Below are 115,343 nucleotides of genomic sequence, written 5' to 3'. Positions count from 1 at the left end.
AGCTTGGGTCGCCTATGCTCAGCTCCTCCATTGCGCCTTGCATCACATCAAGCACACGGTCGGCAATATCTTCCTGCAGGAAGAGCACACGAAGTGCCGAGCAGCGCTGGCCTGCACTGGTGAATGATGAGGAGACCACATCGTTAACCACTTGCTCTGGTTGTGATGTTGAGTCAACCACCATCGCATTTTGACCACCTGTCTCTGCGATAAGTGGAATAATCGCTCCTTCACGGTTTGCCAAAGTGCGGTTAATTAGCTTAGCCGTACCCGTGGAACCAGTGAAGCAGACACCGCCGATACGCTCATCAGAGGTGATGGCTGCGCCAACGGTCGCACCAGTTCCTGGAAGGAACTGTAGCACCTCTTTAGGAATGCCAGCTTGATGGGCAAGCTGCACAGCGCGGAAACCGACAATAGAGGTCTGCTCAGCAGGCTTAGCGACAACAGTGTTACCCGCTGCTAGTGCAGCTGCGACTTGGCCGATAAAGATAGCCAGTGGGAAGTTCCATGGGCTGATACAAACAAAGATACCTCGACCTTGGAGGAATAGCTCATTGAGCTCACCTGTTGGGCCAGGAAGCAGCTCAGGTTGCGCCATCATCTTCTTCGCTTGTACGGCGTAGTAGCGACAAAAATCAACCGCTTCACGAACTTCATCAATGCCGTCTTGAATGCTCTTACCCGCTTCTCGAGTACAAAGGGCGATAAGCTCCTCACGGTTCTCTTCAAGCAGGTCGGCAAGCTTTTGCAGTGCATTAGCTCGGGTTTCTACTGGAGTGTTACACCAGCTGCTAAAAGCGGCATCGGCGCCTGAGAGTGCTTGCTCGATAGCTTGGTTGTTAGCAAAGGCTAACTTACCCACGACTTTGCTGGTGTCGAACGGGCTAACGACTTCATGTGTTTCACCAGTTAATAGCTCACCATTAACCAGTGGGCCTGCGCTCCAGTTGGTGTCTTTGAACTTATCTAGTGCGGCGAAGAATGGCTCAGATTCTGAGATGATGTTCATGTTGAGTCCCTTGGAATTTTGACGCTCTTCACCGAAGATATCGGCAGGCAATACGATTTTATTGTTAGCCAGGGTTTTGTATTTCTGTAGTGTGACCAGTGGGTGGATCACCAGTGATTCAATTGGGGTTTTAGGATCAACTAACTTATGAACGAAGGAGGTGTTTGCTCCGTTTTCAAGCAGGCGACGAACCAAATAGGGAAGCAGATCTTTATGGGCACCAACCGGAGCATAGATGCGCACTGCTTTTACGCCACCCTCTGCGAGCAGGGTATCGTAGAGCTCTTCACCCATACCGTGTAGACGTTGGAACTCATAGTTTCTGTCACCTGCCATATCCGTGATTGATGCCACGGTTTGCGCGTTATGGCTGGCAAACTGTGGGTAGATGGCGCCACGTGTTGCATCGCTCAGTAGATATCTGGCGCAGGCTAAGTAGGAGAGATCTGTACTGGCTTTACGAGTGAAAAGTGGGTAACCCCCCTCTCCGTTTTCCTGCCCCCATTTAAGCTCGCTGTCCCAATAGGCGCCTTTAACCAAACGTACTGGGATCTCATCGCCTTGATCTTTAGATAGGCGAGTTAACCAACACAGCACTGGCAGCGCACGTTTTGAGTATGCCTGAACCACAATGCCAAGCACACCCCAGCCTTTGGCTGCTTGTGAGTTATATAGCTTCTGGAACAGCTTTAGCGATAGCTCGAGTCTATCCATCTCTTCAGCGTCGATAGAGATCCCAACATTGACACTACGGGCCTGCTGGATCAGTCTAATTAGTGTGTCGTGTAGTTCAGTTAAGGTTCTCTGTTCATTGGCAACTTCATAACGTGGGTGAAGCGCAGAGAGCTTAATTGAGATCGTTGGACGAGGGGCTTCAGATTCATCATAGCTCTGCTCACCTAATGAGGCGATAGCGCTAGAGTAATCTTTGAAATACTGCTCGGCGTCTTTTTTCGTCAGTGCTGCTTCACCCAGCATGTCATAGCTGTGGGTATAGCCAAGCTTTCGCTTATCGACACTGTTTTTAAGTGCCTCTTTAACTGTGCGTCCGAGCACAAACTGCTTCCCCATTATCTTCATCGCCGCAAGCATTGCTTGGCGGATAACAGGTTCGCCCATGCGATTAACAAGTTTGTTGAGCAAGCTGCTTGGCTTACCGTCAACATTGTGATCGAGTTTAACGATCTTTCCTGTGAGCATTAGCCCCCAAGTCGATGCGTTAACCAAAAGTGAATCACTCTTGCTGATATGAGCGTCCCATTTCGCACCAGATAGTTTGTCTTCTATCAGTGCATCGGCGGTGGCCGAGTCTGGAATACGTAGGAGTGCTTCTGCAAGACACATCAGGATAATACCCTCCTGTGTCTCTAAGCTATATTGTTGCAAGAAGGCATCAATACCGACCATCAGGCCTTTTTTATCGTATTGACGCACCTTTTTAACCATATCGTGGGCGCGATCAGTGACGCGCTTAATCTCCTCATCACTTGATGGTACAAGTTTGATGAGTTCAGAAAGATACTGCTCTTCATCGACAATATAGTTATTGGTGATGGCTTTAAAAAGCTCATCGAGGCTTGTTGAGTCATAGTGACCCATCAGAACTTCACTCGCTTTGAACATAGTTATCACTTCCATCTGAACCATAAAAGGGACAGTTTGCTTGAACAAGTACCTTAATCATTGCTCTTTTAATATGAGAGGCCAATTAAGGGTATATAAGATGTATGTAATTTTTGTATACAATCTGGCATCTTTGCGCGGGATAATATCATCAAAATGTGACGAGGGACACTCTTGTGTGTATCGGTGTGATCTTTGTTTGATCTTGTGGTGGGCAATAGCGTGCAAAGTCACGCTCTATAGGGCTTTGCTAATTTAGAAACAAAAAGCCAGCATTTAAAATGCTGGCTTTTTGTTGTGTTATTTAGGGTTTACTTGTTGTTTACCAGTTACTTCTCTTTTTGCGTCTTGGTCTAGGAAGGTAGACTAAGATGATGCCCATAAGCAAACCGGCTGCGGCAATGATGCCACCCTCTTGCCACATCTGAAAACGCTCATTTTTCTGTATGTTGGCCAGCTCACGAGTCGCTCTGTCGCGCTCAGTACTGGCTTGCTCGAGTGATTCCTCTGCGCGAGCGAGCTGCGCCTTAACTTGGCGAAGCTCTTGTACATTGCTGTCACTGGAGTTGACGACCTGCTCTAATTCAGCTTTCGTTTTGGTAAGTTCTGCTTGTAGTTCTGGCAATAGAACTCGTAGGCTTTTTTGAGCACTGATCATCTTAGTCTCAACCCAGCCTTCACGGCCTTTGTGATCGATGATTTTAGAGTAGTTGCCCTGCTTCTCACCTAATAGTGTGATCTCTTGCCCTGCTTCGACACTGCCTAAGATACGGAACTGCGTACCGGGACCACCATGCAGAAAGAGGTAAACTTCATCTGAGATATAACGGGTTTGGCCTGCAGCCAAAAGGCTTGGGGAGAGTAACATCAGTCCCACTAGAGCAAGGATTCTTAACACTATAAATACTCGTTAAAAAAATATAGCCACATGCTAGGGATTTGCTCGGCTTTTTGCAAGAGTTACTAACAAGAGTCGTCGTAATTGTTTTGTCTGTGGTTTGAGAAGGGGAGGATTATGCTTATTAAAGTAAACAAAAAAGGGAAGCCATGGCTTCCCTTTTAATTGTTATCTCATCAACCTAAGCGTAGGCTTAGTTGAAGATACCCTTAATCATGAAGAAGAACATGATTGAGAGACCTGCACCAGCAGGTAGCGTCACGACCCAAGAAACGACGATGTTTCTGACCACACCGATATTAATCGCTGCAATACCACGAGCCATTCCCACACCCAATACAGCACCAACTAGGGTCTGTGTTGTTGAGATTGGCAGACCAGTTCCCGATGCAATCACAACGGTAGAGGCTGCTGCAAGCTCAGCGGCAAAGCCACGGCTAGGGGTCAGGTGAGTAATGTTCTTACCAATCGTCTGCATTACGCGCTTACCAAAGATGGCAAGACCCATAACGATACCGACAGCACCTAAAGGTAGAATCCACCAAACAAGCGGCGCTTTACTGCTAATCTCACCACCACTTTGAACGACTGAAACAACCGCAGCTAATGGACCAATCGCGTTAGCAACGTCGTTTGAACCGTGTGCGAATGCCATACAACAAGCTGTTAAAACCATTAAGATAGCGAAAACTTTCTCAACATTATCAAACTGGTTTTGGCGGCCTGCACCAGGGTTCATCTTAAGACGCTTAATTGCGATCATGCCAATAAAGCCAACGATAAGCGCAATGATGGCCGCTAAGCCATAGGCTTCAGCTGTACTAAAGTGCAGACCGATATGCTTAAGGCCTTTGGTGATTGTCACAAGTGACATCATAAAACCCGCTAGTGCCATATAGAAAGGCACGTAACGCTTAGCATTTTCAAGTGGATTATCGGTATCGAAGATTAGCTTCTGTACACTCTGGAATATCATAAAGGCGATAAAGCCAGATATTGCAGGTGTGACAACCCAAGAGCCAACAATACCACCGACTTTGCCCCACTCAACGGCATCAGTACCCACACCGACGGCTGCGAAGCCCACGATAGCACCGATAATAGAGTGAGTGGTGGATACTGGCCAGCCAAGTGCAGAGGCGACAATCAACCAGATACCAGCAGCTAATAATGCTGCAATCATGCCGTAAACCAGTAGTTCTGGTGAATCAACAAAATATGCTGAATCTATGATCCCTTTACGGATCGTACTGGTGACTTCACCACCGGCAAGATAAGCGCCAGCAAATTCAAAAATCATCGCGATGATGATCGCTTGTTTAATCGTAATAGCGTTAGAACCAACAGAGGTTCCCATTGCATTGGCTACGTCGTTTGCGCCAATACCCCATGCCATTAAAAAACCAAATGCGGCCGCAATTGCAATAAGCATTGGGCCATTGGTGACTAATACATCAACCATGTTGTAACCTTGATAACTTTGTTGTTAGACGCGAGCTAGCATTAGCTCTAAGCGGGAACCGACACGTTCAGCAAGATCTGCTAAATCACCAACCCACTCAATTATCTTATAAAGGAACATAACGTCGATCGGGTTCAAATCGTTTTCGATAGCGAATAGCTGACGACGAATACTGATTTGAAGATCATCCGTATCTTCCTCGATTTTATCGAGTTCGACAATCATTTTAGCGACCAAATCAACTTCACGACCACGGAAACCTGTTTCTAGCAGATCATCGAGTTCGTTAATTGCTTGTTTTGCTTGCGTTACTGCATCTAAGCAGCGCTGCAAGTACGCTTTAAATGGTTCTTGAATCGCTTCTGGGATCAGAAGCTCACGGCCGAGGATACGACCTGAAATGTCTTTCGCTTTATTAGCGATCTTATCTTGCTGGGTAAGTAGCTCCAGTAAGTCGGTTCGTTCGACAGGCATAAACAGGCCGCCGGGAAGAGTGAGACGTATTTCACGTTTTAGTGAATCCGCTTCCCTTTCCGTGACATTGATCTGCTGTCGTATTTCAGCAGCACCACTCCAGTCACCTGAAGCGGTAGCATCAAAAAATGGCACTAGAATCGATGCGCATTGGTGTACTTTATCTATATGCTCTTGTAGAGGCTTGATTGGCGATTTTGCAAACACGCCCAAAATAGAGTTTACTGGCATTGCCGTGTACCTATTTAGGTTATTCCACTGTTGGAAAAAGCGGGCGCATGTTAACCCAAGCGACCGCGTATTGAAACTGTGTTTTTTAAATTAAAACTAACAGTTTTTATTCTAAAGAGTTATATCTGAACTGCAAGCCGCAATCCTACGGTGAGTTTGTGACAGTATTATTACACTAAATGGATTCAATGAATTATTAATTAATTTTTAATGAATCTTTCATTACATGGATTAAGTGCAACTCTGGTATTGTGCTTAACAACAGATAATAGAGCGAGCAATTGTCCGATGGACGCTGAGATAGAACTAAAATTATTTTTTCAATTAGAACAACAAGAAGCGTTAATTCAGTTACTCGATAATCTTCCTCATTCTGAGCCGCAATGGTGTCGAAACCTCACGAATGCCTACTTTGAAACTCCTGACTTACAGCTTAGACGCTGGGATATGGGATTACGAGTCAGAGGTTGTGATGGGGCATTAGAACAGACGATAAAAACAGCAGGCAGTGTTATTGGTGGCATCCATTCTCGTCCAGAATTCAATGTTGATATCGATCAAAACTTTCCAATTCTTTCTCTTTTTCCTGAAAAAATATGGCCCGACAAGTCGATAATTTCATCAGTGCAATCTAAATTAACCTGCTTATTTCATACTGATTTCACAAGACGAACTTGGCATATCCATGTCGATAAGAGCCTTATTGAGGTGGCGCTGGATGTTGGGCAGATAGCTGTCGATGTGGCTGGTGAGCAGCGAATTGAGCCTATTTGTGAGCTTGAGTTTGAGCTGATGGCTGGTGAAGCTCAAGCTTTGATAAAACTTGGCCGTCAGGTCGCTCAATCTCTGCCTGTTAGACTGGGTAAGGCGAGTAAAGCACAAAGAGGCTATCGGTTAGCTGCGCAGGCAAGCCCCCTTAGTTTAGAGGTGCTGGAGTTTATCGCCCTCAAGCCTGAACAAGATCTGAAGCAGACCTTGATTGATCTGTTGAGCACAGGACTTGAGCGCTGGCAGCTACTGGAGGCGATGATATTAGAGTCAGACTCGGCGCTGGATAAGCAGCTCCCCACGCTCTGTTATCGTCTGAGAGCCTGCATACGGTTACTGCGCTGTACTTTAGAACAGTTTGAACTGCCTAGTGCTGAACTCACGAGTAAGTTTGATTGCATTGAGTCGCATCTGGAGTTTGTTGAAGCTGGTTTGAGCTGTGTCGAGATCTTAAAAGAGAAGAGCCTATTAATTGGCAAACTCCCTCAATCTAAAGTATTGACTGAGCTAGTATCGACGCAACTCTTGCTGCTAAATATTCCTCAACGTGTGGGCAAGATGTTAGATGATCTCTGTTATGGCGGTTTGCAACTGTCATTGGTTGAGCTTCTGTTTGCGTTTAAATCAGGTCAACAGACATTAGATTGGGAGAGCTCTTTACAGGCGTTTGCAGACAAGATGCAGGAGGCGTCTTGGTTAAGAATTGTGAACTTGATGCCATCAGAGATGGATTTGAGTAGTGCTGATTACCAAGATTTTGCCCGAGCACTGGATGAGAGTGTGTTTGTTGGTGTGGCCTATGGTGGACTCTACTTGGCAAAGTCGAGGGATCTATTTAGATTGCCCTGGCAAGACCTTGTTCTCGGGATCCGGACATTAGCCGCTTATCGTAAGTTGGCGGAGTTGAGCCAAGAAAATGGCATCGATATCTCACAATGGCTAACCAATAAAGAGGATAGCTTGCTGTTTGCTATGGAGCACTCCAGACGTACAGCATTAAAGAATGAACCCTATTGGCGTTAATTTTATCACTTCCCAATCCAAACGGATTGGGAGTGTCATTTCAGTCTATTTCACTGAGCCATTTCTCTCTTGATTAAGATCACTCTTTAGCTCTTCAATCTGCTTTAGTAATAAACCCTGATTGGCTTCCATCCTCTCTAAAGCGTCATGGAGTTCTGTGCGGATCTCTTTGCTCTGAGCTTCAATCTTTTCCGATTCATCGGGGGCGATAAAGAGCGAGGCCATGTAACCTGAGATCACGCCGAAGAAACTGACGCCACAGATGATCACAATGCCGCCAATCACATGTCCGGCTGTTGTCACTGGGTAGTAATCACCGTAACCCACGGTGGAGATGGTGACTAAGGCCCACCAAATTGCGTTCTCAGCGGTTTGTATATTGGCATCAGGGACGCCGCTCTCTACGATTAAGATCAATACAGATGAGAAAGTTAATATGGTCACCATGGCGACGAGCAGGCTGGCTAAGGTTGCTTGTCTGCGCTGCTTAACCATAGGAACGATAAAGGACTGTGCCATACGAATAAGGCGTATTACACGTAAGATCTGAAACAGCCTCGCAAACCTAAGTGGTTCAATAACCGGGATGCTGGCGATAAAGTCTATCCAGTTATGCTTAATGTAATAGATTTTTTCATCGGCTCGAACTAAGCCATAAAAGAAGTGAGTGAGGAAGATAATACAGATGCTGAAGTCAACGGCGGTGAGTAAGCGTTTTGTTTCCGGTTCTAACTTTGCGAAGCTCAGTACCAGCACCACGATGACAGAAAGGAGTGAAAGCGCCATCATGGCAAGCTGAAAAGGGGTCAGCTCCTCCTCTGTTTGGGGTAACCATTTTTTTCTTTCTGCCATGTTAACGTCCGCTTGTTTTATCTAGAGTCATACCTTTGAGTAGAGTCTACTTGTTTTCATCTCCAAAGTGGATCAAGTCATCCAAAACTCGCTTTTTAATTTCGAGTTGGTCTTGTGGAGATAGCTGATATTTTTCGGCCAGTTGCACATAATCTTCTGGGCTGAGTGAGACGGTGAGTCTGGGACGTTTAGGGCGTTTGGTGACTGATAGCCCGAGGATGGTGCGGATCTGATCTGAGGGGCTAACACCTGAATCCAGTGCGGCTTTACGGATCGAGTATTGGAACTGCTCATCAAGATCGAATGCAACTTGTGTGGCTTTAGCTGCTTTTTGGTTTTGTAACCATTGTTCTGGTAGAGGATGTTTCGGTTTAGTCATTCCGGTTACCTTTTTATTACTCTAATCTTGAAACTGAGGTTCCTAGGACCTAGGTTCTAGGAACACCAAAGTTTACTTTCCTGGCCAGTAGTCTCTAATATCAGAGAGAGAGCGGTAGAGGGTTAACATGACATCTGTTTCGCCACCCTCATAGACCTCAACGTCAATGGCAAACTTCTCCTCATCATCGAGTAGAAAGTAGGACTCAAAAGCATCGCCTCTAGCACCATTGTCATCTTGAGGTGGTTTCTTGCCGCGGTAATCGGCTCGGTGGAAATAACCAAACTGGGCAAAATTAACCTGGTGATACTCTTTGCCTAACCAGTTTTCAAACTCGTTGGTTAGCTCATTTGGCAAGGGCTGAGTGGTGAGCATGGCTTGCTCATCCTCTTCAAAAATAGCACTAAACTGATCCAGATCGAAAATCTGTTCAACTTGGCTACGGTTGACCTTAATTGAGAAAGCCAGATAGGTCTCGTCATCTTCATCAAGGGAGAGAAAAATGGTCTCCTGTCCATGACCTTTGAGTACCCACTCCGCTTTTTGACTGCGCTCAAACTCATAGGTGTTGACGGACTCGACCCTTAATTGTTGACCGCGAAGTTGAGCCGGCAGGGCAAAACTGTCATCGAGAGAGATCATATCTCCCTTCATCAGTTGAGAGGGGTGAGTGAGCTGACGTGCTGGCGCCTCTTTTTTACCGAATAGGCCTTTTAAAAATCCCATCATCGACTCCTTACAAAAAGAGCGCTTTTCTTAAAAATTAAGAAAAGCGCTTCATCTTTAGCTGGGAATAGAGGTAAGGCTTAACCTTATCTCTACTCTTTGAGCTTTATATTTACTTACGCGCTTTTAGGCGATCGAGTACCGCGTTAGCGTTAGACTTCTGCTCGCCAATACCAGCCTGAGCCAACTTATCATGCAGTGACTTGTCACTGTTTTCATCGGCAAGTTGCTCTGCGGCAACAAGACGGTCATCAAACTGCTGCTGACGAGCCTTGATACTCTCCAGTGAATCTTTTGCGTTTAATAGCTTAGAGCTACTGCCCGCAAAAGAGTCTGTGATGCTAGCAGTGGCTTTTTGAACACTTTCAGTGGTCTTAACCATGCTTAGCTGACGCTGGTAATCGGTCAGTTGACGCTCAGTTTTACGCACGAGCTCTTTAAGACGAGTCGCGTGAGCGGTAAAGTTAGTATTTGCACTTTGCTGCTCAGCAAGCTCTTGGTCTAGTTGAGAGATCTTCTCTGCAACTTCCATTGCTAGGGCTTCATTCTCTTTCTCAAGAGCTTGAGTTGCATAACCTTCATGTTCGCTGATTGAACGCTTTAGGCGATCAACTTCACGGCTAGCTTGCATCTCTTTAGCCATGACGTCAGTTAGCTCACGCTTAGCTTTAGTTAAGTGGTTCTCTGCATCACGGATCTCCTGTTCGAAGATACGGGTTGAGTTAGCGTCAACTATGCTTTGGCCTACTTCAGTAGCACCACCACGGAAAGCAGTTATAATCTTGTTTAGTATGCCCATAATTGGCTCCTTATTGATAGTCGCGGCTGATTGAGCCATGACTTAAAAATTCTGATAGTAAATTGTTTACTTACTTTAAGAAGTCGGCCATCTCATCGATGACTTCCAGACAGTTGTCGGAAAGAACTGAAAGCTCAAGTTCTATCTCCTGCATCTCTGACTGAACTGAAAGCGCGCCATAAACCACGTATTTATCATCAATCTTTGCAAAAGATGACAGTGGCATAGGGATGTTGAGCTCTAACATGGTCTCAAACATCTCTAGACGACGTTCCTGATTAACTTCATCTTCACCCCAAAGGTAACTGATGCAGAGAACTTGGTTTTCTGTCACCGATACGAATACGGGGATCTCTTCACGTCCAACGATATTGACTTGCAATACCTCGACCTCGCCATTAATTGGGTAGCAGTCAAACTGCAATCCAGTATGGCTCTTGTCACAAAGATCATTTAGGTGATTGGCAATAGTGTGAATGTTCATATTTGTCCTTATGACATATTATGTCTGCGATTAAAGATAGCACTACGACATAATATGTCAAGTGCTATTTTTCAGAAAAATGATTCGTCCTGAATCCTGTTAATTTAACTCTTCATTCTATGTGAGATCAGAATAGTGTCACTCCCTGATTCTCTGACCAAGCTTGTTGGTGGTACTGATATAACTGGGTGGAGCCAATTCGATTCGCTTCTATATTCTCTAACTCTTGATAGAAGTTGGCTGGAAACTCAAAAGACCCTTTTATCAGACCTGGTGTTAACCAGTCATCCTCAACCGATAGTTGGGTTATTTCGTTCAGCCTTGCTTTAGCATTTTTACCAGATGCGGTGGCGATGCTCCAGCCCCACTCTCCAAAACTGGGGACGTTGTGATGATATTGACTCACATCGAAGCCCGCTAGTGCTAAGGTTTTTCCAATTGAAATAAAAGCCTTAGGCGCATGGTAAGGAGAGGTCGACTGTACGGTTAGAGCCCCATCGGCACTCAAGAGTTCCTTTAATTTTTTATAAAAGAGATCTGAATATAGCTTGTTTAGATCAGGATGACTCGGGTCTGGCAGATCGACAATGATGGCATCATACTTCTCACCTTTTCTAAGCAGTTTATCCACTCCATTAAAGGCATCATCGACAATCACATTGACTCTAGGATCGTTAAGGGCATCGCCATTTAACCTCAGTAAGGTGTCACTCAAACGCGCCGGCATATCGGCCTCATGGGAGGTGAAAAGCGCCAGCAGATCTTTGTCGAGATCCATTAAAGTTACAGAGTCAGGTTGCCACTTCAGTACCTGCTTAAGCCCTAATCCGTCACCGCCACCAATGATCAATACCTTATTGTGACGAGCACTGGCTTCCATGGTTGGGTGAACTAGAAAGGCGTGATAGATATGCTCATCTTCACTGGAGAACTGCAGACGGCCATTAATATAGAGGGAGTATACGGGAGGGATCCCGCTGCCTCTTAAACGTTCGGTAAACGTGAGCTGCTGGAAACGGGTCGACTTGGCGTAGATAACATTGTCTTTATAGAGTAAGTTATTGAAATTTTGCTCCCAGCTCGGTCCGTGCCAAGCCAGCAGTAGCAGTATGCCTGAGGCGATAAAATGCCCCACAAGCAAGATTTTGACGAATCGAATTCGATCCCAGAACCGCCAGATAAAGATAAAGCCCGCTAGCAAGTTAAAGCTAGCGGTTAATGCCGCTGCCAGCTGAATATCGATGGCAAGCATAAAGCTGACCCAGATGGCTGCGCCTATACCTGCACCTACATAATCGGCACCATAAATGGTGCCCGCATTGTGCATCAGGTGCTCATCGCACAGAGATTGGCGAACACGAGCAATGAGAGGGATCTCCATACCGATCATCAAGCCCAGTATTACGCCCCACACATAGGGGAGGTACTCACTGAGCTTTTGCAGTAGACCAATAAATCCGCCTTCAGGTAGGAGGTCCGGTGGCAGTCCCAAAGTGCTGGCGATGATAAGAGGAAGCTGTTGACCAAAACCGATAATTGCGGCGGTGATCAAGATGGCCAATGAGCCACACAGGGCGACACTGAGTTCAAGTACTGCGAAACCTGTATAGGCGCAGCGAATCTTGCGAGCAGCAAAGGCGCCGATCCCCATGGAGACGATCATTAAGCCTATCATGGTGTAGATGGCGGCTTCTAGGGCGCCGAGAATACGCCCTGCGTAGTGGGAGAGTAGGTATTCATAGATTAAGCCACACCCAGCCAGAACCGCCATAATGCCAAGCAGCAGTGTATCGTCAAACCAAGTTAATTTTCTCTCTTTGGGGTTTCCAGCCAGTGCTGGTTCAGTTACTTCACTCACTGAGTACTCACGTTTCGCTATTTGCAGATAGTAAAATGGGCGACTATCCCCAAATTATGGATAGTCGCCCAAGGTGTTCAATCTTATTTGATTAAGCCATTAAACTGGTGAGGATCAAGGCGATGGCGACACTCAGTGCAAGCTCAACGGTCGCAACACCTATGTTGTGTTGCTTCTCGACCTCTTCGGCAAGATTAATATTCACCATGACCAGTTTTTTCACTAACTTAATTAGCAGTGTCAGTGCGATAAGCATGATCACTGAGAAGACCATCCAACCAGCGATGTTCGCTAGATAGGCTTGAGGGCTATAGATAATGAAGTGGCTGGCGGCATTAAAGCTCAATGCCATGGCAAGCATGTACCCGCTGTGGCGGATTGCAACGGCTTTATGACCTTGAACTAAGGCTTCTTGCATAGAGGCGTTTTGATTACGTTTTGCATAGCGGTGCTCACGAAAACGTGTCAGCAGGACTAACATCAGCTGAGAGATTGCGAAGGCACTGAAGATAGCGATAAAGGTGTCTAAGGTTAGATCTTCAGCCCACAATAACACCGAGCGTATGATAATCGCGGTAGCAATGGCGGCACTGGCATCAACGATGGCAACTGAGATATTCCCTTTTAGGATCAACTCGCTTTTGTTGAACTCATTTAGGGCTATTTTATCGTGAAGATAGCGGCCTAGCTTAATTAAGATAAGGCCAAATAAACCATAGGCGGTCATGCCAACGGCTTCAACAAGGTAGGAGTGGGCTGCTTCGCCAGTGATAGCGCCAGTGAGCACAATACCTAAACCGGCGATGGCACCAGCTGTGCTTATGCCGAAAGCAAAGTTATCTTTTTCTGAGAGCTCAACCCGGCTATCGACTTTAATTGTCCAGCCCTGCAGGTAACGCATAAAGGTTAAAAGAATTATCGCTATAGTCAGATCGATGGCAAGAATGATAACCAGATCTTGTGTGATACCGAAGTCTTGAAATAATGTCATGTGGGTTCCTTACCTATTTTCCTCGGCGTACACCGCGAGTAGTGCGACTGTTAGAATTGCGGAAGTTACTGTTCTTAGAGTAGTTAGAACGGAACTTACTGCCACTTTTGCTACTGCTACCTGTTGAGCTAGCCTTAGGTGTACTTGTGCTTTGACGGGATAAGCTTGTTGAGCCTGAACGCGACTTTGCGTAGGGGCTGTCAAACTTCTTCCCTTGGGAACTGAACTGTTTCTTGGTGCGCTCAAAGGTCTTGTTCTGTGCCCTAGCTTGCTTTGGTGATGTGTAGCGGTAACGCCCTACATCATTGTAGTAGCTATAATTTCTTCGGCTCGACCAGCGATCGTAACCGATAGGCCCACGCATCACATTGGAGAACATGGAATACATGCCATACCAAGCCCAAAAAGACATGCCGTTAGAGCCTGTTTGCCAGCTGCCGTAACCCGGGTTACCTACAAGTTGGCTGCCTGCGCCAAAGTCTTCCGCACCGTTGGCAAGTGCCGCGGCTTCACGGCTAATTGAGTTCACTCTTGCTAATGCGCCGTTAGACATATCGGCTACGACGTTAAGAGGATCGGACAACATATCGTTAAAGAGGCTAGGATCGGCAGCCTGATAGATATTTTCAGCTTCAGCTAGCTGTTGATCGAGATCCACGTAGTTGTTGGCGTCGCTAAGCTCTTGATAGCGGCGGACCAAAGAGGTAAACATGGGTCCTTGCTGCGTCGCGTCTTTAGCTAGCTCATTAAAGAGGGGAGCCATATCCGGTTGCTGTTTCGCTAAAATACCAGTGTACTGTTTCAGTAAAGTGGCGTTGCGGATCTGGCCATTATCGAGCATCTGCCCGAGGGAATCGATTCTCTGGCCTGCCAATTGCTGATATTTAGCAATTTGATCAGGCCTGTCATCGCCACAACCGACTAAGGTCATTAGCAATGTTAGGGTGAGAACACGTATTAGCATCGCTGCCATGTTTTCTCCATTTTGATAGGGTAGAGGTTAATTATAAATATCTATTTTTAGCTATCTATTTCATAACTTAATATATCTAGATTTAAGTTATAGTAACCTCTAGATTGAATTAAAAAGTACTCTTTTTTTATTTAACTTGTGTCACAGGGTCTATAGACCCATTTAACGTCACATTTTCGTTACCACAAAGACATATTATGTCCTAAATGATAATAAGTCGATTGTCATAATTGTTAGGGATTATTATTGCCATGGAAAACATCAGTAACAAGCCACTGTCTGCCATTATTTCTGAAGTCGCAGATCGTTACTGGCAACGCATTAACGACGTTTTCCCTGAACTTGCCAATGAGTTGACCAAGGAGCAGGGAGAGGAGCTTTATCGCATAATGGGTCTGAGTGATTTTATTGCCGATCAGTTATGCCGTCACCCCCAATGGATACTCTCCCTTTTCAATGGTGAGCTCAATAACCTTTCACGTTCAGAGTTTGATAAAGATCTTCACGGCTTGTTAAGTGAGTGTCAAAGTGAAGATGAAGCCAACCGAGTTTTAAGGTGTTATCGCAATAAACAGATGGTGCGTCTGGCTTGGCGGGATTTTTTAGGTTATGCCTCATTAGAAGATTCATTACTGGACCTGTCCGCGTTAGCGGAAGCTCTGATTATCTCAGCCCGTGATTGGCTCTATATTCAGGCCTGTAAGCAGTATGGCACCCCGATGGACAGTGAGGGAAATCCTCAGCCACTTATTATCTTAGGTATGGGGAAATTGGGAGGAAGGGAGCTGAACTTCTCCTCAGATATCGATCTTATCTTCACTTTTCCTGAGCATGGTGAGACTCAAGGGGGCCGAAGAGCGATTGAGAATCAGCAGTTCTTTATCCGTATGGGGCAACGTTTAGTCAATATGCTGCATCAAGTGACGGTGGACGGATTTGTCTACCGTGTTGATATGCGACTGCGCCCTTATGGTGAGAGTGGCCCCTTAGTTGTTAGCTTTAGTGGACTTGAAGATTATTACCAAGAGCAAGGCAGAGATTGGGAACGTTATGCCATGGTGAAAGCGAGAGCTTTAGGGCCTTGGACCGCTTTCTCTGATGAGCTCCACTCTATGCTTAGGCCATTTGTCTATCGCCGCTATATCGATTTTTCGGCTATCGAGTCTCTGCGTAAGATGAAGCAACTTATCACTCAAGAGGTGAGGCGTCGCCAGCTTACCGATAATATTAAGTTGGGCGCGGGCGGGATCCGTGAAGTTGAGTTTGTGGTGCAAAGTTTTCAGCTTATTCGTGGAGGGCGTGAGCCTTCATTGAGGCAACAGAGTCTGTTTGCTGCAATAGATACTTTATATCAGCTAGGTCAGTTAGAGTATTTGGCCGTCGATGAGCTTAAGCAGAGTTATTTGCTACTGAGGCGGGTTGAAAATCTGCTTCAGGGGATAGGGGATCAACAAACACAAACCTTGCCTGATAGTGGCTTGAACTGGTATCGACTATGTCACTGCATGGGGATGGCCTCTGAAGCTGAATTGCGCACACATATTGAATCGGCTATGAGTAAGATCCATCGTCATTTTATTGAGACCGTGGGTGGACGAACTCAAGATGAAGGAGCCGATCTTTGGACTCAGCAGTTGTGGATCGCCTATGAAGATGATGATGCACAAACCTTGATTAAAGAGCAGATGATTGATGATCTTGAGCTGTGGCCACAGCTCAAATCTTGGCGTGAGACGGTTGCTAATCGTAGTATCGGTCCAAGGGGCAGAGATACGCTGGACAAGCTGATGCCTTGGTTATTGAGAGAGTTTACCAATCTGCAGGTTCCCTCCGATGCACTCAATTCTGTCTCAAAAGTGATCGATCAGATCTTAACTCGTACGACCTACCTTGAGCTGCTCTATGAAAACCCTGGAGCGCGCCAACAGCTGGTAAGCCTGTGTTGTGCTAGCCCTTGGATTGCGGCTCAACTGGCTAAATTTCCCATGTTACTCGATGAACTTATCGATCCCACTCAGCTCTATGACACCACCTCATTAGATGACTACGGCAGTGAGCTTAGGCAGTACCTTTTACGAGTGCCTGAGGAGGATATGGAGCAGCAGATGGAAGCTTTGCGCCAATTTAAACTGTCTCAGCAGTTAAAAATTGCCGCCGCAGATGTCACTGGTGTACTGCCTGTGAGTCAGGTCAGCGATCATCTTACTCTTTTATCTGAGGCCATTATCGAACAGGTGGTGATGCAGGCGTGGCAACAGGTTACTGCGCGCCACGGTGTTCCCACTTATTTAGAGGAGGGGGTCACCGGTTTCGCTGTGATTGGATATGGGAAAGCGGGGGGGATAGAACTGGGCTATGGCTCAGATCTCGATCTGGTTTTCCTGCACAGTTTTTCTAGGGAAAAATATCCAGATCAAGGGGAGACAGATGGTGATCGCCCCATTGAGGTTGGGCACTTCTATCTTAAATTAGCTCAGCGGATCCTCCACCTATTCTCAACCCGAACAACGTCGGGTGAGCTCTATGAGGTGGATATGCGTCTTAGACCATCGGGGGCCTCTGGCTTATTGGTAAGCGAGATTGAGTACTTTGGTGAGTATCAACGTGAAGAGGCGTGGACTTGGGAGCATCAGGCTCTGGTTCGTGCTCGCTTTATGTTTGGTAGTAATGGATTATCTAGTCGTTTTAGTGAGTTGAGAGCTGAAGTATTGCAGCTTGCAAGAGACGGGGCTGATTTGGCTAAAGCGGTAAGGGATATGCGCACTAAGATGCGTGATCACCTGTTGAAAGTAAAAACCGGCTATTTCGATCTGAAACAGAGCGCTGGCGGGATAGCCGATATTGAGTTTATTGCCCAGTATTTGGTACTGGCTAATGCTAATCAGCACAATGAACTTTCATTTTGGTCAGATAATATCCGTATCTTTACAGGCTTAGGTGAGCTGGGAATACTGGCCCATGCCGATGTTGAGTCTCTAATTCAAGCATACCTATTTCTTCGTGATGAGAGCCATAGGCAGACATTGCAACAAAAGCCTGGTGAACTAGCTGTAGACTTAGTTGCTGAACATGCTAATCGTGTAATGGATATCTATCAGAGGATCTTAGTGGATTAGAGTATTGTTACTCTTTTTAGCTCAATGAGGAGCTGAGTCACTTTGGCACTTTTTAGGTATAACGCTTCGCATTATGCGGCATATTTTTGTCCTTTAGATGAGGGGCTCTCTTAAGGTATTGAAACGAATGTGACTGTACTGGTTGGCTCGACTATTGCTGTGTACTTAGTACGTCAGCTTAGTTCTTGGAGTCGCCCATGAAGCCCATCACAAATCGTTCTCAATGTGGAGCCATGGCTCCTGATTATCTGACCTTAAGTGTTATCTCTGTGCCTAAAAAGAGAGTTAAAGCTCCCTATTGCCTCCTTAAACCAATGAAAGAGAAAACGGGCTTTCCTCTTTTTTGGCTGTGCCTATTAGCTTGTCTATTGTTGTGTAACAGTGTGATGGCAGCCGATGTCAGTCGGGAGATAAGGAACTACTACCTTCAACAGATACTTGAAGGCAGTGACTATGTTCAGGATGATAGTGCTACTCACTTAGGGCTTGAGTTTCGAGTTAAGGGAGAGGGAGATCAGTTTGAGATCGGTTATACCAGCCGCTCAAATTGGCAGTTGGGCTTTGAGCAGATCGCACTTGGTAGAGATAACTTTTTATTCTCTGAGCTGCCTGTTTTAATGCTTAATGAGTGGAAAAGCTTAGCTCAGGAGGTTGGGGAATATGAAGGTTGGGGAGCCAAATTAGGTTATCGTTATGAGTTAACTCCTCGGTTATCAAGCTCCATCCATTTGGGAGGGTTTAATTGGAAGCAATACTCCCATAATAACCTGAATCAGTGGTATGGAGAGCAAAGCGGACTATCTCCCTATGGGGGAGCTGGTTTGGAGTACAAGTTAAATGCTAAAGCCAGCTTTCGATTCAATTGGCAGCATTTTGAGTTAAATAGTGACAGTTTTGATGATTTTGCTATCAGGCTCGATTATCGGTTTTAGTGAAATATTTAATACTGATACTAATTGTTGCAGCTATTCATCAACTTCATATTTTACTGTATGACGTTTTGGATTATATTCCTACTAGTCGTAATACCACGATGTGCTTTTAGGAAGTGGAAATGGTGATTGGAAATATTGGTGCCGCTGTTCCGATGAATGAGCCACGTCATCAGCTCTCATCTCAAACACAAAATAAAGAGGCTGTTACACCTAGAGAGGTCACTGTGACTCCAACTAAGGTTGAGGTATCCCCTGCTGCACTTAGCCTAAGTGAGAGAGAGCAAAAGTTAGCCAACAATAGTCAGGTTAGTACCCAAACTAGCACTCAAACTGATCCGAAAGAGGGTGAACAGAGCGGCGGAGTAAAGTCTTTTGCCTATGGTGCATTAGGCATGGATCACCCCGATAAGGTAGACCAAGAGGAGGATGACTCCTATACCGCAGGCCAGTTCCTAAAAGCGGCTGCGACTGTAGGCAGTGTTATAGCGCTCTTTGTTTAATCTACTGCCTAGTTGATCTCTGTTTTTACCTGTTAGCAATCTTTTTTATCTTTATTAAACCTGTGTCAGTGATGCTTCTCTTAATGGACAGGGTTAAAGATATAGTGACTGAGACCGTTAAGGTTACAAAAATAGCGACCAGAATAATAAGCTGATATTTGACCGCTAACATGGGATCGCTCCCCCCTAAGATCTGCCCTGTCATCATGCCAGGCAGGGTCACCAACCCCATACTGGTCATCGAGGCCAGTATGGGAGCTAAGGATTGAGATAGTGCAGACTGCAGAAAGGGGAAAGCCCCTTGGTAAGGTGTGCCTCCTAAAGCAAGTATCCCCTCATACTCCATTTTCTTCTCGTCAAATGCATTAAATAAGCGTTGTAGGGCAACAATATTACCGCTTAAGGAGTTCCCCAAAAGCATGCCTGCAAGGGGAATAAGATATTGGGCGTTGTAAAGGGGTTGGGGTTTGAGCAGCAGGAAAAGCAAAACAAACATCAGCGGAGCGACCCCTATAATTAGGCCGGTAAATACAGGGAGGTACAGCACTCGCCTTGGGAGTTTAGCGCCAGTGATAATAGCGCTGGTTCCGATAAGCACCATAATGCTTAACCAAATAACATTGATCAGTAAACTATTGAGTGAAAATAGGAACTCAAGATAGAGGCCGACTAGGATAAGTTGAACCGTCATACGGATCACGGCTATGGATATCTCCCGCCCTAGCTTAAGTTGCAGCTTAAGATTTATTGCTAGAGGGATAAGTAGCACTGACATAAAAGCAGTGAGTTGCCACCAGCCAATATCTATGCTCGATTCCATTATTTTGGCTCTTAGTGATGAGCTGAAAGATGAAGTGATTCTATGTGTGATCGCTATAGAGGTCAAAGCGCTATCTGCAACTTAGTTACAGATAGCGGTCATAAGGTTTGAAGAACCTCCTAGGGGCTTAATCGGCTACTGCTCTATTCTCAATGGATCGTTGCCCGATTGCTCTTTTAAATCTGTAGTGCTCTCTCGTGCTTGTAGACTTGGAGTTAATCCCATATTGGGTCTGGCTATGTCACCTTGAGAGTAGTCACAGACGCCATCTGGAAAAATCGTTTCTAACTGCTTCTGGTAGGGTGAGATAGAGACTGAGCCGTAAACCCCCTGTTTTATCGCTTGCGATATTGGGATCTGTCCGCATTTGAAGATACTGCCAGCCCAGGGGCCACCGGCTTGCACTCGGATATTGCTGTAGATAGGATAAACTTGGCTGCAGGGCCCAGCAGGGCGGTTGTTCCACTCACCATCCCAAACATTTTCACCTTCATGTAATACCTCTCCTTCACTTCCTAAGCAGGTATCACGCAGGGAATCAGGTTTAGCATTGACTGGATCTTTGTCATCGGAGGCGATGATGGTCATAAGCCAACGATCTAAATAATCCACCCCTTCGTCTATGGGGGTATGCTCTTTGTGAGAGACCCAGATCACTTGATTATCATTATGCCCTTGATACTCCTGTATCCTCAAACGGCTCTCAAATGAGGCAGAGGTATGGTGCATATTAAGATCCTCCTCTAGGTAGTGACGGATCTCTAAAATAGGCAGCTCAGCTTTACCGATAAACACTTGTCCATAGCGGTAACCGTTCACGATAGCCTTTGGATCGGCAGGTTTTCTTTTAGCGGTATGAGGTGAGGGCTCTGTGATATTGTTTCGGCTCCAAAGGCTGAGCCAGAGCGGAAATCTCATGCCAAAAGGAGTGATAGCACTCTCTTTTTTCATCTTATTTTGTGGCACCCAAGAACCGATATATTGGTTAAGCTTGATAAACTCTTCGATGCTTATCTCCCCCTTTCTTAAGGCGACCAGTCCATATTGCACCCCTTCATTGCCCCAAGTTGTGCGGGCAAAACCGTGTTTATCGGTACCATATATTTGAGCTAAGTCTTGCCAGTAGGTCCAGTTTACCTGCTCTTTTACCTCGTCAGAAAAGTAAGGTTTAACAAAGCCCTGTTTAGGGTTGTAGAAGAAGGTTGCTGCGATAAACCAGGAGTAAACACATTCGCTACTGCCATTTGGCATCGATGGCCAAGCGCCAGCTATCATCTGATTGAGAGGAACCAAAAAGGTATAGGGATGGTCGAAATCATTGATCCCATTCATCCCCTCTATCTTCTCTCTCTGTTCCCAGTCCCGCCATTTCTCGTTACCGTTATCTGTGACATTAAAATAGTGCTGGAGAAGGTCACAATCGAGTAGAAATATTGATTGTGACACCATGTCAGGGTAGCTGTAGATAGGCATTAAACCATCGAGAATACCTGTACTGTTTTGTGCGATTAGGTATTGTGCCAGTGCGCCACCGGAGCCACCAATGCCTAAGGTATAGAGGGGATCACCATAGAGTGAGGTAAACTGCTTCTTTACTCGCCTAGCAGTGTCCTCTGCAAGCAACATATTGTAGCTGTAGCTTGTGTTGTTACCGCTAGAGCCAATGACGGCGTAGCCTTGCCTTAACAGAGAGTGGCGACGGTTGATAAATCTATGTGCCCCCATTCGCCCCTGACGAAATCCGATACTGGCGCCACCCTTAAATTGGTAGATTAGTTTTTGATTCCAGTAATCTTTAGCCATTCTGTCCCCTATGCTGTCTTGGGGGACTAGCATCATCATGTAGTAGATGTAGCGGTTGATACTGCCTCTCTCAAGGCGAAAGATCTCCGGTACTTCAACCCCATTGATATTGGTTGTGGCTATCAGCTCTCTCGCTGGTGGATTGTTGATATCATAATCTTGAATGATATCTGTGCCGGTCTTTGCATAGAAGTAATCGATCCGTGATGTGATCAAGCAATCTTTACTGAAGCCAATAGGCTGATGGTTATCATCATAGATGGTGACACCATCTCCATCTTGATTATCGACAATGGGTTGTCCTAAACCCGCATCTATCGTCATGCAGTAAAAGGGGTATTGGCGTTCGCCAGCATATAAAGCATCAACGGGACCCACACCTCCTAAAGGGATTGGGAAGGAGAAGCTCTCCTCGGGTCTTGGTGTTAAACTGATATGTTTCTCTACCGCTAGAATAGGTTTTTCACTGCCCATGGGGGCGATACCTTTGACCTGGCGGCGCACGAGAGGATCCGGTTCACATGCGGTCAGTAGTGTGCAGAATAACAAAAGAGATGTGAGGCTTTGTTTGATCATTTTTACCCTCCTAAAGCGTATTCCCCATCTATTAAGTTTTGTTCGATTCAGTGAAAATGCAAATGTTTTCGAACTGAAAATAACGCCCTTGGCTTCTACTGTTTAGGTGCCGATTTATCAATTATTTAATTGATTTTAAAGTGATTTTGCTTGCGACTGCTAAGTGGTAGGAGTTGATGTGGACTCTGGGCGGTTAAGAGAAATACTCCCTAAATTACAGGGTTTTAAAACTTAAATACTCAAGTGACTGCATCTCTGTTAAACGGCTATAAGTTCGCTTAAATTCAAAGCTGAGTGCTCCACCAATATAGAGCTCTTCAAGTGCCACTGACGCGCTAAGATAGAGCGCGACGCCTTGATCGTAAAGCTCATCGACTAGGCTGATAAATCGCCTTGCAGGATCGTCATTTACCGCATAATTGAGTTGCCTCTCGCCTGTTTGGGTAGCCTGGCAACCATCCTCTGTGCCGCGGGCACGGATCCAGCCTCTGGGCTCTCCGCCAAGAGGGGGAATATCACTAAGCAGGATAACCTCAAAACGGCTAGCCAACTCAATATAATCTAGCTGCGATCGTGGGCCATTACACAGGGCGTCAAAATCGAGCCAAGCCTGTTTTTGGTTGGCTTTAATAACCTCAATGGGCCTGCCTAAGATCATCAGGGGTTGATTACTGCTAACAGAGTCTGAACTTAACTGCTCAAATAGAGTGGAGAAATCTGACTTAGGCTCGAGAAAGTAGGTTTGATGGTAGTTCAGATACCTAAGTCGGTGATCATGCTCTCCATTAAGATGTATCTCTTGAGTATGCTGCGCTAATAATCTGACGGTGGGCTCAAACCTTTGTCTCTGTAGGCCATTTTCATACAGGCGTGTAATGGGGATATTTGAGGTCGCAACGAGCACCACATCGAGTTCAAAAAGAGTGCTAAAAAGGGTGCCTAAGATCATGGCATCGCCAATATCTGAGACAAAAAACTCATCAAAGCAGATAAGCTTAGTTTCAGAGGCGATACGCTTAGCGATTCGTTTTAAGGGGTCTGTGTTGCCAGATTCCTGCATCATCTCTTTATGCATACGGGCCATAAAACGGTGAAAGTGCAGCCTAAGAGGAGGCTGATCTAATAGATCTGTCGCCGCTTCACAGAAAAGATCCATCAACATAGTTTTACCGCGCCCTACATCGCCCCAGAGATAGAGTCCCAAAGCTTTTTGAGAAGAGGGGGCTTTAAGGGCTTGATAGAGAAGTTCTAGCTGAGTAACGCTATGGAGCTGAACAGGATCATAGGCAAAGTCTGATTGAGTGAGTTTGTATTGATAGCGCTCAAGTGGCGAGAGACTCATGACCGAAAATAGACCTTGTTCGTTAACATTGAGTGACAGTATACGCTATTTATTGCCAGAGTTTTCACCGGGTTTGTAGCTGGAAAAGCAGCGCTTTATCCTGTAGCTTGTGTCTGATTATTGTGCAAAATTACTAAGGAAAGTTATTTTGATTAGATTAATGCTTATTTTACTACTCGTTACTTTTTCAACCATGAGTCTGGCTGTTGAGCCTAGGAATGTTGTTTTTGGTTTGCTGCTAGTCAGTGATAATGCTGCTGATAATAAATTAGCAGCGAAAGACCTGTACCATCTTCCTCCTGAAAGTCCAGAGCTTCTCGATCTTGCTGCATGGGTATTAATTAATAGTGAACTTGAAAATAACGGCGAGCAGGAGGATACATTAGCTTGGCTAGCAAAAGCCCTAGGTGCTTCTAAGCAGGTAAGGTACAGGGAGTTGTTACTCGAGTTGCAAAGTAAAACCAGCTCTAAAAAGTTGAAGCGCTATATCAAAGATGCCCTAAAAGAGATCGGTGATGGTCAGGGAGAGGCGGTCGATCTTACCGATTTTGATGCAGATAAAGTGAAAAAAGAGCTCACAGAGTTAGCGGCTAACGCTCAAGTCTCAAAAAAAGAGTTTTTACAGTTGAGCGTCGGAGCAAGTTTAGAGGATGTGCTTAAAGAGCTGGGTCAGCCTAACAGTGTTGGCCAATATGTACGCACAAGTTTTAGGCCGTTTCTTGGTAATGTTAGACTGCAAAACTTGCGTATTAGTTACCTCAATGCTGGTTCAATGGAGTTCAGTTTAGACAAGAATGTTTGGGTGCTTAAAAATGCCTATACCCAATCTGAAATAGACACCACAGATGTCGATCCCGCTGAACTGGCACTGGTGTCTCAACTGCTGAGCAGTGATTATAACTTGGTTCGTAAAAGTGCTCGTGAAGCGATTGCAAGCAATCTAAGCAATACGGCGGCATTGGATCAGGTCGCACAGAGGATCTGGGAGCTTAAAGATATCGAAGATAAAGGGATGGGGGATGCCATGGCTTGGTTGTGTAAAGTCTTAGCCTCCAGTGGCAATGGCCGCTACCACGATGTTCTCAATAAAATATATGAACAAGCTGGCAATAAAAAAATTGCCAAATATGCTAAATCCTCAAAGAGAAAGCTTTCAAGATCAGAACCTAGCTTCCAGGTGCAATAGCCTATTGCTCAAGAACTATTACTCAAGAGCTTAGGGAGAGGTTACCTCTCGATCAACCTCTCCCTTAATTTAGTTTATTGTTGATCTGATCTCAGTACCAACTCAACACGCCTGTTAAGTTTCTGACCAGCTTCATTGCTGTTGTTGGCAACGGGTGAGTATTCACCCACTCCCTTACCCGTTAGCTGATCTTTAGGGATCTGATGTGCAGTTGTAAGCTGCTTTACAACCGCTTTTGCTCGCTTATCTGACAATAGCTGATTGTAGCTCTGCTTACCTTGATCATCTGTGTGTCCGATAACATAGAAGTGCTGCTTGGGGTGAGATTTAAGGTAGCTTGCCACCACTTTTACAACCGCTTTGGCTTCGGGAAGCATCTTATCGCTATCAAACTCAAACAGTAAACCATCGAGTGCTACATGGCCGGTTTCGGCCATCTTGTCTGTCAGGCCTTCAAGATCGATGGCGACTCTATCATCAATCAGTTGCGTCTCTTCAATCAGTTTTATCTCGCCCCATAATCCATCGTTGAAGCCGATGATATAGGTCATTGCATATACATTACCCTGTGAACGCTCAAGTCTATAAAGGCTATAAAATTGACTTTCGTCCCGACCGATATTCGCTAAGGTTTTTATATTTTGGTAAATCTTACTCTTTGCACCACACTCTTTACCCTGACAGCTAAATAGTGGGGTAAAGCCCAGTTGAGTGAGTGCTACTTTATAGTTTGCATTGACCTCATACTCTGAGTAGTTACGGGGGAGATCATAACTAATGTCGGTGATCCGCCCCTCAAGTGTTTTAACTTGGTGCTTTTTTTTATTGATGCCAGTGATGACTTTAGTTTGGCCAAAGTCGTACTGTTCATAATCAGTAATATAGGCGCCAGGTAGACGTTTAATCATTGGGTGGTCTTTACTGTCACGCTCATCTTTATTGGATCTATCTTTAAATTGGGTTTGAACTATTTCACTACCAAGGTAAGTTTGGTTAACTTCAATTAGATCAAGTGGCTCAGGAATAACTTCAACGATATCGAGTTGCAAACTCGCTCCCTTGTGCCAACTGGCGGCATAGAGTGATAGATACAGTTGTTTTTTATCTAAGGTTAACTTGGCTGTGAGCAGAGCCGGCTGATTTTTAGGAATCGTATTCAGTGGCTGAACCTGTCTCTGTAATTTATCTTTTTTACCACACTGCTTCTCTGTGCATTCAAAGAGTAGTGTACCGCCTAGCTTGGTTATTTGGGTCTTATAGTTATTCACCAGATGAATTGGTTCAAAGCTAACAGGTAGCTCATAGGAGATACGAGAGAGTTTGCCGCTAACTTGCTCTGTCAAATACTCTCTCTTATCTAGGCCTACGATAAGCGGATAATGACTAAAGTGCCGATTAGCTTTTTTATCCACTTTTGCTTCCGGTAGAGGCTTGAAAAGTTGTGTTTCAGCTAAGGTGTGAGAGCTGAAGATAACACTTGCTGCTAGTAGTAGGCTTAAACCAACACGATACATAGGGGGCTCCACAAAAGGGGGCTCAGCCCCCGTTAAAAGTTTAATTATTAGCGACTAGGTAGCAGTGAGATAATATGTGCATAGATTCTCTGACTAAAGCTCTCCTCCTCACCATCATAGGTGAGCAGAAGATAGTCGTTCATATCATCGAAACTGTTCGCTTTATTGATATCGACCTCAATGATTTTATCGCCTTCAATCAGGTAGTCATCCGGTAAGATATTGGCGTCTAACTCCTGAGGAACATCGACTTCAAGAACATGTATTAGCGATAGATCATTCGGGCTGGTTTGCAGTGACCACTCGAAGGTGCTTATGGTGCCGAGTGTGAGCTCAACAGATAACCGCTGGTTTTCCTCATCGATAGCGACCTCATCTGGATAGAAGGCTGGCCAGAAAAGACGAGCGATATCGGCTGTTGTTAACAGTTGTGGGTCATTATGAAGTGGCATATCCCAAGTTAAAAAGTCAGTTTCAACACGGCACATCACATCTTGTGTTTGTTCGATATGATAGCGGTAGATATATTCAGGCCAAATGAGTTGATCTAGTTTAAATTCCTCAGGCGTTGCACTGATAATCGCCTGCCACTGTTCACTGTCTCTGTGATATTTTTCAATACTAAAATGTATCGGCACATCTGTACCATCATAATGAGTGGTGAGCGTATTATTGTTAAATTCCAAAGCGATGGGCTGATAACCTTGATCATCCCGGTCGGCATTTATCCATTTTTCAAGTGGACCATTCCAGCACTCAAGTGGGGTTTCCTGCACACTGCTTGAGTCGGCAATACTGCCATATATTTGATTATTATTGATAGAACCCAAAAGGGTCAGATCTGGATTGCCATAGTCCAGTGAGAAGAAACTGTTAAGGTGGACGGGGGCTAAGGTAAATTTATTTGGCGTTAAATTATCGTTCATTATGTTGGTTTGAAGTACCTGCCAGTCCACTTCAGACATGATTTTCTCATCGAATGGTGTATCGATATAGCCTTGTGCTATCAAGGTATTGTTGACTAAAAAGCGTACGTCGATGGGATCGCTATTGAGGTACTCTTCAAGAGAGAGACCACTCTCCTCTGCTAGGGTGATAAGCGCCGCTTTACTGCTTGAAAATAGCTCATCAATCCCCAGAATAGCAGTCAGATTATCGTCGATAAGTGCAGTAAGGTGAGAGTGTAGCCTTTGGGTATCAACAAACCCCGCAGCCTCGCTTTGCTCTGTAGAGACTTGATAAACATTACTACCAGAGTGGGGGTAAAGGGAGTTAAGGATCAGTGCTAGTTCCTGCTTTTTTAGCAAAATATCACTGCTCGATAGTGCCTGTTCAAGCATCATCTCATAACGTTGGAATTCGATATGAGTTAACGCGTTAATTGCACCGCTGTGATCTTGGAGTGAGAATAACTGACCTATGCCATTATTGATGACAGCATTTAGCGTTTGGCGCTGCGCCGCATCAGCGTCCGTTTTGGAGCTTGAGAGATTAAGCGCGTTAGCTTTGAACTGACTTGATAGTGGAGTAGGAGCTGCTAGTGTTGAGGTTTGTGTATCTGTCCAGTTAGCAATTAGGTAGTACGCAGGATTTTCAGTGCTGCTGCTCCAATCGATCTGATAACTGCCATCGGTTTCACTGCTTGATTGGGGATCGGCTTCATCACAGCGCTTGTTCATATCTAAATCAACGCAAATATCAGCCCCTGCTACGGCGCCTAAATAGGCGATGGTACCTTCTATCTTATGTTCAAACTCAGTAGGCGTCGGCGCTGGTGGAACGACTGGAGGCTCAACCTCTTCAGCGGGAGAGTCAGAGCCTCCACATCCACTTAACAGCAGGGATGAGATCAGGAAAAGCTCAATTTTATGTTTGAACATATCTGTTTCCTTACAAATATAAGACTAAAAGTATGATCGCATCATTATCCTGAATTAATACAGGTGAACTATTCCCCGAAAGTATGTATTTATCGTAGTTTCGGGGTACTGGATGTTATCCTTAGGTATGTATTTGTCGGGGCTATATTGTGTTTGGGTATACCCTTTTGTGTCATGTTAGGAAGGGTTTACCACAAAAATGTGCAAGCTTTTGTCCGAGTCTATTCATCTCTGCTTGGCTACCAAAATTAAACCTTAATGGTTTCTCGTTATGGTTAGAGACGATGAGGAGGTTATAACGGTTAACTCGGGTTGGATCTGAGCTTAGGTTGAACGCCTTGATATCAGTTATTGAAATGACCTGCTTGGTGATAGGGTATAGGGAGCTTACATGGGTTGAGATCATTTGCTTGCTGAGATCTATCTCTACAGTGACTTTGGCAAACAGTAGGTGCCAACTTAGTAGTGCGCCAATAGCCCAATAAAGAATGACAATCTCATCATGACGCCCAAGCCCTAAGCCAAGAATAAGGGTTATTGAGGCAAAGATAACTCCAATCACTTTACGGCTGATTGAGTTAAACCTTCTGTTTTTGATTGTGGCTTTGTCTGATGATATCTCTTTAAACAACATGGCTAACTTCCAAATAGCTTTAATACAAAGCCAAGAGTAATAAAAACAGGAAGTGGGAGTAGAAGCTTAAGCCAAGCTGTTGAGTTCCATAGTGACTCAATGGGTTTGCTCGGTGCTTGGGCATCGCTAGGTATCTTGAATTCACCCAATGGTGTTATCTCTGGGTATTGGCTAACTTGTTCAAAAGCGGGCAATTGAAAATGGCTTGAAATAAAGCGTAATGCTTGCTCTGTCTCAGCTAGATCACCGATAACAAAGTGCTGTCCCTCTATGATGAGCTGGTAGCTACTCTCCTTATGTACAGAGGGGCTAAGGGTGATCTCTGTCTTGGCTAAGGGTTTGCTTTTCCACTGCTTTAATTTAATGCCAAATGTACGAACCTCTAGATATGCTTGAGTGTTGAGAGTATCTAATACTAGCTGATGTTTCGTTGCCAGAAGGGGGATAACAGCGAAGGTAAGTAGCATGCTTGCGGATATAAAGAGGTGCTGCTCTGTACCATCAAGCCTTATTACCATAAACAGTGAGATGACAAGAGGGATGGTTAAGATAAAACCAAAAGCACGTATAAAAAGTAGGGTTTTAGTTGCCAGAGGCAGTCTATCGGGTAGATATTTATCACTGAAATGAATTTTGGCATTTTTTGATAGTGCAGAGTAATTCAAGTAAAGATCTCTCCTATTAAACATGCTGAAGCGTAAAGGTTAAGGCAGTGAAGATAGAAACCAACCTTTCGGAGTTTTAATAAATTTACAGCTCATGGTTGAGCGGTAATTTTCACTGAGAATGAATAAGCCTACTTTAGCTTGTTGCTGCGCTTGGTACTTTTCCTGTTTGATTTTTGATGGTGTTTGGTAGGTGACTTTTTGAGGCTCAATACTGATTATTTTCTTTTTTACGAACCAACGTTCATGGGCTCTTTCCAATACTTTCATCGAACGTTTTTTTTCGTGCTCTGAAGGCGTTACAGGCATCTGAGCAATAAAAGTGTCGAGATCTTTCTTCTCGATAAAATCAAATGTGTCTAAACAGCGTTGAGTTAATACCTGCTCCAGATTTTCTGAGGCATCAGCCATGCTGGCACTTAGCAAAAATAGCGGTATCACAGCGAGATAACGTAGCATTATTATTCCTTTTATAATGGGGGAGCGTGAAGCCCCCCATCTTATTCACTATCTACTCATGCTGTAAAGCGTTCAGTGGATTAACCTTATTGGTGACTTTTTGTTTTGTTGGGCCGACTTCAACTTGGAAAGTTTTAACACTGTCCTTGAGCAGATCACGTCCCTCCAAGGCATCACCTGCCACTGAGATAACATTACCTTCAAATTGAATGTAATAGGTGCCAATTTCATCTTCAGCACGAATACCAACCAGCTTGACGTTATGTGAACCAGCATTTAATGGGATAGATATTGGCCCCACTTTACGTTGTGGGCTTGAGCCATCTGTAATGACCTTATCATCTACAACTAACTTGAAGATATCATCATTAAAGTTACCATTGTCCCCAAAGGTTACATCCAAAATAAAGGGGATGGTAAATACTAGTCCGTTGCTGACTTCACTATTAACCTCTACCGTGACCTCTCCAGTAATAACATTATTAGGTACTGTAACCGTTAGTTTTCCTGGTTCTGACTTCCTGACACTGGCAATGACTCTTTGACCATCTTTGCCTGCAAAGGTGACTCGGTTTTTAGATTTTAGTGGACTAAAACCTATGCCTTCGATGATCACGGTATCGCCAGGTTGCCCTGAGTCTGCTTTAAGACGAGCGATCTCTAGTCCATCTCCTATTTGAATTTTTACTGGAGAGTTTGCCTCTTCGCCCCTATGCTCGACGCGAACTGCGATTGGACCGACTGCATTTTCAAGTAGCGTTCCTGGTACTGTGATATCTAGTAGGGTTCCCTCTAGAGAGACGCTATCGTGTTCTCTCTCAACTTCTTGAGTCGATGCCCCCTCATCTTTTAGGAATGTGATAGGCTCTTCATCGAACCAATACCAGCGCTCATTAATTCCAAAGCCCGTACCTATAATGGACAAAGGTTTATCGACAGCTTCAGCCTTCATGATGCTAGGTTCAATATCTACAATGGTTAATCCCCACGTGACAGTAAAGTCTGATTTTACTGGAACAAAGGCCATATCTTTAATCGTTTTAACTTGATCTATTAAGATGTCGGCAACTTGCGCACCGGTAATAATGGCTTCTACCTGACCAACAAATGGAGTCCACTTTCTTAGTGCTGCTCCCGCCGCCATCACGGCAATATCTTGAGGACTAACGCCTAGCTCCTGCAGTACAGCTTTGGTGATGGGTCCAAGCTTTCCTGCGTTTGCAGGGTCGGCCAGAAGCTCAACTTCATTCTTATAAAACTCAATGGCTACCTGTTTTACAAACTCTTCAATATCTTCATTGGTAATATTCTCATCATTATATAGCTTCTCTGCCTCCTCCATGAGTTTAGGGGAGTACTGAATGATTAGCTTAGTGATGACCACAGGATCGAAACCTGTCGGTTCATAGCCTATTCCGGTTAGGATGAGGTCAAAAAACTTAAGTAAAATCCCATCTATGATGGTTCTTATTGCTATGCTCTGCCGGGCTTGAATGATCGCTCGGTCATAGTCACTGCTTGGTACATAGCTAAAAGGAGATGGGCCTAAAGGTGTGCCGACGCCGGGTGCGATGACTTGATATAAGCAGTTTTGGTAAGGACACTCGTTATAGTATTGATCTTTAGACCAAAACTCTAAACCTAGGAAGGTACCAGATTGTGGACCTAGAATATTACCATCCCAGCCATTTTTGATATGTTTCCTCAGTGGAGAGTCGAGTTGATCGGGATCGTACTCCCCATTTTCACCTAAGGGGATGATCATGGTGCTTAGGTATAGTTTGGTTCTGTTTTGTAGCTCGACACAACCATCATAACTTAACTTACTTTTTTGCTCGTCACTGATATCACTGTTATCTGGACAGCTTGGATCTGAGGGGAGCCAATTATCAAGAAAGTTTGTTGCTTCAAGGGAGTAGTCAAAATGATCTGTGCCGTAATTGACTATGGTTGGCTTAATACTGCCAGTGCTTTTTTGCTGACTTTGAGCTTGATAACTCAAAGGCTGATTCGCTTTTCCTGAGCTTTGTTGGATAGATTGCTTGCTATTGTATCTGTCAAAAATGGCATTACTGTTACTGATAAGCAGAGTTGTTGTTTCACTGCTTAGCTTATCTAATGCTGTTGGTGATAGCTCAAGTTGACTATTTAAATGGGCAGTTACCTCAGTAAATTCTGAATAGCTTGATATCTCGGATTTAAAGCTACTGAGTTGCTCACTGGGGATCTTATTGATCCCGATGAAATCTAAAATATACCTAAAACTAGTGCTGGTAATATCCAGTGAAAAGCTCTCCTCTTCAGGAAGCATATAGCCACTAAGGTAGATTTTCCCATCATGTTCATCTTGGGTTTCAAAGTAACTGGTGACAGGAGTCAGGCGATTTTTGAACTGCTCAACATTGACTGTATTAGAGGCATCAAGCTCATATTGAGAGCCTAGTAGGGTCTCAATTTTTAGTTCCCCCGCATCAACTGAGCCAACTTCAACTAACTGTAGCTCAATCTGTTGGGTGATATAGTAGCTAACAGCGTTGCTTTGACCGATAGCGTTATTGATCTGTAACTCTCCATCGGAGAGTGATGCTGGCGTTTTTACACTCAGGGTTGAGCCAGTATTACTAATAATCTCTAATGGTGTGCCATTGGCTGTGATGGTCATATCATCTGAAAAATCAGCCCCGAGAAGTTGAGTCTGGCTCTCCTCTTCTAGAAGTAGTGCGCCCGATGAACTGATGATTGGCGTCCTTTTTGGATGAAGAGTCACATTTCTAGTGTTGGTTTTATTTATCCCGTCAGAGATAAAAATACTATCTGTGCCTGCAGGAATATTGGCTTTAGCGATGCTGCTAGAGACAGAGATAGGAAGATTGATAGGAGCTTGCCCTTTGCGTTTAAAGATCAAGTAATGCTGCTCAGCGCTAAGGGAGTCATCAATGCTCACTTGTATCAGATCATCTTCACGAAGAAAGTTCACCGATATATTGTTGTGTGTGACGTAGGGAGCACCAATCAGTTTGCTTTGATCTTCCGCGATATCGATAAGCCTTTGCTGGTCGTGTATATCGAGTAATCCGTCATTATCATCATCGAGATCTAAATAGTTGGGAGTGCTATCAAAATCGGTATCTAAAGGCTGGCTGGCATCGTCACCAAACTCTTGAAGATCAAGTATGCTATTGCCATCTGAATCATCGTCGAGAAAATTACCTATGCCATCATTATCTCGATCATCAGCGCCTTCACTCTTGTCTGATAAGCCGTCGTTATCACTATCGGAGTCGAGCCAGTTTGGTAATTCATCGTTATCAGGATTAAAACTGATTTGATCTGAATAGAATGGGTAAAGGAACTCCTCTGTATCAGCAATAGTATCCCCATCGGTATCGTGGGTTAAGTTGCTTATCGCCAGAGCGGCTTCCTTGATATCATCTAAGGCGTCTCCATCTTGATCGATAAAGATCTCCACATGGTAGGTAAAGCTCTCCTTGCCATCAAAGTTGATGTCATTAACGCCTATATGATGCAGACCTGAATCTAATATCTCTACGTTAATCGCAAGGGTTTTTAAAGCTGGCTCAATATCGATGACACCGAAGTTTAATGCATCACCATTTTTATCAGAAAAATAGATATTAGGTTTAAAGTCAGGGTCTTGATATTTTAACGTTAGTGTATAGAAATCACCCTCTTCAGCGTTAAACGAGAAGAGATCGCCATTATCTGATTTTTGTGAAATTGCACCACTCACTGCAAAAGGTGGTGCTAACTCAGTTTCCGTGGCGATAGAGGGGTTATCATTGGGTTCTAACTCAGTGATCAGTGTCATTGATTGCTTATCAAGGTTGAACGGATAAGCATCAAACTCATCTAATACCCCGTCACTATCTTCATCTTTGTTTTCCCACGTCCCCACTAAATCAGCGGGATCGGTTGGATCTGGGGTGGGGTCAGGAGTTGGATCGGGCGTGGGATCTGGGGTTGTTGGTGGCGTTGGATCTGGATTTTCTGGGCCTTCACCCTCTTCGAGATCTCCATTACAGCCAGCGAGCCCCATGGTGGCGCTGAGTAATGCAGCCAACCAAAGCTTTTGAGTTAGCTTAAGAGTCTTGTATTTCATTCTTCATACTTCCCTATGTCAATTCCTGTCTTTCTGCCGCTTTAAGCTTATTGAGCTCATTGCTGCTTTTATTTGTTTACATTCGAAATGGCGTTTGCATCCGCATTAAGCCTTGCGAAGTGAGTGCTAAATATATGTCTCCGGTGACCGCGCCAAGTGCGTTACAAGCCAATTGATCTTGAGTGGGCCTGACAAGGTTGGTGACTACCTCATTGATCACACGGTTAGCAAACGGGACGATTAACCTTTGGCACCAACGGATCTCTATCTGCAATAAGTTGGCATCTTGAATATTTAATCTGCGGTTATGACTCCCACTTCCAACATTTTCTAATCTTGTGTTTCGGTACATTAAGTTGTTGTTAGGGATCTCATAAATAAACCCGCGGGGGGTTCGACTTCGGACTCTGAATTTGGTGAAAGTTCGATTATCAGGACTGAGAATACGTATCTGGCTCTGTAGCTGAGTGGCTATTGTGGCTCTCACTACGGCTGTCACTGTATCTGTGGCTGCTGTGCCTTGGGCAAACAGAGGCATCATGCCTTGAGCAAGCCCCTTACGTATCTCTGTGACACTGCCATGATGCAAAGTACCAGCTCTTACCGCTTGAACTGTGGCGGCATCCAGTGTGCTTTTACTCGTGTAGATAAACCCCCACTGGACTATCATCATCATGGTGACGAGAATAATCGGCATCAGGAAAGGAAGAGTGGCGTGGAACTCAAACATACTCTGTCCCTTCTGCCTACTGTGAGAGTTCTGGCTATTCATCGTGAAGCCTGCTCACTTGGCAATACAGGTGTATGAGACTCACTCTGAATACTGTTTAAAGCATGAAGTAGGGCTTTAATCTGTCTACCAACGGGGGTATTGGGGTTACCTTGTCGAGAGGCGGATGACAGTACTTGAGTCGACTGCTTTATTCTTACTAGGCTCATGTTATACCAAGCCTTTTGATTGGAGGGCTCAAGCTCTAAACAGCGCATGTAAGCCGAAACCGCTGCATCTTGTCGGCCGGTTCTGGTATAGATGTTGCCGAGCCTGAACCAACCCGGCGCATAATTAGGGACACTGGTTAATACTTGTAGGTATAAACTTTCAGCTTGATCGAGTCGGGCCATCTTATAGGCTTGTTCGGCCTCAGATTGCAAAACCATTATCTGCTGATTCCCCTCCGGCTGTTTCTCTTGAGTAGAGGATGCACAGCCGAAAAGATGTATTAGACCTAACATCAATAAAGCCTTAAACATTAATCTTGCCATAAGATGGTATCTCCCTGTTTTATATTCTTATTTTTACTATTCCCGGCTGAGAGTTCTAATACTTGAGTGGCGCCGCGGCATGCGCTACTACGCCAAGGTGCTAGGTTTGAAGTGATCTTAAGCACCTTGTTTTTACTATTGAGGTAAACAATATCTAAGGGATAGCGCATCCCCATGGTGTGTACTGAATTACAGGGAGAGATAAGCATTCCCTGCTCGGTTGTCAGCTGTTTTCTACCCAGCAAACCACGCAGTCTTAGCCAAGGAGTGTTGGCAAGATAGATATGCTCGATATGACTCCCCTTATGGGTCGATAGCCGTGTTTTTTTCATTTTATAGCTCATACATAAACTTCATTGCGATGGGGAAAGCCAAAATCATGAATGTCACCGGAAAGATAAATACGATGAGGGGAAAAACCAGTTTAACCGGTGCTTCGAGGGCTTTCTTTTCGGCGCGTTGAAATCGTTCGATACGGCGTTGATCCGATTGAACTCTTAGGGTTTGACCTAGACTGGCCCCTGTTTTTTCTGCCTGAGCCAGTGCACTGACTAAGCTGTTTATCTCAGTGATCTGTACTCGCTCCGCCATATTTCTAAATGATTGAGCACGGGACATACCAGCGCGCATATCTCGGATCACTTTTTCAAACTCGATCCTTAAAGGGCCAGATGGACCACGCTCCACGGCCTGACTGATGGCGCCTGTCATATTCAATCCCGCTTCGATAGACATGGTTAAATAATCGAGGTACACAGGTAGCGACTTTACGATGAGTGCCTGACGCTTTTTTCGCAGATCATTAAGGGTGATAACAGGCAAGATATAGCCAAATAATCCAGCTAAGATAAGGTACTTGATACTGATATCGTCGAGTAAAAGGCCGCAAATGGTTGCTAGACCTACTGCAAAAAGAGTACTGAGGATCCTGATCGCAAAATATTGCTCTGCGGTCATCATGTAGGAGACGCCAGAGATCTGCAGTTTCTTGGATATTCTCTCAAGATAATCAACACTTAAGTTTTCACTGACGTAAAACGCGAATAAGCGAACCAGTGGCCAGATGAGCTTCAAGCCAGGTGAAAGCGGATCCATAAATTCGCGGTTAGCTTTGGGCACTTTGCGATAGATACGTATGCTGCTTATCGTCAGGAAGATAAACGCTATGGTGAAAACGGTGACAATTAAATTAACCATGCAGCCTCCTAAACATCGATTGCAACGATTTTTCGAATGGAGAGGTAACCACTTGTCAGCATGATGAAGATCAATGCCATTAAGGCCCAGCCCATAGGTTCGGTGAGGATCCTACCCATGGATTTAGGCTCCATATGGTAGAGCACAAAGCCGATAAAGAGTGGCAGCATTGTCATCACTACGCCCTGCATCTTCCCCTGTGAGGTGAGGGCATCTATCTTGCCCTCCATCTCTATCTTTCGCCTTAGGGTTGAGGAGAGCCTGAATAACACCTCGGCTAGGTTTCCACCTACCTCCCGTGAGATCTGCATACCTGCGGTGACGAGTTGAAATTCATCTTCAGGGATACGTTTATACATATTGTCGAGGGCGGTATTAAATTCGACCCCCAATCTCTGCTCTCTTTGAAACAGCTGAAACTCCTGCTTGATAGGAGCCTGCATCTCTTCAGACATAAATTCGATAGCCGTACTGACATTGGCGCCTGATTGCATAGAGGAGGCGATCATGTTGAGGGCATCTGGAAGCTGATGGACAAATTTACGTCGGCGGCGCTTATGTAGGAATTTGTATGCAAATCTGGGAATGAAGGCCAGCACAATACTGATAATGATCCCCAGAACCCAAGAACCTAAAAATATTCTGACAATAAATGGAACCGAGAACAGGGTGATCATGTTGAGCATGAATAGCTGCTTAGGTTCGATAAAAAGAAACATATCGAACAGGTTCGTTTTTGCCGATGATGTGAAGGTCTCTTGATATTTTTGGGCAAATTTTGCAGAAAGGTGTTTAAGGGACCACACCAAAATAGCCACGGCAAAAAAAGCAAATATTGCGGAGAATATGGCACTAGTCATCTCTTTTCTCCTTATCGAAGATATCCAGTCTAACTTTTACACCTTGCTTACGTAGCTGCTCGTAAAACTCAGGCATAGTACCTGTTGCTGTGTAGTAACCTTGGACTTTTCCTTCGCTATTGAAACCCGTTTGCTCAAATTTAAAGATCTCTGACAGCTGAACTATCGAGCCCTCTAAACCTGTGATTTCACAGATGCTGGTGATCCGTCTGGAGCCATCAGAAAAGCGTGATTGCTGCACTATGATATTGACGGCTGAGGTGATCTGTTCACGAATTGCAGACACAGGTAGATCCATCCCTGCCATCATCACCATCACCTCCAGACGTGAAATACAGTCTCGTGGTGAGTTGGAGTGTGCCGTTGTTAGCGAGCCGTCGTGACCTGTGTTCATCGCCTGCAACATATCTAACGCTTCACCGCCACGACACTCACCAATGACCACACGATCTGGGCGCATTCTGAGGCAGTTTTTGACTAAGTCTCTAATCTCAATGGCGCCTTTCCCCTCTTGGTTTGGTGGGCGGGCTTCCAGAGAAACCAAGTTGGGCTGGTAGAGCTGAAGCTCTGCGGCATCCTCAACGGTGACGATACGTTCATTGTCGGGGATAAAGTTTGAGAGCACATTAAGCAGGGTCGTTTTACCTGAGCCTGTACCGCCAGAGATGATGATGTTCTTTTTCTGATTCACGGCAGTTTCAAGAAAGCCTGCCATGGCTTGATTCATAGAGCCAAACTTGACTAAGTCATCGCAGCTTAGCCTTTGCTGCATAAACTTTCGGATAGTAATGCAGGGGCCTTTAAGGGCAAGGGGAGGAATAACGGCATTTACTCGTGAGCCATCTTTTAATCGCGCATCGACCATAGGTGAGCTTTCATCGATACGTCTGCCAATTGGGGTAACGATACGCTCAATAGCGCCTAAGACAGCTTGATCATCTGAAAATGCGATATCTGAAAGATAGAGGTTACCGGCTTTCTCGTAGAAGATCTGATCATGACTATTAACCATTATCTCAGTGACGTCGGGGTCATCTATCAAACCTTCTAGTGGCCCAAGCCCAATGGTTTCATCCAACACCTCCTTGGTGAGGGACTCGACCTCAATCTCTTTTGGGAGATTAATACTGGTGATGATCTGGTTGATGAGTGACTCACTCTGAGCCCTTAACTCCACATCACTCATCTCGTTGACGTTGACCCGTCTTAAATCCATCAACTTAAGCAGTTCTGAGTGCACCTTTCTGCGCCACTCATTTCGAGTTGCGATCTGCTTAAGCTGCTTATCGCTGAGGACTGGCTTCTCCTCCTGTTCCGGAGCATTATCAGCCTCTTTTTTTGGGGGAACCTCATTCACTTCTTCTTTGGTGTGCTTTGTTTCTGCTTGCTCATATTGAGGCGCGTCTTGGTATTGGGGATCTGTGCTGTGAACGCGAATTTGATAATCACCCACTTGGATCTTATCTGTCATAGATAGTGGGCCATATTGGTCCCGTTTCTCATCATTGACTTTTAACCCGGTGCGGCTTTTATTATCGCGGATATAAATTCCTTCATCACTCTGGGTTAAAATCGCGTGATGCTTAGATACTTTAAAGCCTCTTAAGACGATGAGCTGTTCAGGATCTTTGCCAATTTTGCAGTGGGAGTGAATACACTGGAACTCACCTACTTTAGTGCCTTTAGTCGTGCTTACGATGACATTAAACATGTTGCACTCCTAATCCAGAATATAAAAAGCTTCAAGCTTATTGGTTTCTTCAGCCATCTCTAACCCACGCGCTAGCTGCTTATCGTGGCCCTCTTCACCAGGGTATACGACAGTGGGGGTGACAAAGATGACCAGCTCACTTTTGTTATCTTTAAAGTCTCTGGACTTAAACAGTTCACCGAGAATGGGGATATCACCTAACAGAGGGAACTTGTTGACGATTTTTGACATCTCACTGTTAACTAATCCCGAGATAACGATGGTTTCATTATTTTTAACATTGATGACAGACTCAGTGCGTCTGGTGAGCATACCTGGAATGCCGTCGACAGCGACTGAGGGGTCGATAGAGCTAACTTCTGCCATGACTCTGCTGACAATATTGAGCTCGTCATCGACTACGGGCTCGATATCGAGCTTGATGCCGTACTCTTTGTACTCAACATCAACTGCGCCAAGGCCGCTGACACTTCGAATTGGGAACTCGCCACCGGCGAGAAAGTTGGCGGATTCACCACTGCGAGTGGTGAGGTTGGGTTCAGCCAGCATACGGGCATCGCCTTTTTCTGATAGCAGTTGTATCTGTGAGCCTATGCCGGTCACTATGCCGAAATAGTTCCACCCTCGGGTATCTAAGACGCCAATGCTATCGGTGATGGCATTGGTTATTGTTTCTGAATACTGTCCAGGTGAGGATACGCTGAAGATGGGATTAGCGGAGAAGGCTTTGGCCGCACCATATGCAGGCCCAGCCATGGATGATTCCCATTTGATACCTATGTTGTTCAGGGTTGATTTATTAAACTCAACAATCTTGACCTGCATCTTAATCATGGGAGCCATGGTTTTGGCAAACTTAAGGTATTTGATTAAGGAGACCACATTAGGGTCGGCTTCTATTATTGTCTCTAACTGCTCCTTTTGGGAGAGGTCAGCCTCACCTTGAACTATGATCAAGCCATCATTTTCTGTCACCTTAATCGAGGGAAAAGCCGCCAACATCTTTTTAATGGTATCTGTGGTTTTCAATGAGTTATCTGGTGTGACCGAGATACTTAGCTTGATCAGCTTGCCATCTTTTTGCCACAGCTGTACGTCGGTATTTCCAGGGGACTCGGCGATTAGCAAAACACCTTTATCATCGATAACTTTAGCGCTGAGTACTTTGCCATTACCCACTACAATTCGTTCAACATTTTTGGCTTTATAAAGCTCTACAGCTCCCATGTAGAGCTTAAGTGGGGTGTTATTGTGTGCGTAGCTAACAAGCGGGATGAAGATACATGCCCAAATAATTGCGATTAGTTTTCTTGAGTTCATAGTGCTGTCTTATTCTTATATTGGCTAAGTTGTTCAAGTACTGATTCAGGAAGTGGGTAGGCTTGTACTGTGGTTTTCATACCACTGCCACCAACAATCATCTCGACCTCCTGATTTAAAAGATCATCAGCTTGTCCGAAAAGTTGTTGTTCATGAAGAGAGATAAAATCCAGAGCCTGACTTTCAGTCTGATTACGTAAAAAAGTGACAAATTTGCCCTTCTCTTTCGCAAGAGTGACTCTTGCTGCATCGTGAACAGATAAAGCCAGTGTGACTGTGTTGTAGGCGTTTGGGTTATCGTATAGGGTGTCAGCCAGTTCAGGGTTAACATCAATACTTTGTCTTCCAGTGGCTAGCACAGTGACGTTCTCGAGCAGCAGCTGCAGTTTTTTGCGCTCAGTGTCGCCAGACTCCTCGTCAAATGAGAGCAGCAGATCGATATGATCCGATGGCACTAACATGCCTGCTGTGGAGTTGAGTTCATCAATATTAATGGTTACCGCACGTTGTCCCTCTTTTAAAATATCGGAGAACTGTTCGGCTTTATGCCCAGGTAAGTAGGTGCCCATTAATGGTCGCCCAGGAGACATAGGCTCAAGCAACATCTGGCCGACTATCTGATTAAAATCTCTGGGGTGAATGGCATCTAAAGGTAAAGTGTCGGCTTGGATCTTTCTGACGGACATATTGGCTTCTGAGATAATGTCGCCTTTTCTTAGCTCCTGTGTCGCAACGACAACCTGAGCCATCTTTATATTATCTTTTGACAGCTCAGCAATCAGCTCTTGCTCTTTGGTGATGAAGTAATTTTTGGTCGCCCAAGCTGCAATACTACCTAATACTATGGCTATGATGAGTAGTACCCAGTTGAAGTCGAATGATTTGATCTGCATGTTTTAACCTAAATTTAGTTGGGTAAGACTGAAAGGGACTTGCTGTACGCAAAGGCGGTGTACCACTCTCGTAAAGTTTCGATACAGAGGTCCATAACGTCGCTATTATCATCTATCGGTGTTAACAGGGCGGCGACTAACGCCGCACATACAACTAAGTACTCGACGCTGGCTTGCCCTGTTATTTTTGCTGTTTTAGGCATATTTAAAGTCCTTCCGTGACCTGGTTTGCAACAATGTATACGACTGATTTTTTTGTGTTAAAGCTGATATCGACTAAGTTAGAGCCTTGACTCATCTGCAAGGCAGCTTTTCCTGATTGAGTATCCAAAATGGCTGAGTTTTCCACCCACCCCCTCTGTTGAAAATGTCGTCTATAGAAGTGATAACTAGAGGCAAGGCTGTTGGGGTTTGACAGTATTAATGTGCGGCCCTGCTTGAAGATATCGTTGGATTTGATATCTGAAATTAGCGTTGATCCATTTGGCTTAGGGAACTGGACCTGATTATTTGTCTCAAGCTGACGGTCTGTGACGTTCTTGGTGACTCCCACATAGGTAATAACGCGGTCATACTCTTGGTGAATACGCGCCGTCAATAAGAAGGGGGGCTGCATGCTATTAATTACATAGTCGCCGTTGAACATCTGGGCATCGAAGCGCTCACTCTTCTCCTCCCACTGCTTCTTAAAAAAACTGGCGATCATCATCTGGCTCTGCTCATCCTCCATCACCCAAGTTTTCATCGGGTAACCGTGATAGAGCATGGAGTCCGCGACCACCTGAACATCGGCAGTGTCGGGGAACTCAACTTCCGGCCAGTCATCGGCGAATAGAGGTGTAGAGATAAGAGTAAGTACTAATACCCAATATTTTTTCATCTGTTAACCTCCACAGTTAGCGGTACCATAGGTACATAGGCGGTTAGTAGGAAGCACATCGGGGCTCACGTGACCCAGTTTGAGACTGCTTGGGCGGAGATCTTTACCGAAGGGGAGAATGCCCATTAAGCGCTGAGCTGTGCGTATTACGCCATTGTCCATCACGTTAGTCAGTACCAGTTTGCGGGTTCGATTTTTCACATGATAGGGACCTGCTGCATTCCAGCCCGATGCAAGCAGGGCGCTTTGACTGTTAAAGTTCAGGTCTAACTCGTCAAAGGGTTCTATGTAGAAGTTCTCTACTTGAGTACTAACGTTAGTGCGATAAAACTGATCTCTCTCTAATGAGAACCCCATAAAAGAGATAACGCCTAATGCTGTGCTGGTTGCACCGTTTAAGACCCCTGGGAGCCGGCCTCCATTGCTACTTCGAGTAAACCGGTCGAGCTCATTACTGTTATTTGGGTTGTCTTGATTAGATTTGACTAAGGGTTGTAAATCCTGCGCAGCTCCTTGCTGAATCTGATGTTCAACTAAAGGGTGAACATGTTCGCTCCAGTCCCATTGATCATTAGTAGAGCTAGCAATCTGCTGGCCATCTTGTTGGTAAAAGCGCCAAGGGATCTGCCTAGCAAGGTCGGCTTCGCTTTTTCTGGCTAGATAGATACCACTTCTGCGTGGTAACTGGCTGGGTTGGCGGTTTTTCCACACCGTTCTTTCCCATGCACTGTAGTGAGATGCCTGTTCGGCCCTATGCTGAACGCCGGTGAGCTTGGACATAAAAGGCAGTAAGATAAGTAGAGGCACGATGACGTAGCTTAGTCCAACTACCGACTCTACCATTGCTTGCCCCCGCTGTTTTGTATTAAACCTATTCATTACAAAAACCTAGTTATTGCTAAGACGGCACTGCGTTCAGTATTTGTAGAATCGGATAGTCGGGTTTGCCAGTAAGGGTTGTAGAGATTGCCATACTCATGGCGGCCATCGGCTCGACTCCAAGATGAGGTCCGGGCCATCAAGTCATGTGGTCGTGAATAGTAGACCTGCGCTGCTGAAAGGGCGGTCATTCTGTCACCTAACATCTCCTCATTGGTGGCGGGGTTTGTGTGCTCTTCACCTGCAGTTATTGTGCTTGTTGTGCGCACACTGTTTTGAGGCTTGGAAACGACAACGGCGATATTCCGTCCGCTGCTTCTGTTATTTCCTTTATCAGATAGGCCATAGAAAGGTTGGATACCACTGTACCAGCCACGGGTTTCCTGATCGTAACCTGCATACCTTGCCGCGGTTCCATTGGTGCGCCGGCTTGACCCCCAGTAGTTTCTATTCCCTAATCTTCTGATATCGGCTCTGTTATCTGAGCGCGTGCCTCCCCAACCTAATGGGGTCTCTCTATAACCTCGCCAGCGACAACCTGACCAGCTACAGCGAAATTTAGAGAGGTGAAAACTGATGGTATCCATCGAGGTCCAAGTTTCCGCTTTGCTACTGTCTCTATCATTGTTTGAAATCAGCTCACTGCCGCCTGTCTTATAAGTTCTCCAGCGGATAGGAAAAAAACTAAGAGACCAAGGAAATCCCAATTTATAGCTGCGTTTTTTCGCAAAGGGATCACGAGAGTCCATGGTTACCGTGATGAAATCTTTAAATTGCTTCGACTTGTTTCTGTGGGAGCCACGGGTATGACGTTTTTGGAAATCGATCCAGTGATCTTTTATATCCCCTAGCATCTGAGGGTTTTGTAGAAGATCTAATCTAGCATTGGGGTCATTTGCCTTTACTATTTTTCCGGCTGTATTAAATGAGCTAAGAAGTCCTGCATAGTGGATGATCTGCTGAGAGGTTGTGAGGGCGTATAACATGGCATTTTCAGCATAAATCAGTGCTTCGAAAACAGGTTGAGCGACTGTGTTAATCGCACCGACAGCACTTTTGATTCCAGAAAGCGCTTGTCCAAGGTAGGGAACCCAACAGAGAAAGTTACAGGCATTTTCGGCAAATTTGTCGGTCATATTAAACCAAGATGAGAGTCCAACCATCTGGGCGACTGCGACCTGATTGGCGACAGATGCTCTGTTGGTGTATGCCTTAAAATTAAAGTCGCGGGCTGCGATAGTGGCTACGCTGTAGGCGGTATTATCTGCTGTATTTTGTAACTTAGTGCCGTTTAAATTTAGCTGCGAGGCATTAAAACTAAAGAGCACCACCATAAGTGCAAAAGACATAAGAATTAAGGACAGAACCATCGCCTGTCCCTTGTGTCGTGTCAGCATACATCCATGCTCCATTGCTGGTTTGTGCGATATCTACAATCAGGTAAATATGATGAGGTTTAGTGCATTGGTTCGAGGCTACTGGGACTTAATCGACACCTGTACCGCCACCTCCACCGCTTGCCCCATTTGCGCCCTCGTTATAGTTACCTAAGTTGTAATCTTGATCGGCGACAGTGGTTGCACTCGCTGAGGATTGCTGGGCAGCTGCGATTTGACCTTGAGAGTCTTGACCTGATACCTCAGAGGAGAGTCCAGATACTTGATTGCGTACGGTCTGGCCGAAGAAGCTATATACGCCGATGGCTGAAACTGCAATAAGCGCAGCTATGATGATATATTCAGTCATTCCCTGACCGAGATTTTTATATTTGGTCATAGGTTAAATTCCTTTTTACTAACGAGTAACGTCATGAGTTAGCAGAGGGAGGGGGATTCTGCTAACTCATTTCTGTTAGTTGCCCTGATCTGCACCTTCATTGTAATTGCCGAGGTTATAATCTTCGTCAGCATTAGTTGTTGCATCAGCAGCGGAGCCTTGAGCTGCAGTGATTTGAGCGTTTGCATCTTGACCTGACATTTCAGATGAGAGGCCAGCAACTTGATTTCGGATTGTTTGACCAAAAAAGCTGTATACGCCAATTGCAGAAACGGCAATGAGGGCTACAATGATAATATATTCAGTCATGCCTTGACCGCGTTGTTTGTTTTTTAACATTCCATCTCTCCTTGAGAATATAATTACAGTTATCCGTATATTATACTGAATGGAATGAGTCTCAATTATTAGAAAGGATAATATTAACATTGTGTATACATTCTTTCGGATAGGTTTTAATTAATTTCCATTCCTTGGTTATAGGCTAGTAATAAATGACTACGGTTTCTTATGTTGGTCTTTTTGTAAATATTTTGCATATGCATTTTTATTGTGTTAATTGAAACATTTAATTGATGGGCAACCTGCTCATTACTGAAACCATTACAAACTAGGGATAATACCTCCTTCTCTTTTTTAGTTGTTGAGGTGATTAATAAGACTTGCCCTTCTGACAGAGTTTGTTTTTGATAGTTTAAAATGAATTTAGAGAGAGCTTCATTACTAAAATAAAGATTACCCTTAAGGATCTTAGATATTGTTTCCAATAAAAGGTGAGCTGGAGCATCAGATGATACCGATGCTCTAAATCCAAGTTTTATAAGGGAAACTTCATCCTCAATTGACAATTTATTGCAGATAGCAATATGAAAACCATCGGAAAGCAGACTCTTTTCAATATTCTGAATATCATTAGAAACAGAGCTCATAAAGTGCAATAAGATTTTTTGTTTCTCTTGGCAATTACTCCAAGCAGTCACAAGGTTCTTACTTTGATTTACTTTAAGGTTTAAAAAACCCGCCGTACTTTTCAATAAAAGTAAGTTATTTTCTGTGAGTTTTGGGGTAAAGATTTCGCCATCATACATCTCATTTCCTTATGACATCTAACTGATGTACCGCTGTAGTTACTAGTTCCTTGGTATTAGAAATATATTTTTCTATACCGCGAGAAGCTACTTTTTTCAGTTATAGTGATTGTATATAAGTATGTAACAATCGCAACAGTTAGTTAACCTATTGTTGAGTGTTTAGCTAGGTAAAGTCTCTTTTTTGAGATGTTAGGCCTTGGTTTATCATTGCTTTAGCTTTGAGTTGGAGAGAAACATGAGGTCAAATCTCATTTTGCAATTTACGTTTGGTATGAGTCGATGTTTATAAATATGGGAATATTACCTTTGTATTCCCATATTACTTTTATGGTTTTATTTGATTAATAGTCCACTCAGGTAACTTGTTTTGTAGGTCTTTAATTATAAGATCGGAATCGCCACGTATTAAAATAGTGGGTGGGGTAGAAAAAATAGTTTGAGCCATATTCTGCAGTGTTTTGGCGCTGAGTTGATTTACCGTTTTCTCTTGTGACAGATCTGTGTTCTCTCTTCCCTGGGAAAGCTGTTTTATATAGCGAGAAAATGCAGCGTTTATGGACTGTGATGCTAAGAGGTATTTGCTCTTTTCATGTATCTTAAGGGCGGACAGTTCAGCGGCTTTTGGCTCTGATTCACTGGCGAGCGTTAAGTGATCGAGAATACCAGAGATAAAGGCGCCAGTATGTTGCCTTTGTGTGCTGCCATAAAACTTAAGCGTTCGCGCTTGAGGGTTATCGAAACACCTGCCATATATGCCATAGGTAAGACCTCGCTTCTCCCTTAAATCATAATAGAGTCTGCCGGAAAAACTCCGCCCAAGCCAGCTGGCCAACAGTTGGCAGCTAAGGGGATCGCTCTCATCTAGAGAGGGAGTTGTAGTCGTTAACTCATTATCAACTATGGGTAAACGATACCCCACCCTCACTTGAGTTTGGATGGCACCAGGAGCATCTATGATGTAGAGCTGCTTCTGAGGGTTTTGAGTAAACACCTCCTGTATCGGTTTGCGATAGGAGAGAGCATCATTTGTTTCCTGCTCCTTATCATTAACGCTGCTTGGTAGTTGCAGAGTTAACATCTTAGCTAATTTGGTCACCATGTCGTTTGTATTTGATGAAACAAGTAGATGCCAGTTGGAGCCAGCTAATAGCGCTTGTTGCTGCTCTATCAGCTCTTTTGGGCTGAGCTCATTTTGAAGGGCTGGATTGTGTAAATTCAGATTATAGGGGTGGTGCTCACCGAGTATCTTTTTGGCCCATACCTTGTCTATCTCACCGCCGCTATAGGCATTGATATGCTTATTGAGTTTTAATTGACGACGAACGGTATCCAGATCGATTGAATCGAAAGCGTCTTTTTGCCAGCTGTCTATCAATAGTGTCAGGGCCTGGGGAGCTTCTGTTTCTGGGCAGGTCAGTTGCAAGGCGATACTGTGCATGCCTGCTTGCACTCGAAAGCTCTCAATACAGGAGATCTGTGATGTCGCAGCCAGCTTGTAAGCTCTTTGATAGAGGGCGCTGCTGATCAGGTCAATATTCTTAAATGGGTGCTTGGGATTAACAAGTACCAAACTAAGATAAGTTAATCTTGATTGACTCGGCGGGTACTGATGCAAGGTGACACTCTTAGTGAGGTCACTCATCTTCCATGGGTTACCTTCTATCTGACCTAAGTTGACTTGAGGCGCACTATTAAGCCCTTTGAAATCAGATATAACAGGCTCTTTAGTGTCAGTGAATACTAACTTTGTTTGTTGGCAAGCTGAGAGGCTAACAGTCAGCAGTAAGCTGTAGATGAGTGCATTGGCTTTGGATGGCATTAAAGTGCTTTGTTTCATAAAACACTCTCCTCAAGACTGTCACTGACGCTTTCTGGTAAAAACTCAAGCAGCGCTTTTGTCCATCTTATATACCAAGGAGGCAGAAGATCGAGTCTGACGAAACCTTGGTTAAAGTATGTGTTTGCCGCTGCTTGTATCTGCTCATTCGTGACGGCATTAATTCGCTCCCAAGGGCCAGTTAATGGAACCAGTTTATCCCTTGCTTGGGTGGCAGAAAGATGCCGGGCGAGTCTAGATGGTTGATCGAGTAGCCGAAGCTTTTGATTAAGCCAGTTGGCTTTTAGCTGTTGGAGAGATACGCTATCTACGCCATGTTCGGCAATATCATTGATCATCTGCTCCACATTTTTTGTCAGTTGATCGAGCGAGGCTCTGGCTCTGGGTACCACCACTAGGTTGCTCACCCCCATTAGTTCCATGGAGAGCGGAATTGAGTAGCTAAGGAGTTGCTCGGGATCTGTTAGGCCACTTTGTTTAATTAAGCTGGCGCGATTTTGAAATAGGTAAGCTTCCAGTAGTGTAACAGCTTCAGCGTCTTTATCTTGTTGTCCTACAGTGTGCCAGGCGAGTAAAAGGGCGGGCCAAGGGCCACGATTGTCGATGATCTCACCGTGAACATACTGGTTTTTAAGTTTTATTGCGGCTCGTGAGCCAGCCGCTTTTTTCTCTGGAGAGAGGGAGGCTGGTTGCCACTGCCCAAATGCACTGTCTATCCAACTATTCGTCTCCTGTGGGTAACCGCCGACTATGCTGATCTGTGCGGCATCGGGGCGATAATGACGCTGATGGAAAAGAGTGAGCTGCTTGACCTTTGCCTTGCTTACATCCTCTCTACTGCCGATAACTGAGTGACCATAAGGTGTTCCCTCAGCCAGTGTCAGTAAAAACTCCATAGCATCACGCACATAAGCTTGATTGTCTATGGTGGTGGCCATCTCCTCTAAAACTGTTGCCTGCTGATTTTTAACGGTTTCAGGGGTCAGGCTTGGGCGAATAAAACGGTCGGCTTCGAGCCAAAGAGCAAGCTCCAATGCTTCCGATGGAAGGGTGAGATAGTAGTTGGTGAAGTCGAAGAAGGTTGAGGCGTTAAATTGTCCGCTCAGGGCGCTCATTGTCTGAGCATAACTGTCGCCGGGGGCATTTTCACTGCCCTTAAAGAGCATATGTTCAAACAGATGGGCGTAGCCTGTTTGTCCAGCTATCTCATCTCTGGAGCCGACACTAAATTGGGTGGCAATAGAGACACTGCGACTCGACGGGATAGGCAGTAGCCTAAGCTGGAGACCATTATCCAGTTCTCGATAGGAGATACTCTGCTCTAGGGAATAAAGAGGAGCTGCCATCTGCGCTAACTCGTGTCCATGGCTCTGGTTGGAGAGCAGTGCAGTTAAGCCAAATAGGAGGTACTTGTTCAGGGGAGAACTCCATCGCCATAGTTTATCCATATTTATATCAGCTTTACCGAAATAAGTACCAGATATTTAATGTAATTGCTTGTGTTGCCCCGTACTTACCTCTTTATCTCCAGTCGTTTTGCTAGCCTGTGTAGGTTGCCAGGATCCAGTTTCAGTGCACGAGCCGTTGCCGCCCACTGCCCATTGTGCTCGCTTAAAGTATGCAGAATAAAGTTGGCTTGAAACTCATCGGTGGCACTCTTTAAGCTAGTGGATTCATCTACTGTCGCTTGGCTAAATTTGCTGTTTTTAGAGGGTAAGCTAAGGGGCTGAGGTGATGAATGTGATTCAATAATATCAAAATGTTGTGGGTGGATCTTAGTTAGGCCATCGCTGGCTTGCGCCTTGGCTAAAACGGCGGCGCGGTGTAGCGCATGCTCTAACTCGCGAACATTTCCCGGCCATTGGTACTGCTTAAGCAAGTGCAGGCTGGCGGGGGTTAAGGTTAAGTTTGTTATCCCCAGTTTTTGTCTACAACGCTCGACAAAATAACCACTCAAAAGAGAGATATCCTCGTCTCTGTCACGTAGCGCTGGTACCAGAAGAGGAAACACGCTGAGTCGGTGGTAGAGATCTGCGCGAAATCGCCCAGCTAAGATCTCCTGTTTTAGATCCTTGTTGGTTGCGGCGATAATTCTGACATCGACCTTACGGCTGCGATCGTCGCCAATTTTTTGCAGATCGCCATATTGAAGTACCCTCAGCAATTTTGCTTGTAGATTAAGTGGCAGCTCGCCTATCTCATCGAGAAACAGTGTGCCCTTATCTGCCAGCTCGAATTTACCGCTGCGATGGCTGATGGCACCTGTGAATGCCCCTTTGACATGGCCGAAGAGTTCGCTTTCGGCAATTGACTCAGGCAGTGCTGCGCAATTTAGGTAGACAAGGGGTGACTTTTTACGCTCAGAACCTAAGTGAACGGCTTTAGCGACCAGCTCCTTTCCTGTCCCTGTTTCACCTAGGATGAGCACATTGAGATCGGTAGATGCGACGACATTAATCTCATGGGTGAGAGCCTGCATATTGGCTGACTGGCCTATCATCTCTACATTGTCTGTCATGCTGACATTTATGACACTGTCTGAGTTTTGTGACTCCAGCGCTAGCTTCTCTAGCTTATCTATCATCAAGGCGTTATTGAGTGAGACTGAGGCGATTGCGCTTAGGTTACGCAGTTCGCTATTGGTGAAACGGTCAAACAGCTGAGGATCGAACCCGTCGATGGTGATGGCCCCAATCAGTCGCTCATTGGCATATAGGGGGAGACCGATACAAGCGTGTACTTTGAGCTCATCTCCTTGATTTGGAATTAAACCATCATAGGGATCGGGTAGCTCACTATCCGCTGGAAATCTCACAATATCCCCAGCTCTGGCGATCGCTTCGAGTCTTGGATGCTCCTCGACTAAGAATCGCCTGCCTAATACATCTTCATTGAGTCCATCGATGGCAAGCGGGGTAAATTGCTGACCCTGAAAGGCGAGTAGGGCGGCTGCATCGCAGTTAAGGTTTTGCCTAATAATATCGAGCAGACGAGAGAAACGATCTCGGTTTGATAAGCCTGAGGTGATATCTAGCGCGATGCGAGTTAACTCTGACTGACTCAATGCCATCTTAGATCCCTGGGCTTTCATTGTCTGCTCTCCAACTGATTGGTTTGAATATGACCATAGGCATAGTATGTCATTTTGACAATCATTGTGGTGAGTTTTGACAAGGTTTAATCGGATGCAGGATTCTTAGTTGTAGCTGCTTAAGGAGTTTTAGCCCCTTAAGCAGCGAGTGGTGTTAAAGGTTGGCCGATAACCCCTCGGGATTTTGGGCCAGCTTGCGCTTACCTAGCGCTTTCTTGATGATGTCGAATAGGAAGTAGCCGAGCAGCATGCCGCCGATACCGAACAGTATGTCACCAAACATACGCATCCAGACTAGCGTCTCAACCAGTGGGCTGTGGATCACCTCGGGCGAGCGAGCAAACCAATAGCCATGCTCTAGCACTGCGAAGAACTGCACTATGCCAACTGGCAGTAGCGACATCACTATCATGGCTGCAAGTCCAATATTTAGTGTCCAGAACGCGCCTTTAAGCAACTTCTCGTTCCACTGCATCTGACCGCATAGCCCTCTTAAGCAGAAGAGCATCAGCCCGATACCTAACATGCCATAGACTCCCATAAAGGCACCGTGGGCGTGGGTGGCTGTGGTGTTGAGCCCTTGGATAAAGTAGAGGGCAATAGGTGGGTTAATGAGGAAACCTAAGATCCCTGCGCCCACTAAGTTCCAGAACGCGGTGGCCACAAAGAACATAATGGCCCACTTGTAGCGACTCATCCAAGGCGCAGCTTGACGAAGGCGATAACTCTCCACCGCTTCGAAACCGATAATGGCCAGCGGTACCACTTCTAGCGCTGAGAATATGGCACCCCAAGCGATGACAGAGGTTGGTGTACCGGTGAAGTAGAGGTGATGCAGGGTGCCAATTAAACCACCTGTGAGGAAGATAACTGTCGCAAACAGGACGGCGGCATTAGCACTGCGGGTGCGGATAAGGCCGAGGCGGACCAACATCAGGGCGATAACTGAGGTGGCAAAGGTTTCGAAGAAGCCCTCAACCCACAGATGCACCACCCACCAACGCCAGTACTCGGCAATGGCTAAGTTAGTATGCTTGCCCATAAACAGGCCTGCTCCATAAAAGAGGCCAATAGCGACACATGAGGCGTAGAGTACCCAGATCACTGGACGCATCTCCCCCTCTGTTTTCAGGGCGGGTTGCATAGCGGCAGTAACAAGGGCCAGCCAGATAAGCAGCCCAGCTAAGAGCATGATCTGCCAGACACGACCTAGGTCAATATACTCATAGCCTTGATGACCAAATAGGAAATTCATATCCAGACTGAAATACTGCTGAACACCTATCCACTCACCTGCCATTGAGCCTAGCACCACAACAAGGAGTGCTAGCCAGAGGATATTAACTCCTAAACGTTGAAATTTAGGTTCATGGCCTGAGAGCGCAGGGGCGATATAGAGCCCAGTGCCGAGCCAAGCTGTGGCTATCCAGAAAACGGCGAGCTGGGTATGCCAAGTTCGTGTGACTGAGTAGGGGAGGATTTCGGCCAGAGGAAATCCATAGAACTCTTGCCCCTCTACGGCATAGTGAGCCGTGATCCCGCCTAAGACTATCTGAAGTAAAAACAGCCCTATTGCGGTGACAAAGTATTTTCCCACCGCTTTTTGTGAAGGAGTTGGTTTGTTAAAAAAGAGCGGGTCTTGCTCTGCTGGAGTTGGCAGAGGCTCATGCTTGCCACTAGCGTGATGCCAGACAAGGGCGCCGATACCAGCAATTAAGGTTATGATGCTTAAAATAGACCAGACAATATTATCTGAGGTGGGCAGGTTGCCTATTTGTGGATCGTAGGGCCAGTTGTTGGTGTAGGTATAGCTCTGATCTGGACGCTCTGTTACTGCGGCCCAAGCTCCCCAAAAGAGAAAAGCATTAAGCTGCTTACGGCGTTTTAGTTCGGGAACCGTTCCCTCTTTCATCGCATACTGTTCCCGTAAACTTGAAAGCTCAGGGTCGCTGCCGAAAAGAGACAAGTAGTGATCGGATACCTGTTTTATCGCTTGAATACGGGTTGGCGATAAGCTAATTGAGGTGTAGCCATCGCTGGTTTCAACCACACTGTTATGGCGCATATCCTCTCTAAGAAGTTGCTCTAAGCCCGCTTTTGTTTCACTGTTTAGCGATGAGAAGCTTTTCTGGTAGCGGTTATTTGCTGTGATATCTAGCCAAGCCTCTGCTTCCTTATGCAGCCAGTCTGCGGTCCAGTCGGGGGCGACATAAGCTCCATGACCCCAGATAGAACCTAGCTGGTGGCCTCCCATCGAGCGCCAAACAAGTTGACCTTGCTCTATGTCATCTTGGGTAAAAACAACCTCTGCGTTTGTGCCTGTGAACGCATTGGGGATAGGAGGTTTCTCACGGTATATCTCACTTCCTATACTCAAAAGTACAGTGAAGGATGCAATCAGCACAACAATGAGTGCGATTGCGGTTAATTTTTGCTTACTCATATTACCTCTTAGCCCTATTCTCTATTTTGGTGATAATGAGTATTTACATTTATTGTGCCATTTTTTAAGTTGTTGAACTTTAATGTTTTGTTGTGTTTTTGCGATCTTGAAAAGTGTCATTATGACTGTAGTTTTTATTGTCTAAATGACACTGGTTGTCTAAATGACAATTGATTGGTTTGAATATCAATATGACTGACAAGGTTATAAATATGAAGTTGGTAATAAAACTGCATTAAATGCTGCGTAAAATTAAGTTAAGTATTAGTTTTTATCTTAAAACTCTAGCTGTTAATGACTTTTTTACTTTACTTACTATTTGATTGTTAATGTTTTATTTTGATTGGTTGCTCTTGTGTTTATGTCTGCATGTTTTTGTCAAGATTGACTAAGTTTAATCTTGTTATCCACTCAAGGAGGGCGCATTAATGTATAATGCTGCACGGTATCACAAAGCATTTTGGGAGTATCCAGTAGGCTTTGGACACTGAGGATTAACAGATTTAGGGAGTTCATTATGAATGCAGAAACAATTAACCATCTCTTTCTGATCGGCGCATTCTTAATTGCGGTGAGTGTACTGTTAAGTGCAGTTTCATCACGGATCGGTATCCCTATTCTATTGGTGTTTCTTGGTGTGGGTATTCTTGCGGGGGAAGATGGCCCCGGTGGCATTCACTTCAATGATTACTCCGTCGCATATCTGGTCAGTAATTTAGCTTTAGCGGTTATTTTGCTCGACGGTGGTATGCGTACTCGAGTATCCAGTTTTCGTGTGGCGCTTTGGCCAGCACTCTCTCTTGCTACCTTTGGGGTGGCAATTACAACAGGTTTGACCGGCTTAATGGCCGCTTGGCTGTTCGACTTGAATCTACTTCAAGGTCTTCTAATTGGCGCTATTGTTGGTTCGACCGACGCCGCAGCGGTTTTCTCCCTGTTAAAAGGTAAGCGTTTAAACGAACGTGTTGGCGCGACGCTTGAGATTGAGTCTGGCAGTAACGATCCTATGGCGGTATTTCTCACTGTGACCCTGATTGCCATATTGGCCAGCGTGGGGGACGGATTATCTGTCAGCTTTATGGCCATAAGCTTTATCAAGCAGTTTGGTATTGGCGCGCTGATGGGAGCAGGAGGAGGCTGGCTGTTATGGCAGCTTATCAATCGGACTCAGTTAGCCGATGGCTTGTACCCTATCTTAGCGCTGAGTGGTGGTTTGATAGTATTTGCCACATCCAACTATTTGGGCGGCAGCGGGATCTTATCTGTCTATCTTGTGGGGCTGCTTTTAGGAAACAGAGCCACCCGTGGTCGTCATGCGATTTTAAATGTGCTCGATGGCATGACCTGGTTGAGCCAAATCGGCATGTTCCTGGTTTTGGGTTTGCTGTTAACACCATCTGAGTTAACCGATGTGGCCCTTCCTGCATTGGCCCTGGCTTTTGGCATGATCTTGTTTGCTAGACCTATCTCAGTGTGGCTGAGTCTGCTGCCCTTTAAGAGCTTTAGTGCGAAAGATCGCTGGTTTATCTCCTGGGTCGGTTTACGTGGGGCGGTGCCGATCATTCTGGCTGTATTCCCTATGATGGCAGGCTTGCCCAATGCCCAACTCTATTTCAATGTGGCCTTCTTTGTGGTCTTGGTCTCTCTGTTGGTTCAAGGTTGCTCACTGGGCAGGGCGGCGAGGTTGGCAAAGGTCGATCTGCCTCCTGTGCCTAGTCCAATCTCGCGAGCTGGGTTGGAGATCTACCCTAAGAGTGAGTGGGAGCTGTTTGTTTATCACCTCAGCGAAAACAAATGGTGTGTCGGTGAGCCCTTAAGAAAGCTCAATATGCCCAAAGGAACCCATATTGCCGCGTTATATCGTGGTAATGAGATGCTGCATCCATCAGGAAGCACCATATTAAGCACCGGAGATATACTCTGTGTGCTCGGTCATGAGGATGATCTCGATGCATTAGGCACCCTATTTAGTGAGCCGCCAGTGACAAAGGCCTTACCTCGATTCTTTGGGGATTTCTTCCTTAGCGTCGACATTGAGCTGTCGACCCTTGCGCCTATGTATGGGCTGAAACTGGATGAGAAGCTGGCCAAGATGTCGGTGGGTGAGCTCATCAATGAGCACTTGGTTGGCGAGCATGTGTTGGGGGATCAATTTGAGTGGCAATCTCTGCATTGGATCATCTGTGAGCTGGAGCAGGGCGAGGTGACTAAAGTGGGGATACGACTTCCCTCTGAGGCCACAACATAAAACCTATGCACTAAATGGGTCTGCTAAACAGGCCTAAGTAGAACACTTTACTGATATTTATTGGTATAACGTGTTGAGCTTGCTATCTTATGTTTATATTTCATGGTTTTGGAAAAATGATGGATAGCGGAATTGTTACCCCTAAATATGTTAGTGATTTTAGCTGTATAGGTCCGGACTGCGAAGACAGCTGCTGTATCGGTTGGAATATCTATATCGATAAGCAGAGTTATAAGAAGACCATGGCTCATCGTGAGTTAAAGCCTTTGGCTAAAACTGCCATGAAAAAGATTAAGAAGAGTGATGAGCAGTGGGCCATTATTCGCTCAGACTCCGAAGGTGCATGCCCCTTTTTAGATAGCAATCGGCTCTGTAAAATTCACGCTTTAGCGGGGGAGCAAACTCTTAGCGAAACCTGTAAAACCTACCCTAGAACCAGCTTAGTAAGAGAGGGGGATAAGTATCGTTCTCTCTCATTGTCATGCCCAGAAGCGGCGAGATTAATCCTCTTCAGCCCAGATGCTTTTATCTTTGAGCGCAAAGAGAGCGGCGCTAATATCATGTCAGAGTCAAGCCCACTTTGGGTGGCGAAAACCTACGATAACAGCATAGATCTGCTACTCAATGAAAAGCTTAACTGGCAAGAGGCGCTACTCGCTATCGGCTTTTTAGTTAATACCGCCGATAAGGTGTGGGCCAACGAGGTGGGTGCTGAGCAGCTTGATATTCGTCTTGATCAGCTAACTCAGATGGCGGAAAAGGGGATGTTGCAGGAGCAGTATCAAACTCTGGCTTACGCCGATGAGCACCAAGTTCAAGCGTTTGCAAGTATTCACGGCATGTTTATCGACGAGCACCCAAGGCGTGATGGTGTCCGATTTAAAACGGTCAATGATGCGATCAGTACCCTATTAAATGATGATAGAACTGTCGATGTCGACAAGATTAACCACGTGTGGAATACCATTGCATCTCCCGCACTGGAGGAGCATGGCGATATCTTTAAGCGCTATATCCTCTACTACATCTACCATGAATACTTCCCTATCACCTTAGGTGAAGCGCCCCAGTCAGCCTTTAGGTTGTTGGTACTCGATTGCTTTATGCTACGCTGCTATTTAGCTGTAATAGCCCATAAAAATAATGGCCTGTCAGAGAGTGACGTGATCTTATGTTTTCAGGTATACCATGTGGTACGCCAGCATAAATCGACCTTTGTTAAAGGGGCGACAGCCATGATGGAGAAGTTTAATTTCTCTAATATTGCAGGGATTATAAGCCTTTTGAAAACAGGCTCTTAGAACTTGTCTAATAACAAGAACATGGACTTGTCGGATAACAAGTTTCAAATATCTTTTTGGTTGGGTTCATTGGGCTGGATTGGTGTTTGGTTGGCCTGCTGGATTGCATGGCTTCAATCCAATTAATTGCTTGGCAGCAGGCTTATGTGTAAATGCTTCTGCGACACGCCGCAAGCACAATCCCTGTGGGCTCTACCGTGACATCCCTGTCACGGAAGGTCGCAGCCGCATTCACACTTGTTTGTTTATCTCTTCGAAGTCGGGCGAAAATGCCAGATGTAGGTGATTGGTCTTGAACACTTCGTATAGATAATAAACCCATCTAAGTTTTTATTGACACTAAATCAATGACTCTGATAGATTCTATCTTAGAATAATCGGGGCCTTTGTTAAGTAACAAGTAAAGGCACTGTGCGTCATCCAGGTGAAAAACTGGAACTTTAGTTAACTAATCGCGGTTGCTTTGCACCGATAACTGAATGACGCGAGGATACTATGTCCAAAATTATATCTAACCTATCAGAACTACTAAAAACATTAGCTTCCATCTATTTAATTTTCTATCTAATTGAACCATCCCTAGCAATTGATTTCAGCTTTTTGGTAACGACAATTGCATCTGGCTGTCTTATTTGAAGGCCTTAATGAGCCTGTAGAATTACTCATTTTGATTAATTTTTAAAACTAAATAGAGCCAACCATTACTAACCACCAACGTCGCAGGGCCACCCTGCACTGGGCAAGGAGGGCTGCTCGTCCTCCTTGATTCTTCTTTAAGCAAAGTACCTATAACGCCCCGGCGAAGTTGTTTCCCTTGGGCATATGGATAAAATCACTAACGCTTCCGATGGGGCGTCCAAGCCCCCCGAAAGCTAACCCGACATCTGATAGGCAGGATGCCTGAATGCCGAAAAATACATGGATGTACGTGAACGGCCATGTCGGTTTTACGTGATTTATTCCAATGCCCTTCGGCAACTTCCAACGGGGAACCTTTGTAGTCTGGCACTGTATTTTAATTGATTAAAGGTTATGGCTGTTCCATCTGTTGTTAGGCTACCTACATAAACCACTTAAGATCACACAGGTAGCTGATTCAATGGTAGTAATTTCAACTAATTTGATACAATGGAATCAAAATTGCTGAAATGAACATTCCCGCGTTTATTTCTTACTTGTAATAAGGAAAAAATAGAGATGGCTGAGTTGCATCTAATGTCTAAATCTGATGGCGATATCAAGACTCACGTTGTCTTTATACATGGGTTAGGTGGGCACTACGAAAACACTTGGCTTTCCTCTACTCCGGATAAAGGCTTCTGGCCTAACTGGCTTAGTGAAGACATTGATAATATTGCCATTTGGTCTGTTGGATACTTAAATCCAATATCTCGTTGGGGAAGCCAAAAAGCTATGCACTTTACCGACAGAGCAAAAGATATTCTGCACAGATTAAACCAAGAGCCATTATTCAGAGATGGAGAAATAATCTTTGTTGGTCATAGCATGGGAGGGCTGATGATCAAGCAAATGTTCCACTATGCGGATAGAAGCTCAGAATTACAAAGCATTATAGGGCGTGTAAACAAAGTTTGCTTTCTTGCCACTCCACACCGTGGTTCAGACGGCGCTGACCTGATCGATTGGCTAAGAGTTATTATCTTGCCATCCGCAGCGACAGCCTCTCTACTTAAAAATGACCCAAACCTCCGCGAGTTGAATGAATGGTATAGAGCTTCAGTACGCAATCGCGATGTTGACCACCTGATACTCATGGAGAACCAGCCCTGCAAACGCCTCATAACGATAGTTACGCCGGATAGTGCAGATCCCGGCTTAAACACTGAGGCTCTCCTAGTGGATGCTGACCACCTCAGCATTACTAAACTTGCCAACAAGCAATCCCAAATCTATCGATACATAAAGGATTTCGTTACCAAAGAAAGCAAGCCACCACAATTGCAGTGGTTAGACTCGAAATATCCAAAGGGAAGCCATGGCTGGCAAGGTTATTCAAACTGGTCCAACTCCCCAAAGGGGGTTGAGGAAGCGTATATTGTTGACGAACAAGTCCGCCTTTTCGACGTTTCCTCTAGTGATAAAGAAGGCAAAACTGGTCTTGAGGCAATTCAATCACTCAGAAGTAAACTAGGGGCACCAGGCACTTCAACCCGACTTGTCGGCCTGTCTGGAGTGGGAAAAACTCGACTAGTCCAAGCTCTATTTGATGAGCGCGTGGGCGAACATCAGCTTCCCGTAGGGCAGGTGCTTTATACTGATATGGGACACGCTCCAATCCCTACTCCAAGAGCAGTGATAGAGAAGCTGGTGGCTGAAGACAAGAAGGCAATTGTCATAATCGACAACTGTCCACCTGAACTACATCGGGATTTGTCTCCAAGCTGCAAGAAGAGTATCAGCTTACTAACCATTGAGTATGACATCCGCGAAGATCAGCCGGAAGGAACTGGTGTACTCTCTTTGGAACCAGCATCCGATACCCTAGTCACCAATTTACTCAAAGCTAGGTTCACGCATTTAAGCGAACAAGACGCAAGTAAAATAGCTGATTTTTCAGGTGGTAACGCTCGAATTGCTATCGCGTTAGCATCAACATTGGATCAATCAGAAAGCATCTCTCATCTAAAGGACGATCAGCTCTTCAAGAGACTGTTCCACCAGCGTCATCAGGAAGAGCACTCTTTGATGCAAGCTGCGCAGGCTTTATCACTTGTCTACTCATTTCAATATAAAGATGATGAGAATCCGTACTCTAGCGAGTTAGAACTTCTCAGTTCTGTATCCAGCACTCCCACGAAAACTCTTTACGAAAGCGCTCAAGAACTAAAGCGCCGTAACCTCATTCAGCAACGTGGGATATGGATGGCAGTACTTCCGCATCCTATTGCAAACAGGCTAGCAAAAGTCGCGATGCAAAATATTCCGGCTAACTTATTTGTTAGTTTCTTCAATGAGAATACGGACAGACGTATCCTTAAGTCAGTATCCCGCCGAATTAGCTATCTAGATAACTGTATCGAAGCGCAAGATGTAGTAGCGAGCTGGTTAAGACAGGATGGGACTATCAGTAAACTTCTGGCTAATGACGAACAAGAACTAGCTTTAACCATTTTGACAAACTCAGCTCCAATAGCCCCTCAGGAAGCGTTAGAGTTCCTGATGAAACTCTCCGAGAATGACGCTAATTTCTTTACGAGAAAAAAACCAGAATTCTCACAATTGGCGGAGCTACTTAGAAGCTTAGCTTATGAGCCTGAACTTTTTCTTCAAAGCACTAAATTACTAGCTGAGATTGCCACAGCTGAAAAGAAAGATGAGAACAATAACTCCGTTAGAGATGTTCTGAAGTCACTGTTTTACCTTTACTTATCAGGCACACATGCGAGTAAAGAACAAAGATTAAAAACCATCAGCGAACTTATTGAATCCGGCGATGAATGCAAAATTGAAATCGGCTTTGAATTGCTTAACGCGTCGCTAGAGTCTTCACATTTCTCATCGCATCATAGTTTCGACTTTGGTGCTCGCTCTAGAGACTATGGGTATCACCCTTCATCAAATCAAGAATGCACCGAGTGGTGTCAATTTTTTATTGAGTACACCACGTCATTAGCGAAACGTAATGGCCCGCTTTGTAAACATGCAAAGTCCACTTTAGCTGCTCATCTTGGTGAGCTATTCCATAGCAAAACCCTCTGGAAAATTTTAGAAGATGCTATAGAAGTAGTTTTATCTACTGGTGAATGGAGTGAAGGGTGGCTGCGACTAGGCTCATTTTTACAATTCAACGCAAAGGATCTAGAAAACGCTGAAATCGGCAGAATTGAAGGGATTCTAGAAAGACTGCGCCCTACCTCTCTCGATGAACACATACACATGTATTTGCTATCAACCAACAATGATTTTTATTGTTTGGACACCACCGGTGAGGATGGCGAAAGTGAATTTAATGGTTTTGAGATAGCCGTAGAAAACGCAGAAAGACTGGGAGAGGACTTGTCTAAGTCACACCTGCAATACCTTGTATCAAAACTGCGTGAGATATTGTCTGCTCAAGAAGATGGCTGCCGACACTATGCTTTTGGCGTTGGGTGTGCAAAAGGTGTAGATGACCACTCAAACTTCTGGGACAAGCTTCTCGCCAACTTATCAGAAATCCCGTTTGAGAAGCAGAGAATCAATGTACTGCGCGGATTCATTCGCCACCTAAGCCGAATCAAGCCTGAGCTGACTAACTCGATTCTCGATAGTCTGTTGCATGATAAGCGCGGAAACAAATGGTTCTCTGAAGTACAGTTCAGCACAACTCTTGATACCACTGCTGTAACCAGGCTAATACAGGCTATTGAAATGCAGCAATCGCCAATTCATTTCTACCAGTCTCTTGGGTATGGAAGAGTCCATGAAGCACTATCTGATACCGATCTTGGTGAAATACTGCGTCGAATCAACAAGCAACCTGATGGAGTAAAAGTTTCAGTTGAAATCCTGTCTATGCGATTCCACGGGTTAAGAACTGAAAGTGCGTATACTCCTTCAAATGAAATAAAAGAACTGGCACAGCAAACTCTCATCCTTTCTGATTTCTCGAAAGAAGACTTCAATGGTCATAAAGATCACGCTTTGCATAATGTCGCGAGAGTGGCACTTTCAACCCCTATGAACTTTGAGGCAACTAGGACGATTTTCGAACACATGATTGAGAAACAGCCTCTGTTTAGTTTCCGATATAATCTTCCAAAAACACTGGAAGTAGTAATGAATTCCAACACTAAGGCTGTTCTCGACTGCTTGCTCGATGAAGAAGGAAATTGTCAGGAACGTGCAGTCACATTATTAAAATGCAGCCAAACACCATCGATACCACTTGATCTTATTTCTGAATGGTGTGGAGGCAACCCATCTAAACGATGCCCTATCGTTGCCGAGATCATATCACCGTACAGCAAAAAAAATGAAGTGTACCAACTGAGCAAAGAAGCGAGAATGCTTTTGGACATCAGCCCCAATCCCATTGATGTACTGGACAAAATAGATATAACTCACAGACCTAGCGTGATTTCTGGGTCGTATGCGAATTTCCTTGAGGCGCGCCTTGGCATATATGCTGAACTAGAGAGTTTTGGTGATTCACAAGTTCAACAATGGGCCAGCTCAAAGAAGGCATCTCTACAAAGCAGGATTGACGCAGAACGAAAAAGGGAAGAAGAAAGAGATCGAGAAACAGATGAAAGGTTTGAATGGTGACGTTTCAACAAGTATTTGAGTCAATATCAAATAATGTTGGCTGTATTACTTGTATTTGGACTGGGGCGTGTCAGCTCAATGATAAAGGGAGCTGAGCCTTTTTTAATTTAATAGTTTTAGCTAGCTTTTCTCTGGTTGCTTCTCTGTTGTTGTTCTTTTAGTTCCTCTCCGTGTTCCTCTGTGTCCTCTGTGGTGAATCGCTTCTGTCTCGAAAAGGGGGCTAAAGTTACTTGTCCTTGTTTATTTTCTCGTTAGCTTTGAGGAGTCTTTAACATGGCCAGGCCTAACCAAGAAAACCATATGACTTGGCCTAAGCCAAATATTTCTGTCAGTATTTCAGCTGGGTAGATAGTAAGAATCCCAACAAGGCCAATAAATAAGCCTAAATAGTGTAAGAGTTTAGGCAGCTCGTTAATTTTTAAGCCTGCAATACTCAATAACAGAACCCATAAGCCTCCGACAACCTCGTTACCTCCTCCTAACCCTTCGACGATAGTGTTGATTACTACCAAAAGAGTCTTTGCTTGTTCTGCGTTGCTAGTAGATAGATCGATTACAGCAGCTAGACCTATATTTGCAATCATTCCGCTGGCTATGACGAGCCCAACCCAAATGATACCGAAGATAGAAGCCAGTTGTGATAAAGCTGGGGCTTTGCTTTTCATTCGTTGATGGAGCGCTAAAACTAATACCGCCAAAAAAAGGCCGAAGACGATATACATAGTTAAATTAACTATCGACAACATCAGCTGATTATTAGTTAGGAAAATAAACTTTTGTGCGTCATCCGCGCTGCTAGGGTAATCCCAAAACGCTCCAAAAAAAACAAACGCTGATATATAAATAGCGGCTTCAAAAAGTGCGGCAATGCACCCTATTTTCTGTAGATTATTCACGACTCTATCCTTGAAAGAAAAATTAAAGCTAACACAAAATAATCTTTGTTTAGGAGCTCCATATGTAACAAAAGCTAACGCCTTAGTTCAACAGTATTTTAGGCCTAATGGTTTTAGCTGGCTCTTCTCTCTGGTTACTTCTCTTTGCTGCTCTCTTAGTTTCTCTCCGTGTTCCTCAGTGTGCTCTGTGGTGAGAAACCTTTTGTCTTTAACTCTAAATAATCATGAAGGGGTGGCCTTCAACAGACTGCCTTCAACAGCCGAGCCACACCTAATAAGCCAAATCAAAAAGTGTAACTAACCTTCATTTAAAGGCAAAAATTAGTCACATTTTCTTAAGATGAACATCTGGTAGCCGAACTGGCCCAGGTAGTTGCGATAGATGTCGATCTCTTTACTGATATTTTGCAGTGCTTGGGAGCCTTGCATCTCGCTCTTTAGCTCTTCGGTGCGTGATATCAATGGTTCATAGTAGTTCTGCCAAGCTTGGTGACTGAGTGTAAAGTGCTCTAGTACTTCATAACCTGCCGCTTCCATCTGTTTGAGACGGGTCGCGACGGTTTGGATATCTGGGTATTCACCTTGCCAAAACTCAACTGCTGCATCATCTGGCGTATCTGATAACCAAACGAGATCGCTTAACATCAAAATTCCGTTTTTAGCCAGTAGCGGCCTCCACTGTGAAAGTGCTTGTGGCACGCCCATGATGTAAGCGCTGCCCTCTGCCCACATCAGATCGAAACTGCCATTATCAAAAGGCAGTTCTGTCATGCTGGCACAAACGGTATCTAGCCTAGCTACTAAGCCTTCTGTTTTAAAGCGGTCGTTGACGCTTTCAAGTGCCGACTGCTCATTGTCAACGCTTGTAATAGAGGCTGTGGTATTTTTCGCTAGTAATCTCGTTGATAACCCTTTGCCGCAACCAATTTCAAGGATCGTTTTTGGTTGTTTAGGTAAAAGCGATATTGCTTTGAGCGTTTCACTTTCGCTACCCGGTGCCCATCGCTCAAGTAATTCATAGACCTTCATAAAGTCAGCCATATATTGATCGTGTTCATTCATATCTTTTGATAACCATTTTAATCGCAGGGCCTCTTTTTCGCTGAAACCTTGCTTCATTAACCAATCTAAGTGTGCATCTGGTGCTAATTTATCTAGGCTCTCATGCCATGTTTTTAATCCGCCTTCGCCAAGCATTGCGGCGAGAAGCTGTCGTGACTGTTGCTTTTGGGCTATCTCTTCATCCAGTTTTTGTAAGCGGTTTTGTAGAAGCTTGCGATCGACCTTAGCTTCCAAACAGGCTTTACACTCTTTAAGCGTTAAGCCTCCCGCCTGCAGTTTCTGAATTAAACGAATACGCTGGAGATCTTTGTCACTGTAGACCCTATACCCGTTACTCAGCCTTTGGCCTTTTATCAGTTGTTGCTTCTCATAATAGAGTAGGGCGGTACGTGATAAGCCCACTTGCGTCGCAAGTTCAGAGATTCGATACACGGTGTTAACCCCACTGCACTGTTTGAATTTAAGTACTTTAAACTATGAAGCTATAGACAGGTCAATCAAATTTTTCACTTGAATGTTTTGTAGAGTCTGGAAGTGTGTTTCGGTGTTACGTGAGTTTTCTTTTTTGCTTATGAAAGCAGATAAAGGCGTAGATACAATAGAAAGTTCCGATAGTAATGAGGCCTCCTTCAATGAATCTTTCGTCGATAAAAAAATGAAATGCGACAGGGAATATTTGCAAGCAACACACAGCCCCAACTAAAACATACATAATCCACATCGTTTTATTGAGTAGCTGTCGAAAGTCACTAGAAAAAAAGTCTAATGGGAAGATCGATGAAGTTACATCTGATAATTGATCATCTGAGCTTAGTTTAGAGAAAATGACTTGTCTTTTTTTTAAGGTAAGGGTCGCAGAGAATAGCAGAACAGCTAAAAGCCATATCCACGCAATATTCATTGTTGCATACGTAAAATCTAGCTTAAATAGTGTTCCACCTTGAAACTGGACTTGTGATTGATGTTGAGCCTGTGCGCCCAAAAATCCATCTTCGTGTTCCGAAAACTGAACAGTTCTTTGAATTAAATAGCTAGACAAAATCATTATTGAAATGAATATGATCCATAGGTATTTGTTTACAGATCTACCCGCTTCAACAAGCTTTTCTTGAATATCCATTATCTCTCCAAATGAGCTTTTGCATATTAGATTAGTAGTGAGTACTCCTTGTCACTAATAACCTCCAACATATAGAGCAGATTAAGAATTAGCAATGTCTTAACTTGTTAGGGGGAATCGAATGACAATACTCTTGTTTCAAATCAGAGGTGTAGATGCAGCTGCGAGCTTCCAAAACAGGACGTTTTGGTAGAGCCCACAGGGATTGTGCTTGCGGCGTCTCGCAGAAGTATCTACACATACGTCGTTCTTTGGCATCCTGCCACCACGACATTGGAGCATCCATGCACGGCACCCGCTGGGAAGCGATAGATCACAATGAAGGTTCGATTTAGTGCCACTCTCCAAATGCCAAACCCAGCCAAAAGTTAAAATTCAAATTAAGAAATGTCATCAGCCTTCATCTGTAGATAAAAAGCTTTTAACCACGGAGTACACAGAGACCACGGAGGGTAGCGAAAGCCAAATCGAAGAGATACTCTTGTTTCAAATCAGAGGTGTAGATGCGGCTGCGAGCTTCCAAAACAGGACGTTTTGGTAGAGCCCACAGGGATTGTGCTTGCGGCGTCTCGCAGAAGTATCTACATATACCTCGCTGGAGGCGATAGATACCAATGAAGGTTCGATTTAGAACCATTCTCCAAACGCCAAACCTAGCCAAAAGTTAAAATTCAAATTAAAAAATGTCATCAGCCTTCATTCGAAGGCTGGCTAACTTGAGTGGTAAAGAGAGTAAACTGTGGCGACTCACCAGTTAATAAACCGATGGGTCACTCTCATTAGGCCGTGTCTTAAATCGTCTGTGTAACCACATATATTGGGCGCGGTTTTTATTGATTATCTGCTCGATAATGCCGTTACCACGTTTAGCATCTTCCACCTCATCTTTGGTGGGGAAGTTATCCAGTGGCGCCATTATCTCAATGGTATAACCCTTATCATCGGCATTACGCTCGACACTAAAGGGGAGCACTTTTGCCTTGCCTAAACGAGCCAAGGTGGTTGCGCCTGTGATGGTGGCAGCATCGGGCATGGCGAAAAAGGGGATAAAGGTGGCACTTGAGCGGCCAAAGTCTTGATCGGCTGTATACCAGATAACATCTGGGCTACGTAGGCAGCGTACCATCTGACGAATGTCTCGTTTAGGCACCAAGGCTTTGTTGGATCTTAGGCGACCTTTGACCTGAAGGTACTCCATCACTGGGTTGTTATGGGGGCGATAAACCCCAACACCTGGCTGGAACTGGCCAAAAATTCTTGCGCCCATCTCCAGAGGTAAACAGTGTACGGCGAAGAGGATCACGCCATTGCCATCCTTGAGTGTCTGCTCAACATGCTCCTGACCTTTTATGGTCATATGGCGCTGAATTTTGCCATCTGACCACCACCAAGCGTTGATGGTGTCGAAGATCGCTTTACCTGTCTCTTCAAAGTTTTTGCTCAGCAGTGCCTCCTGCTCTGCCTGTGGCATATCGGGAAAGCAGAGCTCTAAATTACGCTTGGCGGTATTAACTCGGCTGCCGAGCAGCTTTTTTGCTAAACGTCCAAGTCCAGCCCCGATCTTCATCTGGGCCGATAATGGCAGCAGTTGGGTTAAGCGCATTAAGCCGACACCAAGCCAGAGTAGCCAAAATTTTGGATGAAAGAGATGATTTGAAAATTGCGCTTTTTCTACCACGATAAACTCGAAAGATTATGAACCTGAGGCGGTATTCTAACGCAATTTCGTCATAAATGGCTGGAAAAAGCTGGAAAATTACTGGTGTTCTTAGCTCCTATTAAGCACAAAATTAGGTACAATCAGTGATTAATTTTGAAAACAGATATGAGCGTTATGAAGGTTTCTCTGCCAGCATTTGAAAAAGCTAAGGTTTTAGTCGTCGGTGATGTCATGTTAGATCGCTACTGGACGGGCCCAACCGGTCGTATTTCACCGGAAGCCCCTGTACCTGTTGTGCAGATCAAACAGATCGAGGACAGGCCCGGTGGTGCGGCAAACGTAGCCTTAAACGTTGCCACGTTAGGCGGGCAAGTTTGTCTGGCTGGTATTGTCGGCAAAGATGAAACCGCTGAGGCGCTAACACAAGGGATCCAAGCGTTAGGTGTTGAGCCTAAATGGCACTGCGTCGAGGATAAGCCGACCATCACTAAGCTTAGGGTGATGTCCAGAAACCAGCAGCTTATTCGTCTGGATTTTGAGGAGTCCTACCCCGTTGAGGAGAGTGTCTCTCTGTTTCAAAAGTCTGAAGCTCTGCTCGACAATGTTGGCGTGATGGTATTATCTGATTACGCCAAAGGTGCGGTGACCGACCCCCAAGCGTTTATCAAGCTTGCAAAATCTAAAGGGGTCAAGGTGCTTGTTGACCCTAAAGGGAGTGATTTTTCCCGCTACCGTGGCGCCTCTTTGTTAACCCCTAATATGAGCGAGTTTGAAGGGGTTGTTGGCGCGGTTAGTTCAGAAGCGGATCTGGTGGCAAAGGCGCAAACCTTGTTGGCGGATTTTGAGATTGAGGCGATTTTGGTCACCCGCTCTGAAAAGGGGATGACCCTGATCACTTCCGAAGGACCTGAGCTTCATATTCCAACGGTTGCCCGTGAAGTGTATGACGTGACTGGCGCCGGTGATACGGTGATTTCGGCCTTAGCGACAGCATTGGCTGCTGGCAGTGAACTGCCTCAGGCTTGCGCCATTGCCAACACCGCTGCGGGCATTGTTGTGGCCAAGCTAGGCACATCGACAGTGAGCCGTATCGAGTTAATTGAGGCGCTCTCTTTGAATCAGGGCGAGTCAGGTTTCGGCTCTGTCAGTGAAGATCAACTCGTTTACGCATTAGAGCAAGCTAAGCTTAGAGGCGAGCGTGTGGTGATGACCAACGGCTGTTTTGATATTTTGCATGCAGGGCATGTGAGTTACTTAAAGCAAGCTAAGGCCTTGGGCGATCGCTTGATTGTTGCTGTGAATGATGATGAGTCGGTTAGGCGCTTGAAGGGGGATGGTCGTCCTGTGAATCAGGTTGATCGTCGCATGTCTGTGTTAGCTGGATTAGCCTCGGTGGATTGGGTGGTTCCTTTCACTGAGGATACCCCACAGCGGATCATCTCTAGATTACTTCCCGATATGCTAGTGAAAGGCGGTGACTATAAGATTGAGGAGATCGCCGGCGGCGAAGAGGTGATTGCATCTGGCGGTACTGTGATGGTGCTGGGATTTGAAGATGGGATCTCGACGACTAAAATTATCGAAAATATCATGGCGAATCAGTGATCTGGACGGCGCTTGCGCTAACCACTGGCCTCTACCTCACTCAGGTTAATGATAAGCAGGTTCTTCTGTGTGAAACCGAGTTGATCCAGCCCTGCTTGCAAGAGTTATCTCCTGATGCTCGCAGGCAGTTACCTGCCATTGCCACCGAGGTTAACAGACTTTTAGGTGTGCGTGGTGCCATGGTGTTGCCCCTGCAAGATACCGATATTGCAGGGGTTATTTTACTGGATCGGGAGCAGTTACCCCATTCACTCTCCATCGAACTTTCAGGCTCACTCCACTCTTTCACGTTAGCCCAGCAGTTGGAGGTGACCCTTTTACATGAAATCGGTCATCTTGAGGCGATAGCGCTGTTGGAGTCGGGAGTCATAGATGCACTCTCTCCCTATCGACATGAATGGATTGCAGATTGTTATCTCATCTGGCGTCTTGCCAAAGAGGATAAAGGGCTGGGTCTAGCCTGGCAGCAGTATCATAGAAGAAATGTCAATATGATGCAGAACGTTGAGAATATTAGCCACTGGACCGTGCCTATTATGGCTCAGGTTTTTAATCATTATGATGTTGAGCAGCTGGTTAAATTTGATAGCTTCAATGAGTTTATGCAAGATGCGTTGCCTAAATTGTCAGAGGAGACTCAAGACAGTTTAGATGAGTTTGCTAGTCTATTTCATCGCACATTCAATACCCAAGTGATGCACTTTTTACCTGATTATATGTTTTGGCGTAAACCTGTTTTAGGCCAATTACTGGAGCCGACACTGGTTAGATTATTAGGTGAGCCTGGCGCCCGAGAGTGGATGAAAAACCAAAAATTACCCTCCAAAATGAGTCTTCAGCGGTTTTAAACTGAACCTTAGCTGAACACTTTTTCATTAGTCTGTGGATCGGAGAAGTTACTAAAGAAATCCCTAAATTGGTTTGATAGCATCGGTGATGACTATTTAAAGCAATAATGATATTGAGTAGGGGGATGTTAAGGTGGCTAAGCGTTCGAAAGCGGAAACAGAGCAAACGATCAATCTAATTATGGATGAGGCGCTTAAACAGCTTCTGTCTTTAGGCTACGACTCCATGTCCTACACTACCTTGTCGACTGCAACCGGAGTAAGTCGCACCGGGATAAGTCATCACTTCCCCCATAAGGCTAATTTCCTGATACGGTTAGATCCGCAAATTAGTAGATTGTTTCTGGAGGAGTTAGACTTTAGCAACTTGGGAACACTCGAAGAGTCATGGGTTGAGTCGATAAAACACCCTACAGGGCGCATGGTGCTTAAACTGTTTTTCAGTCTGTGTGGCGATCACAGTGAAGATATGATCCAGTTTAGGGCGATCCATTTAGCTAGAGAGAGAGCCTATGAAATGTTTGGTCTAGAGGGGGAGAAGCTAGTTACGGGATTAATCGGAAGAAGTGCCGTGATGCTGATGTCACAGTCGACACAAATTAAGGTGCCTCAATTGCAGAGCAATGAGTTGAAAACGCGAAGCCGTGGAGACACTGAAAGCCGTTTAGCGATTTTCTCTGAGCACTAAAGTGGGATTAAAGTCGATATCTCCCTCACTATCGATGGTTACTAGCTTATCATCTTGTCTAGCGACAGCTGTTTTTTCATGGCTAGACTGTCTGACAAAAAGTAGCTGATAACCTAACTTTGCCAGCGTATAAAATGCAAATCTTTGAGCCGTAGAAAGTCGGTGCCAGTGTTGATCTATATTAGGCTGTTCAAGCCTTCTGTCATCGAAACTTTCGGCTGAATTAATAGCGGCAACTTGCATCGTTAAACCCCTGTTAAATAATGTTGCAAAACTTGCTTTTGTTGCACTATATAAGCAGATGTTTATCTATCATGCAAGAGTTCGCCTAATAAATAACCGATCGACTGACGCTTATTGTAAAGTAATGTCGGTCATTTCCCCTAGTTTCCCTCTACATAGTCCTCTGTTTAGTGTGTGTTTCCTCCTATTTTTTCCCTTGTACAGATTGGTATTAGATACTGGCGAGATTATCTATGGTCGGTTATCATCCTCGCAGCATAAAATATCATCGTTAGATGGAATGACTTTAAGGCTTAAAATATAAGGAGTAATACAAAATATGGAGATCCCTTCTCAGCCCCAAGCAAGTAGCGAACCTGTTAAACGCTTCCCTCGATTGGATAATCAAGAGCTAATTAAGTCCAGCTTCTGGATAAGTCAAGTTTTTATGATTATTGCCACAGTGGCGGGGGTTTACCTTGCTGCTCAAGAGGGGCTTTCTCAGGCAATAACCTTCGATACATTAACCAATAAACAGAATAACTATTATCTGCGTCATGCGCTTTATGACGAGGTGAGTGATAACGTTGAACTGCTGAATGAATATAGAGAGAATATAGTAGGTAAACCGACTTCGACAATAAGAAACCTTCACCCAAATATGGCGACATTTGTCTGGGAAAATATGCGTTACTCTCAGTACACATTAGAGACGCCCTCTGCGATTTTATCGGAAACTCGACGCTTCTATATGCAAGCCGAAGATATAGTGAATAAAATTGAGAGTCGAGTGTATGGAGCTCAGTATGGCGGTGGCTTATTGAAGGCGTTAACCGAAAAGATATCGACTCAAACATTGCCAGCGTTAAAAGCTAATTACACTGAACTAGCTGACGAGTTAAAACGTAATGACATCATAGTCGAGTAAAAGGAATTGAATATGATTATGACTTGCCCCGGCTGCAACAGCAGCGATATGAAGGTTTATGATTTCCACGGCGAGGAGGTAGATAGCTGCCAACGTTGTGGTGGACTTTGGTTTGAGAATGGTGAGCTTAATAGTGCACTTTCAACAGCCGATAATGGTGATAGCTGTGTGCGTATTGAGGAGAGTTTAGGTGAGCACTTAGGGGATTCTAAACGTCACTGTCACCACTGTGATGTCGGTATGCAACATTATCACTTGATGCAGGGGTATCAAATTGAGGTGGATGTTTGCCATAGCTGCAGTGGCTTGTGGATCGATGAAGATGAGAGAGCTAAAGTTGTACAATCTCCTTTAGTGAAGAGTCTGCTTGCTGACTTAGATGCGAAAATCAGCGCAAAAACTTGGTTCTTTCAGTTTCTATCCCAGATGCCAGTCGAGTTTAACTTAAAGCCTAAATCTCGTCCGGTTGTCACTTATCTCTTGTTGGCGTTGAATATTCTTATTTTTCTTGCATACGGCTTCGATATGTCGACGACCGATACTGTATTTGAAAACTTTGCCATGCGATCAAACGAGGTATTAGCGGGGCATCAGCCTTGGACCTTAGTGAGCCATATGTTCCTCCATGGTGACTTTATGCACTTAGCGGGCAATATGTACTTCCTCTATGTCGTTGGAGATAACTTAGAAGATGCCTTAGGCCGGATGAAGTTCCTAGGTGTTTATCTTATTTGTGGTTTTGCGGCTGCCGCAGCACAGATAGCATCAGATCCGGGGTCTGGGATCTATATGGTGGGAGCCAGTGGCGCTATTGCTGGGCTATTTGGCATGTACCTACTCTGGTTCCGCCATGCGAGTTTGACCTTTATGTTTGTGGTTTATCAGAAGAAATTAAGTCCGATGGCGTTTTTTGCTATCTGGCTAGGTTTCAATATTTTAGGCTTATTGATGGCGGGTCAAGGGGTGGCTTACTGGGCTCATATTGGTGGTTTTGTTGCTGGTTTAATTATCGGTGCGGCATTAAAAGAGCGGGTGATGGAGTCTAACCCTATTCTTGCCATGCTGAATGAGCCAGAGGTGAAGGTCGCACGTTAACTGATACTGTTTAGTATTAAGCGCGGTAAACATGTTCAAAAAAGGCTGCAGTTGCAGCCTTTTTATTGCTTATTTTAAGGCGCTTGGCATGGTTAAAAATGCCACTGCAGGTAGACGCTTTGATAATTACTGCCGCCGCCTATTCTGCCAAAAGCAGAGCTTTTCTCATAGATCCCAGATCTATGGTGAATGCTGTACCCAAGCCAGAGGTTACGCATATCATGGCGATTGAAGATATCCCCCAGATTGACGTCTAGAGAGAAGTCTAAATAGTTAAGTAACTTAGAGGGTTTATAACCTTTCTCTTCTAGCTCAGTTCCTTCGATATGGCTCACCGAGCTGATATAAGATAGCCCCTCTGCTACGCCTAAACGCCACTTTGGACCAAACTCAAAGGTGTAGAAGGCTTTTATCGCAATCACAGCCTCTGCAAGATCGCTCTGCACCGCTGAATCGTGGTGCCATACTGCCCCTGGCGTAAAATAGAGCTCGATTGGCAAGGTAAATAGGGTGTCGGTTAAACGGGTACCGTAAAAGAGTGAGGTGAGTTGATTATTATAGGGATCGGTTCTGGCATTTCCCGTCATGATCTCATTAAGGTTTGAGGGGGTTGCCCAGCCGTGTGCCAAGCGTAAGAATTCACTGTCATCATCACTATCTGGTGAGCTTGCTCTTACTGCCATCGACTTTCTGCTTTTAGCATCTGGGTAGAAAGCAAAGCCAAAATAGGACTCATACTGGTATTGGGTGTCCATGCTGGGTAAGTTAGCGACCTCATCTTCGAGCCGCCCTACACCAAACTGCCCTAATAGGTATAGATTACTGACGAGATGGTAACGGGCTTTAATGCCTGCATTAAACTCAATTCCAGCGCCAACTTCATACTGCTCTAAACCATAATAGTACTCATTAAAGTCGGCACTTTTCCAATGAAATTCAGCGTAGGGGTTGAGGTATAAACCACCTTTCTCCCAGTGGTATTGAGTGCGGGTATAGCCGTAGCTGCGCTTGTTTGAATCAGATAAAAAAGCGGCGTCAGCCTCCCAGGGGCCTTGTAAGAAACGATACTGTAGACCAAAATCGAAAGCCTGTGATTGGGTTTCATTCTGTAACTCTTTAGGGATGTCGACAAACCTGAAACGGGTATAGGCATTGACCTGATGTTGCTCGTTTTTCCATATATGGAACCCAGCTTCCATGCCATCGATAAAGAGATAGTCATTTCTGTATTTGAGCATAGGTAATATGTCGTAGACCTCGTCACCCTCTGTTGCAAAAGGAATATCACCTCGTCTCATCCCCATACCTAGGCCCCAAATATCAGCTTGATATTGAGTTTCATAGATGACCTCATGTTGCGGCTCGCCATGATCACCATCTTCGATTTCTGAAGCAGTAGAGAGCTGAGTGAATGTTAGTGCAGCAAGGCCGGCTATGACGCCAATAGGGTAGTTCATAGATCTCTTTGTGTTAGGTCAACTTGCAAGCATTATAGAGTGAAACGGCTAAGTTAAAAATATATTTATCAGGAGATAAACATCTTGATGCTTAATCGTTAACTTAAATGATTCCAAATATTTACGCCTACTTGCCATCCTCTATTTTACTTACAATGAGGATGAGTGTTTGCACTGCTAAATTCTGATTTGTTAGTTAATATCTCTTCTTTATTTTGTGAATGTAGTCTTGTTCGCTAACAGCTCTATTTTGCTAATAACAGCACCGCTTACCTCTTATATTCCAAAAAGGTATTAAAAATCAGATTTTATTCTTTTTTGCTTTTCCTTATAGGGGCTAAGCTAACTGACATTACACTGATATAGGGCTGTTCCCATGTTGTTAAAAGAGCTTTCATCGTTCGCATCTCCTCTGTCTCAGGGGCAGGTAGAAAAGTTAAAGCAGCTCACTTCTGAGCTGAGTGCCGTTCAACTGGCTTGGGTGAGTGGTTACCTGTCTGCTACGGCAGAGCAAGGTAGCAGCCAGGTGAGTGTTGAAGCTGAGCCAGCACAAACAGTCACCATTTTGTATGGTAGTCAAACCGGGAACGGTAGAGGAGTAGCTAATGAGTTAGCGGCTAAAGCTAAAGCCCAAGGTTACGCGGTTAACCTTGCCTCTATGGGGGATTACAAGGTACGTCAGCTTAAGCAGGAGACCCTACTGCTAGCGGTTGTTAGTACCCATGGTGAAGGTGAAGCGCCCGATGATGCTTTAGAGTTGCATAAATTTCTAGCGTCTAAGCGAGCGCCTAAGCTAGATAACTTGCACTATTCAGTGTTGGCATTAGGGGATTCAAGTTATGAGTTTTTCTGTCAAACAGGTAAAGATTTTGATGAGAGATTAGCTGCCCTTGGTGCTAAAGCGATTCAACCGCTTGTTGAGTGTGATGTTGACTATGAAGAGGCGGCGCAGCAGTGGCAGTCAGATCTTCTTGAGTCGATTAAGCCATTAATCCAAACCTCAAGTGCCAGTGTTGTTTCCATCGGCTCATCGACAAGTACATCTGAGAGTCAGTTTACTAAGCAAAATCCTTTTGCTGCAGAGTTGCTTGTCAGCCAGAAGCTAACAGGTCGTGATTCTGATCGTGATGTGCGCCATGTTGAGATTGATTTGGGCGAGTCTGAACTTAGTTATCAAGCCGGTGATGCCTTAGGCGTTTGGTTTAGTAACAGTGAGGTCTTGGTTGAGGAGATCTTAACTCAATTATCCCTTGATGGCGCTACTGAGGTGACAGTTGCAAAAGAGAGCTTGCCACTGAAGCAGGCGTTAATTGAGAAGAAAGAGCTGACACAACTTTATCCTGGACTTGTGAAGGGCTGGGCGGAGTTAAGTGGCGATGAGACTCTGCTTAAGCTTGTTGAAGATAGGGAGCTGACACGTCAGTTTGTGCTTAATCATCAGCTTGTCGATCTAGCGACTAAATATCAGGTAACGATAACTCCAGTGCAGTTAATTGAGTTACTGCGCCCTATTACTCCACGTCTGTACTCTATTGCATCGAGTCAGTCAGAGGTTGAGTCAGAAGTCCACCTTACCGTTGCTCTCGTTGAAGATGAGCGCGATGGCGGAACTCGCTTTGGTGGTGCATCCCAATTTTTGGCAGAAGCTGAAGAGGGGGCGGAAGTTAAGGTTTATGTTGAGCCTAATAGCCACTTTAGACTGCCTGAAAATCCAGATACACCAGTGATCATGGTGGGACCTGGAACCGGTGTGGCACCATTTCGTGCCTTTATGCAGGAGAGGGCTGCTCAAGGCGTTGAAAGTGATAGTTGGCTGTTTTTCGGCAATCCACATTTTGAGCAAGACTTCCTCTATCAAACAGAGTGGCAGCAGTATCTAAAAGATGGTTCGTTAACCCGTATCGATCTGGCTTTCTCTCGCGACCAGGCCCATAAGATCTACGTTCAAGATCGCATTGCCGAGCAGGGCGAAGAGGTATGGAACTGGCTAGAGGCGGGTGCTCATCTTTATATCTGTGGTGACGCAGAGCGCATGGCTAAAGATGTTCATCAAGCTTTGCTGGATGTGGCGGTTAAATTTGGCGGTAAAACAGCCGAAGAGGCTGAGGTCTTTTTAGAGCAGTTACGCAGTGATAAGCGCTACCAGAAAGATGTCTACTAAGACTAATTAGATGGTTAGATTTTAGTAAAAATGGATAAAGATGCGGCGCCATGACGTGCTGCACAGTAAAGAATTGAGTGAGGCTGCGGCTATGTCAGACGGTAAGAGTGTAGAGAAAGAAGAAGCGTTATCTGTAAATGAACACCTGAAAACAGACAGTGATTTTCTGCGTGGAACGATCCAAGAGGGGTTAGATACCGCGGTAACTGGCTCGTTTAGTGAAGGAGACCAGCAGCTGATTAAGTTTCATGGTTTCTATCAGCAAGATGATCGTGATCTGCGTAATGAGCGTAAAGAGCAGAAACTTGAGCCTCTCTACAGTTTCATGTTGCGTGCACGTGTTGCAGGTGGTGTTTGTAGCCCTGAGCAGTGGCTGGGAGTTGATGAGATCGCATCAACATTGACCAGCTCAAATAGTATTCGTTTAACCACACGTCAGACGTTTCAATATCACGGGATCTCTAAGCGTAATTTGAGAACGCTGATCCAGGGCCTAGATAGCAAGGCGCTTGATTCTATCGCGGCCTGTGGTGACGTTAACCGTAATGTGATGTGTAATCCAAACCCTGTTGAGTCTCGTCTCCATGAGCAAGCGTATTACTGGGCGAAACAGCTATCTGATCAGTACCTTCCTCGCACTAAAGCCTATGCGGAGATCTGGTTAGGTGATGACAAGGTTGCGACCAGCGAAGGGGATGATGTTGAGCCTGTATACGGTAAAACCTATCTTCCGCGTAAATTTAAGATGGCCGTTGCCGTGCCGCCAGATAACGATGTTGATGTTTACACCAATGACTTAGGTTTTGTTGCCGTTGCCGAAGAGGGTGAGCTGGTTGGTTTTAATTTAGTTGCCGGTGGCGGTATGGGCTCGACCCATGGTGAAGTCCAAACTTTTCCCCGTCTAGCCGATGATTTTGGCTTTATTAAGGCTGAAGATACGCTGAAGTTTGCCGAGGCTGTTTTAAAGGTGCAGCGTGACTGGGGTAACCGCTCTAACCGTAAACTTTCAAGACTTAAGTACACCATAGTTAAATATGGCTATGACGCATTTAAAGCGGAAGTTGAGAAACGCGCAGGGGTGAAGTTTGAGCCTAAGCGTGATGTGGTGATCGGTGATCGAGGCGATCGCTACGGCTGGATAAAAGGGGTGGATAATAAGTGGCACCTGACCCTGTTTATTGAAGGGGGGCGAATTAAAGATCTACCAGGTCAACCGCTGCAAACTGGATTAAGGGAGATCGCTAAAATCCATAAAGGCGATTTCCGTATGACCTCGAATCAAAACTTTATCATCGCCAGTGTTGCCCAGGAAGATAAAGCAGAGATCGAAGCCCTGGCGAGAAGTCATGGATTGATGGGTAAGTTGATAACTGAAACCCGCGGTCGCTCTATCGCTTGTGTTGCCCTGCCAACCTGTGCCCTTGCGATGGCTGAAGCTGAACGTTATTTCCCAGACTTCCTCAGTAAAGTTGAGTCTCTGCAGGAGAAGCATGGCTTCCTTGACCAAGGAATTGTTATCCGCATGACAGGTTGTCCAAATGGTTGTGCACGTCCTTTTGCTGCCGAGATCGGCTTAGTGGGTAAGGCGCCAGGTCGCTACAACTTGTACCTAGGTGCAAGCTTTGAAGGAACACGTTTAAACAAGTTATACCGTGAAAATATTCAAGAAGCTGAAATTTTATCTGAACTTGATAGCTTGTTTGCCCGCTATGTGGCTGAGCGAGAAGAGGCGGAGACTTTCGGTAACTTCACGGTACGCATTGGTGCAGTGAGTGCGGTAATCGATGCCGCTAAGGATTTCCATGAGCAGCACAATCATGCATGAATCAAGCAGTATTGATTCCATTGTTTCAAGAGATGAGTTGTTGGCCCTCCTTGATGCCCCTGAAGTGGAGCAAAAGGGTGAGCTTGAGCGGATCAATCAGTTTTTGGCTGAACTAACTCCAGCCCAGCGCGTAGCTTGGGCGCTTGAATACCTGCCGGGAAACCATGCGCTCTCCTCAAGCTTCGGTATTCAGGGCGCGGTGATGTTGCATCTGGTGAGCAGCCAAAAAGCAGATATTCCAGTGATATTGACCGATACAGGTTACCTTTTTCCTGAAACTTATCGCTTTATTGATGAGTTAACAGAGCGTCTTAGTTTGAACCTTAAGATCTACTCGTCTAAGTATACGCCTGCGTGGCAGGAGGCCAGGTATGGCCTACTGTGGGAAAAAGGCTTAGATGGCTTAGATCAATATAATCGCATGAACAAGGTTGAGCCTATGCAGCGGGCGCTGACAGATAATGAAGTCGGCACTTGGTTTGCGGGTTTACGTCGCTCACAATCGAGCACTCGTGAGGCATTGCCTATTTTAGCTATTCACGGTACTCGATTTAAGATTTTGCCCATTTTGGAGTGGAGTAATAAAGAGGTTCATGAATACCTGACAGAGCATGATCTTCCCTACCACCCACTATGGGATCAAGGCTATGTTTCTGTTGGTGATACGCATTCGAGCAAGCCGTTAGAGTTAGGGATGAGTGAAGAAGATACTCGTTTCAATGGTCTGAAACGTGAGTGTGGACTCCACTTTGAAATCTAGGTTTATCTGCATGGCGATAAGATGAAAATGTGGATAACTGGTCAGATCTGACAGTGCTGTCATTGTTTTAACTGATATGGGCTTGATGAATGAATAGTAAACTTTAGACTTAAATTTACAAATATTTATACATTTTTACCCACAAAGTTATGCACATCTATTTTTGTGGTCTATAGTAGTTAGTTCCCGTAGATGGTTTTAGAATGCTGTTCTGTTTAGGGGCTCGAATGAGACCCACTACTGACAAGACCTTCCCGGTATCCGTTGGCTCGATTTTGGCCTCTCTCTTTCATTAAATACGTTGTGAAAGAGTTCGAGACTGCCAATGGGTATACTTGTTAGTAGATGCAGAGCCGTCAGCAAATATAGCCATGCTTATCGTATCGATAGGCTGCGTTTGATTGGCTTGTTAGCGCCTGCTTAATCAAAAGCTATAACTCCTGAATAGTCCGAAGTGGCTATTCAGGGGCTGCTTATCCTCCCCCTTATCTAAAAAATATGTTGCTAATACGGCATCCTGCTAATGTATATTTCCTCTTTCTCCTTTTATACCAATTGCATTAAGTATGTAATCAATTCAGAGTGCCTCAGGTTTTTCTATTCAAGGCGCATTGGCGAGGAAATGGTTACTCCCTTTTAAGTCAATGCAAAGCAGAAGAGGAAATTCTGAGTCGCTCACATAGTGCGGGTTTCAAAGCACTTTATGCTACGTTTGGGGCTTTAGATATAGAATAACTATTAGCTTCAATCCCCAGCCTTGCCTACAGCGCTTTGAATTCCCGCTGAATGGTCAGATACTTAATGCAACTGGTATTAATCGCTTGATATAGTATATTGAGCGGCTAATGTCTTTAGGAAAATTCTAAAATCAACATGGATTTTAGATATCAAAATTTAAATGGAGTTTGTTGGATGAAGAAAGTATTAATTGCCGCGGCTGTGGTTGCTGCTGGTGCTGCAGGTTATTGGGTGAGTCAAGATAGGGGAGCAAGTGGTGAGGCCGATCTGATTCTCGCTTCAGTGCCTTCCGACACGCCACTTTTCTCAGCTCAATTGACTCCTTTTCCCATCAAGTCTTATATCAACTCGGTTTCTCAAAACTATCAAGCCTATGGCGATGATATGTTTGCCGAGCTAGAAGAGTCTGAAGATACCAGAGCTAAATTTATGCTCAGTTTGACTCAAACCTATATGGAGAGTTTAGAGAGCGGCGAGAAGTTTGTCTCGACCTTTGGCTTGCCTGAAAAGATGCGCAGCTACTTTTATACCTTAGGTCTGCTGCCCGTTATTAAGTTAGAGGTTGAAGATCCAAAAGCTATTTGGGCCGTGCTCGATAAAGCTGAAAAAGAGAGTGGCTTAACCCATGAGAAGAAAACGGTAAAAGGGGTTGAGTATCGCTCTTACTCCATGACCGATGTGGGTGAGACTGAGACGATAGACCTGTTGTTTGCCATTGCTGACGGCATCTTAACCGTGACATTTGATAGCTCCTTTAGCCAACCTGAGACGCTAGAGACCGCACTTGCTCTTGCACCTGTGGCTAACTCTCTTGCTGACTCAGGAATTTTGGACGATATCATGAAAACCCACGGGTTTAGCGGTGATGGTATTGGGTATCTTAATCATCAAGAGATTGTTCGCGCGATAACGACCAAAGACGGTAACCAGTTAGCAAGACAACTGACGGCATTTGCAGAGCAAGAGGGGGAGGATCCTTTCGCTATTGTTCGCTCTAATGAGTGTCATACTGAGCTATCAAGTATTGCTGCAAATTGGCCTCGTACTGTGTTTGGCGTCAATAACCTCTCTATTAGCGACACTAAAAGTCATATGGAGTTAGAGACCATAGTTGAGAGCAAAAACCAACTGGTGTTGGATGCGCTTTCATCGATGAGAGGTTTTATTCCTGATTATGTAAGTCAATCAAATAGTTCTGTTTTCTCTATGGGGCTGGGTATAGATCTCAATGAGTTAGTTCCCTCATTGACAGCCATCTGGGACGATATGCTAACGCCTCAATATCAGTGTCAGGTGCTACAGGAGATGCAGGGGGAGATGGCAGGTCAAAGTCCGGCAATGCTAGGCATGTTCACGGGAATGGCCAACGGTGTGAAAGGTATTGCGGCTTCGGTTATCGATTATAAGTTTAGTGATGATCAAGACAATCCTGCACTGGAAAGTGTCGATGCGATTATCAGTTTATCGGCAGATAACCCAAGTATGCTGTTTAATATGGTAAAGCCTTTTGCCCCTGAGCTTGCTGATATTGAGCTGAAGGATAATGGTGAGGCTATTGACCTCTCCTATCTACTTCCTCTGCCGTCTGAGTTTGGTGTTAAGCCTAAGATGGCAGTAAAAGGCAGCCATTTAGTTATTTTTAGTGGAGAAGCGGGAGAGGCTAAGGCTGAAGAGCTTGCTGCTGAAACATTGAAGAGTAACGGTCTTTACACTGCAACTGTGGATTATGGCAAGATGCTTACGCCTTTGGTTACACTTGCAGAGCTGAGTGGAGAGCCGATGCCTGAAGAGCTAGCAATGATGAAAGATTATAATATGCAGCTCAAGATGGTGTTGGACATTAATCAACAGGGTATCGTTTTCGATTCTGTCGTGGATAACAAAACGACTCCAGCTGGTCAATAGTACTAAATTTGATAGTTGAGCCAGCTAAGCTGGCTCTTTTTTTTTAAGGGTCTGTTAAGTTATGCTAATAGCGGGTATGTTTTTAAAAGCTAATGAAGTGCGTATAGTGACGCTAGCGGGTTCTCGAGCGAGCCATCAGCTGGTTGCACCTAAGGTTAATAAATTCACATTAGTGAAAAACCCAAGTCAGAGTGAAGTTATCCAGTTCGGCGAAGCCATTCTTGCTTATTGTCATGAACACAAGGTTGACTTGATCGTATTAAATCGAAGAGCGACATCGGGCCAAGGTGCTGGTGGTGCGGGAACCTTCTTAATGGAGGGGGTTATCTTAGCGGTGGCAAGGACAAATGTTGAACTGGTACACCCTGCAACCGTTAGGGCAACAGATAAGAGAAACGCTGAGTTTAAAGATTTAAAGCCTAAAACGGTCGATCTTGGCAAAGCTTATGACTTAGCATTTGAATTTCTTACTTAATAATATGAGCTTATTGAAGTTTTCTTTTAAAGAAACACCCAGTTTGTTCGGTTTAGGATCATTTTTATTTGATGATCACAGGGTTTAATATTCCATCTATGCCTTAAGTAAGGTATAAGGGCGCTATGAAAATTCCGAAACGTATCCAGCCTCTCGTTGATGAAGGCTTAGTAGATGAAGTCCTTCGTCCATTGATGAGTGGCAAAGAAGCCGATGTCTTCGTTGTTCGCAGTGGTGGCGATGTTCGTTGTGCAAAAATTTATAAAGAAGCCGAAAAGCGCAGCTTTAAGCAAGCGGTTCAGTATCGCGAAGGGCGCAAGAGTCGTAACAGTCGTCGCTCACGAGCGATGGAGAAAGGCTCTAAATTTGGTCGCAGTGAGCAGGAGTCTGCTTGGCAAAATGCTGAAGTTGATGCCCTCTATCGCTTAGCCAATGCTGGTGTTCGTGTCCCACAGCCTTACGGTTGTTTCGACGGTGTGCTCTTAATGGAGCTTATAACCGATGATGAAGGGTTTGTCGCGCCGCGTTTAAATGATGTCAGCTTGTCATCAGAGCAGGCGCTTGAGCAGCACAAGGCTGTGATGAAAGATGTGCAGCGCATGTTATGTGCGGGCTTAATTCATGGCGATCTTTCAGAGTTTAATGTCCTGCTAGACAGCTCTGGTCCAGTGATTATCGATCTGCCTCAAGCCGTTGATGCGGCAGCCAATAACAACGCTAAGCGTATGTTAGAGCGTGATGTAAACAACATGACTCAGTACTATGGGCAATTTGCATCTGAGCTCTTGGGTAGTAAATATGCTAAAGAGATGTGGGCACTGTTTGAGTCTGGAAAGCTAACACCTGAGGTTGAGCTAACGGGTAAATTCAAAGAGAGCACTAAGGCTGCTGATGTGGACTCAGTACTTGCAGAGATTGAAGCCGCCTTTGATGAGGAGCAGGAGCGTAAAGAGCGTATCCGTGAGGCTGCTGAAGGCTAAATTTAACAGATTCTAGCTCCAAAGAGCTAGAATCTCATATCTACTTTGTTTAACCGCTTTTCTCTATCCCTAGCTCTTTGAGGGTTGCCGCAATATCCTCTGCAGCCGTTTCGGCATTGATATCTTCATCTATCTTTAAAATCTTGCCATCTTTGCCTATGTAGAAAGTGACTCTGCTTGCTACTCGAACAAAGTTGAGTACATCATAAGCTTTGGCTGTCTCTTTGGTTGGATCGCTTAACATGGGGAAGTCAGCTTTCTGTTTCTCGGCAAAATCTTGGTTGTCCTCTAAGTCATCCACACTTGCCATCATATATACCGCATTATACTCACGGATCAGGTGGCCTTTCTGCACGAGAGAGCGACACTCAAGGGTGCAGCCATGGGTATTTGCCATTGGATACCAGGCAAGTACCAATGTTTGCTTACCTAGGTAGTCACTGAGTTGATAGAAGTGACCATTGGTGGATTGAAGCTTAAAGTTTGGTGCCATATCGCCCACTTTTAGGTCGCTGGCTATGGCACTTAATGGAGTGGTAAATATTAAGACTAATATTAATTTTAGAAAAACTTTCATGTTAACTAGGCCTTTTAGTGGAATGTTACTAGATTAGCATCATTATATTTTTACAGCTCCAAGGGTAAGTTGTAAGTGAGGCTCTCCCTCTACCAGTGTGCTGAGCTGTTCACCGGATTCAATGGTAAGTTGCTGCTGAAGTGTTTTTAACGGATCAAACTGCTTAATGGTTATCTCGCTATGAACTTGGATCAGTGTCTCTGAGATAACACTTGGGGTGAGTGTTATTGTAACTTGCTCATTGTCGAGCAGAAGAGCTGAGTCTGACAAGCTTGATTTAGCCGCTTCAATTAAGCATTTTCCATCGAGCTCTAGCTTAATAGTCAACTCAAGTTTGAGCTTGGTATCTAGCTCAAATTGGTCTGCTTGTTTTCGGTATTGTGCGTTAAGGTAAAATCCGCCTATTGGGCTGCTCATTGAGATAATCCATTATGCTTTTTATATTGAAACAGCAATATCTGTTTTTACTAATATGGGCACCAGCTTACTATGCATTTTTGTTGTTTTCTAGCTCAATAAGAAAGTTTGCATAATTTATCCAGTCTATCACTAACGCCTTAATCAACATCTGCGTACCGGGATCTGTTTGAGGGTTTAGCTCTTTTATTTTTAGTTGTTCGACCACACGCCTAACATCTAGTGGCTCTAAGTCTACCCTGAAGTTGTCTTTTGGGCTTGGATTGTTATCCATTTGAGGATTGAGTGGTGCAAACATCTGGTTCTGAACAAGGAGTGCTAACTTAGGGTTAGTATCTCTCAAAATTGCAACTGTCATGCGCAGTGCGCCGCGGTTAAAAGTATCGGCTTTGAGTATAAACTTTTCCTTTTTTGCCATGGTGAAAGTTGCTCCTGATGATGGATGCGTATCTCTAGTGTAACTCAATTGCTTATGGCTGTGACAAAACTCTTAGGTGCTTGCTGTGAATTTTCTGGCGAAGCTTGATTGTTAAGCTGAGTCACTAAGCTTTGCCAGTGAAGCGGTTCACTGTCGGTAAACGTGATGTCCGGCTCAGTGCCAACTCCGGAGATTAAAGCACCTTGAGGGTTATAGTGAAGGCTGCTGGTTAGCGCGATATTGAGCTTACTGTTGGGCAGTGTAAAGTGGTAATGCTTCCCCAGATCTCCAGGTGTTTTTTCACCTATGAGTGTCACTTTAGGCCAGGTTTTTGCAAGGTAGGCTATCCATTCACACTCCTGTCTGCACTGAGAACCAATCATCAGCGCGAGTCTGTTTGTGTGTTGAGTTTTATCTGCTTGTGGATGATTTTTTCTGGCATAAAGTTGGCTAAAGCTATCTGAATTCTGAGTTTCAAGTTTCACTTTTATCTCAGACAGTTGTACCTGCTCGAAGAAATTTAACTCATTGAAAGGACGAAGGTAGTCAGCTCTTAAGTAATCACTCTTAAAGTTAGAAGCGCGGCGATATCGAGCTAAGGTAAAAACTGGGCTAGTTGACTCAGGAAGAGAAGGGGAGAACTCATTCGTGAGTATGGTTAATAGCTTATCACTGTATCCTTTGGCTTGCCTAAGATCCAAGATTGTAAGGGGATTTTCGAATGCTGTTTCTAGTTGAGATAATAGCTTTCTGTTTGTGCTGAGTTCGTCTAGGTCTGCGATCTTAATCGGGTTAGTGTCTGTATCTTGGCTTCCAATGACAAGCTCTTTATAGGGGAGCTTGGCTTGGGAGTGAATGGCTAAGGTTAGCTCTTTTTTTGATTCTTCATCATTGAAGAGGGTGAGAGAGACGGTTTCATCCAGAGGCAAGCCCATCTCAGCTCTTAAAAGGTCTAAACGTGAAAGCCACGCTAAGGTGAGTGCCAGATCTTCTTGCTGTGAGCTGGAGATAAATTTTCTGGCCGCCTTAAGCCAATAGGAGAGAGGAACACCATCGATATGGCTGACAAAGGGATGTTCAAGATCGAGAGGCGTTTCAGAGTCATCGAGTGCAAGCCACAGTTTTCCCATGGGTTTTAATGAAAAAGGCAGTTGGTCTGTGGAGTAAGCACTTATAGAGAGGTTGATGCCTGGATCATTGAGTTGAGCAAGCAGCTTTGCTATTTCAGCGTGGAATCGATTTGAATCTATGCCTAGCGAGTAGAGGTAGTGAAGAGAGTTAACTCGATTTTCAATATTCTGCAGAAGTCGTGGATCAAGAGCCGAAAAAGCCGAATGTTGGCTGACCTCTGCCACTAAGGTGTCGAGATCTTGTTGCATCTGCTGGGCACTTAGACTCATTTTTGTTGTGTTATCAATCACCAAAAAACGAGAGAGCTGCAGGATACTGAGCAGCAAGCAGATGCCAAATACATTCACTACATCTTTAAAGCTAAAGTTCATATCACTCCTTGATATGTCAGTCGCTAATGGCTAACGATACTATACCTAAGCCACCTCAGGATGCTCGTTTCAGAGCCCCGTTGGAAAGCTGAACAAGGCAGTGATTGAGGATAATGGTTATTCCCTTATTGATGCTTGCCCACTCAATACACTATAGCTCACCTTGCTTGAATTTATAATATCCTCCATCGTGCTCTCTATGTCCATATTTATGCCTAACGATATTAGCCATAGAGCATAAGGTGTTATGGCTGGAAGATATTTACAAAATGTCGTTGATCGATACGCCTATCCCTATACGCTGAGTATGAGAGTTATAATCGATCAAACTCTCCCCGTAACCATTAAAGTACTGAGTGTAGATCCGCAGCTGTCCTATGATGGGGTAGCTCCAGGTGGCTTCAATAGCTCCATAATTTGGGTTGGAGAAGTTGTTTCTAATCATCATGGTAAATCTGTGTTCGTCGATACCATAGATACCTGTGAGCTCAAAATTACCCATATAATCTGTGATATCTGGGTTGTCATCACCCTTAGGGGATGTAGGAGTCTCTTTTTCATCTTCAGGGATACGCCACCAAACTTTGGCGCCAAGCGCAAAGGGGCCGTTGTCAAACACCATGGTGCCGTAAATTCTATTCCAGCTACGAGAAAGGCTGCCTGATTTTCCATTTGATTTGTGAACCGCTCCGACTCCCCAGAACGAGTTCCGAAGTGGACCAACTTGCCAGTCATTATTGAACATCATAAATATCTCTGGCTCATGGTTTGTTTCACGAAACGGTGATGAGATATCCTTGTTGTAGACCTGCCAGTAGGATTGGTTTGTATAGGCGACGAAGAGGTGACCATTATCTCCGAAGACGTTATACATTAAGGGAAATTTAAAGCTTATCTGAAACTTTGCTTCCATATTATCTAGGTCGAAGGAGTGCTCTTTGGCTTCCTCCTCGAAAGGAGCCATATTGGGACTGGTGTTATAGGTTGCTGGCAAAATGTAGTTAACGTTATGGGGAGTCATCACGAAAGGAAGTTCCGAGGTGGCCAGTTCATCATGCACGCGTTCATCCACTAATGAGTTATTGTGCTCTCTCTCAATGGTCTCTGTGTTGTCCTGTTTAGCCGCTGCTACATCCTTTTCTTTATGATGGGTTTCATGGTTTTTCAGGTCGTGGGCATACACAGATGACGAGATAAAAAATGTGGATAGCAGAGTTAAGAGTAAGAGCGATAGATGTGTTGTGCTTTGGCTTTTCATAAGTCATCCATGAAAAATAGAGGTGATCTTTTATAAAGGGAATGTTACCTCGCAAAATTGCTTTTTAACAGTGGGATAGACAATCACCTTGCAACTTAGCAACATGTTGAACTATAGCCATAGGCTTAGATTGACTGGGATAACGCTCAATAACCCTCACTTAAATAACTAAATGGAATAACAGCTAATAAATAACTATTTATTAAGTTATAAGTGGAGGGGTATATTTCATACTACAGAGTCGTGTGTGGGGCAGTGAGATGGATGTAGTAACGTTACCCGGTCAAAGAGCTGGTGGAAAAGTATGGTTAGTCGGAGCAGGGCCCGGTGATGTTGAGCTGTTAACGCTTAAGGCATATTGGATCTTAAAGAGTGCCGATGTGGTACTTTTTGATGCGCTCGTCAGTGATGAAATCATGAGTCTTGTTCCACAAGATGCTGAGAAAATTGCGGTGGGAAAACGTGCGGGTAAACACAGCGCGGCTCAAGATGAGATCAATCAACTGCTGGTCACTAAAGGCTTTACACGTAAAAATGTGGTGCGCTTAAAAGGAGGCGATCCCTTTATCTTCGGCCGTGGTGGTGAAGAGCTACAGAGCTTAGTTGAAGCTGGCCTTGAGTTTGAAGTGGTCCCTGGGATCACTGCTGCGAGTGGCACATCTGCCTATGCTGGGATCCCCCTGACTCACAGAGATTATGCTCAAGGTGTCTCTTTCATTACGGGACACTGCCAGTTAGAGAGCCGACCTATGGATTGGAAGGGTTATGCTAACCCAAATAATACCTTAGTTATCTATATGGGCATTCTTAATGCGGGAATAATCAAGTCTGGATTAATGGAAGCTGGCCGCAGCGCCGATACCCCCGTCGCTATTGTCTCTAAGGCTACAACCGCCCAGCAAAAACGTTTTATCGGTACATTAGGTGAGTTGGACTTACTAGCCTCTGATCCAGAACTTAAGATGCCCGCCTTGATGATCATCGGCGAAGTCGTTGAATTGGCCGATACGCTGAATTGGTTTGAGCCGAAAGCGGAAAGTGAGCCGTTAACCATTGGCGTTGAACTTAAAGACAGGCGTTAGTCTTCGCTACTCAATCTTAAAGTCCTTCGCAAACAGAGTGCGGATCGTCTTAGCGTATTCAGGATCTGGCTTGGGCTGAATGAGCTGAGTCAGCTCGTCACCTATCGGCGTTAATCGATAGTAGTTAAATAACAGATGGCCGCTTTTAGGTGTCAGCTTCATCGTCTCTGAAAGTAGGGTGAAGTTGATGGGATTCTTACTGTTTAGCAGCCCAGTTTCAAATTCTCCACGGTGAAGGACCCCCGCATCAACTAAGGTCAAAATGTTGGAGTAGGGCAGACCAAAATTAGATAAACCGATATTGATTGGCGCAGATTTACGAAATATCTGACCAAGCCCTCCTGTATAGCGGTAACCATAGATCAACTTTAATCTTGCTTCACCATTGACTTTTACCGCCATCCCTAAGGCTTTCTCTAATATCTGCGCCTCTTTGTGGGTCAGCTGCTTCAGTGTCGAGAGAGTACGTAGGCTAAAGTTACCTGGGTTGGTGATCTCATTGGCTAAGATGCGCCCCCATAACTCCTGCATTTTACGGTTGTGGATCTGCTCTGCAAGCTGGAAAAATTGATGGGCCCAATCTGGGTCTAGATCGACCCCTGTGACATCTGATGGCGCATGGGTCAAGGCGATGGTGTAGATGGTTTCAAGGTTTGTTTGATACTGACTAAGCAGCTTACGCTGCCTGTGCTCCCCACGCTCAGCAATAGATGCACTGCCTGGACGATAATCATCTTCGCTACTTAAGCCTAGTTGGCGACCCAGTAGGAGCGCTTTTTTACGGGCCGACACATCGGACTGAGCCGACTTTGTTTCACTTACTTTCGCCAATTCGGCCATCATTATTGCTCTATTATTTTCATATTATAAATCTTAACTCAGTCTGGCAGATTGGTAGAGGTTTTCTCAGTTTTTCTAATGTTAATGGGGATTAGTCCCCAATTCACCTCATTTCCTTGAGATGGGATCTCAGGTATGTTTCTTGCCAGAATTAATGAACAGAGGGCGAAGCCTGCACCAATATAAAATACTGCCTGAGGTGAGTGTAGCCAAAGTAGACCAAGAATTGCTGGTATAACGACCGCCGCTATGTGGTTGATGGTAAAGCTAACAGACATGGTTGCGGCGATATCTTTGCTATCGGCAATCTTCTGGAGGTAAGTTTTAATCGCAATTGCCATAGCAAAAAGTAGATGATCAATGACATAGAGAGCCGCTGCTATCTCAGGTCTCTCTACAAGCGCGTAGCTGACAAATATGAGAATTAAGCCTATGTACTCAATAGTCAGTGCGTTTCTCTCCCCGATACGCCCGATAAATCGACCTATTGCTGGGGCAAACAGCAAGTTGACTACATAGTTAATCAGGAATAAAGCAGTAATTTCAGAGACGCTGTATCCGAACTTTTCCACCATCATAAATCCAGCAAAAACCATGAATATTTGCCGTCTAGCACCGGAGAAAAAGGTCAAAAGATAGTAGAGCCAGTAACGTTTTCTTAAGATCACCTTTTTATGTTGAACCTCTCCTACTTCAAACTTGGGGAAATAGAGGGTAATGGTGAGCACCATTAACAGGCCTAAACACCCGATGATGGCATACATCCAGATATAGTCGAGTTTCAACCAGGTCATAATTAACCAGATACTGGCATAACCTGACAGTGCTGCTGCCGAACGCCAAGCCAGTGCTTTACCTAAGAAGGCGGCTGTCTCTTTTTTCTCGACCCATTGCAAGGTCAAAGATTGATTGATGGTTTCGAAATAGTGGAAGCCGATAGACATGATCACAGTGGTTAAATAGAGACCAAGAACATCGGGGTATAGACCTGTAATAGCCACCCCAACACACAATATTGCCAGTGATAACAGGGCAAAGGATTGCTCTCTAATTAAGATGAGAATAAAGATGGCCGTAAAGGCTAGAAAGCCAGGCACTTCACGCAGACTCTGTAACATGCCAATTTCGGCACCACTGAATTGAGCTCTTTCGATAACAAAGTTATTGAGTAATACCTGCCACACCGAGAATACCAGCGACATGATAAAGGTCATCCAGAGAAGCAGTTTTTGTGGGCTTTTACTCATTGTTATCCATTTTATAAAAAGTGGCGGCTATTTCAGCGATTGTATCACTAGTTTATCTAGATTTTCTTCATGCAGTACATCTGTAACTCGTTTGTGAGTTACTTATAAAAACAAATGTAAATTTTAATGAAAATGATTCGCATTTAATGTAATTTGTTTCGCAAATTCAGGGGGAGCTGTTAATTCAGTACGGAAAAAATTTAATGAAGACCAAACTAAGTTTATTGGCTATATGTGTTGCGGGACTTAATAGTCACTATGCTTTTGCAACGCCAGATCCGGTGAAGCTACAACAAGCTATTGCAAAGCAGGAGCTCGAGCTTAAACAGCTAAAAAAAGATTTAGCTGAACTTGCAGCTCAACAGGATGTACAGCGTGAAGAGCAAAAAAAACAAGCTAAAGTGATAGAGGTTGCTAAGCAGGAAGCGACTGAGAGCAAACTCAGTAAGTTCAGCTTTAAATCCTACGGTAGCGTTAATTACACCAGCGATGAATATTATCAGAATGTGCAGGACACCACCCCTGAGCGTCGCGGTCGTTTCGATCTTGAACGTATTGTCACTGAATTTGGTTATCAGTTTAACGACGAATGGGACATGGAAGTTGAGATTGAATATGAGCATGGTGGTACTGGTGCAGCTCTTGAGTACGACGGATTCGATGAGTTTGGTGAGTTTGAATCTGAGATAGAGGCGGGTGGCGAGGTGATGATTGAGAAGGCTCAACTTCGCTATCGTCCAAGCGATGCTTTTGGCGTTAAGTTCGGTAATATTCATCTGCCAATCGGGCTATCTAGTATCTTGCATAAACCGGATCAGTACTTAACTGTGTTGCGTCATCGAAGTGAAGCGGCTGTCTTGCCAGCAGTTTGGAATGAAACTGGTGTAGGCATTTTTGGTGAAGTGGCCAATTTCCACTATCAGGCTCAAGTTGTCAGCGGGCTAAATTCTGAGTATTTCAGAACCTATGACTGGGTTGCCTCTGGTCACCAGAAGCGGTTTGAACACGTTAATGCCGACGACCTTGCTTATGCTGTGCGTCTCGATTACGGCAGCTTTAAAGAGGGAAGTGCGATAGGTGTCGCTTACTATTATGGTAACACCTCCGGAAACCGCCATAAGAGTAATAAGGTGAGCGGCGATGGCACTGTGAGCATTCTTGCGCTTTCTGGTGCTTATGTACAAGGTCCCTGGATCCTTCGTGGCCAATATCTAAATGGCACACTAAGTGACTCCGATGCCATCACTCAGGCAAATAAAACCACACCAGGCTTGAAGCCGGGTAACTTTGCTCAGCTAGGCTCTAAATCTGAGGCTTTCTTTGTTGAAGCAGGCTTTGACCTGACCGATTTCACCTCAATCCCTTTAACTATTTTTGCCAATATAGATTACTCAAATCCCCTAGCCGAAGTTGAAATGGGTACAGCGACTAAACGCTATGAAAACACCTGGACTAGCGTGGGAGTTAACTACTTCCCTATTCCAGAGATAGTGATTAAGGCTGAAGCTGGCAGACAGCAAGTTGCTGTGGCAGCGATACCTGACACTAACTTCTTCGCCCTAGGCGTGGGTTACCAATTCTCTCTATAGCAAGTCGACTTTTATTCACACGACGTTGATGGCTCCTATATACAGCGGGGTTAGTTAACGCGTGTGGGATCTCGGCTACCAGAGTCGGGATTGCAGCACACTATTTTGAATTTATACGGAGCTTTACATGAAACAACTTAAGTACTCAGCCATTGCCATTGCGCTTATTTCAACCTTAGCCGCGTGCGGTGGTTCGGGCAGTGATGACACAACTCCACCACCAGTGGATGATAAGTTTGAGTTTGCGGCAACTGAGATGATCACCAACTTAACAGATGATGTCATTGTAAGTGGGTATGCATCTTTGGCGACTAAGGGTGAGGAGATGTTGCTTGCCACACAAACCTTGGTAGCGAATAAGACTCAGGCTAACTTACTTGCCGCACAGGAAGCGTGGAAAGCGGCGCGCCTGCCATGGGAGCAAGGTGAGTCGCATATCTTTGGTCCAGTAGATTCATTGGGTATTGATCCACATTTAGATAGCTGGCCACTCAACACAACAGATTTAACCACTGTACTTGCCAGTAACTCAGGCTTCGATGCTGAGACAATTAAAGGCTGGAATGACGATGTGCAAGGTTTCCATACCATGGAGTACTTACTATTTGGTGATGGTGTCGCAGATAACGAAAAAGCGATAGCAGAGCTAACTCAGGCGGAGAGTGAATACCTGATGGGACTTGCAGAGGTCTTTCGTGATTACACTAAGACACTCGATGATGCTTGGCAGATAAGCCATGACGGTAGTGGTAAAGCATACGGTGAGTTAGTTAAAACGCCTGGCAGTGAAGGCAATACCTTCTATAGCTCTCAGGTTGGTGTGATTGAGGAGCTAATCAACGGCATGATCGGCATTGTCGATGAGGTGGGTAATGGAAAAATTGCCGATCCATTCGGTACATCAGCTGCCACCGCAGACACCTCTAAAGTGGAGTCTCAATATTCATGGAACTCTCTAACCGATTTTAGCGACAACATCATAGGTGTTCGTAATGTGTATCAAGGAGAGCTAACTGGCGCAGCTGATAAGCAAGGGATCATCGATTTTGTTAAAGCAGCAGATGAAGTCTTAGCCCTGCGTGTTGGTAGCGAGATTGATGACGCCATTATTAAGATTAAGGCTATTTCAGGTTCTAATAATATGCCATTTCGTCAGGCAATCTCAGATGCTGAGGGCCGCGTACGAGTGCAAACTGCAGTCGATGCCTTAACTAAGCTACAGACAAGCCTTGAGTCAGATGTACTTCCGCTACTGAGTAAGTGGAAAGTTTAAGCCTATAAGTTGAGGTTTAATTTGATGGAGGCTGTGGATAGCCTCCATTTATTTGATTTAAAAACCATACAAAAAGAAAGGATTAGCTCAGGATAGAGCTGAGCTTTCGTTTTAAACTGTCGTGTGAGATGACAATGATTATGACCAATATAGATAAAATAAGCCTTAGCTTCTCTCCTAAGTCATTGAGCTTAACATTAGCTCTTTGTGTAGGGTTAACTGCTTGTGGTGGCTCAGGTGATGAAGTGGTGGAGCCTAAGCCTGATGAAAAAGTGTACCCAGCTTATACCGACATAAAAGCGAGTGGCGGTGACACAACCACATTCGATGCTTCTCAGTCTGGGCATGGTTTCTCGACTCCCGCTCCTAATCTAACTGATGCAGATCTAGAGCATCATCTAGAGGGAGATCTGAGTTTTGAAACTGCTTTTACAACTGCGCCTAATAGTGAGCATCCTGAGCTCGATGGTTTGGGGCCTGTGTTTAATAATGCCGACTGTAACTCTTGTCATCAACGAGATGGCCGTAACTCAACCCCCATAGTACCTGCTGGTAAAACACGAATTAAGTTAGGATCTGAGGCCGGACTATTCCTGCGTATCAGCAAGGCTGCCGATGAGGTATGCAGTGTTGGCACTGCAGCCAATGATTACTGCGCGCCAATTCCAGTCCCCAATTTTGGTGGCCAGCTATTTCATCGTGGTGTGTTAAAGGCGCGTCCCGATTGGGAAGAAAACCTTTTCGGGGGGCAGGCTGATGTATATCTCTCTTTTGAAACCAAAGAGGTTACCTATCCTGATGGCAGTGTCACTGTTTTGAAGAAGCCCCTATTTGCCGTTGAAAATCCCTATGATGCGCCCGGTGAAACGGTTAACAGTGCTAACGTGACCTCAGATCTGCTTCAGGATGATGTCTTAATGGGCTGGCGTAACGGCATGCCTGTTTTTGGTCTAGGTCTGCTTGAGGCCATTCCTGAAGCGGATATTTTGGCATTAGTGGATGCCGATGATGCCAACGGTGACACTATCTCAGGTAGAGCTAACTTTGTGTTCGATGCGGTAAAAGCACAAGCGGGTGACACTAACCCTGTGTCGCTGGGACGCTTTGGTTGGAAGGCAAATACCCCAAGTGTCAGAGTGCAATCCTTGGGAGCGCTTCGTGGAGATATTGGGATCACAAATCCGCTGTTCCCCGATGAGAGCATTGCCGGCACAGCGCTGCATGATAGCTACTTAACCCGCACCGGTTTTGTCGACACTGGCAGTGATGAAAATGGCGCACCAGAGGCAAGCGCCGAGTTCAGTGACTCTGTTGTTTTCTACGCCGAGACACTTGCTGTACCCGCCAGGCGAAATGTCGAGAGTCCAGATGTTCGTGAAGGTGCACGTTTATTTGAGCAGCTTAACTGTACTGGCTGTCATAAGGCGAGTTTCGTAACCCAATCATCAGGCAATATTGGTGGCGCGCCTATGAGTGATGCCCTTAAGGGACAAACTATCTATCCATTTACCGATATGCTGCTTCATGACATGGGTGAAGAGTTGGCCGATGGCCGTCCTGATTTTCTTGCCGATGGGAATGAGTGGCGCACACGTCCTCTTTGGGGGATAGGTTTAACTCAAACGGTGAATCCACAAGCTGGATTTTTACATGATGGTCGTGCGGCAACGGTAGAGGAGGCGATTCTCTGGCATGGTGGGGAGGCGCAAAAGAGTCGTGATGAGTTTATGGCGTTAACCTTGGATGAGCGTAAGCAAGTTATCGCATTTTTGATGTCACTTTAAATCTCAGCCTTAATCGTGAAAATGGCCACTCAATTCAATTGAGTGGCCATTTTCTTTTTACTAAAGGAATTGTGATATAGGTAAGAGTAAGCCCTGTTTAGAAAATACTGCCCGTGATCTGTTTCAAGTAAATCTATGGATATATACCTTATTATAGGTAGGAGCATAGAAACATTTTTGAGGTGCCGGTGAGTAATATCCTAATTATCTATTCGAGTGTGCATGGACAAACCCGTAAGATCTGCAGCTATCTGGAGGAGAAGTTTGTCGCTTTAGGTGATCAGGTCACCATGAGCAGTTTAGATCAGGTTCCCGATCTTAATGGCTTCGATAAAGTGGTGCTCGGAGCTAGCATTCGCCATGGAAAACACAATCCAAGAGTTTATGATTTTATCTCCCAAAACCGCGGAATATTAGAGGAGAAGATCTCTAGTTTTTTCTCGGTCAACTTAGTGGCTCGAAAGCCTGCTAAAAACACCCCGCAAACGAATCCTTATATGTTGGCATTTATTGAGAAAAGTGAATGGCAACCGAATTTACTACAGGTATTTGCTGGCAACTTGAATTACCAAGGATACGGTGTTGTCGATCGCAATATCATTCGCTTTATTATGTGGATGACTAAGGGACCAACAGATGCCCAGACCAATATTGAATATACCGATTGGGCTAAGGTCGACCTTTTCTCCAGCGAGTTTCATGCCTTGTAAGCCGGAGTAGAGAAGATATGGTGAGTATTTTTGCTAAGATTCGTCACATTATTACGCGGCTGAGTGCGTACCAACACCTGCTGCTTATTATGCTCTCACTCTATCTTATCTTGACCAGTGGGTGGCTTATGATGGGGCGTAGCCTAAGGGCGAGCGCATCACTGTGGGATATGACCCACGTATATTTGGGTTTACTTGCTACCTTGATTTCCTGCTTATTTCTCATATCAAACTGCGCAGGAGGAAAATGGCGACAATACTTTCCTTGGTTTGTCGGGGATACGAGTCAACTGCTTAAGGATCTCAAAGGATTGCTTAAAGGCAAGCTTCCTACAAGTGGTGGTCGCGGCCTCTTTAGTTGGGTTGAAGGGATAGGTATGTTGCTGCTGGTGGCTGTCGGTTTAACCGGCACCATGTGGTTTATCATGCAGGGTAGCAGTGATGCTCTAGTGTGGCGTAGTTACCATATCTTATTGGCTAAGGGGTTTATCGGTTTTATCTTGGTACATATCCTATTTGCTTGTCTGCATCTATTAGATTTCGTTAGGAATTGATCTACACTCAGCTATAAGAATTGGATTTAATTGCAAAAAGAGGTGGCTTTGCGACCCAGAGTGCTCCATCTGATTGATGATTGTAAACTTGGAGGGGTCAATTTGGCTCTGAAGAGTTTGTGTGAGTCAAGGTTAACGGAGGATTTTGAGTTTTCCATTCTCCATATTGATCTAGCAAGCCACCGCATTAAGAGATTTGAAGCCGATATTATTGTGCTACATACCTCATCTTCATGGAAAAAGCTGCCAGGGTTTGTCTTGCTTAGCCTTAAAAACCGAGGCATACCTATACTGCTTCAAGAGCACCACTATTGCGAAGGGTTTGTCATCCATGAGCAACCCAATAAGTGGCGTTTCTTTCTAATGCTTAGGCTGAGTTACACTCTGATGGACAGAGTGTTGGCTGTCTCTGCTGCCCAAGCTAGGTGGTTACTTGGTAATCGTTTGGTTAACGCGGATAAGCTGGTGGTACTCAAGCAAGCAAGGCCTGTTAATGCCTTACTCTCTTTGCCCGAAAAGGCACTCTCTTTTCCCATTCAGCTAGGAGCCTATGGTCGGCTTCATAAGCAAAAAGGGTTTGACCTCTTGCTTAAGGCGATGGAGAAGCTTCCCGCTGAAAAAGTTGAATTACGGCTCGCAGGAAGTGGTGAGATGTCATTACTTTTAGATTCAATGGCGGCGACTCAGGACAATGTTACCTTGATTGGAGAGATTGAAGATGTCCCCCAGTTTTTATCCTCTTGTGATGCTGTGATTATCCCATCTCGGTGGGAGCCTTTTGGTTTAATATGCCAAGAGTCGTTAGCGGCGGGGAAGGCGATAGTGACTAGCTCTGTGGATGGTTTGCCTGAGCAGTTGGCAGAGGTTTTAGCAACAATAGGTCGCGAGGATTCATCTGTATTATTTACGGATCAAACTGTTACTGCTTTAGTCGGTGCGCTGGAGTGTTTAATCTCTCAAGCTGAGCATAAATTAGAGATTGAGAAGGAAAGCTGTTTATCGAACTTAATCTATGAGGAAAGGTGTTTAGCGGCAAAGCGTTGGCCAACACTCGTTGAAGCTTGGAGAGAGTTACTTTTCTCTGAGCAGCAAAGAGCAAAAAGGCTCCAGTAGGAGCCTTGTATACCCAATCGACCTCAACATGTTGAATTGTGCACCTTGAAGTTGTTTGGGTATAAGGGTAACTAATTGGGTTTACGACTTGTGGTCTAATGCCAAGTAGTTGATCAGATCAATCAGTTGCCCTAAAGAGCGGATCTCACCCATGTTGATGGCGTACTTATCGTTGACGATAAAGGCTGGAACACTCTGGATGCGGAACTCTCTTTGCTGAGCGCGCCAAAGTGCTAACTTGTTGTCGACCACTTTGCTGTCTGCAAGTTGGTCATACTTTTTACCGTCGATACCATGTGCTGCGAAGACCTTTTTGATGTCATCACGGCTGTTTAACTCTGGCTTATCATGAGCGCTGTGATCATGGGCGTGGTCATGACTACCCGCCTCCTCTTCACCTTGGATGGCGGCAAACATAGCGTGAGTCAGTTTATCTTTTTGACTTGCATCTAATGCTTGGATCACGCCAAGTGAGCGCATCACTTCGGTACCAATTTCACTGTTCATGAAATCAACATGCTTACTATCAAACTTGACCTTTTTATTTAGGTTAGCCTTGATATCGCCTAAGTACTGAGTTTCCATGTTGTAACAGTTGTGGCAGTAAAATGAGTAGAACTCAGTCAATTTAGGTTGGGTGCTTGCTGCTTTGTTAGAGACTTGAGTGAAGTGCTTACCTTCAACAAACTGTGAGGCAAAGCTGCTCAATGGTGCTATGGCTAATGTTAGCGCTAATGCGATATGTTTAATCAATCTACTGTCCTCAAAATGATCGGAGTCGAGTTAGGCTTAAAATAAGCTCGATAATCCGTTTAATTCAGCATAAAAGCTAAAGATTAATTATGACTGAATTTCACTGTGGAAACAGGTTAGGGAGTGTGACTTAGGTTGAAGTTTGAGGCAATACTCCCCCAAATCATTTTAAAGGACTACAAATTCTCACGTAGAGTTTGCCAAGCCTCACACACTTTACGAAATTGGACTGTGTTACCGTCAGGTCGGTCTGGGTGCCATTGCAGCGCTAGCTTCCTCCAACGACGGCGCACCTCTCTGTCTGTTGCATCATGATTGAGTTCAAAAACTTTGAGTGCTTGATCTTTATGCATCAGGTTTGGGTTAGTACCAATGTACTCCTCGTAGCGACTCCAGAATGATTCAAGCATCTCTCGGATGATATTGGGGCAAGTATCGTAGTTAACCCAATTCAGGTAATACTCCCTGAGTGCATCATCTTCTTGCAGACTCGACTCAAGGTTGGTGGGGATTATCTTGAATATTTGAATCTCCATCGCTTTAACTTGCAGCCAATGCTCAGGCAGAAGAATATCTTGCAACTGAAAAAGGGCGTTCATCAGTAGGAAGTTTCTTTTGAACAGAGCTTTATCTTGATCTTCGTCGAGATCTTGCATCAAGCCTTTTGCCTGTAACTCAGTCGCTAACAGATGTACCTTCCAGCTGTGATTTGAATTTTGTAGCAGACTAAAAAGAGGCCAGATAAGCGGATTATCTCCTTTTATATTAGTAACCCCCGCTTCTGGCTCGCTGGTGATAAGTGGCGATGTTTGTGCTGACCCCTTGGCAAATAGCATAGATTAAATCCATCCTGAATTGGCTACTGCTCTTTAGCTTCAGAGCTGAGAAAAATAGAACCCATTACAGTGACTATGACACAAGGGATCTGGAACGCAAGCTGGCCTATAGATGAAAGCTAGCTCAGTGCTTACTGGCTGTTAAGTTTTCCTTAGGAGAATAGTTGATTTCTACCAATGAGTAGCTAGTCTCAATGAAGGTGCACTCTTTTTGTGTAAGTGTATATTTCAATAGATTGAAGGAGTTAAGTTTTGGCCTTTTATTGTCTCACTTTCCGTGGAGAAGATACGTGTGTTTATTAATGAAATATCTCGGGTGATATTGCATTTTCCTGTTGATGACTCTTTGAAGAATGTACCAAGAGTAATGATATTTTTTCAATTTATTCATAAGCTAATAACTTCTATGATACCTTTATTATCCTCTTCTAATTTATGCAGAGTAATAGAATATGATGCCTGTTTATAGGGCTTTTTCTCGACGGTTTATCATCTTGTCTGTGCTGCTGGGGTTATTACTGTCAGTGCTAGGCGGTGTCATACTCTACAAAAAAGAGCTAGCGGTTATCGATACAGATTTTAAAAGAGATGTGGATGATAAAGCGATGGCGTTGGAGCGAGAGCTACTGGCTAATTTAGAGGTGCTTTTTGCCATTAAAAGTTTATTTAACAGCTCTGAAGAGGTGACGGCTAGTGAGTTTGAAAATTTAGCCAGTAGTTTCCTAGCGAGGCATCATGATATACAGGCCCTTGAATGGGCTCCTAAAGTAACAGGCGACAGGAGAGGGGAGTTTGAAGTTGCTCGCAGAGCGACCTATCCCGATTTTGAATTTACTGAGCGTGCATCTCAAGGGAGGATGACAAAAGCGGGCATACGTGACGTATATTTCCCTGTCTACTTTGTTGAGCCGCATAAGGGTAATGAAGCTGCATTTGGTTTCGATCTGGCATCGAATGAGAGCCGCCTTAGTATGATAAACAGATCGATTGACAGAGACCTTACATTGGCGACTAAAAGCATTACTTTAGTTCAGGAGGTCTTTGATCAAAAAGGTTTTCTTATTATTATGCCTGTGTATGAAGGCGAGCCAAGCACAGTGAATAAACGTCAGGAAAAGCTGCAAGGTATCGTTTTAGGTGTGTACCGGGTTGCCGATATTTTTGAGTCAGCCATAAAGCATACAGGCGCTAAGGGAATTAGGTTGTTGTTGAAAGACAATACCGGTGCCGATGCTGAAGAGCTGTATGCTAACTATTCTAGCGATGAAGCGCTGGGGAGCTTACAAAAAGGTTTTAGTTATAGCAGATCACTTAAACGAATAGGTGGGCGGCAATGGACCTTGGTTGCAACCCCAAGTCAAGGGTATATTGCTGAACGTCAAAGTTTGCTGCCCTTTTTAGTGTGTGCGTTTGGCTCTATTTTTGTATTAGTGGGTGGTGGATATATCTTTTTGGCTACTGAGCATTCCACTATGGTTGTCAGAGAAGCGATAGAGAAAAGCAGAGAGTTAGATGAAACTAAGTTAGCGTTGGAGGAGCTCTCTTTTACCGATGGGCTGACTGGAATCGCAAATCGGCAATGCTTTGATATTCGTTTCGAAGAGGAGTGGTTAAGGGCACTACGAGATGGAACGTCACTGTCATTAATCATGGTGGATCTCGACAACTTTAGGCTTTTCAATAACACCTATGGTTATATAGGTGGTGATCAGTGCTTACGTGATGTTGCCAATAAACTAGCGTTAACCACGAATCGAACCACTGACTTGGTGGCTCGTTATGATGCTGACCAGTTTGTTATCTTACTGCCCAATACCGATGAACCTGTGCTCTTGGCTGATAAGTGTCGCATTAATATTGAAAAGCTTCATATCCCCCATCAAGCCTCTTCGGTCTCAGATTATATGACTATTAGTTTAGGGGTGGTGAGTATGGTCCCGACTAAGCATCAGTCGCAGGCTGATTTTATCTTTAATGTTGAGGAGTTACTGCTCCAGGCTAAAGAGCTAGGGAAAAATCGTGTGGGTATCGCCCGTGATATTTTAGCCGCTAACAGAGGAGATATACTTAAATTTCAATATTCCCAGAGTCGTTCAACTGAGTGAAACGAACATTTTACTGACATTCTATTCGGGTTATGATTAAATTTCAGCAACAAGCTGTTACATCTAGCGCTATTTTCTTATGACTAATTGGTTCAAAAATGGAATTGAGTAAAACAATCACCTCTACCATTACTCTTACCTTAAGAGGCAACTTGCTTATCTTTATAAAGATAGTTAAGCCTTACCTATGAACTTTCTCTCTAAATATATCCTGCTGATCGCTGCTTGCTTTGTTGGAATAGGTTTCTCTGCTTATATGGGCTTGAGCCTATATGAGAAGGAGAGCAAGGTGATTGAGCAGGACTTTAGAAAGGATGTTGATGATAAAGCGGCTGCATTAGAGAGAGAGATCTTGCTTAATATTGAGGTGCTTTACGCAATTAAAGGCTTGTTTGATAGCTCAAGTGAGGTGACCTCTCAAGAGTTTAGCCGTATCGCCCGTAGCTTCTTAGTTCGCCATCACGATATTCAGGCTTTAAAGTGGGTGCCCAAAGTCTCCTCTGAGCAGAGAGAGGTTTTTGAAGCTGCTCAACGTAGGGAACATTCTGGGTTTGAGATCATTGAATCGGAAGTCGAAGGTATGATCTCGGCGAACCGAAGAGAGAGCTATTTTCCTGTCTCCTATGTCGCACCTTTTATCGGAAATGAACAGATTCTAGGATATGATCTAGCTTCAAACGAGGAGAGGTTATGGATAATGGAGAGAGCGACAGATCTCGATAAACCTCTATCAACCTCAGGTGTGAGCTTAAGCTCTTACCAATCAGAACAGCGCGGTTTTATCATCTTTTTGCCTACCTATCATGGTGAGCCTAGCACTCTGTTTAAACGCCGTGAGCAACTAAGAGGCTTTGTCGTTGGGGTGTACCGTATCGATGATATGTTCGGCAGTGCAATTAAACGCACCTCAGTTCAGGGCCTCTATTTCTCCTTAGAGGATAACACCTATGAAACTGTCTCTAATCTCTATTCAAATTTTCCCGAAGATGTGCCTGCTGTATTGTCACAAACGGCTTTTATCTATAAGAAATCATTAACGGCATTTAGTGGTCGTCAGTGGTCGATCACGGCGGTGCCTAGTGTGGGTTATGTGGCAGAGAGGCGAGGAAGACTACCCTATATTATTGCCATATTAGGCAGTTTATTAGTCATGCTAGGCGCTCTCTATATCTATAGTCTGATGAGACGCTCAGATCTGATTGAGAGTGAGGTTAAGCAGAGAACTCATGATCTCAATGAAGCTAAGCAGAAGCTCGAAGCCCTGTCTCAAACCGATAGCTTAACGAAAATTCCCAATCGCCGCTGTTTCGATGAGAGCCTGCAAGCGTGTTGGCAACACGCTATTCGTGAGAAGTCGAGCATAGGTTTAATAATGATAGATATTGATCATTTTAAGTTGTACAACGATACCTATGGGCATCTTGCTGGTGATCAATGTTTACGAGAGGTGGCTAGTGCCCTCAATCAGACGCTGAACCGAAAAACGGATCTTGTGGCTCGCTATGGTGGCGAGGAGTTTGTGGTACTGCTGCCCCACACTCGTGATTGCATCTCACCAGCTAAACGTTGCCAAATTAACATTGAGCAATTGGCCCTGCCTCATGAAAGCTCACCAACCAGTGAGTATGTCACTGTGAGTGTGGGAGTTACCAGTATCTGTCCAGATAAATATTCTGATATGCAAGAGTTTACAGTTGAAGCCGATAGAGCGCTTTATCAGGCTAAAAAGTCTGGCCGTAATCGAGTTCATCTGTTTGATCATGAGTGCACAGAACAGGCTGTAGCCGTGGTTAATCAAGTTTAATTTATACTTGAGGCCTGCGTATCTTGCTTTAAAATATGTTTCTCTACCAGAGCGGAAATAAGGAACATCAATAGGTATCCTGTACCTAGTGCTAAGATCACCGCGACAACATTAGCTGTTATCTGGCTGTAGATATAGTAACTGGCTATCAATGCCACTATCCCACTTCCCCGTATTAACAAGCTTTGGGTAAATAAACCATGGGCTTTAATAAAGGCCAGCTGATATGCATTGAGCATCATAAACAGAAAGAACATCGAGAAATGCATTAATACTGGTGCCGATTTGGCGTATTGCTCTGGAAAGAGTAAGGCGACGATTTCATGGCTAAACAACAGCATTGAAATAAAGAAACTGCTACTTATGATAAGCGACATCCTATATACCCAGTGTTTGATCTGTTTAATCTGTTGAAAATCTTGGTTGCGCACACAAACTGTCAGCTCCGGAAATACAAATCGATAGATGGGAAAGACAAAAAGTAAGGTTAGATAAGCGATTATGGGTCTAACAACCACTTGAAAGTCACCAAGTTCATCGATACTGAAATGACCAATTGTAAGTAGGACAGTGATGTAGATCATTAAGATACTAGCTCCCGCTTCTAAAGAGGCGGTAAAGCTCTTCTTCATAAAGTTACGTAGGCTGGCATCCATGTTCACGGGCCCGATAGGCGTTGTTGCTATCTGTTTACGTCGATTGAAGAACATATAAACTGCAACAGCGGTTGAAGAGAGCATTAGGCTGAAAAAGAGTGATGATATTGGTGTCTGCCCTAGTAAGTAGAAACAGATAAGGAAAGTGAATATCTGTCCTAAAGGTTCGAGCCAAGTTACTTTGTTTGAGATCGCATACATACGGTACATAGCTATCTGATTAGTAAAATAGACCTTAAATCCCATCCCCAAAATAATGCCGACTAGATGGAAATATTCAACATCAATATGAAGCCGATGTTTAATATAGGGGAGCACTATTCCCCATGTAAGTAGCACCATGGCAATCAGGCTATACCTAAATAGGTTAGTGATATCTTTGTCATTTTGAGTTTGCGAGTAACTCACTACCATGGAGGAGCGAAAGCCCGTCATTAAGATGAGTGACAGTGAGATGATATCGACAACCGTATGATAAAGCGCAAGATCCTCTTTAAGCATCCACTGTGCTAACCAAACCTTGAAGCCAAAACCCAGTGTAATACTTACAAGTGTTGCCCAGATCCCGGCAATAAAGGCCTGTTTTACACGTTCAATCGAGGTGACTTGCATAATATTCCAATAGCTGAAAAAGTAGGGGTAATACTATTAAAGAGACTGGTAATATTACCGTGCGCGGTAGATATTCTATAGATTCAGAAGGTAAAGATGTGACTGATGTTCTCTCTTTACACTCTTAGACTAAGGTGATGGGGTTGAGTGTAAAACGCTTCCTATGATCTGACTTCATTTGGTTATATTTGATACCTTCAATTGATATATACTTAAATTATAACTTTCAGTTAGTTACTATTTCCTATAAAAGGTTCCAAGCTTGCATAATCATTTGAAACAAGAGTCAGACACTGTTGAGTTGATTAAAATAGCGACGTTTAACCTGTTCAACTTTATCGAGCCCCCTGGCGCTTATTACGATTTTGAAAATATCTACACTCAGGCGCAGTGGCAAAAAAAGCTAGCTTGGGTAGCCCGGTACCTTAATGAACATCGGCCGGATGTGATAGGTTTTCAGGAGGTTTTTAGCCCCGATGCTTTAGCAACTTTGACTCAAGCTTGCGGTTTAGATTATTTTGCTGTGCTCGATGAGCCTGATCTGCATGATGACTTCATCTACAGTAAACCTGTGGTTGCTATCGCCTCTCGCTATCCAATTAATGAGGTTCATAGTGTTGAAGCTGATAGTCAACTAGCCGAAATGGTGGGAATGCCTGCTAATTTTTCCTTCAGTCGTAAACCATTACGGGCAACGGTGTTGATACCTAAGCTAGGTCCTTGCGATTGCTATGTGGTGCATTTCAAATCTAAACGCCCCCTGTTTGATGCTGAAACTGACTACCTCTCAGAAAAACCTCAAGTTAAATTGAAAACGGGTCAGTTGCTGGCTGTCGAAGCTTTGGCGCAATGGGGAGCGAGTATTGTGCGAGGATCTGAAGCTGCGCTGCTGCGTCATGCCATGGTTGAGCGGCGTGTTCAAACACAATACCCCATGATGTTGATGGGAGATTTTAATGACGGCTTAGAAGGTGGGGTGCTGACATCATTAACATCGGTTGATACTCGTATTAAGCCAGATGTTTTTGGTGATGTAGCTCAGCAACTACAGGAGTATCAGCTTCAGGATTCATATGAGTTATATCAAAATAGCCAATACAGTCTCAGTTCACAACAGCGTCCTGCCACCTATTACCATTTAGCCACGGGCTCTGTGTTAGATTATATTTTGCTCTCATGTGAGTTTGATACTAAAAACAGTCGGAGTCTGGCTGAGGTTGGTCGCTATGAAACCTACGACCGTCACCTTATTAATCCTAGCTTTGAGCTAGATAGTCAAAGTACAGATCATGCTCCTGTGATGATAACCCTCTCTATTCGCCATTAGGCTCCTTAACCCAACTAAGAGTCGATATTATGCTTGATGCGATCTGTACCTTAGATAAATCACAAGATGAACCCTATTCAGTCTTTAAGTTTCAGAAGCTTAGTAGTGATGAGATTGAAGAGTATCGTCAGTTTTTACTCTGCCCTGTATGCCGTCAAAAAGCCTTTTATCGTAAAGCATCTAAAGATGGTAAGGCTGCTTGTTTTGGTTCCCGTTACCATAAATTCGATTGCAGTGAGTTTAAGCCGTCACAAGCTAAGTTTAGAGAAGAGCAAGATGCTCTTGAAGTTAATCAGCAGCTGGTGGATAGCGATGCCTTGGTCATCGACTTCTCGAAACCTGCAACAGTTAAAACTGCTGAGGATAACCAGAAATCCAAATCAAAGGCCCCCAGCTCGAAGAGCAAACCCTATGAAAAGTTAGCTTGTGATGGAGGGAAAGCGGTTAGCTCTGAACTGAGTGAGGGGAGAGCTGTAATACCCGAAAAGCGGATAGCCACTCAAGGCTTAGAGAAGCTACTCAACAGTCTGCTGCGTGGAAGCGATCTCGCCGACTCAGAGTTATGGGTTTACACCGATGAAAAGTATCGCTGGCGAGCTAAGAACCTGTTTGTGAACTTTGCCGATGCAGAGCCAACTGAAAATGGCGCGCCGAGAATGTATTGGGGAACCATATCCCACAGTGATAAGAGCATGACGTGGCTTAATCCTGCAGATTGCCAAGATGTAGGTATACCGATAGATGAGTTCCAAAAGGCACTTTTTCATCAGTTTGCAATAGAGGAGCGTCGCGACATTGAGGGGGCAGGAGTGATCATGTTTGGTAAGTGCTTCTGGAATAAAGCTAAGACGCGTAAAATTATTCAGCTTTGGGGAAAAGATACCAAGCGTATGTTTATCTCTAAGTCAGAAGACTAATTTTAAGAGCTAGTTTCAAGAGCTAAGCTCGCAGTGATAGAGCACCAGTAGCAAAATGACAATAGATTTGAAAATGGATTGCAAAGTGGGAAGGAGATTTAGCGCTATAGGGGTCATGCTAAGCTAAAGTGAACCATAAAATAGCGATGAACACTGGCTTACTTGTTTAAATAACATCTTGGTTTAATTGATTCCCTATAGCAGGCTAATCGGCTTTCATAAAACTTCTGGGAGATTGGCATGACAAATGCTTTTCAGGATTAAGCACCGTTATTCGCATTAAGAGATTATCAAATGCGATGCATAATCAGAGGAAAACCCTATGCCATATAGAACGAGAGATATCACCCCTAAATATGTTAACTTCACTGTCAATCAAGCCCTCTACCAAAGTTCAAGTAGCTATCGTTGCCGAGTCGATTTTGTTGTCAAGCTACTGGGCAGTGAAACCATGGGCTCAAACGGCCTAGAGACAGATGGATTTACTGATGTGATCAATGAAGAGAAGGACTTCATTCTTGGCTACAATTAAAAGCTTCCCCCCTGTTGGTCAGACTTAAAGCTTGGCTTTGTATCTATACGAGCCAAGCTTAGTCACAAGGTTTTATCGATCCAATTCAGATTTTCCCCCATATCTTGATAACCTATGTTACCTTCTACTTCTGCTTAAAATTAGCTGTTAGTTCAATTCGTTAGCATTTTATACCGATTGGTATTAGCTAGTCTTAAATTTAGCGCAGAGCAGTATGCTTTTTCATTTTAATAATTACTGAAGTTTTATGGGCGGAGATGGTGTCGAATAGAGTTAAATATATTTTCATGAGTGTAGGTTTCGTGACACTTTTAGGCGTGCTGGGCTGCGTTATCTACCTAAGTTTGAACAGCCGAGATGATAGCGCAGATCTACAACCTGTTGTTATGGGGCTTTGGGTCAAAATGCCAGGTTTTTGCGAAGGTAAAGTGATTGAGGTAGAGAAGATGGAGCTATTAACTGCTAACTCTCTTAAGGTTGATGGAGAGCTGATAGCAATTTCTGGTTTCAATTTAAGCCAGACTTCACCCTTAAAGGTTCAATGTGAAACTTTAGGTGAGGGAAACATGTATGCGCAAACTTCATTTCTAGGTAATCGATTCTCTCGTTTCTATATCGGTAATATCGGTGAATATACCGTGTTAAAAGAGGTAACTCCTGGGGGAGCATTTTGGTTTAAACATGATCAAGTGTTAGAGCAAAAACTGCAAACGATGAAAGGAGCTCCTAATATAAGCCGAATTTAATCCCCTATGTGTTGATGTCTCATTTATTGTGTGACAAATAAAAAGTAACTTTCTTCAGGGTCACTTTTTTCCTCGACTACACTTGATTATGTATGATCTTTTTATATGGATAATAAGATGATAATGAAGGTGTTGTTCGTTTTCTCTATTCTCTTATCCTTGATATTTATAGGGATAGGAGTTAACCAATTTGTTGAATCTAAAACCGTTTTAGAACAGCAGCTTGTCCCCGTAAAAATAGCCGTATCCACTACCCCATTAAGTGCACCTTTTATCATTGCAGAAAAGTTGTCCCTGTTTGATAAATACAATGTTCGAGTCAATCTATACCCCACGAGAGGAGGACATCAATGTTTTAAGATGTTGATGAATGGTGATGTGGATTTAGCAACCAGCTCCGAATCTGTGGTGATGTTTAATAGTTTTCTGCGCAGTGATTTTTCTGTGCTTGCAAGCTTTGCCGAGTCTGACAATGACCTAAAGGTGCTCTCCTTAGAAAGTGCTTCAATATCAGAGCCACACTTACTGAAAGGGAAAAGTGTTGGCATGGTAAAATCCAGTGCCAGTGAGTATTTTATCTATGCTTATATGATTATCACTGGCAATAATATGGTGGATTTTAATCATGTGTACATGGAGCCTAAGGATTTAGGCCCAGCCTTGCTATCGGGAGAGGTTGATGCGATCTCTGTTTGGGAGCCATTCGGTTACCAGTTGAATAAGGAGTACGGTGAGCAGATCAGGCAGTTTAATACCAAAGGGACTCATAACCTTTCTTTTAATTTAATAACAAAAAAATCATTAGTTGATATTAACTTAAAACAATATGTGAATGTTCTTGCGGCGATATCGGAAGCTGAAACTTTTATCACAAGTTACCCTGATAAAACTAAGGTGATGGTAAGTGATTACCTGAATATACCTATGTCGGAGTTGGAGTGGGGTTGGGATGATTATATTTTTCGCCTCTCTTTAAGTAATGTTTTACTCTCGAATCTGCAGACTCAGGCGAGATGGGCGATTGCAAGTGGTGCAGTGACTAAGCAAAGGATGCCTGATTTTAGGTTACTTATTGACAGCCAAGCTTTGGATATCCTTGAGCATGCTGATAAGGCTTTGTAGGTAAAATATGAAAGTCACTGAGCGGTTAAAAATTTTACTGATTCTTGGACTAATGTTAACCGGAGGGATCCTATTCTCATTAGTTATTTTAAATGACAATCAGGTGAGAACCAATCAGGAGTTACACCAAGTTATTGAGATAGAGCTTAAGATAAATGAGCTTGGGACCCGGCTATGGTTACTCTTTCAATATAATGATCAAGATGCATTGATACAGACACGTTATGCTCATCAGGACCTAAAAGAGCTACTTGAACGAGAGCAGTTCAATAATGAAAGCAAGAATAGCATCATCGCTAATTTAATCAGGATGAACTTGAATATAGGCTCACTGATAGAGCTTTCACAAAAAGATATCGAGTCTAAGTTTCAACCTAGCATTACCACACCTGCAGGCATGTTATCTGCCAGATATAATATGACACTGCAATCGATGAATGAAGATCTAACCAAGTTACAAAAGTTAGCCATGAGAGATGCGGAGCTCTCTCAACGTAAGATTCTCTATGCTGTGGTGATATTTTTGACCTTAGGTTCGGTTTTCGTATTGATATTAACCATCATGACACTGAGAACCTTTAAAGCACACCTTAATGTGCTGACCTTAGGTATAAAAGATCTGGAGAAGGGGAATTTAGGAAGCCGACTTTTAGTCAGTGATACTGATGAATTGTCAGAACTTGCTGAGCAATTTAATCTGATGAAACACTCTTTAGAGACGACAACAATTAAAAAGGAGCAGCTACAGGAGGAGGTCGATAGACAGACGAAAGAGTTACAGAAGCAGCGTGCAGATTTTCAGCTCCTTGCCAATTATGACAGCCTGACCCAGCTCTATAGTCGCAGCGCTTTTGAATCTCAGATGAAGACTGCTATTGCCCGTTGTGGCCGTACTAAGCTTAATGGTGCGCTACTTTTTATTGATCTCGACAGGTTTAAACCTATTAATGATAATTATGGTCATTCAGTGGGGGATATTGTCTTAATGCATGTATCTAAGATGCTTACTCAAGCGGTGCGGACATCGGACATTATTGCCAGAATTGGCGGAGATGAGTTCGTGATCTGGTTAGAGCCCATTGAGAATGCGCGCCAAGTGACGACAGTGATAGAAAAGTTGCTCTTAAGCTTATCAACTCCCTTTAAGTATGGGGATATTAGTGTGAGTGTAAGTGCGAGCATTGGAGTCAGCTTTTATCCTTTGGATGCCGCAGATCTTAGTGGCTTACTGAGGGTTGCAGACGACAACATGTACAAAGCCAAAGCGAATCCTGATACTCACTATCATTTTACGCCAGAGGCAAACAGGCGCTTTTCAATTACTAAATTAGCTTAGTGTTTAATCTTAAGTGTTAGCAGATTGAATTAGGTGATGCGCAGACAAGTTCAGCTGACGATTAGTGAATACTTTGGATTGGGAGGATAGGAAGAGCTAATACAAACAGTGGGTAAGAAAAAGGGGCATCGCCCTTTAGCATATGCCCCCTCTGTTTACGTTTGTATGAACCTTTACCTTTTTTCGGCCTTTCCACCCGCATCTTAAATAGTTCGCTGGTTACAATGGCTTTTAAGGCGTTATCTTTGATTTTTCCTCGCCCGCTATCGTGTTCGATATGTGGCACTTGCTTAGGTCGTTTTGCCATGACTCCTCCTGTTTCAGATCTCTTTGGCGGCGAAACTATAATCACCCAATGAGAATAAGTAAACCTCCTCTTTACTCTCTTTTAACTATTGGGTAATTAAGCTCTTTCCAGCGTGCTAACCCATGCTCCATAGCTACCGCATGTTGAAACCCCATCTCCTTTAATCTTGCTGTTGCTAAAATGGAGAGTTGACCAGATTCACAATAGACGACGATACGTTGCTCTGGATTAAACTCTAAGTCGTTAATGTTAATCTCTAATTGACCGCGGGGAATATGTATTGAGCCTTCAATATGTCCCTGTTCGAAGGCCTCGCGTTCACGTACATCTATGAGTAGCAAGGAGTTGTTATTACCACTTTTTGTGCTGAAAACCTGTTCTTGAGAGATAAAAGTGATTTGGTTACCTGCATCAATGAGTAGTTGAGTGAGTGTTTTTCCCCCATTGAGGTTTGTTCTTAGTGACTCTGTCAGATGGTTAGGCATTTTAAGGTTTAAGGTCTTCATCTGATTGATAAATGCCTGCCGTTCAGATTTTTGAAGCCTAGGGTTATTTTCCAGCTCCTCTTTGATACTGCTGTGGCTTCTTTCTGAGTAAATATGAGCTGGGAATACTTTTAAATCTGGGTCAAGTTTTAGCAATCGCTCAAATAGGCTTGTGTACAGTTGCTCAGGATTGCCCGTTGGCAGGTCTGTTCTTCCCGTTCCACCAATCAATAGCGTGTCGCCAGTAAATACACGGTCTTCAATTGTGACGCAGATAGAATCAGATGTATGTCCAGGTGTGTGTATAACTTCAAACCTCAGTTTACCTAGTACAATAATTTCCCCATCATCGACTCTAATATCAACAAAGGGAGCTGGGCTATTACGGTGCATAATAACAGGTATATTCAGCTTCTCTGAGAGTGGCTTACTGGCTGAGAAATGATCGGCATGAGTGTGGGTATCGAGCAGGTAATGTATGACTAACCCATGGTGGCTTGCCAACCCTAAATAGTGCTCTATTTGACTTATTTCTGGATCGATAATCATTGCCGAACAGGTTTCACTGCAGCCAATAAGGTAGGACTGACACCCTTGCTGTGTCCTGATCTGCTGAAATATTATCGACATGGCTTCTCTCTTTTTCAAGGGAACGTTTTAACAATAAATATAGTTGGGCTTTAAGGTTTCCAAGCTAATATTCAGCTTTATTTTGGAGCCTTTTACTATTTTCCTTACTTTTTATAATGATTTACTTCAAATAAATATATTAACTAATTGTTTATTTTTTTTGGTTTTTTGTTATAAATATAGTCGATTCCACTAAAGGATTGCCGGGATTGATACTAGGGAAACCTCTTTTTATGCCTTTTAAAGGGTTAAATAATGCTCAATCTTAAAATAAAACAAAAAATGACCTTAGGCTTATTAATTCCATTAGCCCTTTTAACCTGTATTAGCATGCTTGCTGTCAATATGATGGGGAAGATTGAGGATGGCGTTGTCAGCATCTATTACGACAGAGTTGTTCCTCTTGAGGAGCTAAAAATAATTGGTGATGATTATGCTGTGTATGTTATCGACGCGATAAATAAAGCTAATGCTGGGGCTTTTACAGCAGAGGAGGCTAGTGACGCTTTAGAAAAGGCAAATAAGCGTATTAAAGAAAAGTGGCAGGCATTTATGTCAACCAAACATACCCAGGAGGAGGCTCGATTAAGCCGAGAGGCTGATGAACTGTTTTCTGCTGCCGATATTGCCATTGCAGAGTTATTACAAAAACTAAACCGCTCTCAGGGCAAGGTAGTTGGGGAGTTGAATGATGATATCTTGCCTCTTTATGATGTGATAGATCCAGTAAGTAGTAAGATTGCAGAGTTAGTTACTTTGCAATTAAGAGTCGCAGAAGAGGAGAAAAATAAAGTCAGTGATATTCACTCTTCATCTGTCACCCTGTTTATTATTCTGACAATTATCGCTGTTATCGCCAGTATTCTTATCGGTCTTTGGGTAAACAGGGCCGTGATGTTACCCATAAATGATATCGTCAGTAAGTTGAGTACGATTCAGAAAGAGTCTGATCTGACGGTTACCTTCAACACATTTAATGATGATGAACTGGGGCAGATCTCCTCTAACCTAACTTTAGTGATTAATCATCTGCGTGGCATTTTAGACTCCATCTATCAGGCTTCAAATACTGTGGGGGATTCAACGGTTAAATTAAGTGAGTTTACCCGTAGAACCAGTGAGCGCATGTATGATCAGCAGTCGGAGACAGAGCAGACTGCAACTGCCATGAATCAGATGGTTGCAACGGTTAATGAGGTTGCGCAAAACACCACTGCAGCGGCAGACTCAGCTAAAGATGCCGACACCAATGCAGCAAATGGTAATGAGATTGTTCAGCAGTCAATCACCAGCATGATGATGCTTTCTGAACAGATAGCGCAAACGGCTAGCGTTATCACTAAGCTCTCCGATGAGAGTCAAAGTATTGGAAGTGTCTTAGATGTGATTAAGGGAATAGCAGAGCAGACTAACCTGTTGGCACTGAATGCGGCGATTGAGGCTGCGAGGGCGGGAGAACAGGGAAGAGGGTTTGCAGTTGTTGCCGATGAGGTGAGAACCTTAGCCCAAAGGACTCAGGAGTCTACTCAAGAGATTGAAACCATGATTGAACGTCTGCAAAAAGGGGTTCAGGAAGCGGTAGCTTCTATGGAGGTTGGGATTAAGCAAGTTGATGATGCAAATAATAAGACCAATATGGCTGGCCAAGCACTTAAGGATATCGTGTTGTCGGTGGATAATATCAGCCATATGAATACTCAAATTGCAACGGCAGCCGAGGAGCAAAGTAGTGTGGCGGAGAGTATTAATCAAAGTATTATCACCATCAGTGATATTGCTATGGAGTCCACCCAGGCCTCTCATGAACTGTCGACTTCAGTCGAGGAGCTGACCACTTTGTCTGAGGATATGCGCTCTCAAGTTGGTCAGTTTAAGTTATAGAGTCTAGATAAGCGCTCGCCCTCATCGTTTATTATGGTGGGGGGAGCGTAAATATCTCACAATTTAATTCGCGCCAAACACCTCTTTTTCAGCCTGCTTTATAATCTTTTCAAGTTCGCCATTTGACTTCATCTGTTTGATGACACTATCAACTTCATTAACTAATAGTGAGTGATCTTGATGGACATAGTGATAGAGGCTGAGTTCATCTAGTGGCTCACTTAGGCTTATGATATCGGTATAACCTCGCGCCTTAATTGCCAAAAGGCCATCTATCGTGTTCGTGAGTGCGACTTGGACACGACCCAACTCGAGCAGATCCATCATGGCTACTGTAGAATCAACATCGTGAACGAATGGCATCCCTTGGGTAATGTTATTGGTGTGTTTGACTCCGCGAACTTTAACGAGCTTATAGTGCTTAAGATCTTCCTTTTGGTTGATCACAACACCGCTGCTTTTTTTATAAAAGGCCATGGTTTGCAGTGAATAGTATGGAGTAGGGACACGTAAAGTATTTGGGTGTTCTATGCCATAGGAGAAGATACGCATAATCTCGCCATCTTTTTCTCCTAAAGAGACGGTTGTCGATGCTCTTTTCCCCGGGAGAGGGGTAATGGTGATGCTATGACCTAGTTTTTTGTAAAATTGTGGTAATACTTTTCGTCCAACTTCCTGCTCTATTAAGTTCTCAATTGAGACGAAGTGATACTCTTTGGCAAGGCCATCCCATGTAGAAAGTATTAATAGTATTGATAAAATGAGTCTCCCTTTCATTTCAAATCCCCATCGTAGTGATTAGCGTATGGCTGTTGTGTGCTCTCTCTCCTCTCTTTAGTTAACCTACCCTATTAAGACCTACGTTGACGATATTTCTCTTTATTTTTTCGACCTATTTTATAGAGAAGTCCACGTATTGCTCGGCGAAAGCGAGGAGAAAGATAGCCTAAGGTGGCAAGCTTACCGCTGAACCAGGGCATAGCAATTTCGGCATCTTGATTCTGTGAAAGTTTGATGACCGCATCTGCAACTTGTTCTGGCGTACTCATAGGTTGTGAGTAGACGATATCCTCAACTTCATCTATCTCATCCATAATAAAGCTGGTATCGATAGGCCCTGGAGATACTACAGCCACATTAATAGAACTCTCTTTAAGCTCTTCGTGGAGGGCATAAGTGAAGGCGCGTAATCCAGATTTAGTGCTGCTATAGGTTGCAGCGCCTTGAAGTGGTGCTCGCCCCGCTAATGAACCTACCATGACGATTGCGTTACCGTTACTTGCTGTTGGAGTGGGCATATGGGGTAGCACAAGAGAGGTTAAATAGAGAGGAGATTTAAGGTTTAGATCGACCATGGCGGCTATCTGCTCAGGAGTTCGCTCACTAAAAGCGCCTCTATGATGTAAGCCTGCGTTATTGACTAATACGTTAATTTGGCCAAATTTGGTTAGGGTTTTCTCAACTAGTGCCTGACATGCCTGTAGATCGGCAATATCTGCAGTTAAGGTTAATATTTGGGCATTGGGGTATTGGACTAAATCACTCTCTAGGGCTTGTAATCCAGCTAAGCCTCTTGCGACAAGCACAAGTCTAACACCAGCTGGGTAGGCTTTAGCAAACCCATGAGCACAGGCGGCACCTACACCTTTAGATGCCCCTGTAATGAGTATCGTCGGGAGAGGTTCTACTGTTTTCTCTGTGTGAAGCTTATGACTCATCTATCTGCCTTAAATTTTGGTTAGCCTTTGGCCACTATAACGTTTTTTCACTAGAGTTGGGTATTACAGGCCTCGAATTGGGTTTGGCAAAGTCGCAAAAAAGCGTCAGCTTGTGGTGATAGGTGACGCTCTATGGAGCGGAAGATCCCTATCTCTCGTTCAATAAAAGGCTTTTTTAATGGCACCCAGACTAAATTGTTATTTTCTATAGGGAAAGCTAGTTTAGGAAGCGTGGTAACACCAACACCTAATTCGAGTACTGAAAACAGTGAAGTGATATTTTCAACATCGTAGTTTGCTTGTTCGGCTAATACTGCCGCTGGCGTGGTGGCAAGCAACCGACAGGTACCATTTTTGATAAAAGGAAATGGAATAATATCGGTCCAATCGACCCCTTGATGCTTGCTGGCAAGTGGATGTTCTTTTTGGCAAACAAGGCCTAGAGGATCGGTAAACAGAGGCGAAAACTCAATTCGATGATCGCTAGCATGGAGGCAGTTTCCCAGTGCTAGATCAACCTCTCCGGCGAGCAATCTTTTTTCAATGCCTACCGCATTATCATCAATTAGCGATACTTGAACTTCTGGGTGGTTACTGCAAAAAGCCGCCAACACCTTTGGCAAGAG

97 protein-coding genes (2 of these 97 running past the window's edge) are annotated in these 115,343 nt (G+C 44.4%); 36 read left to right on the top strand and 61 right to left on the bottom strand.

What is annotated here, in order from left to right; all coding sequences use genetic code 11:
• The 4 genes from putA to K0625_RS05785 form a co-directional block, all read right to left on the bottom strand.
• Nucleotides 1-2,650: the 5' portion of a bifunctional proline dehydrogenase/L-glutamate gamma-semialdehyde dehydrogenase PutA gene (gene putA, locus K0625_RS05800; RefSeq protein WP_220108806.1), read on the bottom strand. The gene continues 545 nt to the left of window position 1, outside the view; 2,650 of the gene's 3,195 nt are visible here — the first part of the coding sequence; the start codon lies at nt 2,648-2,650; its stop codon lies beyond the left edge, outside the window.
• A 307-nt stretch (nt 2,651-2,957) separates the two neighbouring features.
• Nucleotides 2,958-3,533: a TIGR04211 family SH3 domain-containing protein gene (locus K0625_RS05795; protein ID WP_220108805.1), complete on the bottom strand. Its 576-nt coding sequence runs from the start codon at nt 3,531-3,533 to the stop codon at nt 2,958-2,960.
• Between the two features lie 193 nt (nt 3,534-3,726).
• A complete protein-coding gene (locus tag K0625_RS05790; protein ID WP_220108804.1) occupies nt 3,727-4,995 on the bottom strand; it encodes an inorganic phosphate transporter in 1,269 nt (422 codons plus the stop codon).
• A gap of 24 nt (nt 4,996-5,019) precedes the next feature.
• Nucleotides 5,020-5,700 (bottom strand): TIGR00153 family protein, encoded by a 681-nt coding sequence (locus K0625_RS05785; RefSeq protein ID WP_012323359.1) that lies wholly within the window; start codon nt 5,698-5,700, stop codon nt 5,020-5,022.
• Between the two features lie 288 nt (nt 5,701-5,988).
• Between K0625_RS05785 and K0625_RS05780 the strand changes: the two genes are divergently transcribed.
• The gene (locus K0625_RS05780) at nt 5,989-7,491 is read left to right on the top strand and encodes a CYTH domain-containing protein (protein WP_220108803.1); all 1,503 of its coding nucleotides are present in this window, start codon (nt 5,989-5,991) and stop codon (nt 7,489-7,491) included.
• Nucleotides 7,492-7,536: 45 nt separating this feature from the next.
• Here the strand turns inward: K0625_RS05780 and K0625_RS05775 are convergent, their stop codons facing one another.
• From K0625_RS05775 to K0625_RS05740, 8 genes are all read right to left on the bottom strand, one after another.
• A complete protein-coding gene (locus K0625_RS05775) occupies nt 7,537-8,343 on the bottom strand; it encodes an ion transporter (protein WP_220108802.1) in 807 nt (268 codons plus the stop codon).
• Nucleotides 8,344-8,389: 46 nt separating this feature from the next.
• A complete protein-coding gene (locus K0625_RS05770) occupies nt 8,390-8,722 on the bottom strand; it encodes a hypothetical protein (protein ID WP_012323362.1) in 333 nt (110 codons plus the stop codon).
• Nucleotides 8,723-8,794: 72 nt separating this feature from the next.
• Nucleotides 8,795-9,448 (bottom strand): DUF4178 domain-containing protein, encoded by a 654-nt coding sequence (locus K0625_RS05765; RefSeq protein WP_220108979.1) that lies wholly within the window; start codon nt 9,446-9,448, stop codon nt 8,795-8,797.
• Nucleotides 9,449-9,560: 112 nt separating this feature from the next.
• The gene (locus K0625_RS05760) at nt 9,561-10,247 is read right to left on the bottom strand and encodes a PspA/IM30 family protein (RefSeq protein ID WP_220108801.1); all 687 of its coding nucleotides are present in this window, start codon (nt 10,245-10,247) and stop codon (nt 9,561-9,563) included.
• Nucleotides 10,248-10,317: 70 nt separating this feature from the next.
• Nucleotides 10,318-10,731, bottom strand: a complete 414-nt coding sequence (locus K0625_RS05755; RefSeq protein WP_012323365.1) for a YjfI family protein — start codon at nt 10,729-10,731, stop codon at nt 10,318-10,320.
• 127 nt (nt 10,732-10,858) lie between these two features.
• A complete protein-coding gene (locus K0625_RS05750) occupies nt 10,859-12,589 on the bottom strand; it encodes a polyamine aminopropyltransferase (protein ID WP_220108800.1) in 1,731 nt (576 codons plus the stop codon).
• A gap of 91 nt (nt 12,590-12,680) precedes the next feature.
• Nucleotides 12,681-13,580 (bottom strand): DUF350 domain-containing protein, encoded by a 900-nt coding sequence (locus K0625_RS05745; RefSeq protein WP_012323367.1) that lies wholly within the window; start codon nt 13,578-13,580, stop codon nt 12,681-12,683.
• A gap of 13 nt (nt 13,581-13,593) precedes the next feature.
• Complete coding sequence (locus K0625_RS05740; RefSeq protein ID WP_220108799.1) at nt 13,594-14,553, bottom strand: hypothetical protein; 960 nt, start codon at nt 14,551-14,553, stop codon at nt 13,594-13,596.
• A 251-nt stretch (nt 14,554-14,804) separates the two neighbouring features.
• Here K0625_RS05740 and glnE point away from each other — a divergent pair, with 251 nt between their 5' ends.
• The 3 genes from glnE (at nt 14,805) to K0625_RS05725 (ending at nt 19,104) form a co-directional block, all read left to right on the top strand.
• On the top strand, nt 14,805-17,669 hold the full coding sequence (gene glnE, locus K0625_RS05735) for a bifunctional [glutamate--ammonia ligase]-adenylyl-L-tyrosine phosphorylase/[glutamate--ammonia-ligase] adenylyltransferase (protein WP_220108798.1): 2,865 nt from the start codon (nt 14,805-14,807) through the stop codon (nt 17,667-17,669).
• Between the two features lie 197 nt (nt 17,670-17,866).
• Complete coding sequence (locus tag K0625_RS05730; RefSeq protein ID WP_220108797.1) at nt 17,867-18,601, top strand: outer membrane beta-barrel protein; 735 nt, start codon at nt 17,867-17,869, stop codon at nt 18,599-18,601.
• A 122-nt stretch (nt 18,602-18,723) separates the two neighbouring features.
• On the top strand, nt 18,724-19,104 hold the full coding sequence (locus K0625_RS05725) for a hypothetical protein (protein WP_220108796.1): 381 nt from the start codon (nt 18,724-18,726) through the stop codon (nt 19,102-19,104).
• Nucleotides 19,105-19,129: 25 nt separating this feature from the next.
• Here the strand turns inward: K0625_RS05725 and K0625_RS05720 are convergent, their stop codons facing one another.
• From K0625_RS05720 to zapE, 3 genes are all read right to left on the bottom strand, one after another.
• On the bottom strand, nt 19,130-19,924 hold the full coding sequence (locus K0625_RS05720) for an ABC transporter permease (RefSeq protein WP_220108795.1): 795 nt from the start codon (nt 19,922-19,924) through the stop codon (nt 19,130-19,132).
• Between the two features lie 135 nt (nt 19,925-20,059).
• Entirely contained in the window at nt 20,060-22,303 is a 2,244-nt protein-coding gene (locus tag K0625_RS05715; protein ID WP_220108794.1) for a DUF6351 family protein, read from the bottom strand.
• A gap of 214 nt (nt 22,304-22,517) precedes the next feature.
• A complete protein-coding gene (gene zapE / locus K0625_RS05710) occupies nt 22,518-23,645 on the bottom strand; it encodes a cell division protein ZapE (RefSeq protein WP_220108793.1) in 1,128 nt (375 codons plus the stop codon).
• 148 nt (nt 23,646-23,793) lie between these two features.
• On the opposite strand from zapE, the gene K0625_RS05705 reads away from it, so the two are divergent.
• A complete protein-coding gene (locus tag K0625_RS05705) occupies nt 23,794-24,831 on the top strand; it encodes a hypothetical protein (RefSeq protein WP_220108792.1) in 1,038 nt (345 codons plus the stop codon).
• 74 nt (nt 24,832-24,905) lie between these two features.
• Here K0625_RS05705 and K0625_RS05700 read toward each other — a convergent pair whose 3' ends face one another.
• The 25 genes from K0625_RS05700 to K0625_RS05580 all read right to left on the bottom strand — a co-directional run bounded on the left by K0625_RS05700 (nt 24,906) and on the right by K0625_RS05580 (nt 53,344).
• Complete coding sequence (locus K0625_RS05700) at nt 24,906-26,345, bottom strand: OmpA family protein (protein WP_232846944.1); 1,440 nt, start codon at nt 26,343-26,345, stop codon at nt 24,906-24,908.
• A 47-nt stretch (nt 26,346-26,392) separates the two neighbouring features.
• The gene (locus tag K0625_RS05695; protein WP_220108791.1) at nt 26,393-28,225 is read right to left on the bottom strand and encodes a hypothetical protein; all 1,833 of its coding nucleotides are present in this window, start codon (nt 28,223-28,225) and stop codon (nt 26,393-26,395) included.
• A 172-nt stretch (nt 28,226-28,397) separates the two neighbouring features.
• On the bottom strand, nt 28,398-28,859 hold the full coding sequence (locus K0625_RS05690; protein WP_220108790.1) for a hypothetical protein: 462 nt from the start codon (nt 28,857-28,859) through the stop codon (nt 28,398-28,400).
• A 2-nt stretch (nt 28,860-28,861) separates the two neighbouring features.
• A complete protein-coding gene (locus tag K0625_RS05685) occupies nt 28,862-29,524 on the bottom strand; it encodes a hypothetical protein (RefSeq protein ID WP_220108789.1) in 663 nt (220 codons plus the stop codon).
• 39 nt (nt 29,525-29,563) lie between these two features.
• Nucleotides 29,564-29,983, bottom strand: a complete 420-nt coding sequence (locus tag K0625_RS05680; RefSeq protein WP_220108788.1) for a hypothetical protein — start codon at nt 29,981-29,983, stop codon at nt 29,564-29,566.
• Between the two features lie 52 nt (nt 29,984-30,035).
• Nucleotides 30,036-34,103, bottom strand: a complete 4,068-nt coding sequence (locus K0625_RS05675) for a hypothetical protein (protein ID WP_220108787.1) — start codon at nt 34,101-34,103, stop codon at nt 30,036-30,038.
• 76 nt (nt 34,104-34,179) lie between these two features.
• Nucleotides 34,180-34,875: a TadE/TadG family type IV pilus assembly protein gene (locus K0625_RS05670; protein WP_220108786.1), complete on the bottom strand. Its 696-nt coding sequence runs from the start codon at nt 34,873-34,875 to the stop codon at nt 34,180-34,182.
• Nucleotides 34,872-35,366, bottom strand: a complete 495-nt coding sequence (locus K0625_RS05665) for a tetratricopeptide repeat protein (RefSeq protein ID WP_220108785.1) — start codon at nt 35,364-35,366, stop codon at nt 34,872-34,874. The genes K0625_RS05670 and K0625_RS05665 overlap by 4 nt, the downstream gene beginning before the upstream one ends.
• The gene (locus K0625_RS05660; RefSeq protein ID WP_220108784.1) at nt 35,354-35,698 is read right to left on the bottom strand and encodes a DUF192 domain-containing protein; all 345 of its coding nucleotides are present in this window, start codon (nt 35,696-35,698) and stop codon (nt 35,354-35,356) included. The genes K0625_RS05665 and K0625_RS05660 overlap by 13 nt, the downstream gene beginning before the upstream one ends.
• A 1-nt stretch (nt 35,699) precedes the next feature.
• Nucleotides 35,700-36,563: a type II secretion system F family protein gene (locus K0625_RS05655; protein ID WP_220108783.1), complete on the bottom strand. Its 864-nt coding sequence runs from the start codon at nt 36,561-36,563 to the stop codon at nt 35,700-35,702.
• An 8-nt stretch (nt 36,564-36,571) separates the two neighbouring features.
• A complete protein-coding gene (locus K0625_RS05650; protein WP_220108782.1) occupies nt 36,572-37,423 on the bottom strand; it encodes a type II secretion system F family protein in 852 nt (283 codons plus the stop codon).
• A complete protein-coding gene (locus K0625_RS05645; protein WP_220108781.1) occupies nt 37,416-39,134 on the bottom strand; it encodes a TadA family conjugal transfer-associated ATPase in 1,719 nt (572 codons plus the stop codon). The genes K0625_RS05650 and K0625_RS05645 overlap by 8 nt, the downstream gene beginning before the upstream one ends.
• Before the next feature lie 9 nt (nt 39,135-39,143).
• Entirely contained in the window at nt 39,144-40,454 is a 1,311-nt protein-coding gene (locus K0625_RS05640; RefSeq protein WP_220108780.1) for a type II and III secretion system protein family protein, read from the bottom strand.
• Nucleotides 40,451-41,347, bottom strand: coding sequence for a Flp pilus assembly protein CpaB (gene cpaB / locus K0625_RS05635; protein ID WP_220108779.1), 897 nt, complete (start codon nt 41,345-41,347; stop codon nt 40,451-40,453). Before cpaB ends, K0625_RS05640 begins: the two co-directional genes overlap by 4 nt.
• Before the next feature lie 14 nt (nt 41,348-41,361).
• On the bottom strand, nt 41,362-41,550 hold the full coding sequence (locus K0625_RS05630; protein ID WP_220108778.1) for a hypothetical protein: 189 nt from the start codon (nt 41,548-41,550) through the stop codon (nt 41,362-41,364).
• Between the two features lie 2 nt (nt 41,551-41,552).
• Nucleotides 41,553-42,227, bottom strand: a complete 675-nt coding sequence (locus K0625_RS05625; protein ID WP_220108777.1) for a hypothetical protein — start codon at nt 42,225-42,227, stop codon at nt 41,553-41,555.
• Nucleotides 42,228-42,230: 3 nt separating this feature from the next.
• Nucleotides 42,231-43,106, bottom strand: coding sequence for a hypothetical protein (locus K0625_RS05620; RefSeq protein ID WP_220108776.1), 876 nt, complete (start codon nt 43,104-43,106; stop codon nt 42,231-42,233).
• Complete coding sequence (locus K0625_RS05615; RefSeq protein ID WP_220108775.1) at nt 43,106-44,503, bottom strand: Tad domain-containing protein; 1,398 nt, start codon at nt 44,501-44,503, stop codon at nt 43,106-43,108. The genes K0625_RS05620 and K0625_RS05615 overlap by 1 nt, the downstream gene beginning before the upstream one ends.
• Nucleotides 44,504-44,591: 88 nt before the next feature.
• Nucleotides 44,592-44,882 (bottom strand): Flp family type IVb pilin, encoded by a 291-nt coding sequence (locus tag K0625_RS05610; RefSeq protein ID WP_220108774.1) that lies wholly within the window; start codon nt 44,880-44,882, stop codon nt 44,592-44,594.
• Between the two features lie 75 nt (nt 44,883-44,957).
• Nucleotides 44,958-45,221 carry a Flp family type IVb pilin gene (locus K0625_RS05605; protein WP_220108773.1) on the bottom strand — a complete coding sequence of 88 codons (264 nt, stop codon included), beginning with the start codon at nt 45,219-45,221 and terminating at the stop codon, nt 44,958-44,960.
• Between the two features lie 116 nt (nt 45,222-45,337).
• On the bottom strand, nt 45,338-45,970 hold the full coding sequence (locus K0625_RS05600) for a response regulator transcription factor (RefSeq protein WP_220108772.1): 633 nt from the start codon (nt 45,968-45,970) through the stop codon (nt 45,338-45,340).
• Between the two features lie 328 nt (nt 45,971-46,298).
• A complete protein-coding gene (locus K0625_RS05595) occupies nt 46,299-47,810 on the bottom strand; it encodes a M16 family metallopeptidase (protein WP_220108771.1) in 1,512 nt (503 codons plus the stop codon).
• On the bottom strand, nt 47,807-49,258 hold the full coding sequence (locus tag K0625_RS05590) for a M16 family metallopeptidase (RefSeq protein WP_220108770.1): 1,452 nt from the start codon (nt 49,256-49,258) through the stop codon (nt 47,807-47,809). Before K0625_RS05590 ends, K0625_RS05595 begins: the two co-directional genes overlap by 4 nt.
• Before the next feature lie 65 nt (nt 49,259-49,323).
• The gene (gene norR, locus K0625_RS05585; RefSeq protein WP_220108977.1) at nt 49,324-50,880 is read right to left on the bottom strand and encodes a nitric oxide reductase transcriptional regulator NorR; all 1,557 of its coding nucleotides are present in this window, start codon (nt 50,878-50,880) and stop codon (nt 49,324-49,326) included.
• A gap of 175 nt (nt 50,881-51,055) precedes the next feature.
• Nucleotides 51,056-53,344, bottom strand: a complete 2,289-nt coding sequence (locus tag K0625_RS05580; RefSeq protein WP_220108769.1) for a nitric-oxide reductase large subunit — start codon at nt 53,342-53,344, stop codon at nt 51,056-51,058.
• Nucleotides 53,345-53,861: 517 nt separating this feature from the next.
• Between K0625_RS05580 and K0625_RS05575 the strand changes: the two genes are divergently transcribed.
• The 3 genes from K0625_RS05575 (at nt 53,862) to K0625_RS05565 (ending at nt 62,161) form a co-directional block, all read left to right on the top strand.
• Nucleotides 53,862-55,592, top strand: coding sequence for a potassium/proton antiporter (locus K0625_RS05575; RefSeq protein WP_220108768.1), 1,731 nt, complete (start codon nt 53,862-53,864; stop codon nt 55,590-55,592).
• Nucleotides 55,593-55,708: 116 nt separating this feature from the next.
• On the top strand, nt 55,709-56,893 hold the full coding sequence (gene fliB, locus K0625_RS05570; RefSeq protein WP_220108767.1) for a flagellin lysine-N-methylase: 1,185 nt from the start codon (nt 55,709-55,711) through the stop codon (nt 56,891-56,893).
• Nucleotides 56,894-58,090: 1,197 nt separating this feature from the next.
• Entirely contained in the window at nt 58,091-62,161 is a 4,071-nt protein-coding gene (locus tag K0625_RS05565) for an esterase/lipase family protein (protein ID WP_220108766.1), read from the top strand.
• 251 nt (nt 62,162-62,412) lie between these two features.
• On the opposite strand, the gene K0625_RS05560 is transcribed toward K0625_RS05565, so the two are convergent.
• The 3 genes from K0625_RS05560 to K0625_RS05550 form a co-directional block, all read right to left on the bottom strand.
• Nucleotides 62,413-63,057, bottom strand: a complete 645-nt coding sequence (locus K0625_RS05560; protein WP_220108765.1) for a hypothetical protein — start codon at nt 63,055-63,057, stop codon at nt 62,413-62,415.
• A 321-nt stretch (nt 63,058-63,378) separates the two neighbouring features.
• The gene (locus K0625_RS05555) at nt 63,379-64,551 is read right to left on the bottom strand and encodes a MerR family transcriptional regulator (RefSeq protein ID WP_220108764.1); all 1,173 of its coding nucleotides are present in this window, start codon (nt 64,549-64,551) and stop codon (nt 63,379-63,381) included.
• Between the two features lie 115 nt (nt 64,552-64,666).
• A complete protein-coding gene (locus tag K0625_RS05550; RefSeq protein ID WP_220108763.1) occupies nt 64,667-65,239 on the bottom strand; it encodes a hypothetical protein in 573 nt (190 codons plus the stop codon).
• Nucleotides 65,240-65,394: 155 nt separating this feature from the next.
• Between K0625_RS05550 and K0625_RS05545 the strand changes: the two genes are divergently transcribed.
• Entirely contained in the window at nt 65,395-65,574 is a 180-nt protein-coding gene (locus tag K0625_RS05545) for a hypothetical protein (RefSeq protein ID WP_220108762.1), read from the top strand.
• A gap of 419 nt (nt 65,575-65,993) precedes the next feature.
• Here the strand turns inward: K0625_RS05545 and K0625_RS05540 are convergent, their stop codons facing one another.
• Nucleotides 65,994-66,917: an LpxL/LpxP family Kdo(2)-lipid IV(A) lauroyl/palmitoleoyl acyltransferase gene (locus K0625_RS05540; protein WP_220108761.1), complete on the bottom strand. Its 924-nt coding sequence runs from the start codon at nt 66,915-66,917 to the stop codon at nt 65,994-65,996.
• A 156-nt stretch (nt 66,918-67,073) separates the two neighbouring features.
• On the opposite strand from K0625_RS05540, the gene hldE reads away from it, so the two are divergent.
• The 3 genes from hldE to K0625_RS05525 all read left to right on the top strand — a co-directional run bounded on the left by hldE (nt 67,074) and on the right by K0625_RS05525 (nt 70,040).
• The gene (hldE, locus tag K0625_RS05535) at nt 67,074-68,504 is read left to right on the top strand and encodes a bifunctional D-glycero-beta-D-manno-heptose-7-phosphate kinase/D-glycero-beta-D-manno-heptose 1-phosphate adenylyltransferase HldE (RefSeq protein ID WP_220108976.1); all 1,431 of its coding nucleotides are present in this window, start codon (nt 67,074-67,076) and stop codon (nt 68,502-68,504) included.
• Nucleotides 68,501-69,352: a hypothetical protein gene (locus K0625_RS05530; protein WP_220108760.1), complete on the top strand. Its 852-nt coding sequence runs from the start codon at nt 68,501-68,503 to the stop codon at nt 69,350-69,352. The genes hldE and K0625_RS05530 overlap by 4 nt, the downstream gene beginning before the upstream one ends.
• A 133-nt stretch (nt 69,353-69,485) precedes the next feature.
• Nucleotides 69,486-70,040 (top strand): TetR family transcriptional regulator, encoded by a 555-nt coding sequence (locus K0625_RS05525; RefSeq protein WP_220108759.1) that lies wholly within the window; start codon nt 69,486-69,488, stop codon nt 70,038-70,040.
• Here K0625_RS05525 and K0625_RS05520 read toward each other — a convergent pair.
• A complete protein-coding gene (locus K0625_RS05520) occupies nt 70,017-70,283 on the bottom strand; it encodes a hypothetical protein (protein ID WP_065188302.1) in 267 nt (88 codons plus the stop codon). The genes K0625_RS05525 and K0625_RS05520 overlap by 24 nt on opposite strands.
• Before the next feature lie 319 nt (nt 70,284-70,602).
• On the opposite strand from K0625_RS05520, the gene K0625_RS05515 reads away from it, so the two are divergent.
• On the top strand, nt 70,603-71,190 hold the full coding sequence (locus tag K0625_RS05515; protein WP_220108758.1) for a hypothetical protein: 588 nt from the start codon (nt 70,603-70,605) through the stop codon (nt 71,188-71,190).
• A gap of 12 nt (nt 71,191-71,202) precedes the next feature.
• On the top strand, nt 71,203-72,285 hold the full coding sequence (locus tag K0625_RS05510; RefSeq protein WP_220108757.1) for a rhomboid family intramembrane serine protease: 1,083 nt from the start codon (nt 71,203-71,205) through the stop codon (nt 72,283-72,285).
• 92 nt (nt 72,286-72,377) lie between these two features.
• Here the strand turns inward: K0625_RS05510 and K0625_RS05505 are convergent, their stop codons facing one another.
• Nucleotides 72,378-73,742 carry a MipA/OmpV family protein gene (locus K0625_RS05505; RefSeq protein ID WP_220108756.1) on the bottom strand — a complete coding sequence of 455 codons (1,365 nt, stop codon included), beginning with the start codon at nt 73,740-73,742 and terminating at the stop codon, nt 72,378-72,380.
• Nucleotides 73,743-74,118: 376 nt separating this feature from the next.
• Between K0625_RS05505 and K0625_RS05500 the strand changes: the two genes are divergently transcribed.
• The 6 genes from K0625_RS05500 to K0625_RS05475 all read left to right on the top strand — a co-directional run bounded on the left by K0625_RS05500 (nt 74,119) and on the right by K0625_RS05475 (nt 82,586).
• Nucleotides 74,119-75,903 carry an assimilatory sulfite reductase (NADPH) flavoprotein subunit gene (locus K0625_RS05500; protein WP_220108755.1) on the top strand — a complete coding sequence of 595 codons (1,785 nt, stop codon included), beginning with the start codon at nt 74,119-74,121 and terminating at the stop codon, nt 75,901-75,903.
• 91 nt (nt 75,904-75,994) lie between these two features.
• Nucleotides 75,995-77,728 (top strand): assimilatory sulfite reductase (NADPH) hemoprotein subunit, encoded by a 1,734-nt coding sequence (gene cysI, locus K0625_RS05495; protein ID WP_220108975.1) that lies wholly within the window; start codon nt 75,995-75,997, stop codon nt 77,726-77,728.
• On the top strand, nt 77,706-78,488 hold the full coding sequence (locus tag K0625_RS05490; protein ID WP_220108754.1) for a phosphoadenylyl-sulfate reductase: 783 nt from the start codon (nt 77,706-77,708) through the stop codon (nt 78,486-78,488). The genes cysI and K0625_RS05490 overlap by 23 nt, the downstream gene beginning before the upstream one ends.
• Before the next feature lie 912 nt (nt 78,489-79,400).
• Complete coding sequence (locus K0625_RS05485; protein WP_220108753.1) at nt 79,401-81,131, top strand: hypothetical protein; 1,731 nt, start codon at nt 79,401-79,403, stop codon at nt 81,129-81,131.
• 61 nt (nt 81,132-81,192) lie between these two features.
• On the top strand, nt 81,193-81,606 hold the full coding sequence (locus K0625_RS05480) for a DUF3010 family protein (protein WP_220108752.1): 414 nt from the start codon (nt 81,193-81,195) through the stop codon (nt 81,604-81,606).
• Between the two features lie 125 nt (nt 81,607-81,731).
• Nucleotides 81,732-82,586, top strand: coding sequence for a PA4780 family RIO1-like protein kinase (locus K0625_RS05475; RefSeq protein ID WP_220108751.1), 855 nt, complete (start codon nt 81,732-81,734; stop codon nt 82,584-82,586).
• A 49-nt stretch (nt 82,587-82,635) separates the two neighbouring features.
• Here K0625_RS05475 and K0625_RS05470 read toward each other — a convergent pair whose 3' ends face one another.
• From K0625_RS05470 to K0625_RS05450, 5 genes are all read right to left on the bottom strand, one after another.
• A complete protein-coding gene (locus tag K0625_RS05470) occupies nt 82,636-83,163 on the bottom strand; it encodes a peroxiredoxin family protein (protein ID WP_220108750.1) in 528 nt (175 codons plus the stop codon).
• Between the two features lie 42 nt (nt 83,164-83,205).
• Nucleotides 83,206-83,580, bottom strand: coding sequence for a hypothetical protein (locus K0625_RS05465; RefSeq protein ID WP_220108749.1), 375 nt, complete (start codon nt 83,578-83,580; stop codon nt 83,206-83,208).
• Between the two features lie 70 nt (nt 83,581-83,650).
• Nucleotides 83,651-83,998 (bottom strand): hypothetical protein, encoded by a 348-nt coding sequence (locus K0625_RS05460; RefSeq protein WP_220108748.1) that lies wholly within the window; start codon nt 83,996-83,998, stop codon nt 83,651-83,653.
• A gap of 44 nt (nt 83,999-84,042) precedes the next feature.
• Nucleotides 84,043-85,500, bottom strand: a complete 1,458-nt coding sequence (locus K0625_RS05455; RefSeq protein ID WP_220108747.1) for a S41 family peptidase — start codon at nt 85,498-85,500, stop codon at nt 84,043-84,045.
• 262 nt (nt 85,501-85,762) lie between these two features.
• Nucleotides 85,763-86,758 (bottom strand): phospholipase A, encoded by a 996-nt coding sequence (locus tag K0625_RS05450; protein ID WP_220108746.1) that lies wholly within the window; start codon nt 86,756-86,758, stop codon nt 85,763-85,765.
• A gap of 260 nt (nt 86,759-87,018) precedes the next feature.
• On the opposite strand from K0625_RS05450, the gene cobA reads away from it, so the two are divergent.
• Nucleotides 87,019-87,840 carry a uroporphyrinogen-III C-methyltransferase gene (cobA, locus tag K0625_RS05445; protein WP_220108745.1) on the top strand — a complete coding sequence of 274 codons (822 nt, stop codon included), beginning with the start codon at nt 87,019-87,021 and terminating at the stop codon, nt 87,838-87,840.
• A 6-nt stretch (nt 87,841-87,846) separates the two neighbouring features.
• Here the strand turns inward: cobA and K0625_RS05440 are convergent, their stop codons facing one another.
• A complete protein-coding gene (locus K0625_RS05440; protein WP_232846953.1) occupies nt 87,847-88,680 on the bottom strand; it encodes a TIGR03899 family protein in 834 nt (277 codons plus the stop codon).
• Between the two features lie 38 nt (nt 88,681-88,718).
• The gene (locus tag K0625_RS05435; RefSeq protein ID WP_220108744.1) at nt 88,719-89,927 is read right to left on the bottom strand and encodes an MFS transporter; all 1,209 of its coding nucleotides are present in this window, start codon (nt 89,925-89,927) and stop codon (nt 88,719-88,721) included.
• A 203-nt stretch (nt 89,928-90,130) separates the two neighbouring features.
• Here K0625_RS05435 and K0625_RS05430 point away from each other — a divergent pair, with 203 nt between their 5' ends.
• From K0625_RS05430 to K0625_RS05405, 6 genes are all read left to right on the top strand, one after another.
• On the top strand, nt 90,131-91,516 hold the full coding sequence (locus K0625_RS05430; RefSeq protein WP_220108743.1) for a porin family protein: 1,386 nt from the start codon (nt 90,131-90,133) through the stop codon (nt 91,514-91,516).
• 127 nt (nt 91,517-91,643) lie between these two features.
• Nucleotides 91,644-92,789, top strand: coding sequence for an imelysin family protein (locus K0625_RS05425; protein WP_220108742.1), 1,146 nt, complete (start codon nt 91,644-91,646; stop codon nt 92,787-92,789).
• A gap of 134 nt (nt 92,790-92,923) precedes the next feature.
• Nucleotides 92,924-94,573, top strand: a complete 1,650-nt coding sequence (locus tag K0625_RS05420; RefSeq protein WP_220108741.1) for a di-heme oxidoredictase family protein — start codon at nt 92,924-92,926, stop codon at nt 94,571-94,573.
• 188 nt (nt 94,574-94,761) lie between these two features.
• On the top strand, nt 94,762-95,283 hold the full coding sequence (hemG, locus tag K0625_RS05415; protein ID WP_220108740.1) for a menaquinone-dependent protoporphyrinogen IX dehydrogenase: 522 nt from the start codon (nt 94,762-94,764) through the stop codon (nt 95,281-95,283).
• 17 nt (nt 95,284-95,300) lie between these two features.
• Complete coding sequence (locus K0625_RS05410) at nt 95,301-95,837, top strand: cytochrome b/b6 domain-containing protein (RefSeq protein WP_220108739.1); 537 nt, start codon at nt 95,301-95,303, stop codon at nt 95,835-95,837.
• Between the two features lie 48 nt (nt 95,838-95,885).
• On the top strand, nt 95,886-96,950 hold the full coding sequence (locus tag K0625_RS05405) for a glycosyltransferase family 4 protein (protein WP_220108738.1): 1,065 nt from the start codon (nt 95,886-95,888) through the stop codon (nt 96,948-96,950).
• 81 nt (nt 96,951-97,031) lie between these two features.
• Here K0625_RS05405 and K0625_RS05400 read toward each other — a convergent pair whose 3' ends face one another.
• Both K0625_RS05400 and K0625_RS05395 read right to left on the bottom strand, forming a co-directional pair.
• Nucleotides 97,032-97,703 (bottom strand): thiol:disulfide interchange protein DsbA/DsbL, encoded by a 672-nt coding sequence (locus K0625_RS05400; protein ID WP_220108737.1) that lies wholly within the window; start codon nt 97,701-97,703, stop codon nt 97,032-97,034.
• A 176-nt stretch (nt 97,704-97,879) separates the two neighbouring features.
• Nucleotides 97,880-98,539 carry a DNA-J related domain-containing protein gene (locus K0625_RS05395; RefSeq protein WP_220108736.1) on the bottom strand — a complete coding sequence of 220 codons (660 nt, stop codon included), beginning with the start codon at nt 98,537-98,539 and terminating at the stop codon, nt 97,880-97,882.
• 452 nt (nt 98,540-98,991) lie between these two features.
• Here K0625_RS05395 and K0625_RS05390 point away from each other — a divergent pair, with 452 nt between their 5' ends.
• Nucleotides 98,992-100,644 carry a CHASE domain-containing protein gene (locus tag K0625_RS05390; protein ID WP_220108735.1) on the top strand — a complete coding sequence of 551 codons (1,653 nt, stop codon included), beginning with the start codon at nt 98,992-98,994 and terminating at the stop codon, nt 100,642-100,644.
• A 187-nt stretch (nt 100,645-100,831) separates the two neighbouring features.
• Nucleotides 100,832-102,448 carry a diguanylate cyclase domain-containing protein gene (locus K0625_RS05385; RefSeq protein ID WP_220108734.1) on the top strand — a complete coding sequence of 539 codons (1,617 nt, stop codon included), beginning with the start codon at nt 100,832-100,834 and terminating at the stop codon, nt 102,446-102,448.
• Here K0625_RS05385 and K0625_RS05380 read toward each other — a convergent pair.
• Nucleotides 102,445-103,716 (bottom strand): hypothetical protein, encoded by a 1,272-nt coding sequence (locus K0625_RS05380; RefSeq protein WP_220108733.1) that lies wholly within the window; start codon nt 103,714-103,716, stop codon nt 102,445-102,447. The genes K0625_RS05385 and K0625_RS05380 overlap by 4 nt on opposite strands.
• Nucleotides 103,717-103,978: 262 nt before the next feature.
• Between K0625_RS05380 and K0625_RS05375 the strand changes: the two genes are divergently transcribed.
• The 6 genes from K0625_RS05375 (at nt 103,979) to K0625_RS05350 (ending at nt 109,696) form a co-directional block, all read left to right on the top strand.
• Nucleotides 103,979-105,043 carry an endonuclease/exonuclease/phosphatase family protein gene (locus K0625_RS05375; RefSeq protein WP_220108732.1) on the top strand — a complete coding sequence of 355 codons (1,065 nt, stop codon included), beginning with the start codon at nt 103,979-103,981 and terminating at the stop codon, nt 105,041-105,043.
• 29 nt (nt 105,044-105,072) lie between these two features.
• Nucleotides 105,073-105,960: a hypothetical protein gene (locus K0625_RS05370; RefSeq protein ID WP_220108731.1), complete on the top strand. Its 888-nt coding sequence runs from the start codon at nt 105,073-105,075 to the stop codon at nt 105,958-105,960.
• Nucleotides 105,961-106,282: 322 nt separating this feature from the next.
• Nucleotides 106,283-106,492, top strand: a complete 210-nt coding sequence (locus tag K0625_RS05365) for a hypothetical protein (protein WP_220108730.1) — start codon at nt 106,283-106,285, stop codon at nt 106,490-106,492.
• Between the two features lie 287 nt (nt 106,493-106,779).
• On the top strand, nt 106,780-107,238 hold the full coding sequence (locus K0625_RS05360) for a hypothetical protein (RefSeq protein ID WP_220108729.1): 459 nt from the start codon (nt 106,780-106,782) through the stop codon (nt 107,236-107,238).
• Nucleotides 107,239-107,343: 105 nt separating this feature from the next.
• Nucleotides 107,344-108,360: an ABC transporter substrate-binding protein gene (locus tag K0625_RS05355; protein ID WP_232846943.1), complete on the top strand. Its 1,017-nt coding sequence runs from the start codon at nt 107,344-107,346 to the stop codon at nt 108,358-108,360.
• 7 nt (nt 108,361-108,367) lie between these two features.
• The gene (locus K0625_RS05350) at nt 108,368-109,696 is read left to right on the top strand and encodes a diguanylate cyclase domain-containing protein (protein WP_220108728.1); all 1,329 of its coding nucleotides are present in this window, start codon (nt 108,368-108,370) and stop codon (nt 109,694-109,696) included.
• 61 nt (nt 109,697-109,757) lie between these two features.
• Here the strand turns inward: K0625_RS05350 and K0625_RS05345 are convergent, their stop codons facing one another.
• Entirely contained in the window at nt 109,758-110,003 is a 246-nt protein-coding gene (locus tag K0625_RS05345) for a ribosome alternative rescue factor ArfA (protein ID WP_220108727.1), read from the bottom strand.
• A 71-nt stretch (nt 110,004-110,074) separates the two neighbouring features.
• Nucleotides 110,075-111,118 (bottom strand): MBL fold metallo-hydrolase, encoded by a 1,044-nt coding sequence (locus K0625_RS05340; protein ID WP_220108726.1) that lies wholly within the window; start codon nt 111,116-111,118, stop codon nt 110,075-110,077.
• A gap of 255 nt (nt 111,119-111,373) precedes the next feature.
• Between K0625_RS05340 and K0625_RS05335 the strand changes: the two genes are divergently transcribed.
• Nucleotides 111,374-112,999, top strand: coding sequence for a methyl-accepting chemotaxis protein (locus K0625_RS05335; protein WP_220108725.1), 1,626 nt, complete (start codon nt 111,374-111,376; stop codon nt 112,997-112,999).
• Nucleotides 113,000-113,062: 63 nt separating this feature from the next.
• Here K0625_RS05335 and K0625_RS05330 read toward each other — a convergent pair whose 3' ends face one another.
• The 3 genes from K0625_RS05330 to K0625_RS05320 all read right to left on the bottom strand — a co-directional run.
• Nucleotides 113,063-113,776 carry a substrate-binding periplasmic protein gene (locus tag K0625_RS05330; RefSeq protein ID WP_220108724.1) on the bottom strand — a complete coding sequence of 238 codons (714 nt, stop codon included), beginning with the start codon at nt 113,774-113,776 and terminating at the stop codon, nt 113,063-113,065.
• 74 nt (nt 113,777-113,850) lie between these two features.
• Entirely contained in the window at nt 113,851-114,717 is an 867-nt protein-coding gene (locus K0625_RS05325) for an SDR family NAD(P)-dependent oxidoreductase (protein WP_220108723.1), read from the bottom strand.
• A 50-nt stretch (nt 114,718-114,767) separates the two neighbouring features.
• Nucleotides 114,768-115,343 carry the 3' portion of a LysR family transcriptional regulator gene (locus K0625_RS05320; RefSeq protein WP_220108722.1) on the bottom strand. The gene runs 315 nt beyond the window's last position, so only the last 576 of its 891 coding nucleotides appear in the window; the start codon falls outside the window, past its right edge; the stop codon is at nt 114,768-114,770.

It is taken from the genome of Shewanella nanhaiensis, assembly GCF_019457885.1.
GTDB lineage: Bacteria > Pseudomonadota > Gammaproteobacteria > Enterobacterales > Shewanellaceae > Shewanella > Shewanella nanhaiensis.
This window is presented reverse-complemented; position numbering and strand designations above follow the sequence as displayed.

Coding starts and splice junctions, on each gene's coding strand:
- K0625_RS05790 (WP_220108804.1), bottom strand. CDS start 4,995: ATGGTTGATGTATTAGTCACCAATGGCCCAATGCTTATTGCAATTGCG.
- K0625_RS05785 (WP_012323359.1), bottom strand. CDS start 5,700: ATGCCAGTAAACTCTATTTTGGGCGTGTTTGCAAAATCGCCAATCAAG.
- K0625_RS05780 (WP_220108803.1), top strand. CDS start 5,989: ATGGACGCTGAGATAGAACTAAAATTATTTTTTCAATTAGAACAACAA.
- K0625_RS05775 (WP_220108802.1), bottom strand. CDS start 8,343: ATGGCAGAAAGAAAAAAATGGTTACCCCAAACAGAGGAGGAGCTGACC.
- K0625_RS05770 (WP_012323362.1), bottom strand. CDS start 8,722: ATGACTAAACCGAAACATCCTCTACCAGAACAATGGTTACAAAACCAA.
- K0625_RS05765 (WP_220108979.1), bottom strand. CDS start 9,448: ATGGGATTTTTAAAAGGCCTATTCGGTAAAAAAGAGGCGCCAGCACGT.
- K0625_RS05760 (WP_220108801.1), bottom strand. CDS start 10,247: ATGGGCATACTAAACAAGATTATAACTGCTTTCCGTGGTGGTGCTACT.
- K0625_RS05755 (WP_012323365.1), bottom strand. CDS start 10,731: ATGAACATTCACACTATTGCCAATCACCTAAATGATCTTTGTGACAAG.
- K0625_RS05745 (WP_012323367.1), bottom strand. CDS start 13,580: ATGACATTATTTCAAGACTTCGGTATCACACAAGATCTGGTTATCATT.
- K0625_RS05740 (WP_220108799.1), bottom strand. CDS start 14,553: ATGGCAGCGATGCTAATACGTGTTCTCACCCTAACATTGCTAATGACC.
- glnE (WP_220108798.1), top strand. CDS start 14,805: ATGGAAAACATCAGTAACAAGCCACTGTCTGCCATTATTTCTGAAGTC.
- K0625_RS05730 (WP_220108797.1), top strand. CDS start 17,867: ATGAAGCCCATCACAAATCGTTCTCAATGTGGAGCCATGGCTCCTGAT.
- K0625_RS05725 (WP_220108796.1), top strand. CDS start 18,724: ATGGTGATTGGAAATATTGGTGCCGCTGTTCCGATGAATGAGCCACGT.
- K0625_RS05720 (WP_220108795.1), bottom strand. CDS start 19,924: ATGGAATCGAGCATAGATATTGGCTGGTGGCAACTCACTGCTTTTATG.
- K0625_RS05715 (WP_220108794.1), bottom strand. CDS start 22,303: ATGATCAAACAAAGCCTCACATCTCTTTTGTTATTCTGCACACTACTG.
- zapE (WP_220108793.1), bottom strand. CDS start 23,645: ATGAGTCTCTCGCCACTTGAGCGCTATCAATACAAACTCACTCAATCA.
- K0625_RS05700 (WP_232846944.1), bottom strand. CDS start 26,345: ATGTATCGTGTTGGTTTAAGCCTACTACTAGCAGCAAGTGTTATCTTC.
- K0625_RS05695 (WP_220108791.1), bottom strand. CDS start 28,225: ATGTTCAAACATAAAATTGAGCTTTTCCTGATCTCATCCCTGCTGTTA.
- K0625_RS05690 (WP_220108790.1), bottom strand. CDS start 28,859: ATGTTGTTTAAAGAGATATCATCAGACAAAGCCACAATCAAAAACAGA.
- K0625_RS05680 (WP_220108788.1), bottom strand. CDS start 29,983: ATGCTACGTTATCTCGCTGTGATACCGCTATTTTTGCTAAGTGCCAGC.
- K0625_RS05675 (WP_220108787.1), bottom strand. CDS start 34,103: ATGAAATACAAGACTCTTAAGCTAACTCAAAAGCTTTGGTTGGCTGCA.
- K0625_RS05670 (WP_220108786.1), bottom strand. CDS start 34,875: ATGAATAGCCAGAACTCTCACAGTAGGCAGAAGGGACAGAGTATGTTT.
- K0625_RS05665 (WP_220108785.1), bottom strand. CDS start 35,366: ATGGCAAGATTAATGTTTAAGGCTTTATTGATGTTAGGTCTAATACAT.
- K0625_RS05660 (WP_220108784.1), bottom strand. CDS start 35,698: ATGAAAAAAACACGGCTATCGACCCATAAGGGGAGTCATATCGAGCAT.
- K0625_RS05655 (WP_220108783.1), bottom strand. CDS start 36,563: ATGGTTAATTTAATTGTCACCGTTTTCACCATAGCGTTTATCTTCCTG.
- K0625_RS05650 (WP_220108782.1), bottom strand. CDS start 37,423: ATGACTAGTGCCATATTCTCCGCAATATTTGCTTTTTTTGCCGTGGCT.
- K0625_RS05645 (WP_220108781.1), bottom strand. CDS start 39,134: ATGTTTAATGTCATCGTAAGCACGACTAAAGGCACTAAAGTAGGTGAG.
- K0625_RS05640 (WP_220108780.1), bottom strand. CDS start 40,454: ATGAACTCAAGAAAACTAATCGCAATTATTTGGGCATGTATCTTCATC.
- cpaB (WP_220108779.1), bottom strand. CDS start 41,347: ATGCAGATCAAATCATTCGACTTCAACTGGGTACTACTCATCATAGCC.
- K0625_RS05630 (WP_220108778.1), bottom strand. CDS start 41,550: ATGCCTAAAACAGCAAAAATAACAGGGCAAGCCAGCGTCGAGTACTTA.
- K0625_RS05625 (WP_220108777.1), bottom strand. CDS start 42,227: ATGAAAAAATATTGGGTATTAGTACTTACTCTTATCTCTACACCTCTA.
- K0625_RS05620 (WP_220108776.1), bottom strand. CDS start 43,106: ATGAATAGGTTTAATACAAAACAGCGGGGGCAAGCAATGGTAGAGTCG.
- K0625_RS05615 (WP_220108775.1), bottom strand. CDS start 44,503: ATGCTGACACGACACAAGGGACAGGCGATGGTTCTGTCCTTAATTCTT.
- K0625_RS05610 (WP_220108774.1), bottom strand. CDS start 44,882: ATGACCAAATATAAAAATCTCGGTCAGGGAATGACTGAATATATCATC.
- K0625_RS05605 (WP_220108773.1), bottom strand. CDS start 45,221: ATGTTAAAAAACAAACAACGCGGTCAAGGCATGACTGAATATATTATC.
- K0625_RS05600 (WP_220108772.1), bottom strand. CDS start 45,970: ATGTATGATGGCGAAATCTTTACCCCAAAACTCACAGAAAATAACTTA.
- K0625_RS05595 (WP_220108771.1), bottom strand. CDS start 47,810: ATGAAACAAAGCACTTTAATGCCATCCAAAGCCAATGCACTCATCTAC.
- K0625_RS05590 (WP_220108770.1), bottom strand. CDS start 49,258: ATGGATAAACTATGGCGATGGAGTTCTCCCCTGAACAAGTACCTCCTA.
- norR (WP_220108977.1), bottom strand. CDS start 50,880: ATGGCATTGAGTCAGTCAGAGTTAACTCGCATCGCGCTAGATATCACC.
- K0625_RS05580 (WP_220108769.1), bottom strand. CDS start 53,344: ATGAGTAAGCAAAAATTAACCGCAATCGCACTCATTGTTGTGCTGATT.
- K0625_RS05575 (WP_220108768.1), top strand. CDS start 53,862: ATGAATGCAGAAACAATTAACCATCTCTTTCTGATCGGCGCATTCTTA.
- fliB (WP_220108767.1), top strand. CDS start 55,709: ATGATGGATAGCGGAATTGTTACCCCTAAATATGTTAGTGATTTTAGC.
- K0625_RS05565 (WP_220108766.1), top strand. CDS start 58,091: ATGGCTGAGTTGCATCTAATGTCTAAATCTGATGGCGATATCAAGACT.
- K0625_RS05550 (WP_220108763.1), bottom strand. CDS start 65,239: ATGGATATTCAAGAAAAGCTTGTTGAAGCGGGTAGATCTGTAAACAAA.
- K0625_RS05545 (WP_220108762.1), top strand. CDS start 65,395: ATGCAGCTGCGAGCTTCCAAAACAGGACGTTTTGGTAGAGCCCACAGG.
- hldE (WP_220108976.1), top strand. CDS start 67,074: ATGAAGGTTTCTCTGCCAGCATTTGAAAAAGCTAAGGTTTTAGTCGTC.
- K0625_RS05520 (WP_065188302.1), bottom strand. CDS start 70,283: ATGCAAGTTGCCGCTATTAATTCAGCCGAAAGTTTCGATGACAGAAGG.
- K0625_RS05515 (WP_220108758.1), top strand. CDS start 70,603: ATGGAGATCCCTTCTCAGCCCCAAGCAAGTAGCGAACCTGTTAAACGC.
- K0625_RS05510 (WP_220108757.1), top strand. CDS start 71,203: ATGATTATGACTTGCCCCGGCTGCAACAGCAGCGATATGAAGGTTTAT.
- K0625_RS05505 (WP_220108756.1), bottom strand. CDS start 73,742: ATGAACTACCCTATTGGCGTCATAGCCGGCCTTGCTGCACTAACATTC.
- K0625_RS05500 (WP_220108755.1), top strand. CDS start 74,119: ATGTTGTTAAAAGAGCTTTCATCGTTCGCATCTCCTCTGTCTCAGGGG.
- cysI (WP_220108975.1), top strand. CDS start 75,995: ATGTCAGACGGTAAGAGTGTAGAGAAAGAAGAAGCGTTATCTGTAAAT.
- K0625_RS05490 (WP_220108754.1), top strand. CDS start 77,706: ATGAGCAGCACAATCATGCATGAATCAAGCAGTATTGATTCCATTGTT.
- K0625_RS05485 (WP_220108753.1), top strand. CDS start 79,401: ATGAAGAAAGTATTAATTGCCGCGGCTGTGGTTGCTGCTGGTGCTGCA.
- K0625_RS05480 (WP_220108752.1), top strand. CDS start 81,193: ATGCTAATAGCGGGTATGTTTTTAAAAGCTAATGAAGTGCGTATAGTG.
- K0625_RS05475 (WP_220108751.1), top strand. CDS start 81,732: ATGAAAATTCCGAAACGTATCCAGCCTCTCGTTGATGAAGGCTTAGTA.
- K0625_RS05470 (WP_220108750.1), bottom strand. CDS start 83,163: ATGAAAGTTTTTCTAAAATTAATATTAGTCTTAATATTTACCACTCCA.
- K0625_RS05465 (WP_220108749.1), bottom strand. CDS start 83,580: ATGAGCAGCCCAATAGGCGGATTTTACCTTAACGCACAATACCGAAAA.
- K0625_RS05460 (WP_220108748.1), bottom strand. CDS start 83,998: ATGGCAAAAAAGGAAAAGTTTATACTCAAAGCCGATACTTTTAACCGC.
- K0625_RS05455 (WP_220108747.1), bottom strand. CDS start 85,500: ATGAACTTTAGCTTTAAAGATGTAGTGAATGTATTTGGCATCTGCTTG.
- K0625_RS05450 (WP_220108746.1), bottom strand. CDS start 86,758: ATGAAAAGCCAAAGCACAACACATCTATCGCTCTTACTCTTAACTCTG.
- cobA (WP_220108745.1), top strand. CDS start 87,019: ATGGATGTAGTAACGTTACCCGGTCAAAGAGCTGGTGGAAAAGTATGG.
- K0625_RS05440 (WP_232846953.1), bottom strand. CDS start 88,680: ATGGCCGAATTGGCGAAAGTAAGTGAAACAAAGTCGGCTCAGTCCGAT.
- K0625_RS05435 (WP_220108744.1), bottom strand. CDS start 89,927: ATGAGTAAAAGCCCACAAAAACTGCTTCTCTGGATGACCTTTATCATG.
- K0625_RS05430 (WP_220108743.1), top strand. CDS start 90,131: ATGAAGACCAAACTAAGTTTATTGGCTATATGTGTTGCGGGACTTAAT.
- K0625_RS05425 (WP_220108742.1), top strand. CDS start 91,644: ATGAAACAACTTAAGTACTCAGCCATTGCCATTGCGCTTATTTCAACC.
- K0625_RS05420 (WP_220108741.1), top strand. CDS start 92,924: ATGATTATGACCAATATAGATAAAATAAGCCTTAGCTTCTCTCCTAAG.
- K0625_RS05410 (WP_220108739.1), top strand. CDS start 95,301: ATGGTGAGTATTTTTGCTAAGATTCGTCACATTATTACGCGGCTGAGT.
- K0625_RS05395 (WP_220108736.1), bottom strand. CDS start 98,539: ATGCTATTTGCCAAGGGGTCAGCACAAACATCGCCACTTATCACCAGC.
- K0625_RS05390 (WP_220108735.1), top strand. CDS start 98,992: ATGATGCCTGTTTATAGGGCTTTTTCTCGACGGTTTATCATCTTGTCT.
- K0625_RS05385 (WP_220108734.1), top strand. CDS start 100,832: ATGAACTTTCTCTCTAAATATATCCTGCTGATCGCTGCTTGCTTTGTT.
- K0625_RS05380 (WP_220108733.1), bottom strand. CDS start 103,716: ATGCAAGTCACCTCGATTGAACGTGTAAAACAGGCCTTTATTGCCGGG.
- K0625_RS05370 (WP_220108731.1), top strand. CDS start 105,073: ATGCTTGATGCGATCTGTACCTTAGATAAATCACAAGATGAACCCTAT.
- K0625_RS05365 (WP_220108730.1), top strand. CDS start 106,283: ATGCCATATAGAACGAGAGATATCACCCCTAAATATGTTAACTTCACT.
- K0625_RS05360 (WP_220108729.1), top strand. CDS start 106,780: ATGAGTGTAGGTTTCGTGACACTTTTAGGCGTGCTGGGCTGCGTTATC.
- K0625_RS05355 (WP_232846943.1), top strand. CDS start 107,344: ATGGATAATAAGATGATAATGAAGGTGTTGTTCGTTTTCTCTATTCTC.
- K0625_RS05350 (WP_220108728.1), top strand. CDS start 108,368: ATGAAAGTCACTGAGCGGTTAAAAATTTTACTGATTCTTGGACTAATG.
- K0625_RS05345 (WP_220108727.1), bottom strand. CDS start 110,003: ATGGCAAAACGACCTAAGCAAGTGCCACATATCGAACACGATAGCGGG.
- K0625_RS05340 (WP_220108726.1), bottom strand. CDS start 111,118: ATGTCGATAATATTTCAGCAGATCAGGACACAGCAAGGGTGTCAGTCC.
- K0625_RS05335 (WP_220108725.1), top strand. CDS start 111,374: ATGCTCAATCTTAAAATAAAACAAAAAATGACCTTAGGCTTATTAATT.
- K0625_RS05330 (WP_220108724.1), bottom strand. CDS start 113,776: ATGAAAGGGAGACTCATTTTATCAATACTATTAATACTTTCTACATGG.
- K0625_RS05325 (WP_220108723.1), bottom strand. CDS start 114,717: ATGAGTCATAAGCTTCACACAGAGAAAACAGTAGAACCTCTCCCGACG.